Genomic DNA, 113,909 nt, shown 5'->3' on the forward strand with positions numbered 1-113,909 from the left:
GACCAAAATTCTTTCCAGCAACTCACCATGCGGTGGAAGCTCGTATCCGGTATTAGACGTCGTTTCCAACGCTTATCCCAGAGTCAAGGGCAGGTTACTCACGTGTTACTCACCCGTTCGCCACTAATCCACCCAGCAAGCTGGGCTTCATCGTTCGACTTGCATGTGTTAAGCACGCCGCCAGCGTTCGTCCTGAGCCAGGATCAAACTCTCCGTAAATGTTGAATTGCACGATCCGAAGACCGGCACATTTCGCGCACCATGCCACCGGAATAGGTGAACACGATGCAAGTTTGAAACTGACAGAACAAATCATTACTGACTTGCTTTGTTTTGTTTAAATGTTTTCCAAAGGAATCTCTTACAACATCAACCAACCGAAAAGGAAGGCATCAATTGCACGAGGTTTTTGGCATTTGACATTGTGCACGCTGTTGAGTTCTCAAGGATCGGATGCTCCTGCCTTTGGCCATCACGACCGCCCTGCAGGGCAACTTCTCTAACTTACCACTTCTTCGGTTCTTGTCAAGTCGAACCAGGAGCTGATCTACGTGGACCGGAGTCCGCTCAATCCTCACCGCTTCGATGACCCGAGAGCTGGGAAGTTCCAACCTAGTCTTGAAGTGAGACGATCTCAAGTGTGAGTTTGACTCACGTGGAGATGCTCGGCTTTTGGCTGGGTATCAGTCCCACTTGAGGCCGGGAAGCTCTTCCGCTTCCCGCACCTTTGGGGTGACGAGTGATTACTTTACGCAGACCGCCAGGGGCTGGCAAATCCTCGCTGCATCCCGGGCGTGTCGCCCGGATCCACGCGCTTCAGTCCCGATCAGCGTCACCGATGCCGAGCACGGCCGCTGAGCCGGAACCGGCCGCGACGACCGTCGCGACGGCGAGCGGGCTTCCGCCCCAGGCGGTGAACGAGTACTCGTCTCCGGCGGAGTCGACCGACCAACTGCGCTCGCCCGTGGTCGCGTCGATGCCGACGAGCGTGTCGTCGAGCGTCAGCAGGAGGGTCCGGTCGCTGTATCCGACGAGGCTGCCCTCGGCGTCCCGCTCCTCGTATCGGATCTCACCGTCTCGAGCGCCGACGCCGGTGTATCCGCCGTCGCCGTCACCGTCACCGAGCATGATCGTGTCGCCCACGGTGTAGGCGCCGTCCCAGGTGCTCGTCAGTCCGCTGCGCCACTCGACCTCGCCGGATCGCGGGTCGAGGCGGCGGACCCGCTCCCCCGACTGGTCGGCGACGACCAACAGTCCGCTCGCGTCGAGCACCACCGGCAGTGCCCCGGTCGCCTTCCAGCGCTCGGCGCCGGTGCGGTCGTCCACCCCGCGGATCGTGGTGTCGTTGCCGGAGTAGTCGATCGCGACGAGATCGCCGCCCACCTGCTGGTAGTACCAGGAGAGGTCGCCCTGCCAGTCGATGGTCGATCCGTCGTCGAGCGAGTAGACCGCACCGTCGTAGAAGAGCTTGTCGCCCGCGGTGGTCGCCCGCTCGCCGGCGTCACCACTGACCTCCCAGACCGGGTCGGTCAGGTCCGTCGACCGATAGCGGCCGACCGTCCCGGTGCCGTCGGCCGTGGTCGACGAGATGAGCAGGTCACCCTCGAGACCCGGGACGAACGCTGCCGGCGCGGCGAAGTCGGCGAAGCCGATCCCCTCGACACTCGAGTGCTCTTGCGAGGTGGAGACGACGTGCCCGTCGCGACGGCTCACGGAGACCATGAGGTCCCCCTGACTCAGCACGATCGCGGCCGCATCCGGTGGGGAGACGACCACCGGTGCGTCGAACCGGTCGAACTCCGGCGAGAGCTCGGTGACGCGACGGTCCCAGAGCGTGTGGCCGTTCGCCGTGTTCACCAGGGAGACCACCGTCTCGCCCGGAGCGTCGTCGAGCGTCGTCTGATCCAGTGGCCGGTCGGTCGACCACACGAGCAGCGCGGTGTTGGGGCTCGCGGTGTACCCGTTCAGGTAGAGCTCGTCGCCCGCGGGCACCTCGTCGTCCAGCGGATGCGCGAGTTCCCAGGTTCCGACGGTCGGCTTCGTCGGGAGGTCGCGGAGGAGCGCGAGCCCCTCGACGCGGTGGGGAACGGCCGCGACCACGATGAGCACGACCGCGACGATCGCAGCGACCACGGCGAGTGCGAGTCCGCCGAGGAGGAACCATCGTCGGCGCGAGGGGGTCCGCTTGACCGTGGTGGGCAACGAATCAGGGTGCCAGAGGGCTCGGGGCGCGGTCGCGCTCGGTTCCCCCAGCGCCTCCCCCGCCGCGGTTGCCGAGGCCGGTTCGGCCGCAGCGGGTGTCGCCGCAACCGGAGTCGACGCCGGGGCCGGGGCCGGGTTGGTGGACTCAGCATCTGGAACCGGTGTCGGCACGGCGATCGCCGGGATCGACGTCGCGGTACCGGGGGGCGTGGGCTCAGTGGTGTCGACGTCCGGCGACGGCAGCCGATCGGCTTCACCCGCGGGCGCATCGGTCTCGACGTGGGGTGCATCGGTCTCGACGTGGGGTGCATCGGTCTCGACGAGGTCGCCGTCGTCGGCCGTCATGGGCCGGTCGTCCGCGGACTCCGACTCGGGCTCGTCCATCGATTCGTCCGCCGGCTCCCGCTCGGCCGCCGCCTCGGCCTCGGCCGGTGTCTCCACCGTCGACAGCTCGCCCGTGCGCAGCGGCAGCATGGCCCCACAACTCGGGCACACACCGTCGCGACGGTCGACGATCTCGGTCCCGCACGCCTCGCAGAGCTGCACTCGGAGCATCCCCTTCAGGTTCGATGACGACGACGATGCCGTCGCCGGCGGATCAGGCGGGCACTCCGTCGAGGAACAGCCCGGCGAGGGTGCGCTTGCCGCGGCGCAGCACGGCCACCCCGCCCGTGAGGAACCGGTCGTCCAGGGTCGCGTCGACGTCGTCGATCTTGCGGTTGTTCACCGAGACGCCTCCCTGGGCGACCGCGCGTCGAGCCTCACCGAGGCTCGAGCACAGCTCCGTGTCGACGAGTGCCTGGATGACGAGGGTCTCCGCCGTCACCCGCGCGTTCGGCAACTCCGTGACCGCCGACCGCAGCGTGTCCGCGTCGAGAGCGTCCAGATCGCCCTGACCGAAGAGCGCGGCCGACGCGGCGATGGCCGCATCCGTCGCGGCGACTCCGTGGACGAGCGCGGTGACGGCGTAGGCGAGGGTCTTCTGCGCCTCCCGCTTGAACGGTTCCGACTCGGTCGCGGCCGCCAGTCGCTCGATCTCCACCCGATCGAGGAACGTGAACACCTTCAGCCGGGCGATGACGTCCGCATCGTCGGTGTTGACCCAGAACTGGTAGAACGCGTACGGGCTCGTCATGCTCGGGTCGAGCCAGACCGCGTTGCCTTCGCTCTTCCCGAACTTCGTGCCGTCCGAGTTCGTGATCAGCGGGGTCCCGATCGCGTGGACGGTGGCCCGCTCGACCCGGTGGATGAGGTCGGTGCCGCTCGTGAGGTTGCCCCACTGGTCGCTCCCGCCGGTCTGCAGGACGCAGCCGTACTCGCGGTACAGCTCGAGGTAGTCCATCCCCTGGAGGATCTGGTAACTGAATTCGGTGTAGCTGATCCCCGCCTCCGAGTTGAGGCGGGCACTGACCGCGTCCTTCTTCAGCATCGTGCCGACGCGGTAGTGCTTGCCGATCTCCCGCAGGAAGTCGATCGCCGAGAGCGGTGCGGTCCAATCGAGGTTGTTGACCATGCGCGCGGCGTTGTCGCCCTCGAAGCTGAGGAAGCGTTCGATCTGCGCGCGGAGGGACTGCACCCACTCGGCGACGGTGTCCGGCGTGTTCAGTGTGCGCTCGGCGGTCGGTCGTGGGTCGCCGATGAGGCCGGTCGAACCGCCGACGAGCCCGAGCGGGCGGTGTCCGGCCAGCTGCAGCCGACGCATGACGAGCAGCTGGACCAGATTGCCCAGGTGGAGGCTCGCAGCCGTCGGGTCGAACCCGCAGTAGTAGGTGATCGGCGCTCCACCGAGCAGACGCTTCAGCTCCTGCTGATCCGTCGACACATGGACGAGCCCGCGCCAGACGAGTTCGTCCCAGACGTCCTCGAAGGTCGGATCGTTGCGCTGGTCAGGAAGAGCGAGGTTCGACACGCTTGCAAGGCTATCAGCGCAGGATCGGCGGCTGGATCGGGTGCATCGGCACCGGCGCGATCGCGGCGATCGTGATGTGCAGGAATTCCTCTCATTCGTCGGAGTTGTGGAAATACCTACACGTTGCGACTAGGGTGATTCAGCCGAGCCACCGCCGGGAGGAGAGCCGTGTACGTGCTGACCGTCGATCAGATCGCGAGCCGGACCGGCCCTGATCGCGCCGCCGATGTGATCGACTCGATCAACGACCGGTTCGCGGACCGCCTGCTCCTCCAGGCCGAACGCACGGCGGGGGACGAGTTCCAGCTCGCCACCGAAGACGCCGAGATCGCGCTCGCCATCGCCTTCGACCTCCTCCGGGATCGCGGCTGGAGCGTGGGCATCGGACAAGGCGACGTCCGACGTCCGCTCCCCGATTCCACCCGAGCCGCGACCGGTCAGGCCTTCTACGCTGCGAGAGAGGCCGTCACTCGGGCCAAACGGGCGCCCTTCCGGTTCGCGCTCGAGGCGGCCGACCAGCAGGGCGGCGCCGATGTCGAAGCGCTCATCGTGCTCCTCCTCCACCTCCGCGATCGGAGAACCGACGGCGGATGGGAGGTCGCCGACCTGCTCGCGGCCGGCGCGACCCAGTCCGAGGCCGCAGCACGACTCGGCATCACCGAGAGTTCGGTCAGTCGCCGGGTCGCGGCCGCCGGAGTCCGAGCCGAAGCCGCGGCGACCACCGCGCTCATCCGCCTCCTGGCGAAGCTCGACCAGGACGCCTCCGTGCACCACCCCGACGACCGAAAGGACGAGCGATGAACCTCGTCACGCTCACGCCCATCACCTGGCCGACCGTCATCGGCCTCCTCGGAAGCGCGCTCGTCTTCCTCCTGCTGGCCCGGATGCTGAGCGCGCGTCTCGCGGATCGTCTCATGGTCGTGGCGGCGGCCATCATGGTGGTCGGGGCCATCCTGATCGCGCTCGTCCCCTCGGTCCCGCCGACCGGTCCTGCACTCGTGCTCCTCGGCGTCTTCGTCCTGGCCGTCGCGGTCGCCGGCGGTGGTCCGGTCGCCTCCTTCGTCCTCACCCTCGCGACGAAGGGCAGCGTCGCCCCCGGAATCCACGGCGGCATCCTCGTGGAGCGCCGGAACCCGAGCGCCTCGCAGGTCGTCGGACGTCCGATCGAAGTGCTGCGCGGCGGGACCGCCATCGGGATCCTCGAACGGCTCGCCCTCGTCGCCGCGTCGTTCTCCGGCTATCCGGAGGCGATCGCGGTCATCGTCGCGGTGAAGGGTGTCGGACGCCTCACCGAACTCGACTCGGCCGAGGCGCGCGAGCGGTTCATCATCGGCTCGCTCGCCAGCCTCCTCTGGGCTGCCGGGGTGGCGTCGATCCTGCTGCTCGCGCGAGGCTGAGTCGGCGGATCAGTCCACGGCCCTGGGCGAGCGGCGGTAGGGCGAGACGGTCGTCTCCCCCGGCAGCACGAACCGCCACGGGTAGGCGGCTCCCCCACCGACCCCGCTGACGCCCGTCCGCGGACCGGCCGCAGAGGCGAGCGGGCGCTCGGGCAAGCGCAGATCGAAGGGCGGCTCGGCGAGGTCGTCACCCGACTGGTCGAGCGCGATCCCGAGCGCCACGGTGAGCCGCGCCGGTCCTCTGGCCAGGTCGCGATCCGGCACCCGTTCACCGCGTCGCAGCCGCGCGAGCTCCAGGCCCGCGACGACCTCGCCGGCACGCAGGAGGACGGCCGACGCCGTGCCGACGGGTGAGCACACGACGTTGACGCAGACGTGCATGCCGTAGCTGAAGTACGCGTACAGATGCCCGGGCGGACCGAACATCGGACTCGTGCGCGGCGTCGGACCACGGTGCGCGTGGGATCCGGGATCCTCGCCGACCCCGAGATAGGCCTCGACCTCGGTGAGGCGGACCGACACGGTGCCCTCCGGTGTCGTGTGGGACAGCACCGCTCCGAGCAGCGCGGGCGCGACCTCGAGGGCCGGTCCCGAGGTCACCGCCCGCAGCGGACCGGCCGTCGTCATCGGACCCCGCCCCGTCTAGAGCGAGAGGGCCTGCGACAGCGCGCCCACCCGCCCGACGAGCGTCACGAGCTGGTCCTGGACCCGCTCCGGCGCAGTCCCACCGGCGCCGAGTCGGCTACCGATCGAGCCGTCGACGGTCAGGACGCTCCGCACGGCCGGCGTGAGATGTTCCGAGACACCCGCCAGTGCCGCGTCGTCGGGTTCGTCGAGTGCCAGCCCGCGCTCCTCGCAGTACCGCACGAGCTCGCCGCTGATCTCGTGCGCGTCGCGGAAGGCCACACCCTGCTTGACGAGCCACTCGGCGACGTCCGTCGCGAGGGAGAACCCCTCAGGTGCGAGCTCGCGCAGCCGTGCCGTGTCGAAGCGGAGCGTCGCCACCATCCCGGTGAACGCCGGCAGCAACACCTCGAGCTGGTTCACGGAGTCGAACACCGGCTCCTTGTCCTCCTGCAGGTCGCGGTTGTACGCGAGCGGCAGCGCCTTCAGCGTCGCCAACAACCCGGTCAGGTTCCCGATGAGTCGCCCGGACTTGCCGCGGGCGAGTTCGGCGATGTCGGGGTTCTTCTTCTGCGGCATGATGCTCGAGCCGGTCGAGTAGGCGTCGTCGAGGGTCACGAACCCGAACTCGCGGGTGTTCCAGACGATGATCTCCTCGGCGAACCGGGACAGGTTGATCCCGATGAGCGAGGTGATGAACGCGAACTCGGCGACCACGTCGCGGCTGGCGGTGGCGTCGATCGAGTTCTCCGTCGGCCGGTCGAGCCCGAGCTCGTGAGCGACGAGCACCGGGTCGAGCCCGAGGGAGCTCCCGGCGAGCGCTCCGGAACCGTAGGGCGACGCGCTCGCCCGGGCGAGCCAGTCGCGGAGCCGTTCCAGGTCGCGGGTGAGCGGCCAGGCGTGCGCGAGCAGCTGGTGGGCGAGCAGCACCGGTTGGGCGTGCTGCAGGTGCGTGCGGCCGGGCATGACCGCGTCCGGGTGTGCTTCGGCCTGGGAGACGATCGCGTCGATCAGGTGGATGACGTCGCGGGCGATCACCCGTCCGTGATCGATGAGGTAGAGACGCACGAGCGTGGCGATCTGGTCGTTCCGGCTCCGACCGGCACGCAGCTTCCCACCGAGTTCCTTGCCGGCCCGTTCGACGAGCCCGCGTTCCAGCGCTGAGTGGACGTCCTCATCGCTGTCGGCCGCGACGAACGTCCCGTCGGCCACATCGGCGTCCAGGACGTCGAGGGCTGCGAGCATCCCACCGAGCTCGTCCTCGTCGAGGTACCCCGCCGACGCGAGCGCTTTGGCGTGGGCACGGGAGCCCGCGATGTCGTATGCGGCGAGGACCCAGTCGAACTGCGTGGACTTGCTCAGACGGGCGAGTTCCGGTGACGGGCCGCTCGCGAAGCGTCCGCCCCAGAGGGCCCCGGATTCGCCTGCTCGATTCTGCTGATCTGCCACGATGGGCCTCCTCTACTGCTGGCGTCCGGAGCACTCCGGACTGGTCGGTCGGCCGCAGCCGGGGAAGGGTCAGGCCGCAGAGCCGGCGTGCTGCTGCTCGAGCAGCCACACGAGCAGGGCCTTCTGCGCGTGGAGGCGGTTCTCCGCCTCGTCCCAGATGATGCTCTGTGCCCCGTCGATGACCTCGGCCTCGACCTCGAAGCCGCGGTCGGCGGGCAGGCAGTGCATGAAGACGGCGTCGGACGCTGCGAGCCCCATGAGCCTGCGGTCGACCCGGTAGCCGCCGAAGATGGCCACGCGTTGCGCCTTCTCGTCCTCCTTGCCCATCGAGACCCAGGTGTCGGTGATCATCACGTCGGCATCCGCCGCCGCCGTGTCGGGGTCGGTGGTCACGAGCACGGAGCCGCCCGTCGTCGCGGCGATGCGCTCCGCGTCGGCGACGACGTCCGCTGCCGGGGCGAACTCGGCCGGGGCGGCGATACGGACGTGCATCCCCGCCGTCGCGCCGGCCAACAGGTAGGAGTGGGCCATGTTGCTCGCTCCGTCGCCGAAGAACGACATCGTCAGACCGGCGAGCTCGCCCTTGTGTTCGCGGATCGTGAGGAGGTCGGCGAGGAGCTGGCACGGGTGGAAGTCGTCGGACAGCGCGTTGACGACGGGCACGGTCGTCCCGGCCGAGATCTCCTCGAGACCGGACTGGGCGTAGGTCCGCCAGACGATCGCCGCGACCTGACGTTCGAGGACGCGAGCGGTGTCGGCGGCCGTCTCCTTGCCGCCGAGCTGGCTGTTGGCCGTCGAGATGATGAGCGGTGATCCGCCGAGGTCGGCGATCCCCACGGCGAAGGAGACGCGCGTCCGCGTCGAGGACTTGTCGAAGATGACCGCGACGGTCTGCGGGCCTTCGAGCGGCTTGCGAGACCAGCGGTCGCGCTTCAGTTCGGTGGCGAGGTCGAGGATCTCGGCCTGCTCGGCCGGGCTGAGGTCGTCGTCGCGGAGGAAGTGACGGGTCATGGCTGGTGGTCCTGTTCGTGTGGGTCGATGGCCGGTCAGGCCTGGACGGCGTCGAGCGCCGCGCGGAAGAGGGAGGTGAACTCGTCGATCTCTGCGTCGCCGATGATGAGCGGCGGCGCGATCCGGATGCTCGTGGCATTCGGGGCGTTGATGATGAGCCCACGGTCGAACGCAGCAGCAGACAGCTCGGCCGCCACCGGGGCGCTCAAGCCGATGCCGATGAGCAGCCCGTGTCCGCGGACCTCCTCGACGAGCGGGGAACCGATGGCGGTGATGACGGCCCGCAACTGGTCACCGCGCGCGGCGGCGTTCTGCACGAGACCGGCGCGCTCGATCTCCTCGAGCACCGCGTTCGCCGTCGCGGTGGCGAGCGGGTTGCCGCCGAAGGTGCTGCCGTGCTGGCCGGGTCCGAACAGCCCGGAGGCGGCGCCGAAGGTGACGAGGGCGCCGATCGGCATGCCACCGCCGATCCCCTTGGCGACGGTGATCGCGTCCGGGACGATGCCGTCCCGCTGGAACGCGAACCACTCCCCCGTCCGACCTGCCCCGGTCTGGATCTCGTCGATGATGAGCAGCACGCCGTGCGCCTCGGTGAGTGCCCTGGCACGGGCGAGGTAGCCCTCCGGCAGGTCGATGACGCCGGCTTCGCCCTTGATCGGTTCGAGGATCAGCGCGGCGACCCGGTCGTCGATCGCCGCCTCGAGTGCCTCGATCGTGGTCGGGATGTGCTCGACGCCGCCCGGGAGCGGGTGGAACCCCTCCTGCAGGGCGGGCTTGCCGGTCAGTGCCAGCGCGCCGAAGGTCCGCCCGTGGAAGGAGTTCTCCAGGGTGAGCACCCGGGTCCGCGATCCGTCGCCGTGGTTGAGTCGGGCGAGCTTGAACGCCGCCTCGTTCGCCTCGGCACCGGAGTTCGCGAAGTACACCCGACCGCCCTCGTCCGCTCCGGCGAGACGCTTGAGTCGGGCCGCGAGCTCGAGCTGCGGCGGACTCGAGAAGTAGTTGGAGACGTGCGCCAGCGTGCCCGCCTGGCGCGTGATCGCGCCGACGAACGCCGGATGCGCATGTCCCAGTGCGTTCACCGCGATGCCCGCGAGGAAGTCGAGGTAGCGGTTGCCCTCGGCGTCCCAGACGTGGCATCCCTCACCGCGCGTCAGCATGGCGATCGGCGTGTTGAACGTGCGCATCATGTCGCGGTCGACGCGGCTCTTCCAGTCGCTCATGAGTCCTCCGGGACGACCTCGGTGCCTGAGCCGTTCTGGGTGAACACCTCGAGCAGGATTGAGTGGGGTACGCGGCCGTCGATGATGGCAGCCTTGGCGACCCCGCCGTCGACGGCGTCGAGGCAGGCGGTCATCTTCGGGATCATGCCCGATTCGAGCGAGGGCAGCATGGCTCGGAGCTCACTCGTCGTGATCTGCGAGACGAGCGAGTCGCGGTTGGGCCAGTCGCTGTACAGCCCGGCGACATCGGTCAGGATGACGAGCTTGGCGGCACCGAGTGCGACGGCGAGCGCCGCGGCGGCCGCATCGGCGTTCACGTTGAGCGTCTGTCCGGGCTGGTCCAGGTCGGGGGCGATCGAGGAGACCACCGGGATGTTGCCGGCGTCGAGGTAGGCCTGCACCGAGGTCGGGTCGACGCTGACGACGTCGCCGACGAGCCCGATGTCCACGGTCTCGCCGTCCACGACGATCGAGCGACGACGCCCACCGAACAGGCCCGCGTCCTCGCCGGACAGTCCTGCGGCGAGCGGGCCGTGTTCGTTGATCCGCCCCACGAGCTCGGGGTTGACCTGACCCGTGAGGACCATCCGGACGACCTCCATGGCCTCGGGCGTCGTGACCCGGTACCCGCCGCGGAACTCGCTGTGGATGTCGAGCCGGTCGAGCATCGCGGAGATCTGCGGGCCACCACCGTGCACGACGACGGGCTTCAGCCCCGCGTAGCGCAGGTAGACCATGTCCTCGGCGAACGCCTGCGCGAGTTCGTCGCTCACCATCGCGTTGCCACCGAACTTCACGACGATCGTCTGGTCGCGGAAGGTCTTCAACCAGGGAAGGGACTCGATGAGGGTGGCGGCCTTGATCGCCGCCTCCTCGGGAGAGTTGTCTCGGTACTGGGTCATCATCAGCTCGCGTAGGCGCTGTTCTCGTGCACGTAGTCGTGCGTGAGGTCGTTCGTCCAGATGGTGGCACCCGTGTCGCCGGCATGGAGGTCGATGAGCACGTGCACGGCGCGCGGTGAGAGGTCGACGAGGTCGCGCGACTGATCCGGCTCGCCGGCCGTGCACACCTGGACGCCGTTCATGGCCACGTCGATCCCGTACGGGTCGAACTCTGCGCCCGTGGTCCCGACGGCCGCGAGCACCCGGCCCCAGTTCGGGTCGTTGCCGAAGATGGCCGCCTTGAAGAGGTTGCTGCGGGAGACCGCGCGGGCGACCTCGACCGCGTCGTCCTCGGACACCGCGCCGACGACCTCGATCGCGACGTCGTGGGCCGCGCCCTCGGCATCGGCCTGCAACTGCAGGGTGAGGTCGCGACAGACCTCCGTCAGCGCCTCGGTGAAGGCGGACAGCTCCGGGGTGACGCCGCTCGACCCGGAGGCGAGGAGCGACACCGTGTCGTTCGTGGACATGCAGCCGTCGGAGTCGAGGCGGTCGAAGGTGACGCGGGTCGCGCTGCGGAGCGCCTGATCGAGCTGGGCCGGCTCGAGCACGGCGTCGGTCGTGATGACGACGAGCATCGTCGCGAGCCCGGGGGCGAGCATGCCCGCGCCCTTCGCCATGCCACCGACGGTCCATCCGTCCGCGCTCCGCACGGCCTGTTTCGGCTTCGTGTCGGTCGTCATGATGGCGGTCGCCGCGGCGAGCCCGGCCGCTTCGCTCGCACCGTCCTGGCCGGCGACCGCGCGGGTGGCGTCCCACACGCCTGCGGTCAGCTTGTCGAGGTCGAGCTGTTCGCCGATGAGCCCCGTGGAGCAGACGAGGACGTCGCCGGCCGAGACCGCGAGTCGCTCGGCGACGGCCTCCGCGGTCGCGTGCGTCGTCTGGAAACCGCGCGTCCCCGTGTAGCAGTTCGCGCCGCCGGAGTTCAGGACGATCGCCGAGACGATGCCGTCCTGCATCACCTGCTCGCTCCAGAGGATCGGGTTGGCCTTGCACCGGTTGCTCGTGAACACCGTCGCCGCGTGCTGCAGCGGACCGACGTTGTGGACCACCGCGAGGTCGAGGCCCCCGGAGGTCTTGAGGCCGCAGGCGACGCCCGCCGCGAGGAATCCTGCTGCTGCTGTCACACTCACGGTGCCACTCCATTCACACTCAAGCCGGTCGTCTCGGGGAGCCCGAGCGCGATGTTCGCCGATTGGATCGCCGCGCCGGCGGTCCCCTTCACGAGGTTGTCGACGGCGGTCACGACGACGACCCGTCCCACCGTCTCGTCGACGGCGAGTCCGATCAACGCGGTGTTGGCGCCGAGGACGTCGGCCGTCCGTGGGAACGAGCCCTCCGGCAGCACCTGGACGAACGGTTCGTCGGCGTAGGCCGTCTCCCAGGCTTCGCGGACGGCTGCCGCAGTGGTGCCCGGGACGATGCGTGCCGTCGAGGTGGCCAGGATGCCGCGCGACATCGGGACGATGACCGGGGTGAACGAGATGGAGGCGCGATCGGCACCGGCCGCCCGGAGGCTCTGCGTGATCTCGGGGATGTGCCGGTGGGTACCGCCGACGGCGTAGGGGTTGGCCGTGCCGAGCACCTCGCTCGCGAGCAGGTTGACCTTCAGGCTCTTCCCCGCACCGGACGGCCCGACGGCGAGCACGGAGACGAGGTCGAGCGGCTCGATCACCCCCGCGGCGATGCCGGGCGCGAGGGACAGGGCGACCGTGCTGGCGTTGCATCCGGGAGCGGCGATCCGCTTGGCGCCGACGAGAGCGTCGCGCCCCCGACCGGTGGACGTCTGAAGCTCCGGCACGCCGTAGGCCCAGGCGCCGAAGTAGTCGCCGCCGTAGAACGCGTCCCAGTCGGCTTCGTCGACGAGCCGGTGGTCGGCTCCGCAGTCGACGACGAGGGTCTCCGGTGGAAGGGATGCCGTGACCTCACCCGACTTGCCGTGCGGCAGGGCGAGGAAGACGACGTCGTGTCCCGCGAGCACCTCCGGCGTCGTCGCCTCGAGGACGAGATGCCGGAGGGAGCGGAGGTGTGGCTGGTGATCGACGAGCGGTTGACCGGCGTTCGCGTGCGCGGTCACCGTCCTGACGTCGAAGTCGGGGTGGTCGGCGAGCAGCCGAAGCAGCTCGCCTCCTGCGTAGCCGGATGCTCCGGCCACCGCTACAGAGAAGGACATGGCTCTACCTTATTGAGTGGACGCTCGAGGGGCGGAGGCGGCGACGCCTGGACGACGGCACGATCACCTGGACCGTGCGAGCACCGGGGTCGCCTATCGTCGCTCTGCGGTAGCGCGTGCGGACACGGGACGGCGGAGGGCGCGGAGCGTGATCGCCCGCGAAGAACCCTGTGCCTGGAAACGTGCCATGTCGAGAGCGTACTACGACGACGAGGATGCCGACGAATCCGCGCCCGGCGCAGCCCGCTCCGCGATGAGCGCCGCCTGCACCCGCGACCGTGCGTCGAGCTTCACGAGGATCCGGGACACGTGCGTCCGGGCCGTCGCCTCGGACAGCCCCAGCACGGTCGCGATCCCCGCGTTGCTCAGGCCCTCGCGCAGTCGCTCGAGGACCTCACGCTCCCGCGGTGTCAGCGTGGCCAGACCGGGGTGCTCCGGAGCCGGTGCCGTCGCGACCGGAGTTCTGGCCGCGGCGAGACGTTCGAGGACTCGGCGGGTCACCTCCGGCGCGAGCACCGCCTCGCCCGCATGCACTCGTCGGATCGCATCGACGAGACCGGCAGCGGAGACCGTCTTCACCAGGAAGGCGTTCGCCCCCGCCGCCAGCGCCTCGTCGACGTACCGGTCGAGGGCGAAGGTGGTGAGCATGATGATGCTCGGCGGCGGGGTGACGGCGGCGAGGATGGCCGGTATCGCGTCGATCCCGGAGGCACGCGGCATCTGGACGTCGAGCAGCACGACGTCCGGTCGGTGTCGCACGGCTTGCGCGACGACGGCCTCACCGTCCGCCGCCTCGGCGATGACCTGGATGTCGTCCGGCTCGTCGAGCAGCGCCCCCAGACCCGCTCTGACGGCCGCGTGGTCGTCCGCGATGAGGACGGTGATGGTCATGACGCCCCTCCTGCAAGGGCGACCGAGGCGGTGGAGGGCGACGCTAGGGTCGGCACGGTGAGCGCCGTCCGCCAGTCGGGACCGTCCGGCCCCGCGACGAGGTCGCCTCCGACCAGACGTGCCCGCTCGGCCAGGCCGACGAGGCCGACCCCACCGGACCCGGCGAGCACCGAAGACGTGGCCGCCGTCGGCATCGGGTTGCTGAGCGTGACGGACAGGGCGCCGGGTGGAAGCGAGACCTCGACCCGCACGGCTGCTCCCGGTGCGTGCTTCGCAGTGTTCGTCAGGCCTTCGACGAGCGTGCGGAGCCCGACGATCGACGTCTGCGCGGGGACTTCGGCGAGCGCCGCGTCCTCCGGTGCCCGGACCTCCACCTCCAGCCCGTTGGCACGCGCGACCTCGACTGCGCGGCGGACCGACTCGGCCGTGAGTCGGTCCGGAGCCTGGGTCAGGTCGTCGGCCGACTGGTCACCGCGGAGCACGTCGATCATCGTGCGCATGTCGGCGAGCGCGTCGAGACTGCTGGTCCGGACGAGTGCGAGGCTGCGCCGGAGCGCCACCGGGTCGGTGCCGTCGCGTCGTTCCAGGGCCGCCGCCGACTGCATCGCGATCGCCGAGAGGTGACCGGCGATGACGTCGTGCAGCTCCCGGCTGAGCTCGAGCCGTTCACGGGTCACGGCGTCCTGCCGGAGCGCAGCCGCTGCCTGGGCGATCGTGTCCGCGCGCTCGCGCTGGCGTTCGGCCTCGAGGCGGGGGTACCGGACCATCCTGCCGTACCAGATCGAACTCGCCAGGATGACCGGGACGATGATGAGCGAGCCGAGGACCACTCCGCGACCGAGACGGGTGACGGCCTCGACGTCGTCGGTGAACCAGATCACCGCGAAGACACCGACCGACACGACGGCGAGCGCGGTGCAGGCGAACGCGGCGACGTCGATGACCCGGGACCGCGAGTAGAGCGCCGCCGCGTAGGCGAGGTCGGACACGACGATGAGCATCCCGAGGCCGCTGCCTCCGGTGGTGAGCGCCTCGGCGAGGGCGATCAGGATGCCGACGGCCAGCGTGGTCAACGGGCGTCGGCGGCGGAGCAGGTGCACCGCCAGGATGGCCGTGAGGAAGACGAGGGTCAGGAGGAGCGGCGGTTCCGACACGGTCGTCCCCCAGGGGACATGGATCCCGAGGAGGGCGAACAGGAGTCCCATGGCTGCGCACACCGAGGTGATGACCGGCTCCCGGTGTCGATCCACCCATGCGCGCGGTCCTTCGAGAGCAGCCATGCCTCCATCACATCAGCTCGAGCCGCGCGCCGCGAGCGTCGGAGGGACGAACCCGCGTACGCAGTTCCGCTGACCCCGTCGCCGGAGGATCAGCAGCACGGTCGATGTGGCACGGCATCATCCCGCGACACCATCGGAACATGGACAGCTTCACTGAACTCTTCGGCACGAGCCCGCTCATCTGGGCCATCCTCGGCGCGGAGGCCGCGTTCTGGATCCTCCTCTTCGGCGGGCTCGCGGCCCGCTACCTCCTCCGGCGGCGCCGGCTCAGCGCGATCATGTTGATCGGTGTACCGGTCGTGGACCTCGTCCTCCTCGTCCTGACCGCGATCGACCTCGCGTCCGGTGAGGAGCCGAACGTCACGCACCTCCTCGCGACCCTCTACCTGGGCTTCACGGTGGCGTTCGGGCACACGCTCATCACGAAGGCGGACGTCTGGTTCGCACACCGGTTCGCGGGCGGTCCAGCACCGCGGCCCAAGCCGAAGTCCGGTCCCGCGCACATCCGTGCCGCCTGGTCGGAGTGGCGTCGGGTGGTCCTCGCCGTCGTGATCGCGATCACCGGGCTCCTCGCGATGCAGGCCATGATCGGCTGGAGGGTCCCCGCGTCCTTCGCCCTCGCGAACGAGGACGTCATCTGGGGCATGATCATCAAGCTCGTCGCGATCACGGCCATCTGGTTCGTCGCAGGCCCGGTGTACGCCGCCGTCTTCCGGAGCTCCGCGCCCGCGCCTGACACCACGGAACGGGTTTCACATGCAGCCGAGTCATCTCAGGGGCGCCCCTAACGGCGTTCTATCTCATATCTGAGATAGAGTGACGACATGGAAGACACGGCAACGTTTGAACGAACGGACCCTGCGGCACCGCTCCGGCAGGTCGGAGCACTCATCCGCGGCGCCCGACAGGGACGCAAACTCACCCAGGCCCAGCTGGCGGAACGCGTCGGCACGAGCCAGAGCGCGATCAACCGGATCGAGCAGGGTAGTCAGAACATCAGCATCGACCTCCTGAGCCGGATCAGCACCGCGCTCGAGAGCGAGATCGTCAGTTTCGGCGAACAGAAGAAGAACTCGCACCTCCGTGTCCAGGGCGGCCGACAGCTGCACGGGACGATCGCGGTGCGTTCGAGCAAGAACGCCTCGGTCGCGCTCCTGTGCGCCGCACTCATGAACCGCGGCCGCACCACGCTGCACGGCATCGCCCGGATCGTCGAGGTCGACCGCATCATCGACGTCCTGCGCAGCCTGGGCGTCTCGGTGGTCTGGTCGCCCGACGGCCAGGACGTCGAGATCCACGTCCCGGACGACCTCTCGCTCGAGAGCATCGACGAGGACGCCGGTCGCCGGACCCGCAGTGTGCTGATGTTCCTCGGTCCGCTGCTCGGCCGCTACGACACCTTCGCCCTCCCCTACGCCGGTGGTTGCGACCTCGGGACCCGCACCGTCGAACCGCACCTCATCGCGCTCCGGCCGTTCGGCCTGTCCATCGAGGCGACCGCCGGCTGGTACCAGGCCACCGTCGCCCCCGACGTGCCCGAGGAGCTGAGCGTCGTGCTCACCGAGCGGGGCGACACCGTGACCGAGAACGCCATCATGGCCGCCGCGGTGCGCGACGGCGTGACGATCATCCGCAACGCCAGCCCGAACTACATGGTGCAGGACCTGTGCTTCTACCTGGAGCTCCTCGGCATCACCATCGAGGGCATCGGGAGCACGACGCTCCGGATCACCGGCCGCAGCGTCATCAACGAGGACGTGGACTACTGGCCGAGTGAGGACCCGGTGGAGGCGATGAGTCTGCTCACCGCGGGGATCGTCACCGACTCGGAGATCACCGTCACTCGCGTGCCGATCGAGTTCATGGAGATCGAGCTCGCGACGCTCGGCGAGATGGGACTGCGCTACACCCGCTCCCCCGAGTACGCGGCGGCGAACGGTCGGACCCGACTCGTCGACGTCACCGTGCACCCCTCGAAGCTGCACGCCCCGATCGACAAGATCCACCCCATGCCGTTCCCAGGGCTGAACATCGACAACCTCCCGTTCTTCGCGGTCATCGCGGCCTGCGCCGAGGGCGACACGCTCATCCACGACTGGGTGTACGAGGGCAGGGCGATCCACCTCACCGACCTGACGCGGCTCGGCGCCAACGTCCGTCTGCGCGACCCGCACCGCATCGACGTCTCCGGGCCGACGCACTGGTCCGGCGCCGAGGTGAGCTGCCCTCCCGCGCTGCGACCGGCCGTCGTCATCCTGCTCGCCATGCTCGCCGCGAAGGGTACGAGCGTGCTCCGCAACGTCGACATCATCGCTCGCGGGTATGAGCAGCTGCAGGAGCGGCTCATCACTCTGGGTGCGTCGATCGAGACCTTCCGCGACTGAGTTCGTCCCGCCAGACGGACGCGGCCCCGCAGATCGTCGATCCGCGGGGCCGCTGTCGTCCGGTACGACCGGCTCAGTCCCGGATGCTCGCGCCGAAACGCTCGGCCGCCACTGCCGCGCCGGCGAGCTTCGCGTCGCTCGCCTCCGCCGCGGTGAGCGTGCGGTCCGGAGCCCGGAACCGCAGGGCGAAGGTCAGGCTCTTGCCGCCCTCGGGGACACCCGAGCCGCGGTAGTCGTCGACGAGGCGGATGTGCTCGAGCAGCGAACCGGCGCCGACGCGGACGGCGTCGAGGACCTCACCCGCTGCGACCGTCGCGGGGACGAGCAGCGAGAGGTCCTGCGTCGCCGCAGGCAGGGTGCCGATGCCGACGGCCTCGGGCAGTGCGTCGCCGAGCGCGATGATGCGATCCAGGTCGAGTTCCGCGACCGCCACGACGCGCGGCAGGTTCGCCTCCTCGGCGACGGCCGGGTGCACCTCCCCCGCATACCCCACCAGGACGTCGCCGACGTGCAAGGCCGCGGTCCGTCCGGGGTGCAGTGCCTGGTGGCTGCCCTGCGAGACGGTGATGTCGACGCCGGTCGCCACCGCGACGGCCTGGACGGCCTCGAGCGCGTCGGCGATACCGGCCGCGACGGCGGGCTGGCCCGGCTGCTTCGGGACGGCGTTGCCGACCGCGAGGAAGCCGAGATGACGCGGCTGAGCCGGGACACCCGCCTCGAGCTCCTCGAGCTGGGCCTCGCTCGGACGGACCGCCGCCTGCGGGAGTTCGGCCTGGCCGAACGCACCGTGACGGGACGGACGGAACACCGCGCCGACCTCGAAGATCGAGAGGTCGGTCAGACCACGCGAGACGTTCCGGTGGGCCACCGCGAGGAGACCGGGCAGGATCGACGCGCGGAGGAAGGGGGCCTTCGCGTCGAGCGGGTTCGCGAGCTTCACGGCCGGGAACTCACCTGGTTGCGGTGCGCCGAACCGCGCGTTCTCCTCGGCGGAGACGAACGGGTAGGCCAACACCTCGGTGGCGCCGCCGTAGGCGAGCGCATCGGAGACCCCGCGGCGCAGCCGCTGCGAGCGAGAGAGCCCGCGTCCCGGAGGCGCGACGGGGAGCAGCGACGGGATGCGGTCGTAGCCGAGGATCCGCGCCACCTCCTCGGCGAGGTCCTCCTTGCCGGTGATGTCGTGGCGCCAGCTCGGTGGCGTCACGAGCAGGCCGCCGTCGGTCGTCTCGACGGCCGCGCCGATCTCAGCGAGCGCGGATCGCGTCTCGTCGGCTCCGAACGTGACGCCGATGAGGCCGTTGATGTAGTCGTCGGGGAGCAGGATCGGCTCGCGATCCGTCGCCGCGGTGACGGTGGAGCCGAGGTCGTCCGTCCGGCCACCCGCCAGGTCGACCAGCAGCTGCGCGACGCGACCGGCGGCCGCGACGGCGATCCGAGGATCGACACCACGCTCGAACCGCTTGGACGCCTCGCTCGGCAGCTTGTGACGACGCGCGCTCCGCGCGATGGACACCTGGTCGAAGTTCGCGGCCTCGATGAGGACGTTGCGCGTGTCATCGGTGATCTCGGTGTCGAGGCCACCCATCACGCCGGCGAGCCCGATCGGGCCCGAGTCGTCGGTGATCAGCAGATCCTCGTCGTGGAGCTTGCGCTCCTGGCCGTCGAGCGTGACGAAGGTCTCGCCGGACCGCGCGCGCCGGACGACGATGCCGCCCGTGAGCTTGTCGAGGTCGTACCCGTGGATCGGCTGCCCGAGCTCGAGCATGACGTAGTTCGTGATGTCCACGACGAGCGACAGCGAGCGGATGCCCGCGAGCTTCAACCGGGCCACCATCCACGGCGGGGTGGGCTTCGTCGGGTCGACGTCACGCACGACGCGCGTGACGAAGACGCTCGACCCGACGCGACCGCGGATCGGCGCTGCATCCTCGATCGTGACGGGGAAGCCGTCGAGTGGGCCGGTGAACGCCTCGGGGACGCTCCCGGCCGGGTCGCGGAAGGCCGCACCGGTCGCGTGGGAGTACTCGCGTGCGACCCCTCGGATCGAGAACGCGTAGCCGCGATCGGGCGTCACGTTGAGCTCGACTGCAGCGTCGTCCAGACCGAGCAGGCTGATCGCGTCGGTGCCGACAGGCGCCTCGACCCCGATCGTCGAGAGGCGCAGGATCCCGTCGTGGTCCTCACCGAGACCGAGCTCGCGAGCCGAGGCGATCATGCCGTCGGACACGTGGCCGTAGGTCTTGCGAGCGGCGATCGGGAACGGACCGGGCAGGACGGCGCCGGGCAGGGTGACGACCACCTGGTCGCCGACGAAGAAGTTGCCGGCGCCGCAGACGATGCCGCGCACGGCCCCCTCGGCGTCACCCTCGGCGACGCGGACCTGGCACCAGCGGATGGTCTTGCCGTTGGACTGCGGCTCCTCGACGAACTCGAGGACCTCGCCGACCACGATGGGACCCGTCAGCTCGAAGCGGTGGACGTCCTCCTCCTCGAGTCCGACGCGCACGAGCGCAGCGTGAACGTCTTCAGGGGTGGTCCCCGGGGCGAGTTCGACGAACTCCCCGAGCCAGCTCAATGGAACACGCACGACTACACCACCATCCCGAACTGCTGGGAGAAGCGGACGTCGCCCTCCACCATCTCTCGCATGTCCTGCACGCCGTCGCGCAGCATCAGACCGCGCTCGACACCCATCCCGAAGGCGAAGCCCGAGTAGACCTCGGGGTCGATACCGGCCGACCGGAGCACGTTCGGGTTGATCATGCCGCACCCACCCCACTCGATCCAACGCGGTCCGTCCTTGAAGGTCGGGTGCCAGAAGTCGAGCTCGGCGCTCGGCTCGGTGAAGGGGAAGTAGCTGGGACGCAGGCGGACCTTCGCGTCGTCGCCGAAGACGCTCTTCACGAAGTGGTCGAGCGTTCCGCGCAGGTGCGCCATCGTCAGGCCCTTGTCGACGGCGAGACCCTCGAACTGCATGAAGACGGGCGTGTGGGTCGCGTCGAGCTCGTCGGTGCGGTACACGCGCCCGGGGGCGAGCACGTACACGGGGAGCTCGCGCTCGAGCAGCGAGCGCACCTGGACCGGCGAGGTGTGCGTCCGCAGGACGAGGTGCGACTCCAGCGGCTCCACGAAGAAGGTGTCCTGCATCGCACGGGCCGGGTGGTCGGCGTCGAAGTTCAGGGCGTCGAAGTTGAACCACTCGCTCTCGACCTCGGGGCCCTCGGCGATCTCCCACCCCATGCCGACGAAGATGTCGGACACGCGGTCCTGGAGGAGCGTGAGCGGGTGCCGGGCACCGGGCACGCGACGCAGCGGAACGGCGGTGACGTCGATCGCCTCGGCGGCGAGGCGTGCCTCCGTCTCGGCGGCGACGATCTCGCCCTCGCGCTCGCTCAACGCCTTCGAGACGCGCCCGCGAGCCTGACCGACCAGCTTGCCGAGCGCGGCCTTCTGGTCGTTCGGCACGCTGCGGAGCGATCCGTTGAGGGCGGCGAGCGGTGACGCTTCGCCGGCGTGGGCTGATCGGACCGCTTTCAGGGCGGCCGAGTCGGTGGCTGCGGCGATCGCTTCGAGAGCGGCGTCGACCGCGGCGTTCACCGCTGGTTCGGAGATTGGGGATGCGTCGGACACGAGAGCCAAGTCTACCCAGGCGGTCGGCCCGCATGGGCGACCGTCCTCGTCCCGACGGCGACCGGTCGACCGGTCGCCGTCGGGACGACGTCAGATGCTCGCGCCGGACGACTGGTTCCCCGCCTGGATGCCGAGGATCTTCGTCGTCGTGTCCTCGGTCACGGCCTGTTCCTTCGGCGTCCGCGGCGACCGTCGGGTGCGCACCTCGACGATCTTCGCCACGCCCGACAGGATCAGGCAGAGCACGATGTAGATCGAACCCATCACGATGATCGAGGGGATGATCGGGCTGCCGTAGAGCGCCTGCGACCCGAACTGCTTCGCGAGGTAGAGGAGCTCCTGGTAGGTGATCAGGAAGCCGAGCGCGGTGTCCTTGAGCGCGACGACGAGCTGGGCGATGATCACCGGCAGCATCGCACGGATCGCCTGCGGGAACAGGATGAGGCGCAGGACCGCGGACTTGCGCAGGCCGATGGCGTAGGCGGCCTCGCCCTGTCCCTTCGGAAGGGACTCGATGCCCGCTCGGAAGATCTCGGAGAACACCGCGCCGTTGTACAGCGTCAGCGCGACGGCGACGGCGACGAACGGCGTCACGAAGGTGAAGCCGAGGGGCGGCAGCCCGTAGTACATGAGCATCATCAGGATGAGGACCGGGACCGCCCGGAAGAACTCGATGAAGATCGTGAAGGGGACGTTGATGACCTTGTGGTCGGACAGTCGGCCGATCGCCAGCACCAGCCCGAGGACGACGCTGCAGACGGCGGCGACCGCGAACGCGGACAGGGTCGCGCCCGTCGCCTGGAGGATCTGCTCCCAGACGCGCGGGAAGGTGAAGAGCTTCCACTTCGAGGCGGTGAACTGTCCGGTCTCGATGAAGCGGAAGACGACGAAGGCGAGGATGCCGGCGACGACGAGCACCGTCGCCGCACCGATCCAGCGATAGCGGACGATGGCCTTCGGGCCGGGGGTGTCGAACAGGACGGAGCTCATCGCGCGATCCTCCACTTCTTCTCGAAGGCCCGTTGGGCGAGGGACAGGAGCGACACGAGGGCCACGAAGATGAGGGCCACCCACAGCAGTCCGATGAGGAGCGGCTCGCCGCGCTCGGACAGGTTCGCGCGGATCGCGCCCGCTTCGGCGACGGAGAAGCCGGCGGCGACCGTCGTGTTCTTGAGCAGGGCGATCAGCACGCTGAACAGCGGTGGCAGGACGGCACGGAACGCCTGCGGCAGGATGACGAGCGTCATGGTCTGTCCGAACGGCAGCCCGATCGCGCGTGCGGCCTCGGCCTGCCCGATCGGCACCGTGTTGACGCCGGACCGCAGGACCTCCGCGACGTAGGTCGCGGTGTAGAGGCTCAGCCCGATGATCGCGAGCGTCGTGTAGCTCACTTCGGGGAGCCCGAGCTTCGGGTAGCCGAACGCGAAGAAGAAGAGGATGAGGGTCAGCGGGGTGTTGCGCACCGTGTTGACGTACACGGTGCCGAAGAGGCGCATCGCCGGGACCGGCGAGACCCGCATGGCACCGACGATGGTGCCGAGGACGAGCGCGAAGAACCCCGACACCACGAAGAGCAGCAGGGTGTTGCGGAAGCCCGTGACGAAGAGGTCGAGGTTGTCGAGCAGGACGTTCATGTCGCGCACGCCTTTCGGGAGGGGGACGCCCGTGGCGGGCGCCTGGGCGGAGTCGACGGGACAGCTCCCCCGGACGGCCGCTGGTCGGCGGCCGCCCGGGGCGCTGCTTAGTAGTCGTCGACCGCCGGCTGGGTCACCTTGGTGCCGGAGGCGCCGAGGGTGGCGTCGTAGATCTTGGTCCAGGTGTCGCCGCCATCGGTGAACATCGTGTTGATGAAGTGGCGGAGGGCGTCGTCACCCTTCGGCAGACCGATGCCGTACAGCTCGGTGCTGAACGGCTCGCCCACGACCTTGAGCTCGTCGGGGAACTGCGCCGCATACCCGATCAGGATCGCCTGGTCGGTCGTGACCGCGTCGACCTTGCCGTCGTTCAGGGCCTCGACACACTGCGAGTAGGTGTCGAACTCCTCCGTCTTGGTGTCGGGGAAGTTGTCCTTGATGTTCTGGATGGGCGTCGAGCCCGTCGCCGAACACACGGTCTTACCGGCGAGGTCGTCCTCCCCCTTGATGTCGTCGTTGTCCGCGGCGACGAGCAGGCCCTGGCCGGTCTCGAAGTACGGTCCGGCGAAGTCGATCTGCTCCTTGCGCTTGTCGGTGATCGAGTAGGTGCCGACGTAGTAGTCGATGTCACCGTTCACGATGGCCGACTCGCGGTTGGCGCTCGGGATCGCCTTGAACTCGATCTTGTCGGCGTCGAAGCCGAGCGACGCGGCGATCCAGGTGGCCATCTCGACGTCGAAGCCGGAACGCTCGCCGGTGGCGGCGTCGAGGTAACCGAGACCGGGCTGGTCCTCCTTGACGCCGATGCGGACCTTGTCGGCCTTCACCATCGCGTCGTACGTGGGGCTGCCCTCGAGCTGGACGTCGGTGGCGACCTCGAAGAGTGCGCCGCCGTCGGACGCGCCGTCGGTCGATCCGGTGCCGGCGTCGCCGCCGCTGCACCCGCTGAGCGCGAGCGCTGCTGCAGCGACTCCCGCGGTGATGAACATGAGCCTCTTGCGCATGTTTTCCTTCCTTCCTTGGTGCCCGGGACGGGCCGATCGGTTGGTCAGTTCCGGGTCGCCGCGCGGGTCGCGCGATCCGGAGTCGGATGGGTCAGTGGGTGAGGAGCTTCGACAGGAAGTCCTTCGCCCGCTCGGACTGCGGGTTCGTGAAGAACGACTCGGGGTCGGTGTCCTCGAGGATCTCTCCATCGGCCATGAAGACGACGCGATCGGCGGCCTTCCTGGCGAAGCCCATCTCGTGGGTGACGACGATCATGGTCATGCCCTCACCGGCGAGCTGCACCATGACGTCGAGGACCTCGTTGATCATCTCGGGGTCGAGGGCCGAGGTCGGTTCGTCGAACAGCATGACCTTCGGCTTCATCGCGAGGGCGCGGGCGATCGCCACGCGCTGCTGCTGCCCGCCGGACAACTGTGCCGGCAGCTTGTCGGCCTGTACGCCGATGCCGACGCGCTCGAGCAGCACCTTCGCCGCATCGTCGGCGTCGCGCTTCTTCTGCTTGCGCACCTTGATCGGGCCGAGGGTGACGTTCTCGCGAATCGTCTTGTGCGCGAACAGGTTGAACGACTGGAACACCATGCCGACGTCGGCGCGCAGCTCGGCGAGCTGCTTGCCCTCCTCCGGCAGCTTCTTGCCGTCGATCCGGATCTCCCCCGAGCTGATCGTCTCGAGCCGGTTGATCGTCCGGCAGAGGGTCGACTTGCCGGACCCGGACGGTCCGATCACGACGACGACCTCGCCCTTGTTGACGGTGAGGTTGATGTCCTTCAGGGCGTGGAACTCGCCGTAGTGCTTCTCGACGTTCTCCATGACGACGAGGGGCTCGCCGCGCCCTGCCTGGATCGGGTTGCTCGTGGTCTCGTATGCGCCGGCGGCACCATGCGAGGCTGCTGCATCGGGTTCCGTCGGGCCGGAGTTCGGGGACACTGTTGGCTCCATGTAACCCAAACTAGGTGACCGTGTGTTTCGTGCGCATGACGGAAGCGCTACGGTTACCGTTTCGTAACCTCGTCGGTCGACGCCTCAGGCGCTCAGGCGTGCTGAGCGAACGCGCTCTCGAAGACGCACACCGACGCCGCGGTGGCCAGGTTCATGCTCTCGGCACGGCCGTAGATCGGTACCGTAACCGCACGGTCGACGAGCTCGAGGTGCTCGTCGGTGAGTCCCCTGGCCTCGTTGCCGAACACCCATGCCGTCGGCTTCGCGAGCACGCCTTCCGACCGGGCCACGAGGAGGTCCTCGCCCTTGATGTCGGCCGCGAGCGTCTGCAGTCCCGCCGCACGGGCCCGTTCCAGCACGGCGGGCAGCTCGACACCGACCGCGACGGGCAGGTGGAAGAGCGAGCCGGTCGTGGAGCGCACGACCTTCGGGTTGTAGAGGTCCACGGTCCGTCCGCTCAGGACGACGGCGTCCGCTCCGGCGGCGTCGGCGGCTCGGATGATCGTCCCGAGGTTGCCCGGATCCCGGACCTCCTCCAGGATGACGACCAGCTGCGGCTCCCCGGCGAAGATGTCCTTGATGGAGGTCGGGAACTGCTGCGCGACCGCGATGAACCCCTGCGGGGTGACGGTGTCGGCCATCGACTCGAGCACCTGCTCGGTGACGAACTCGACCTCGAGTCCCGCATCGGTGGCCGCGGCCCCGATGTCGGTGTAGCGCTCGAGGGCCGTCGGCGTCGCGTACAGCTCGAGGATCAGGTCGGGCCGGAACTGCAGGGCCTCCGACACCGCCTGTGGTCCTTCGAGGAGGAACAGGCCGGTCTCCTGTCTCGCCGGACGCTTGGCGAGTTTGGCGACGGAACGGACGCGCGGTGACCGCGGATTGTCAAGCACGCACCCATCCTATGGGTCGCACTCCGGACAGACGAAACGGCCCGATCCCCGGTGGGATCGGGCCGTTCGAACACGTCGTCCGGTCGGACGCAGGGCTTCCGACTAGGCGGAGACCTTGGGCGCCGAGGTGTCGGCGGGCAGCGCGGCCTTGGCCGACGCGACGAGGGCCGCGAAGGTGGCGGGCTCGTGCACCGCGAGGTCCGCGAGGATACGGCGGTCGACCTCGATCCCGGCGAGGCCGAGACCCTGGATGAAGCGGTTGTACGTCATGCCGTTGGCACGCGAAGCCGCGTTGATGCGCTGGATCCAGAGGCGACGGAAGTCACCCTTGCGCGCACGACGGTCGCGGTACGAGTAGACGAGGGAGTGAGTGACCTGCTCCTTGGCCTTGCGGTACAGACGCGAACGCTGACCGCGGTAACCGGCGGCGCGCTCGAGGATGACGCGACGCTTCTTGTGAGCGTTGACCGCCCTTTTGACTCTTGCCATGTTCCTAGTTCCTTACGGGTAAACGGTCTAGCGACCGAGCAGCTTCTTCATGACCTTGGCGTCGGCGGGCGCCAGCACCTGGTCCTGGTTCAGGCGACGGGTGCGACGGCTGGACTTGCTCTCCAGGTTGTGTCGCATACCGGCCTGCTGCTTCATCAGCTTGCCGCTTCCGGTGACCTTGAATCGCTTCTTGGCCCCGGAGTGGGTCTTCTGCTTCGGCATGGGATTCCTCGTTTCTTATCGGTTCTCGTCGGTGGATGACTCCACCGGAGCAGCCTCGTCGGCTTCGTCGGCTTCAGCCGGACGTGCCTTGGATGCCGCACGTTGTGCGTTGGCTTCGGCTTTCGCCTCGGACTTGTTCTTGAGTGGACCGACGACCATCACCATGTTGCGACCGTCGACCATGGGGGTGGACTCGACGGTGCCCCACTCGGACACGTCCTCGGCGAACTTCTGGAGCAGGCGGACGCCCTGCTCTGGGCGGGACTGCTCGCGGCCGCGGAACTGGATCATGGCTTTCACCTTGTCACCGGCCTTGAGGAAGCCCTCGGCGCGCTTGCGCTTGGTCTCGTAGTCGTGCTGGTCGATCTTGAGGCGGAACCGGACCTCTTTGAGGATCGTGTTCGCCTGGTTGCGCCGGGCCTCTTTGGCCTTCTGCGCAGCCTCGTACTTGAACTTGCCGTAGTCCATGATCTTCGCGACGGGCGGCTTGGAGTTGGGTGCGACCTCGACGAGGTCGAGATCCGCTTCCTGCGCGAGGCGAAGGGCGACCTCGATTTTGACGACGCCGACCTGTTCTCCGCCGGGACCGACGAGTCGGACCTCCGGGACGCGGATACGGTCATTGGTACGGGGATCGCTGATGCGGAGCTCCTCTGACTGGGTGGGATGCCACGCGACCAGGTCCGATACCTGCGACGCGACGAAATCGGTTCACCACACACCCGTACCCTCCGTCGGTGTTCAGAACACCTGTCGGAAGGCACCACGCCCTGCTACCCGAAGCGGTGAAGCGACAGGCGGAGCGTGACAACCCGGTAACCTTGTGAAGCGGTCAAGCGCGGGTGGGAGAATCTCCTCTTTCGTACCGAGACATGTCTCGGAGCACCGCACGAGTCTAACAGAGGATCCACGTGAACAACACCACCAGCCCGTACGACCACGACGACGAGTCGGGAGGGGCCGATCAGGCCACCCGGGACATCGCCGACGTCCCCGCCGTCGAGGTCATCACCACCGCCGCCGTGCATCTCATGAGCGCTGCAGCGGTCAAGTGCGGCCTTGCGGACGCCCCCGACGCCCAGACGGACCTCGACGAGGCCCGCAAGCTCATCAACGCCCTCGCCGGGCTCATCACCGCGGGAGCCCCGGAGATCAGCGACATGCACGCCCGCTCGCTGCGCGACGGCCTGCGATCCCTGCAGCTCGCCTTCCGGGAGGCGTCCACCATCCAGGATCCCATCGGCAAGGGTCCCGGCGAGAAGTGGACCGGCCCGGTCACCTGATCGCAGCGCGGCGCTCCCCCTGGCCGATCAGTCGGCGGGGCGGAGCGACACCGCGAGCGAGTCGACGCGCGTCGCAATGACCTCGTCCGCGGCCCAGCGCTGAGCGAGCCGCGCCAGCACCGCGTCGAGCTCCTGCTGGGTCAGCCCCTGCAGCAGGCCGAGCTCGACCACGAGCTCGGACCCGGCGAGCTTCGCCTCCGGGTCTCCGGCTCGCAGGCGCACACTCACGACGGCGAGCTCCTGCTCGATCGACCGCTCGAACGCGTCGCGCACCAGCGCGTCCGCGAAGCTGGGCGTCCACGGCTGCGACTGCGCGATCGCCCACAGCGCGGGGCGGCGTACGGCGAACTCGGTGCTCGACGTCGGATCGAGGACCACGACGTCCGTCTGCTCGCTCGCGGCCGCCAGGGCGACCCGGACGCCGTCGGCAGGGATCGGCCTCGCCGTCCGGTTCCACGCGGACATCGCCTGCACCGAGCTGAAGACCGGGAGCACGGTGCGGCCGTCCGGACCCGTCACGGTCACGATGGAGAGCTCCTGCGACTTGTCGACCAGCTGACCCTGCTCGTTCTCGCCGGCCTCACCCAGGTGGGCCACGAGCGGGATGAGCAGGCGGGAGTCCCGGAACGCGTCGACGACCTCGGCCTCGCCGACCTCGCCGGCCCGGAAGCGTCGCAGGGACTCGATCAGCCGCTCGGGCGCACTGCCGTCGTCACCGGAACTCGCGTTCGGCTGGAAGCTCCGACCCGCCCAGGGCTGGCCGGCCGAGTCGGCACCACCTGCTGCCGGGTGGGCATGCCCGCCTGAGGGACCGTGCCGGTCGGGCGCCGAGTATCCGTCAGCGGCCCGAGACATCCAGCGCCTCGGCCAGGGTGAACGCGCCGTTGTAGAGCGCCTTCCCGATGATGGCGCCCTCGAGCCCCAGGGGGACCAACTCGCGCAGCGCGACCAGGTCGTCGAGGCTCGAGATGCCGCCGGAGGCCACCACCGGCCGCTCCGTGCGCTCGAGCACCTGTCGGAGCAGGTCGATGTTCGGCCCCTGCATCGTGCCGTCCTTCGTGACGTCCGTCACGACGTAGCGTGCACAGCCCGCCTCCTCGAGGCGGTCGAGGACCGTCCACAGGTCGCCGGCGTCCTGGGTCCAGCCGCGAGCGGCGAGCGTCGTGCCACGGACGTCGAGGCCGACCGCGATCGCCTCGCCGTACTGGGCGATGACGCTCGCGGCCCACTCGGGGTTCTCGAGCGCCGCGGTCCCGAGGTTGACGCGCGCAACGCCCGTCTCGAGCGCCTGCTCGAGGGAGGCGTCGTCGCGGATGCCGCCCGACAGCTCGATGTTGACGCCGCGCGCCTTCGAGATGACCTTGCGGATGATCGACCGGTTGTCGCCACGACCGAACGCGGCGTCGAGGTCGACGAGGTGGATCCACTCCGCTCCCTGACGGGCCCAGTCCAGGGCTGCGTCGACGGGCTCACCGTAGTTCGTCTCCGAACCGGCCTCGCCGCGCGTCAACCGGACGGCCTTGCCGTCCACGATGTCGATCGCGGGGAGCAGCGTCAGTCCGGCCGTCGTGTTGAACTCGTTCATGATCCACCGTCTCTTCGGGAGCTGCGAGCCCCTCGGTTCCCGGCGCACAGCATGCCTCGCGGCACAAGCACCTGATCCTAGTCGGCTACAGGGTGCCGAGCCAGTTGGACAGCAGGCGGATACCGGCGTCGCCGGACTTCTCCGGGTGGAACTGCGTCGCCGACAGCGGACCGTTCTCGACGGCTGCGAGGAACGGCACGCCGTGCGTCGCCCAGGTGAGGCGCGGCTCGGGGAACGGCGGCATGACCTCGAGGGTCCACTGCTGTGCGGCATAGGAGTGGACGAAGTAGAAGCGCTCGTCGGCGAGGCCGTCGAAGAGCATGGACCCCGCGTCCGGCGACACCGTGTTCCAGCCCATGTGCGGCAGGACGGGCGCTTCGAGTTCCGTGACCGCACCGGGCCACTCCCCCAGACCGTCGGCCTCGGACCCGCGCTCCACGCCACGCTCGAACATGACCTGCATCCCCACGCAGATGCCGAGGACCGGACGCCCTCCCGCGAGACGGCGGTCGATGACCTCGTCGCCGTGGGAGGAACGGAGTGCGCCGATCACCGCGTCGAAGGCACCGACCCCTGGCACGACGAGACCGTCGGCGGCCTGGGCCGCCTGACGGTCGCCCGTCAGCACGACGTCTGCGCCGGCGAGCTCGAGAGCCTTGACGGCGGAGTGCACGTTGCCGGAGCCGTAGTCGAGGACGACCACCGACGGGCGTGCACTCACAACGCGCCCTTCGTCGACGGGATGCCCTGGACCAGCGGGTCGAACGCCTTCGCCTGCCGGAAGGCCCGCGCGAACGCCTTGAACTCCGCTTCGGCGATGTGGTGCGGATCGCGTCCGCCGAGGACGTTCACGTGCACGGTGAGGCCCGCGTTGAAGGTGATCGCCTCGAAGACGTGACGCACCATCGAACCCGTGAAGTGCCCACCGATCAGGTGGAACTCGAATCCGGCCGGTTCCCCGCCGTGCACGAGGTACGGACGACCGGAGATGTCGACGACGGCCTGCACGAGGGCCTCGTCGAGCGGGACCAGTGCGTCGCCGTACCGGGAGATGCCGGCCTTGTCGCCGAGCGCCTGACGGATCGCCTGGCCCAGGACGATCCCGACGTCCTCGACCGTGTGGTGGACGTCGATGTCGACATCGCCCGTCGCCCGGACGGTCAGGTCGGTCAGCGAGTGCTTCGCGAAGGCCGTGAGCAGGTGGTCGTAGAACGGGACGGAGGTCTCGATGCTGCTCGTGCCGGTGCCGTCGAGGTCCAGTTCCAGCTCGATGCTGGATTCGCTCGTCGCGCGCTGGATCCGGGCCGTGCGCTGCTGGGTGGTCATGGGATCCAGTGTATCGAGCGCACCGAAGCTGCACGCCGTGTGTCGACAGGTGTGGATCGTCGCGTCATCCGGCTGCACCGGGCTCTGCCGACGCCTATCGTTGAGAGGTCATGACTTCCACACCCAGCATCGCCCCGGCCGTCCCACTCGACCAGGCGGAGATCGCCGCTCTCCGTGAACGGTTCCCGATCCTCGCCCGGGAGATGAACGGACACCCGCTCGTCTATCTGGACTCCGGCGCCACCTCGCAACGTCCGATCGAGGTCATCGACGCGGAGCACGACTACGCGACGCATCGGAACGCCGCCGTCCACCGTGGAGCCCACCTCCTGGCCGCCGAGGCGACGGAGCTCTTCGAGGACGCTCGCGCGACCGTCGCCGCGTTCATCGGTGCCGACGAGCGGGAACTCGTCTGGACCTCCGGCGCGACCGCGGCCCTCAACCTCATCGCCGGGGCCATCGGGAACGCGAGCGCCGGTCTCGGCGGTGCTGCCGCCGAGCGGTTCCGACTCGGTCCAGGCGACGAGATCGTCGTCACGGAACTCGAACACCACGCGAACCTCATCCCCTGGCAGCAACTCGCCGCGCGCACCGGTGCGACCCTCCGTCACCTCCCGGTCGACGACCACGGCGTGCTGCGCTTGGACGCCGTGGACGACATCATCGGCGAACGCACGCGAATCATCGCCTTCGCGCACGTGTCCAACGTCACCGGGGCGATCGCGCCGGTCTCCGAGCTCGTCGCCCTCGCCGAGCGCGTCGGCGCATTGACCGTGCTCGACGCCTGCCAGTCCGTGCCGCACCTGCCCGTCGACGTCGCGTCCCTCGGCGTCGACTTCCTCGTGTTCTCCGGTCACAAGATGCTCGGTCCGAACGGCATCGGGGCCCTGTGGGGTCGCCGCCGGTTGCTCGACCCCCTTCCCCCCTTCCTCACCGGCGGGTCGATGATCACGACCGTCACGCTCGAGGGCGCGGAGTTCCTGCCGGCCCCACAACGGTTCGAGGCCGGGACCCAGCCGGTGTCGCAGGCGATCGCCCTCGCGAGCGCCGTCCGTTTCCTGCAAACGGTCGGCATGGACCGTGTCCACGCCACCGAGACGGCCTACGGGCAGCGACTGGCGGCCGGACTCGCCGCCACCCCCGGCGTCACGCTCATCGGCCCGCCGCCCGGGACACCTCGCGCCGGGCTGGCGAGCTTCGACCTCGCCGGTGTGCACGCTCACGACGTCGGTCAGTTCTTCGACGATCGCGGCATCGCGGTCCGCGTCGGTCACCATTGCGCACAACCACTCCACCGCCGATTGGGGCTCACCGCGTCCACCCGCGCCAGCAGCTACCTCTACACGACGGAGGCCGAGATCGACGCCTTCCTCGAGGCGGCCACCCTCGTCGGTCCGTTCTTCGGGGTGTCCCGGTGAGCGGCTTGGAGAGCCTCTACCAGGAGCTCATCCTCGACCACGCCCGCCAGCGCCACGGCTTCGGGTTGCGGGAGGCGCCCGCCGCCGAGTCGCATCAGCTCAACCCCACCTGCGGCGACGAGGTCACCCTGCAGCTCCATCCCGGGCCCGACGGTCGTCTCGCACCGATCGCCTGGGAGGGGCACGGCTGCTCGATCTCGCAGGCGTCGAGTTCCTGCTTGAGCGACCTCGCGGCAGGCCTCACCCCGGCCGAGCTCGAGGCTCTGATCGACGAGTTCCGCACGGTGATCCGTTCGCGGGGCACGCTCGAGTTCGACGAGGAACGGTTCGGAGACGCCGCGGCGTTCAGTGGCGTCTCGCGCTACATCGCGCGTGTCAAGTGCGCCATGCTGCCGTGGGTCGCGGCCGAGGAGGCCATCTCCCGCCTGCCGTGAGCGGCGCGCCACCTCCGCCCGCCGATGGCGTGGTCAGGCGGGGCTGATCGCCGCCAGGGCTTCGAGGAACGCGGTCGTCTCCGCTTCGGTGCCCGCGGTGACCCGCAGGTGGTTCGGGATGCCGACGTCGCGGATGAGGATCCCCCGCGCGAAGAGCGCCTCGAACGCCGCGTGCGGATCGGCGACGCAGCCGAACAGGACGAAGTTGGATCCGCTCCGCTTCGGGTCGTAGCCGAGACGCGCGAGCTCGACGACGAGACGATCGCGCTGGGTCCGGATGTCGTCGACCATCGCCAGCATCTCGTCGGCGTGCCGCAGTGCGGCGGTCGCGGCCGCCTGCGTCAGGGCGCTCAGGTGATACGGGAGCCGGACGAGTCTCAGCGCGTCGACGACCGCGGGGTCGGCGGCGAGGTACCCGAGGCGGACCCCGGCGAAGGCGAAGGCCTTGCTCATCGTCCTGGAGACGATCAGGCGCGGACGCCCCTCCAGCAGGGTGAGCGCGCTCGCCTCGTCGTCGGGTGCGAACTCCGCGTACGCTTCGTCGACGATCACCATGCCCCGCGACGCCTCGTACACCGCGGTGACGGTCTCGAGCGATAACGGTGTCCCGGTGGGGTTGTTCGGCGAGCAGAGGAACACGAGGTCGGGATCCGCCTCGGCCACCTGACGCGCGGCGGTCTCGGGCGAGAGCTCGAACTCGGCGTCACGCGTCGCGGGGATCCACCTGGTGCCGACGCCGGCGGCCAGGAGCGGATACATCGAGTACGTCGGCGTGAACCCGAGGAGCGATCGCCCGGGACCGCCGAAGGCCTGCAGGATGTGCTGCAGCACTTCGTTCGAGCCGTTCCCCGCCCAGATCTGCTCCGGGGTCACCCCGTGGCCCAGGTATCCCGCCAGCGCCTCCCGGAGTTCCGTGAACTCGCGATCGGGGTACCGGTTCACTGTGAGGACCGCCGACGCGAGCGAGGCGACGATGTCGTGCGCGACCGCTTCAGGGATGGGGTGCGTGTTCTCGTTGACGTTGAGCGCCACCGGCACCAGGGCCTGGGGAGCGCCGTACGGGCGCTGTCCTCGGAGGTCGTCGCGGATGGGGAGGTCGTCGAGAGCGGTCACCCCACAATGCTAGCCACTCCGACCGGCGCGCTCACTCCGCCTGGCGCTCCCGACGAAGGACCTCGTGGCGGGGGCTCGCCGGGTTCAACAGCGAGTGGCGTCGCCCGTAGGCGAAGTAGACGATGAGACCGATCACGAGCCAGACCCCGAACCGTAGCCAGGTCTCCCAGTGCAGCTGCAGGATCAGGAAGCCGGACGCCAGGACGCCGAACGCCGGGACGAACGGCATCAACGGCAACCGGAAGGAGCGGGGCTCATCCGGCTTCGTGTACCGGAACACGATCACCGACACGCAGACCACGATGAAGGCGGCCAGGATGCCGATGTTCGTGAGGTCGGCGACCTGCTTGATCGGGAACACACCGGCGAAGACGGCTGCCGCGCCGCCGGCGATCCAGGTCACCCGCTGCGGCACGCCTCGCCGGTCCGTGCGCGAGAACCATCGCGGCAGGAGACCGTCGCGACTCATCGAGAACCACACGCGGGTGACGCCCAACAGGAACGTCAGCATCACGGTGAGGATCGACAGGACGGCGAAGACGGAGATGATCGTCGCGACCACGGGCAGACCGACGCTCTGGAACGCCGATGCGAACCCGGCCGTGGGGTCGATGTCGGTGTAGTTCTGCATGCCGGTCAGGACGAGGGTGGCCGCGACGTACAGGAGCATCGCGATGATGAGGGAGAGGATGATCGCCTTCGGCATGTGCTTCTTGCCGTCCTTCGCCTCCTCGGCGGCCGTGCTCATCGCGTCGTATCCGAAGACCGCGAAGAAGACCGTCGCGGCACCGGCGAACACCGGCCCGAAACCGCTCGGGAGGAACGGATCGTAGTTCTGTCCGTCGATGTAGAAGACACCGAGGCCGATGATGAACAGGATGAGCAGGACCTTGATCCCGACCGCGACGAGCTCGAATCGACCGAAGGCCTTCGTCCCGCGGCTCAGGATGAAGGTCACGAGGAGACAGACGAAGATGGCGGGGAGGTTGACGAGGCCGCCCTTCCCCTCGTCGGCGGTCGAGGTCATCCAGTCCGGCATGTGGATGCCGATGCCGGACAGGAAGGCGTCGAAGTAGCCGGAGATCCCGATCGCGACCACCGCGACGATCGCGATGTACTCGAGCAACAGGTCCCAGCCGATGAACCAGCCGATGATCTCGCCGAGCGCCACATACCCGTAGGTGTAGGCGGACCCCGCTCTCGGGATCATGCCGGCGAACTCCGCGTACGACAACGCCGCGGCCGCGGAGGCGAGACCGGCGATCAGGAAGGAGAAGAGGACCGCCGGCCCGACAGCGGGCGAGGTCTCGCTCCCATGAGCGACGAGTCCGGCGAGGGAGAAGATCCCCACCCCGATGATGCCACCGACCCCGATGGCCGTGAGTTGCCAGAGACCGAGACTCTTGAACAGCTTCGAGCCGGAGGTCTCATCCTCGATCTCCGCGATCGGCTTCTTCCGGAGCAGCGAGCGGCTCCGATCGTCTGTACTCATGCTTGCCTCCGACGATGCTGCGGGCGTCGTTGCACCGCGTCATCGACGATAGCTGAGAACCAGCGCGGAGTGACCCGCCGATTGTCGGCCTACTCGGCCGCGTACCGCTGCGGGATCGCCAGGCGCTGCCCCGGCTCGACACCGGCGGTGCTGAGCTGGTTGAGGTTCATGATCTCGGCGATGACGTCGCGCGGGTCGGCGTCGGGTGCGATGGACTCGGCCAGCTGCCAGAGCGACTCGCCCGGGTCGACCGTGATGTACGTGAACGTGGCTCCCGCCGCCGCCGTGTTGGCCGCGGCACCGCCTGCGGAGAGTCCGACGACCGCGACGCCGATGACCAGCGGGATGGCGGCGAGCGTGGTGAAGACGACACGACCGCGCTTCGTCAGGCGGAGTCGGCGTGTAGACGGTGCGTCTGACGTCGGTGTCTGCGCCGTCCGTGCGGGAAGCGCCCGGTGGGACCCGATCAGTGCTGCGCTCATGTCAACCCTCCAAGAGTGTGCTCATCGTGTGATGAGGACTCGTACCCGACACTCGGCCAGGAGTGTCGGATACGAACCTGTGTTCCGAATATATCTTCGATTGTTCGAATACTCAACCCTGTCTTCGTACCTGAGACGCGCGGGATCGGCGACACGCTCGAACAGATGTTTGTCTGGACGAGCCGGTGCGGATACAGTTTCGAGTGTTGGAAGCAGTACACCACCACCCACCGACATCGGTCACCGACAGCCGATCAGGGCAGGAGCGAAGATGGCAGCGAACACGACGGGCGACGGAGCCCGGGAGCGCCAGATCGGCGGCACCCGGCGACGGAAGAGCCTGAGCGACAAGCAGCTGGCGATCCTCGACGTCATCCAGCGCTCGGTCTCGCAGCGTGGCTATCCGCCGAGCATGCGCGAGATCGGCGACGCCGTCGGGCTCGCCTCCCTGTCGAGTGTCACGCACCAACTCGGACAGCTCGAACTCAGCGGATACCTCCGACGCGATCCCAACCGTCCCCGCGCCATCGAGGTGCTCATCGACCTGCCGAGCGCCGTCGAGGGCAGCGACCCCGACTCCGCTCCCCCGGTCGGCGACGCAGCCATGGTCCCGCTCGTCGGTCGCATCGCCGCCGGCATCCCGATCACGGCCGAGCAGCAGGTCGAGGAGATCTTCCCCCTGCCGCGTCAGCTGGTCGGCAAGGGCAGTCTGTTCATGCTGAAGGTCGTCGGCGACTCGATGGTCGACGCCGCGATCTGCGACGGCGACTGGGTCGTCATCCGCGAGCAGAAGACCGCCGAGAACGGCGAGATCGTCGCGGCCATGCTCGACGAGGAGGCGACCGTGAAGGTGTTCCGCCAGCGCGACGGCCACACCTGGCTGCTCCCCCGGAACTCGGCCTTCGAACCGATCCTCGGCGACCACGCCGAGGTCCTCGGCAAGGTCGTCGCCGTGCTCCGGACGGTCTGACCGACCGGACCACTCCGCGACACCGACGAGGGCCGGGACGATCCGTGGATCGTGCCGGCCCTCGTCCGTGCCGGACCGACGACGTCAGCCGGTCGCACCGACCTGTGCGCGGACCACATGCGTGGCCTCGACGATGTTGGCGAGGGAGGCGACCGTCTCCTCGTAGCCTCGCGTCTTGAGCCCGCAGTCCGGGTTCACCCAGACCTGGCGCTGTGGGATCCCCTCCAGCGCGATCTCGAGCAATGCGGTCACCTCCGCGACGCTCGGCACCCGAGGCGAGTGGATGTCGTAGACGCCCGGGCCGATGCCGTGGTCGAAACCACTCGCCCGGATGTCGGACACGACCTCCATCCGCGACCGAGCCGCCTCGATGCTCGTCACGTCGGCGTCCAGTCGTCGGATCGCGTCGATCACCACCCCGAACTCCGAGTAGCAGAGGTGGGTGTGGATCTGGGTCTCGACGCGCACGCCCGCGGTCGCCAGCCGGAAGGAGCCCACCGACCAGTCGAGGTACCGCCCCTGGTCGGCCCGCCGGAGCGGGAGCAGCTCGCGGAGTGCGGGTTCGTCGACCTGGATGATGCGGATGCCGGCCCGCTCCAGGTCGGCGATCTCGTCACGCAGGGCGAGGGCAACCTGGTTCGCCGTCTCGGCGAGCGGTTGGTCGTCGCGCACGAACGACCAGGCGAGGATCGTCACCGGGCCCGTGAGCATGCCCTTCACCGGCTTGGTGGTCAACGACTGCGTGTAGGCCGACCACTCGACCGTGATCGGCGCCGGCCGCGAAACGTCACCCCACAGGATCGACGGACGGGTGCATCGCGAACCGTAGGACTGCACCCACCCGTGCTCCGTCACGGCGAACCCGTCGAGGTGCTCGGCGAAGTACTGGACCATGTCGTTGCGCTCGGGCTCACCGTGGACGACGACGTCGATCCCCAGATCCTCCTGCAGCGCCACGACGCGCCCGATCTCCGCGCGCATCGTCGCGACGTAGGCCTCCTCGTCGAGCGTCCCGGCGACCCGCTGCGCGCGGGCGCGACGGATGTCGCCGGTCTGCGGGAAGGAGCCGATCGTCGTCGTCGGGAGGAACGGCAGGCCGAGCGCCTGCTCCTGCGCCGTGGCGCGCTCCTGGTAGTCGTCTCGGGTGAAGTCCGCTGGTGCGAGCGCTGCCGTCCGTGCGCGGATGGTGGCATCGATGACCCCGGGCGCGGCCAGCCGATCGTCGAGCGCGGCCGACGCTGCGGTGAGCTCGGTCGCGATCGCTGCGCGCCCTTGGGTGAGACCGCGTGCGAGGACCGCGATCTGATCCACCTTCTGGTCGGCGAAGGCGAGCCAGCTCCGGAGACGAGGGGCGAGCTTCGTCTCCACCGACACGTCGTGCGGGACGTGCAGGAGGGAGGTCGAGGTGGACACCGCGAGCTGCGGGAAGCGCTCCGCCGCGCGCTCCAGGAGATCGGCCGCGGCTGCCAGGTCGCCGCGCCACACGTTGTGGCCGTCGATCACTCCCGCGACGACGGTCTTCGTGGCGAGTCCGGGTGACGAGTCCGGCAGGCCTCCTCGGACGAGGTCGACACCGACGGCCTCGACCCCCGAGTCGGCGAGCACCGGGAGGGCGTCGCCCAAGGCACCGTAGGGAGCCGCGACGAAGATCGCCGGGCGGTCCGACACGGCGGACAGGACGCTCGTCGATCGTTCGAGCGCCGCGAGGACCGTCGACCTCGGCACGTCGAACGTCTCCGACACCAGTGCGGGTTCGTCGAGCTGCACCCAGGGCGCGCCGGCAGCGGCGAGGCGCTGGAGGAGTTCCGCGTAGACGGGCAGCAATGCCTCCAGTCGATCGATCGGGGCGAATCCCGCTGAGGCCCCCTCGGCCGCCTTGGACAGCAGCAGGAACGTCACGGGGCCCACGATGACCGGCCGCGTCACGTACCCCTCGGCGAGGCCCTCGCGGAACTGCTCGACCACCCGGTCGTCGGAGAGCGCGAACGGCGTCGACTCGCCGATCTCCGGGACGAGGTAGTGGTAGTTCGAGTCGAACCACTTCGTCATCTCGAGCGGCGCGAGGTCGCCGGCGCCACGAGCGATCGTGAACGCCCCGGCGAGGTCGACCCGACCGTCGGCCCCGACGAGCGACGAGAAGCGCTCCGGGACGGCACCGACGGTGAGCGCGGCGTCCAAGACCTGGTCGTAGAACGAGAAGCTCTCGGGGATCGCGGCGTTCGTCGGGTCGAGGCCGAGCCCCGCGAGGCTGGCACGCGTGGCGGCGCGCAGCTCGGCGGCCGTCCGCTCGAGCGCCTCGGCTTCGATCCGGCCGGCCCAGAAGGACTCGACGGCGCGCTTCAACTCCCGGTTCGGCCCGATGCGCGGGTAGCCGAGGATGGTGCCGGTGGGGAATGCGGAGGTGGGGTTCATCGTGCGTCCTTGCTGGTGAGTGGATCGGGGATGGGATGACGGACCGGTCGGTCGCCTGGCACGGGGATGCCGGCACGGTACAACACGTCGAGCACCGTCCGATGCTGGTTGAAGGCGTAGAGGTGGACGCCCGGCGCGCCGCCCGCGACGACGTCGCGGATGAGCCTCGCGGAGTAGTCGGTGCCGATGTCGATCCGTCCCGCTTCGTCCGGTTCGACCTCGAGCGCGATGGCCAGGTCGCTCGGGAGCGCCTCGCCGCTGAGCTCGAGCACCCGACGCAACCGCGCCGGACTCGTGATCGGCATCACGCCCGGCAGGATGGGCATGGTGACGCCGTGACGTCTCGCGCGTTCGACGAAGGCGAGGTAGTCGTCGGCGTGGAAGAAGAGCTGGGTGATGGCGAGCGTCGCCCCAGCCGCCTGCTTGGCCAACAGGGTGTCGAGGTCCTGCGTCGTCGACCGCGAGCGCGGGTGTCCGTTGGGGAACGCGGCGACCGCGATCCGCGGCCGATGGCGTCGCCCGAGCTGCACCGCGCCCGGGAGGCCGACCAGCGACCCCTCGGCGTAGGGCTCGTGCTCGGCACTGACCCGGCCGATGAGCTGCACGAGTTCCGCGGCACTCCCCAGATCACCGAGGAAGGCGTCGCCCTCGACGGCTCCGGCAGGCGGGTCGCCGCGGAGCGCGAGGAAACTGTGCACCCCGGCATCGAGGAAGTCCTTGATGAGTCGGCTGGCCTGGGCGTGCGTCGACCCGACGCAGGTGAGGTGGGCCATCGGGTCCACCGAGGTCGCCGTCCGGATGCTCCGCAGCACGTCCAGGCTCGCCGTTCGCGAGGAACCACCGGCGCCGAAGGTGACCGAGATGAACTCCGGGCCGGCGGCGACCAGGTGCTCGACCGTCCGTGCGAGCGCGACGCCGCCGTCGAGCGTCTTGGGCGGGTACAGCTCGAACGAGAAGGGGGTGCGCCCGGGACAGGCGGGCTCCGTCGTGATCATGAGGTCTCGTCTCGGTGGCAGCGGATCGAGAGCCGGCGACCACGCAGCACGCAGCGGTTCCGCTGGTGTGTCGTGGGCGGGTGCCGGGCTCGGCTGTCGCTCCGATTCCGCCGGTGAGGGCGGGTACGATGCGCACGACGATAGCAACGCCCGACCATCCTCGCGACGGACATCCGTCCGACAGCGTCATCCTGCGACACATTCCCCTGGCGGCGCTCCGGTCCTACGCTGATGCCATGACCGTGGGCACCAGGCACCGGGGCGGCGAGCGCCGAGCACTCGGCTCGCGCGTCATCGGGTCCTGCGTGGCGGTGGTGCTCGCCGTGTCCGGGTGCACGACCGCCGGTTCGCCCCTGCCGCGGGCGACACGCGCAGCCGCAGCGGAGGACCTCGTGATCGAGTTCCGCCAGAACCGCGACCAGTATGCGAGCGACGCCGCGATCGTCCGGGTCGGCAACGGCGGAGGCAACGACATCACGATCGTCGGACTCGAGCTGGCGGGGTCGGCGTTCACCGCGCCGACCGTCCGGGACCGATCCTCGACGATCCGCGCTGGACAGACCACGGATCTCGCCGTCGAGCTGCCACCGGTCGACTGCGACGCACGCGACGAGGACGTGCAGGTCGATCTCCAGCTCAGACTCGACGACGGCGCCGTCCTCACCGCATCCGGCCTGTCCGATCCGACGAACGCGCTGCAGCGGATCCGTGCCTCGACGTGCACGGTGTCGGCGGTGCAGCGCATCGCCGAGGTGGCCGCCACTCCCGGGATCCGCCTCGAAGGTGCCGGAGCCACGACGGTCGCCGTCCTGACGATCACGGCGGTGCCGACCGGCGCTCCGGGTCGCTTGGAGCTCGTCGCGCTGCGCTCGACGGTCCTGCTGCGACCGGCGCCGACGGACGACGGCGGTGACCCACCCCAGGACTGGCCACTCAGCCTGACCGTCGACGCCGCAAGCGGTCCGCAGTCCATCGAACTCCGGGTCGCGCCGACCCGGTGCGACCCGCACGCCCTGGCGGAGGACAAGGTGGGGACTCTCTTCCCACTCGTCGTGCGGATCGACGACGGCCCGGAGGCCGTCATGACCCTCCCGCTCGACGCCGACACGGCGGAGGCGCTCAAGGATGCCGTCCGCGCGCGCTGCGCGTGAGGAGTCGGGTCAGCCGGCCACGGCTGGTGCCGGGACGACCTCGGCGAACGGCGCGAGGGCGGCGGCGAGCTCGGCACCGACCAGGGCGTGCACGATCGTGCCACGCTCGTCGTAGTCCGTCGTCAGCACCTTGCCGCGTTCGTGCAGCAGCGTGACCAGGTCTCCGCGGTCGAAGGGCACGATGACGTGGACCTCGTTGCTCGGCGACGGGATCAGTGTCTCGATGCGCTCCATGAGCTCGTCGATCCCGAGACCGGTGCGGGCCGACACGAAGACGGCGTCCGGGACGAGACCGCGGAGCACGAGCAGCTGGCCGTCGTCCACGAGGTCGGCCTTGTTGAACACGACCAGCTCGGGGATGTGCCGAGCTCCGACCTCACCGATGACGTCGCGCACGGTGGCGATCTGGCCGGCAGGGTCGGGGTGCGCGGCGTCGACGACGTGCACGATGACGTCGCTGTCGGCGACCTCCTCGAGCGTCGAGCGGAAGGCTTCGACCAGCTGGTGCGGCAGGTTGCGCACGAAGCCGACCGTGTCGGCCAGGGTGTACTCGCGTCCGTCGGAGGTCACGTTGCGTCGGACCGTCGCGTCGAGCGTCGCGAAGAGCGAGTTCTCGACCAGGACGCCGGCCTTCGTGATGCGGTTCAGCAGGCTGGACTTGCCGGCGTTCGTGTAACCGGCGATCGCAACCGACGGCACCGTGTTGCGGCGGCGGTTCGCCCGCTTGGCCTCGCGCGCCGGCTTCATCGCCGTGATCGACTTGCGCAGTCTCGCCATCCGGGTGTGGATGCGGCGCCGGTCCAGTTCGATCTTCGTCTCACCGGGGCCCCTCGACCCCATACCGGCACCGGCACCACCGACCTGACCACCGGCCTGACGGCTCATCGACTCGCCCCAGCCGCGGAGGCGGGGCAGGAGGTACTCGAGTTGGGCGAGCTCGACCTGCGCCTTGCCCTCTCGGCTCTTCGCGTGCTGACTGAAGATGTCGAGGATGACCGCCGTGCGGTCGATGACCTTCACGCCGACCGCGTCCTCGAGTGCGCGGCGCTGGCTGGGTGCGAGTTCCGTGTCGGCGATGACCGTGTCGGCGCCGAGCGCCTGGACGATGGACTTCAGTTCCTGGGCCTTGCCGCGACCGAGATACGTGCTCGGGTCCGGGTGCGGTTTGCGCTGCAGGAGCCCGTCGAGGACGACGGCGCCGGCGGTCTCCGCGAGCGCTGCCAGTTCGCGCAGGGAGTTCTCCGCGTCGTGCAGCGCACCCTGCGGGTAGACGCCGATGATGACGACGTTCTCCAGCCGGAGCTGCCGGTACTCGACCTCGGTGACGTCCTCGAGCTCGGTCGAGAGCCCGGCGACGCGACGCAGGGCCTGTCGGTCCTCGCGGTCGTACTGTTCGCCGTCGTCGGAGCTGCCTCCTGAGGCATCGCCCGTCTGCAGGGCCGCTGCACCGCTGCCGAACAGGGTGTACGCGCTCGATCGGGACGCGGCGCTCGTGAGCACGCGTGCGACGACGTCGTCGGGATCGGTGACCGAGGCGTCGTCCACCACCGCCTCGACATCGACATCGGTGTCGTCTGCGTGGTCCTGGGGTGCGTCCATCGGTGGTCTAGGCATCGCGTTAACCCTACTTCCTCCTGGTCCGGTACCGTTCCTGTATGTCGAACGAGCACTACTTCACCGCCGAACCCGCGAGCGAGTTGCAGCTCAAACCGATCACCGCACGCCTCGGCGGCGTCGACCGTTCGCTGGTCTCAGCGGGCGGCGTCTTCAGTCCGGGTCACCTCGATCAGGGCACCCAGGTGCTGCTCGCGAACACCCCTCCTCCCCCGCCGACTGGCGACCTCCTCGACATCGGCTGCGGCTGGGGCCCGATCGCCCTGTCGCTCGGGCTCGCGTCGCCGGACGCGACCGTCTGGGCGGTCGACGTCAACGAACGCGCGCTCGACCTGACCCGGATCAACGCGGAGCGCCTCGGACTCGTCAACATCCGTGCCGTCCTCCCCGACGACGTCCCCGACACGGTCCGCTTCGCGACCATCTGGTCGAATCCGCCGATCCGCGTCGGCAAGGACGAACTGCACCGCATGCTGATGCACTGGTTGCCGCGGCTCGAGGACGAGGGTGACGCCTGGCTCGTCGTACAGAAGAACCTCGGCTCGGACTCGCTGCAGAAGTGGTTGCAGGAGCAGCTGCCGACGTCGTTCCACGTCGGACGTGCGGCCATGGCCAAGGGCTTCCGCGTCCTGCACGCCCGGCGCCGGGAGATCCGTTCGGCCTGACCGGCTCAGGCCAGGGTGATCGTCCCGGAGTAGACGAGCGTCGCCGGACCGGCCAGCACCACGTGCTCGCCGTCTGCGCCGGGAACCATGCGCACCCCGAGCACCCCGCCGGGCACCTCGACGCGCCAGTCGTTCGGAGCCGCCGCGCCCGCCCAGTGGCGGAACGCGAGCGCCGCGGCAGCCGTCCCTGTGCCACAGCTCAGGGTCTCGCCGCTCCCACGCTCGTGGACGCGCATGCGGATCCGGGCCACGCCGTCGGCGATGAGCGGCTCACCCGGGACGACCAGCTCGACGTTGGCACCGTGCGGCGGTACGGGGTCGAGCTGCGGGACGTAGTCCAGTTCCGCTCCGTCGAGTTCGGCGGCGTCGGCGACCGCGACGACGATGTGCGGGTTGCCGACGTCGATCCCGATCCCCGGGCGGGCCACGGGCAGCCCCTTCACCCGGACGAGCGTCTCCCGCTCGTCGAGGCTCCATCGGCCGAGGTCGACGACGTAGCCGAGCGGGTCGTAGCCGACCATCCGGACGCCGGCGCGGGTTCCGATGGCGAGCTGTTCACCGGGGGCCAGCTCCACGAGCCCGCTCTCGAGCAGGTAGTGGAGGAACACCCGGATGCCGTTGCCACACATCTCCGCGACCGAACCGTCGGCGTTGTGGTAGTCCATGAACCACTCCGCGGCAGGGTCTTCAGCGAGCACGGCCGCCCCGGCATCGAGGTGCGCGGAACGGACGGCGCGGATGACGCCGTCGGCCCCGATCCCGAAATGCCGGTCGCAGAGCGCCGCGATCTGGCCCGGATCGAGGGCCTCCTCGCCGTCAGGATCGGAGAAGAGCACGAAGTCGTTGCCCGTGCCGTGGCCCTTCGTGAAGGAGAGTGTCGACGCCATCCGACCAGTCTACGGGCGCACCCGGCGGGCCAGCTCACTCGCCTCGGCGCTGCCGCCCTCCGCCCAGGTGATCGCCGGATAGCGCTTGAACCAGCTGACCTGACGGCGCGCGTACCGCCTCGTCAGACGCTGGGTCTCGGCGATCGCCTCCGCTTCGGTGAGCTCCGACCGCAGTTGCGCCACCGCTTGGGCGTACCCGATCGCACGGCCGGCGGTGACACCCTGCTCGAGGCCATGCTCGAGCAGCTCGGCAGTCTCCGCGACGAGTCCTGCGTCCCACATCATCTCGACGCGCCGGTCGAGGCGCTCGACGAGGACCTCTCGCGGCGTCGAGACCCCGATGACCTCGACCGGCCGCCAGGGGACGGGGCGTTCCGGAAGCGCTGCACCGTGGCCGCGCTCGGCCAACCCGTGCACTTCGAGTGCGCGCACGACCCGGCGGGCGTTCGCCGTATCGATGCGGTCGGCGGTCGCAGGATCGGCCAGGCGGAGCCGCTCGACGAGCGCCGGGAGCCCGACGTCCTCGAGTTCCCGTTCCAGGCGCTCCCGCAGGGCGCGGTCTCTCGGCGGGAAACGGAAGTCATGGATGACGCTCGAGACGTACAGCCCGGAACCGCCGACGAGGATCGGCGTCACCCCACGCGCGGTGAGCTCGTCGATCACCGCACGGGCCGTCGGCTGGTACCAGGCGACGGACGCCTCCTCCGTGACGTCCAGGACGTCGAAGAGGTGGTGCGGGATGCCGCGCCGCTCCTCCATGGGCAGCTTCGCGGTCCCGATGTCCATGCCGCGATAGAACTGCATGGCGTCGGCGTTGACGATCTCGGCTGGACGGCCCGCCTCGCGGAGAGCGGTCGCCAGCTCGAGCGACAGTGCGGACTTCCCCGTCCCGGTCGCTCCGACGACCGCGAGGAAGCCGGTCACCGACGTTCGCCGTCGCTCGGGTCGTAGATGGGAGACGTGGTCACGCCGACGGTCGGTGCCCCGATGCGCAGGCCAGGCAAGCCGAGCGAGACGCGGCCTGGCTCCGCCGCAGCGGCCGTCGTCGGCACACCGCAGGAATCGGCCTGAGCTCGATCCCAGGCGTCTCCGGCACGCGTCCGACGGACCCGCAGGGGTTCAGCGCCGGGTGCGTCTGCGATGAGGTGGAACGACGCGGCCTCGGTGATCGTCACGGTCACGACGTCACCCGGTCGCGGCACCTCGGAGCCCGCCGGCACCTCGAAGTGGACAAGACGCGAGTCCTCGGCCCGCCCGCTCAGTCGATGCGTGGCGTCGTTCTTGCGCCCCTCCCCGACCGCGACGAGCAACTCGACCTGCCGGCCCACCTGACGCTGGTTCTCCTCGAGACTGATGCGGTCCTGCAACGCGATGAGGCGCTCGTACCGCTCCTGCACGACGGCCTTCGGGATCTGATCGGGCATCGTGGCCGCCGGCGTACCCGCTCGGATCGAGTACTGGAAGGTGAAGGCGCTGGCGAACCGTGCGGCCTCGACCACGCGGAGGGTCTCCTGGAAGTCCTCCTCCGTCTCGCCGGGGAACCCGACGATGATGTCGGTCGAGATGGCCGCGTGCGGAATCCGCGCACGGACCCGATCGAGGATCCCGAGGAAGCGCTCGGACCGGTAGGAGCGACGCATCGCCTTGAGGATGCGGTCGGAACCCGATTGCAGCGGCATGTGCAGTTGCGGCATCACATTCGGCGTCTCGGCCATCGCTTCGATGACGTCGTCGGTGAAGGCAGCAGGGTGCGGGCTGGTGAACCGGACGCGCTCCAAGCCCTCGATCGTGCCCGCCGCCCGCAGGAGCTTGCCGAACGCCTGACGATCCCCGAACTCGACGCCGTAGGAGTTCACGTTCTGCCCGAGCAGCGTCACCTCGATGGCGCCGTCCTCGACGAGCGCGCGCAGCTCACCGAGGATCTCGCCCGGGCGACGGTCCTTCTCCTTGCCACGGAGCGACGGCACGATGCAGAAGGTGCACGTGTTGTTGCACCCGACGGAGATCGAGACCCAACCGCTGTAGCTGGAATCGCGTTTGGTCGGGAGGGTGGAGGGGAAGGTGTCGAGCGACTCCAGGATCTCCAGCTGGGCCTCGTCGTTGTGCCGGGCCCGCTCCAGCAACGACGGCAGTGAGCCCATGTTGTGCGTCCCGAAGACGACGTCCACCCACGGGGCCTTCTGGAGGATGACCTCCTTGTCCTTCTGCGCCAGACAACCGCCGACGGCGATCTGCATCCCGCTGCGCTGCTTCTTGATCGATGCCAGGTGGCCGAGGTTGCCGTACAGCTTGTTGTCGGCGTTCTCGCGGACCGCGCAGGTGTTGATGACCACGATGTCGGCCTGCTCGCCGTCCGCCTTGACGTAACCGGCGGCCTCGAGCGACCCGCTGAGCCGCTCTGAGTCGTGCACGTTCATCTGGCACCCGTAGGTGCGGACCTCATAACTCCGCTGCCGACCTGACACGTCGATCGCGGCGGGTGAGGCGCTGATGACCGTGGGCGTCTCGACGATGCTGCTCATACCGGCAGTCTACGCGCGGCCCGAGACGCCTCCGGTCAGCGGAAACTCACGCCGGAACGCTTCGACCCCGACAGGGCACGCGAGCACGCCTCACGGATGATCGCCGAGCCGTATCCGCGTCTCGCGAGATAGGCCGACAGACGTCGCTCGGCCGTCGCCTGATCGAGGGAGCGCAGTTGACCGGCACGCTTCTCGGCGACCACCAGCGCTCGTCGGAGCTCGTCGTCGTCGTCGATGGCCTCGAGGGCCTCGGAGACGATCGAGGCGTCGATGCGTCGCGAGGAGAGTTCGCGGCCGATCACCGCACGGGACTGCCCCTTGCGGGTGTGCAGGCTCTCGACGAGTTGGCGTGCGAGTTCGGCATCGTCGAGATAGCCGCGTCGGCGGAGCTCGGCGAGGACGTGCTCGACCTCGTCGGGTGCGGCGTCGTGGCCGCGGAGGAGCTCCGCGATCTCCCACTCGGAACACCCGCGGCGGGCGAGTCGTCGCACCGCGAGCAGGTCGAGTTCGGCCAGCCGAACCTCCGGATCGACCGGAGCCTCGACCTCATCGGCTTTGGCGCGGTCGTCGGCGTCTTCCGGCGCCTCGACGACCGAGGTCCAGGCGAGCGTCCGCGGGTCGGGCTCGGGTGGTGTCGTCGGGCTGGTCGCCGCCGGGGCATCGCTCGACATGTCGCCCGGCGGGGTGGTCTCCCTCTCGACGCGCTCGGTGGACGTCCGTCGCAACGGAGCGACGGGACGCGCGACGGGCGCGGCCACGAGCGGAGCCTCGTCGGTCTGCCCGACGAACCAGCCGTCGGGTTCTGCCGTTGCATCGGGCGCCTGACGCCGACCGCCGAACAGCGAGGTCACGGGGGCCAAGCGCTCCGACGACTCGTCGGCCGGACCGGCGGGAGGGAAGGAGACGACCATGGTGACCTCGCTGTTCGGGGCGCGCGCTACGCGCTGCGCTTCGCGGCGGACTTCGATGCGCCGGCGGCTGCGAGCTGCGGGGCTCCACCGGTCGCCGCCTCGAGCGCGGCGGCCTCGACAGCAGCGACCTCGGCTGCGGCGGCATCCGCAGCCTTCTTGGTGGCGGCACCCTCGGCGCCGACACCGAGCTTGCCGAGGATCCGGCGCTCGATCTCAGCGGCGATGTCCGGGTTCTTCAGCAGGAAGTTCCGGGCGTTCTCCTTGCCCTGACCGAGCTGATCGCCCTCGTAGGTGTACCAGGCGCCGGCCTTCTTGACGATGGCGTGCTCGACACCGAAGTCGATCAACGAGCCCTCGCGCGAGATGCCCACGCCGTACAGGATGTCGAACTCGGCCTGCCGGAAGGGCGGAGCCATCTTGTTCTTGACGACCTTCACGCGCGTACGGTTACCCACGGCCTCCGTGCCGTCCTTCAGCGTCTCGATGCGACGGATGTCGAGGCGGACCGAGGCGTAGAACTTCAAGGCCTTACCTCCGGCGGTCGTCTCGGGGCTGCCGAACATCACACCGATCTTCTCGCGCAGCTGGTTGATGAAGATCATCGTCGTGTTCGTCTGGTTCAGGCCACCGGTCAGCTTGCGCAGTGCCTGCGACATGAGGCGGGCCTGCAGACCGACGTGCGAGTCACCCATGTCGCCCTCGATCTCGGCGCGGGGTACGAGCGCGGCGACGGAGTCGATCACGATGAGGTCGATGGAACCCGAGCGCACGAGCATGTCGGCGATCTCGAGCGCCTGCTCACCCGTGTCGGGCTGGGAGACGAGCAGCGAGTCGATGTCGACGCCGAGCTTCTTGGCGTACTCGGGGTCGAGCGCGTGCTCAGCGTCGATGAAGGCGGCGATGCCGCCGGCACGCTGGGCGTTCGCGATGGCGTGCAGCGTGAGCGTCGTCTTACCCGAGGACTCAGGCCCGTAGATCTCGACGATGCGGCCTCGCGGGAGCCCTCCGATGCCGAGCGCGACGTCGAGGGCGATCGAGCCGGTGGAGACGACCTCGACTGGTGCACGCTCGTCGCTGCCGAGGCGCATCACCGAGCCCTTGCCGAACTGACGGTCGATCTGGGCGAGTGCGGTTTCGAGGGACTTCTCGCGTTCAGCTGGACTTGGCATGGTGTGCTTCTCTCTGCTCGGTGTCGGGTGCCTATAGGCTGTCGCCGCGTGTTCCGGGGCCCGCTTCTGCTGAAGATCGGGGCCCGAGGGCGACAAGGCGTCGGTCGTTCCTGGTGTCTCCGACGGTACGCGCCACCACCGACATGCGCCGGTGGACGACCCGATCCGTGCAGAACGCACTCACGAATGATCCTGTGGAGGACACTAGCACCACTAGAACGGATGTTCGATACAGATCGGGCGGCGTGTCGAAGACCGCTTCGCCCGTGAGGCGGGACGCGTCACGCGCCCGGCTGCAGCCGTCCGACACCGTGGCGTCGCTCGTCCGGCACGTCGGTCGCGGTACACAGCGCGATCCAGACGTCGCGGGGCGGGACACCCGCGCGCAACGCCTCCTCGGCGGTCTTCGAGCCGAACTCGGTGAGTCCGAGGTCACCGGTGAGCACCGCTCCGTACGCCACACCGAACTCGTCGGCCACGGCCGTCCTGAACTCACTCAGCTTCATTCCTGCTCCTGTCCCTTCCTCCGTCGTCCGTCCGGACGCGGAAACGCCCCGGGAGAGGGATCCCGGGGCGTTCTGCTGCCGTGCTCGCTCGATCAGCGGGAGACGAGTTCGTCCAGCTCGTTGACCAGTTCGTCCGGAACGGTGTCCGGGATGTTCGGGGAGAGACCCTCGATGACCGCGAGGCGGTCGCCGACCTCTCGCATGATGACGGAGATGGGGGTGTCGAGGGCGTCGGCCACCGAGGCGAGGATCTCGCTCGATGCCTCCTTCTGGCCTCGTTCGACCTCGCTCAGGTATCCGAGTGCGACGCTCGCCTTACTCGCCACCTGGCGAAGCGTGCGACCCTTCTGCAACCGGAAGTCCCTCAGCACGTCGCCGATCTCTTGACGGACTAGAACCACGTGACCCTCCCTCTGTGCTCTACGACCTCGTGTCGTACAGCGCTCTGCTTCTGCAACGCGGATTCACGTCGTCCCAGCTGATCGCCGTCTCGTTCGTGGATGGCCAACATTACAACCACCGTATGCCGAACAGTAACCAGGATCACTGGGCTTTTCTTGTGAATACGTCATCTGTAACGTGATGGAAACGGACGGTATTCCGCCGATCCGAGTCGGCGTTCACTCGAGTGCGCCGAGTTCGCGAACGAGCGCCTCCAACGCGAGCTCGACGGTCCGGTGTCGGATCTCCTGACGGCCTCCGTCGAGGGTGAGCGGCACCACCCGTCCACCCGCTCGCGTCACGATGCCCACGAAGACCGTCCCGACGGCCTGGCCGTCCTGCGGGTCCGGTCCGGCGACGCCGGTCGTCGCGATACCGACGTCGGCTGGAAGCCCGTCGATCGCCAGGGCACGGCGCGCGCCGTCGGCCATCTGCAGGGCCACCTCCGGGTGCACGGCACCGTGGAGCGCGAGGAGGCCGGCGTCGACTCCGAGCAACGAGTGCTTCAGGCGGGTGTCGTACGCGACCACACCGCCTCGGACCGTCGCGGACGCGCCGGGGACGCTGATGAGCGCCGCGGCCAGCAGCCCGCCGGTCAGGGACTCCGCGACACCGATCGTCAACCGGGCGTCGATCAGGGCGTGGACCGCCGAGGCGGCACCGACGTCGGCCGACTCGACGGCATCGGACGTCATCGCTTGACCTGCCGGTCGGCGCGCGACCCGCGGACGGCGGTGACGACGTAGTCGATGCCGCTCGCGATGGTCAGGAGCACGGCGATGGTCATGAACACCGCGTTCACCCAGAGCACCCAGTCACCGAGGAGCACCCAGAACGGCGCGAGGGCGAGCGATATCGCGACGGCCTGCGCCAGGGTCTTGAGCTTCCCCATCCACGCGGCGGCGACGACATGGTCGGAGATCACGATGAAGCGGTGGACGGTGATGCCGATCTCGCGCACGAGCACGACGATCGTGACCCACCACGGCAGTTCACCGAGGATCGACAACGCGACGAGCGCTCCACCCGTCAGCACCTTGTCGGCGATCGGGTCGAGGATCTTGCCGAGGTCCGTCACGAGGTTGCGACTGCGGGCGATGTGTCCGTCGATGCCGTCGCTCGCGATCGCGACGACGAAGAGCAGTGCCGCCCACCACCGCAGTGCGCCGTCGGAACCGTCGTCCGCCAGCAGCATCCACATGAACACGGGCGCGAGCACGATCCTCGCCACGGTGATCGCGTTCGGGAGGTTCCAGTTCGAGATGCGCGGCTCAGCAGCCGACGCGTTCGATGCCGTCATGTCTACTCCCGACCGGTGAGACTCCAGGCGTCTTCGTCAGAACCGCCCTCGACCTCAGGATAGTCCTGGAACTGGGCCTCGACCGGGTCCGCGCCGTAGGGGTCGGGCTCGACGCCGCCGGCAGCACCGACGACCGGAGCGGCCGCAGCTGCTGTCGACGCCGCCGCCGCGGGGGCCGGAGCGGCCGAGCCGTCGTCCTCGCCGCGCAGACGGGCCAGGACCCCCGGCAGCTGCTCGGCGGTGACGAGGACGTCTCGGGCCTTCGAGCCCTCGGACGGGCCGACGATCTCGCGGGACTCCATGAGGTCCATGAGCCGGCCGGCCTTCGCGAAACCGACCCGGAGCTTCCGCTGCAGCATCGAGGTCGATCCGAACTGCGTCGACACCACGAGCTCCGCTGCGGCGAGCAGCAGTTCGAGGTCGTCGCCGATGTCCGCGTCGATCTCCTTGCGCTCTGCGACGGCCTGGACGTCCTTCCGGTACTCCGGCCGCGCCTGGTTGGTGACATGCTCGACGACCCGCTGGATCTCGTTCTCGCCGACCCAGGCACCCTGCACGCGGATGGACTTGTTCGCGCCCATCGGCAGGAACAGGGCGTCACCCTGGCCGATGAGCTTGTCGGCGCCCGGCTGGTCGAGGATGACCCGCGAGTCGGTGACGCTCGTGACGGCGAAGGCGAGGCGGGAGGGGACGTTCGCCTTGATGAGGCCGGTGACGACGTCGACCGACGGACGCTGCGTCGCGAGGACGAGGTGGATACCGGACGCACGGGCCAGCTGCGTGATGCGGACGATCGAGTCCTCGACGTCGCGGGGCGCGACCATCATCAGGTCGGCGAGCTCGTCGACGACGACCAGCAGGTACGGGTAGGGCTTCAGCACGCGTTCGCTTCCCGCGGGGAGGACGATCTCGCCTGCCACGACGGCCTTGTTGAAGTCGTCGATATGCCGGTAGCCGAAGCTCGCGAGGTCGTCGTACCGCATGTCCATCTCCTTCACGACCCACTGCAGCGCTTCCGCCGCCTTCTTCGGGTTCGTGATGATGGGCGTGATGAGGTGCGGGACGCCCGCGTACGGCGCGAGCTCGACGCGCTTGGGGTCGATGAGGACCATGCGCACCTCACTCGGCTTGGCGCGCATGAGCAACGAGGTGATCATCGAGTTGACGAAGACCGACTTGCCGGAGCCGGTCGACCCGGCGACCAGGAGGTGCGGCATCTTCGCGAGGTTCGCGACGACGTAGCCGCCGCCGACGTCCTTGCCGACGCCGATCGTCATCGGGTGGTTGCTGTTCGTGGCCGCCGTCGACCGCAGGATGTCGCCGAGGGTGACGATCTCGCGGTCGGTGTTCGGGATCTCGATACCAATGGCGCTCTTCCCCGGGATGGGCGAGAGGATGCGGACCTCGTTGGACGCCACGGCGTAGGAGAGGTTCTTGCTGAGCGCCGTCACGCGCTCGACCTTGACGCCCGGGCCGAGCTCGATCTCGTACTGCGTCACGGTCGGGCCGCGGGAGAAGCCGGTGACCTTCGCGTCGACGCCGAACTGGTCGAGGACGCTCGTGATCGCGGCGACCGCTTCGTCGTTGGCCGCGCTGTGGGTCTTCGCGGGCTCCCCCGCAGCCAGCGTCCCTGCGGACGGGAGACGGTAGGGCGTGTCGTCCTGGCCCTGCTGCGCCATCGGGCGCGCCGAGAAGTCGATCTGGTCGGGTGCACCGAGGAGCGCGGGGTCGAGGTCTTCGATGACCTCCGTCGCGCCGGGGATGCTGTCGTCGTGCAGACCCGTCTGCGGCTTGATCTCGCCCGTGTTGAACCGCTTGACGGCGCTCTCCGCCGCTTCGAGGTCGCCGAGGAGCTCGGAGCCGAAGGCGTCGTGCACCGGCGCGGCTTTCGGCGACGCGGCAGGCGCGGCCACCGGTTCGAGCGGCGAGTCGAATCCGCCGGACGGCTTCTCGAGACCGAGGAGCTCGGTCATGTTGTCGCCCATGAGCGGGTCCTCGAACGTCGGGTCGTCCTCGCGGCGGCTCGTGTTGCGACGCCACCACGGCAGGGCCGCCGGCTCGTCGGGTTCCTCGTCGAGGTCGTCGAGTCGCTTCGTCCGCGCACGCTTCGGCTCTGCGGGCTCTCCCTCAGGTGCCTCCGGCTGCTCGCCGAACATCCAGGTGGAGAACTGCCGCACGCGGGCACCGACGCGGTTCGGGGGCGTCTTCGTCACGATGAAGAGACTGAGGAGGATCAGGAGCGAGATGAGGACGGTCGCGCCGATCGGGGTGATGATCGCGGCGAGCGGAGCGCCGAGGATCCACCCGAGGAGACCGCCGGCCTGCGCCAACGCGGGCAGGCCTTGACTCGGGTTCGGCTGGCCACCGTGGATGTGGCAGAGCGCCGAGATGCTGATCAGGAGCAGACCGAGGCCGATGCTGATGCGGCCGTTGTCGTCGACCGAGGCCGGGTGCCGGAACAGCCAGACCGCGAAGACGATCATGATGACCGGGAGCACGAAGGCGAGTCGGCCGAAGAGGCCTCCGAACGACCAGGCGTCGAAGGTCTGGGCGACCGGGTCGGCCGCGCCGAACCACTCGACGACGGCACCGACGACGGCGAGCAGGAAGAGCAGGAAGGGGAAGCCGTCGCGACGGTCCTCCTTGGCGATGCGCTCGGGACCGAGGGCGCGGACCGCTCCACCGACGCCGTGCGCGAGACCGAGCCACATCGAGGTCAGCACACTGCGCTGCTCCTCGGCGGCCGGATAGGCGACGGTCTTCTGCTGCTTCGTCGTCGACGCGCCCGCCTTGGGGCCGGCTTTGGTGTTCGTCTTCGTGCTCGTGGTGCGCGACGAAGCGCCGCTCGGCGAGGAAGCGCTGCGCGAACGGCTGGTCGAGTTGGAACGTGCGGCCATGCGTTCACGGTACTCGTCGCCACCGACGCAGCCCGGCAAGCTGGCGGGGTGTCCACGATCCGCGATCCGCCGGGCGGTCAGCGCAGATTCAGGACCATCGTGTCGCGGCTCCCCCGCCGGTCCACGGTCGCGAACCCCTCGGTGCGGTACAGCGAGACGGCGTGGTTCGCCCGCTCCACGCTCAGGCTGATGCGCTGGTACCCGGCCGCTCTGGCGAGCTGCACGGTCGCGCGGAGCAACTGCCGTCCGACGCCCTGTGCGCGGTGGATCGGACTCACCCCCAGGATGAGTTCGGGGACGCCGCCCGCCACGTACCCGAACCCGGGTGCGTCGGACGGGAAGAGTCGATACCAGCACGCCCCGACCGGCGCACCGTCCTGCCCGACGGCGACGACCCCGGCGTCGCCGGGGCGACGCCACCCGTGCACGTACCGGGTGTGCTGCGCATCGGCGAGGACGGCGGACCGGGGACGGGGCGCGACGGCGTTCCAGTTGGCCGCCTCGACCATCATGTCGGTGAGGACGCGCACATCAGCCACCGCGGCTTCGCGGATCGAGTAGACCGCCATGGACGGATGGTACGCCAACGGTGTTTCGAGCAGATGACGCGTGAGGGGTCGCCGGCGCTCAGTACCGGATGGCGTCGATCACCTTCACGCGGACGGCGACGAGCGCCGGGAGGAGCCCGGCGATCGCGCCGACGGCCGTCGCGCTGACCAGCCCGAGGACCGCCGCCTCGATGGGGAACGGCGGGAAGTCCGTCACGAGCCCTTGACCGATGAACTGCTCGACGATCGGACTCTTCACGACGGCGACGGCGAGCATGACACCGATCACCCCGGCGACGAAGGTGGCGACGACACTCTCCATCATCACGGCGAAGAACACGCGCGGCGCGGTCGCCCCGAAACTGCGTCGGATCCCGATCTCGCGGATGCGCTGGCGGACGGTGACGAGCGAGAGGTTGATCAGCCCGAGGGCTCCGAGCAGGAGGATGAGTCCGGCGACGGCACCGACCACGAGCTTCAACGACAGGAGCGGGTCCTCTCCCGTCTGGCCGAAGTCGTTGCGGAACACCTCGACGCCGTACGCGTCGCCGAGTTCGGCACGCAGGTCGGACTGGATCCGCTGGATGAAGGCCTCGGCGTCCGCGTTCGGGACCCAGAACTCGAACTGCGGCAGCTGACCGGGCTGGCCCATGCCCTCCTCGGCGCCGGCCGCCGGACCGATGAGCGCCGTCCCCGCGGGCAGGATCGACAGCTGCGGTTCGGTGTCCCACTCGTTGCTCGCGTACACCCCGACGACCACGGCCGTGACCGGATGTTCACCGTGGACGGTGACCGTCGGGTGCGTCTCGATGGGCGGCGACCCGAGGCGCTGCCAGAACGCCGGGTTCACGACGATCGCGGGTGCGAGGCGGTCGCCGTCGTCCTCCTGGAACCAGGTGCCCTCGTCGAGTCTGATGCGGTGCATCTCGCCGTAGGGGAGGTCGACGACGGTCGCGGGTACCGGCACGGTCCCGTCGGCGAACTGCACGTTCAACTGTGTGCTACCGGATTGCGAGACGTACCCGATGCCGTACCGCTCGGCGAGGTCGTGCACCGCCGTGATGTACAGCTCCGGGTCGGGCTGCTCCGCTCCCGTGCCGTAGACCGACGCCATGAGCGTGGCGGGTCGGCCGCCGTAGCGTTCCTGCGACTCGGTCTGGGCCTGCGCCGCGAGCGACGACATGCCGACCATGCTCGTGAGGGCGCACACCGCGACACCGACGCCGATGAGCGAGAGGATGACCCGGCCACGATGGATCCGCAGCTCCTGGGCGGCCTCGACGACCGCTCCGACGATCGAGGTCAGGATCCTAGACATCCGTGGCCTCCAGTTCGTGATCGGGGGTGAGCACGCCGTGATCGAGACGGTGGTGGGTCGTCGCGAGACGGGCGATGGCCCGGTCGTGGGTGATCGTCACGAGGGCGGCCCCCGTGGAGGACGCCACCTCATCGAGCAGGGACATGACGGAGGTGCCGGTCTCGACGTCGAGTGCGCCGGTCGGCTCGTCCGCGAGGATGAGCCGTGGCCCACGGACCAATGACCGTGCGATGGCGACGCGCTGCTGTTCGCCGCCGGACAGTTTCGTGGGCATCGCGTCGAGGCGGTCGCCGAGTCCGACGCGTTCGAGCATCGCGGCGGCGATCTCCCGACGGCGCCAGAACGAGCGTCCGCCGGCATACAGGAGCGGCGTCGTCACGTTCTCGAGCGCGGTCCGGCCGGGCAGGAGGTTGAACTGTTGGAAGACGAATCCGATCTGGGCGCCGCGCAGTCGGTCGCGCGCACCGGAGCCGAGGCGTTCCGCAGGTCGACCGTCGAAGACGAGCGACCCGGAGGTCGGCTTGTCGAGCAGGCCGAGGAGGTTCAGGAGCGTCGACTTGCCCGAACCCGATCGGCCAACGATGGAGACGCGATCGCCCTCGTGCACCTCGAGGTCGACGCCGTCGAGGATCGTCAGCGGCGGCGCATCGGGGATCTGGACGACCCTGGTGACGCCGCGGAGTTCGAGGAGCGTCACCCGACCGACCCGTCGCAAGCCATGCTGCCGTCCGGAAGCGTCGTGCACCCCTCGGGCGCGGGCGCGACGGCTCCGGGGACGAACTGGAGCACCGAGTCACCTTCGGCGACGCCGTCGACGATCTGCACCTGCTGCCCGTCGTTCAGTCCCAGCGTGACTGACCGTTCCTCCTGGGCACCGTCGGCGCCGACGACCCAGACGGTCCCGGTTCCTGCCGAACCCTTGACCGCGGTCGTCGGGAGCACGAGGACGTTCTCGGCGACACCGCCCGCGAGTTCGATCGTCGCGGCGAGTCCGGCGAACACCCGGACATCACCGGGCACCGCGCAGGTGACGGAGGTTCCGCTGCCACCGGGTGTCTGCCCGGATCCACCGCCCGTCGTCGGCTCCTCCTCGTCGCCGCCGCTCGACGGCGTCGTGACGCGAACGGCCGGACAGACGAACGGGGCCGGGCCGCCGTTGATGGTGACCGTCGCCTCGCCGGGGATGGTGAGCAGACGGTACTGCTTGTCGGCGCTCAACGCCCCGGTGATGGAGAACGTGGCCGGCGACACCTGCGCAACCGCGTCGCCGATCTGGACCGACTGCCCGTGGATGAGCTTGACGTTGCCGAGGGTGCCCGCGACCGGCGCGGTCACCTGCACGTACCGCTCCTTGCCCTCCTCGTCGATGGTCTTGACGTCGAGGATGGGATCACCCTCCGCGAGGACGGCCCCCTTGGCGGCGAACACCTCGTCGACGGTGCCGGCGACGGTCGACTTCGCCGTGCTGGCCGGGTCGGCGACGACCTGGCCCTCCACCGAGACGGTGTTGACCACGGTGCCGAGCGCCGCCTGGACCTGTGGTTCCACGAGGCTCCCGGTCGGCTGCGTCGGCCCCTCCTCCTGCGGTGCGTCCGGGAAGAACGCGACCTTCACGAGGGCCACCGCGATCGCGGTGAAGACGAGCAGTTTCAGAATGGGGAACACCCAGGTGCGGACAACGCCCACGCCGACCTCCGGAATCCACCGCAGTCGGAGTGACGAGCGGCCATAGGAGCTTCCAAGGTAGCAACGCGGAAGGCGGTCGGACATCACCCTCGCGGATGATGTCCGACCGCCTCCTGGCGGGTGGGACCGAGCTGACCCGTCCGGTGATCAGGCCTCGATGACGAGCGGGACGATCATCGGGCGGCGACGGAAGGACGTGTTGACCCAGCGGCCCACGGTCCGACGGATCACCTGCGACAGCGCGTGCGTGTCGCGGACGCCGTTCTCCGCCGCCTCGGCGAGTGCCTTGGCGACCTTCGGCTTGATGTCGGCGAAGACCTTGTCGTCCTCGGCGAAGCCCTTCGCGTGCACCTCCGGGCCGGAGATGATGTGCCCGGTCTTCGAGTCGACGACGACGATGACCGAGATGAAGCCCTCCTCCGCCAGGATGCGACGGTCCTTGAGGTCGGCGTCGGTGATCTCGCCGACGGTCGAGCCGTCGACGTAGACGAGCCCGACGTCGAGCTGCCCGACGACCTTCGCGACGCCGTCCTTCAAGTCGATGACGATGCCATCCTCGCCGATGAAGGTGTTCTGCGCCGGGACTCCGCTGTCGATCGCGAGCTTCTGGTTCGCGACGAGGTGACGGTACTCACCGTGGACCGGGAGCACGTTCTTCGGCTGAAGGATGTTGTAGCAGTACAGCAGCTCACCGGCGGCCGCGTGACCGGAGACGTGGACCTTCGCGTTGCCCTTGTGGACGACGGTGGCACCGAGCTTCGTCAGGCCGTCGATGACCCGGTAGACCGCGTTCTCGTTGCCCGGGATGAGGCTCGAGGCGAGGATGACGGTGTCGCCCGGGCCCGGTTCGATCGCGTGGTCGAGGTTCGCCATCCGGCTGAGGACGGCCATCGGCTCGCCCTGTGACCCGGTCGACATGTAGACGATCTTGTCCTCGGGGAGGTCCTTCGCCTTCTTGTAGTCGATGAGCAGGCCCTCGGGGACGTTCAGGTACCCGAGGTCGGCTGCGATACCCATGTTGCGCACCATGGACCGACCGAGGAACGCGACCCGCCGGCCATGGGCGTGAGCCGCGTCGAGGACCTGCTGGACGCGGTGCACGTGACTCGAGAAGCTCGCGACGATGACGCGGCGCTCGGACTTCGCGATGACCTGGTCGAGGACCGGCCCGATGGACCGCTCGAGCGGCGTGAATCCCGGAACGTCGGCGTTCGTCGAGTCGACGAGGAAGAGGTCGACGCCTTCTTCACCGAGGCGGGCGAAGGCGCGGAGGTCCGTCAGGCGGCCGTCCAGCGGCAACTGGTCCATCTTGAAGTCACCGGTCACGAGGACCGTGCCGGCGTCGGTGTCGATGAACACCGCGAGCGCGTCCGGGATCGAGTGGTTGACCGCGACGAACTCGAGGTCGAACGGCCCCAGCGCCTCGATCTGACCCTCCTTCACCGGCAGGGTGTAAGGGACGATGCGGTGTTCCTTGAGCTTCGCCTCGATGAGCGCGAGCGTCAGGCCGGAACCGATCAGCGGGATGTCCTTGCGGAGCTTCAGGAGGTAGGGCACGGCGCCGATGTGGTCCTCGTGACCGTGCGTGAGCACGACCCCGACGATGTCGTCGAGCCGGTCCTTGATGGAGGTGAAATCGGGAAGGATCAGGTCGACGCCCGGCTGGTGTTCTTCGGGGAAGAGCACGCCGCAGTCGACGATCAGGATCTTGCCGTCGATCTCGAAGCAGGTCATGTTCCTGCCGATCTCGCCGAGTCCTCCGATGGGGATGACGCGGAGCGTCCCCGGTTCGAGGACTGGCGGATCGATGATGGTATTGGGCATGTAGCCCCCCTCTGGTTTGTCTAGCGAGTCGTACCGGCGACCTTGGGCAGCGCGCCACCGGCGGCGGCGTTGCGGTCTGGCCGGAAGTTGCGGAAGTCGACGCCTGGGATGTCCTTCACCAGGTCGATCTCATCCTCGATCTGCGCGGCCTCCCACTCCTCCGGACCGACCAGCGGAAGACGTACCCGCGGGCTCTGGATCCGGCCGAGGCCGTGCAAGATGTATTTGGCGGCGACGGTGCCGGGGACGTGGGTCATGACCGCGCGCACGAGCGGCTCGAGCTGCCGGTGCGCGGCGGTCGCCGCGACGAGGTCGCCGGAGTTCACCGCGTCGACCATGTGTCGGTAGGGCGTCGGCGCGATGTTGGCCGTGACGCCGATGAGGCCGGTGCCGCCGATGGCGAGCGTCGGCAGTGCGTTGGCGTCGTCGCCGGCGAAGTACATGAGGTCCGTCTGGTTCATGACCCGGCTCACCTCACTGAGGTCGCCCTTGGCGTCCTTCACCGCGAGGATGTTCGGGTGCTTGGCCGCACGCAGGATCGTCTCGTAGGTGATGGGGATGCCGGTCCGCCCCGGGATGTCGTAGAGAATGACGGGCAGATCCGTGGAGTCGGCGATCATGCGGAAGTGGGTGAGCACGCCGGCCTGGGTGGGCTTGTTGTAGTACGGGGTGACGATCATGTTGCCGTCGGCGCCCGCCTGCTCGCTCTTCTTCGCGAGCTCGATCGCGTGGGCCGTCTCGTTGGAGCCACCACCGGTGATGATCTTCGCGCGCCCGCCCGCGACGGCCTTGCCGACCTCGACGAGCTTCACCTTCTCCGGGTCCGTCAGCGTCGACGTCTCACCCGTGGTGCCGGTGACGACGATGCCGTCGGCCCCCGCGGTCACGACGTCGTCGATGTGTCGCTCGACGGCCTTCCAGTCGACCTCGCCGTCGGCGGTGAACGGCGTCACCAGGGCGACGAGGACTTGACCGAAGGGGTTCTCTGCACGCGACACGCTCTCAGGCTATCGGGTTTCCCTCGTGCGGGTCACCATCCGCACAGGCGTCACCTCGCGTCACAGAGGCTCAGGGACCGGTACCCGGACCCTATGCTGACGGACACCATGCACCCGACGGCCGCCCTCTCGCTGATCCTCGTCCTCGTCCTGTCCACGACGGCGGTGGGTCTGATCGTGCGTGCACGGAGCGGGCGTGCGACGCACCGCACCGACGGCGACCGCCTCTCGCCGGCGGCACTCGGGACGACCACTCCGCTCGGCCGATCGGCCACCCTGGTGCAGTTCAGCACCGAGTTCTGTGCCCTGTGCCCCGGCACCAGACGACTGCTGCACGAGCTGGCCGATGGGGAGGCCGGCGTGGGCGTCCTCGACGTCGACCTGACCCACCGTCCCGACCTCGCGGACCGCTTCGCCGTCCTGCAGACGCCCACCGTCCTCCTCCTCGACCGCGCCGGGATCGTGCGCGGTCGGTTCTCCGGGGCCGCACGCCGTGCGGTGCTCGCCGGCGAGCTGCGATCCGTCCTCGGGAGACCGGCATGACCTCGAACCCTCCAGCAGCACAGCCGACCGGCATCGACCCGCGCAGCCCGCGGTTCGGCGCGACCGTGACCGCCGTGCTCCTCCTCGTCGCCGTCTTCCTCGCGCTGACGGCGCCGCTCGCCGACACGCCGCCCGCGCGGGCCGGCCAACCGGCCTTCGTCCTCCTCGTCGTCATCGCAGCCCTGTTCGCGTGGGGCGCGTTCGCCGGGATCCGACGCCACCCGTACGGCGTCGTCTTCCGACGCCTCATCCGCCCGAGGCTCGGCCCGCCCACCGAACTCGAGGCACCTGAACCACCGACCTTCGCCCAGGGCGTCGGCCTGGTGGTGGTCGCGATCGGACTCGTGCTGCACCTCATCGGGGTGCCGGGATCGCTCGCCGTCTCCGCCGGTGCCGCGTTCGTCGCCGCCTTCCTCAACGCGGCGTTCGGGTTCTGCCTCGGTTGCCGCCTGTATGTGCTCCTCCTCCGCGCCCGTGTCATCGGGCGACAGGCGTGACGGCGGCCCGAAGCACCTGACGACACCGTTTGTCGACGGGGTGACCGTCCAGGTCGATCCGGTTAGGCTGACCCCACGAACACCAGCGCCGATGCGCTCCTGCACGGCCCGACGATGGAGGTTGCACCATGGCGGTAACAAGCGAAGCCACGACGGTCTGGAACGGCACGCTCTTCGAGGGATCGGGGCACACGAGCCTCGACACCTCCGAGGCGGCCGAGTTCGCGGTCGACTGGAAGGCACGCTCCGAGGGATCCAACACGACGACGACCCCGGAGGAACTGCTCGGGGCTGCGCACGCCTCCTGCTACTCGATGGCGTTCGCCAACGAACTCACGAGCGCCGGATTCCCGCCGGAGCGCATCCAGGCGACCGCAGCGGTCTCCTTCACCCCCGGCACCGGCATCACCGGCAGCCACCTGCTCGTCAGCGCGGTCGTGCCCGGCATCTCCGAGGCCGACTTCGAGCGCATCGCCACGGCGGCGAAGGACGGCTGCCCGGTCTCGCAGGCGCTCGCCGGCATCCCGATCACCCTCGAAGCCAGCCTCGCGTAACCACCACCGTCCAGCAGCACGACCAGGAAGGCGACGCGCATGCGCATCGTGATCGGCGGGGCCTCCGGGCTCATCGGAACGGCGCTCGGGCGCTCCCTCGAGACCGACGGCCATGAGGTCGTCCGGCTCGTACGACGTCCGGCGCGCGGTGCCGGAGAAGCGGAGTGGGATCCGCTGGCAGGAACGCTGGACCCGCGAGTCCTGAGCGGCGCCGACGCGGTCGTCAACCTCTCCGGCGCCTCCCTGGGCAAGCTGCCGTGGACGGCGGCCTACCGATCCACGATCCTCTGGTCACGACTCAGCGCCACCCGGACCCTCGTCGACGCCATGAACCGGGCCGAGCAGCCACCGGCCGCCTTCCTCAGTGGTTCGGCGGTCGGGTACTACGGCGACCGTCCGGGAGAGACCCTCACGGAGGACTCCTCCAGAGGGACCGGATTCCTCGCCGACGTCGTCGTCGCCTGGGAGGACTCGGCGCTCGCGGCGCCCGACGCCGTCCGCACCGTGCTACTCCGCAACGGCATCGTCGTCGACCTGGCAGGCGTGCTCAAGCCGCTGGCACCGCTCACCCGGTTCGGGGTCGCCGGTCCGCTCGGTTCGGGCCGCCAGTTCTGGCCCTGGATCGGGCTGCAGGACGAGGTCCGGGCGATCACCCACCTCCTGGCCTCGACGCTCTCCGGACCGGTGAACCTGTGCGGTCCGCAGGCCGCCCGCGCCGACGACCTCATGTTCGAGCTCGCCAGACGGATGAACCGGCCCTATCTGCTCCGCGTCCCGACGTTCGCCCTCAAGGCGCTCCTCGGTGACGCCGCCGACGGACTGCTGCTGAGCGATCAGCGCGTCGAACCTCGTCGGCTCCTGGACGACGGCTTCACGTTCAGCACGCCGACCGTCGAGCAGGCGTTGGCCGAAGCACTCGCCCGCGACTGAACGACGGGACGCCGCCGCTCCGGTCAGCTCCGCGAGAGCCGGATCGCCTGTCGGATGGCCTGCCGTGCGCGGCGGCGGTCTCCGGCACCGTCGTAGACGAGTCCGAGGCGGTACCAGGACCGCCAGTCGTCTGGAGCGGCCTCGGCCGCGTCGCGGTACTTCGGGAACAGCTCGTCTGCGGCATCACGCATCGGCCGGCCGCTCTCGCGGGTCTCGACCTGCTCGGGCGGAAGGCCGCCCTCGGCCTCGAGGCGGACTCCGAGTCGCTCGGCGCCCAGCCCGAAGGCGATCTCGCGCCAGAGCGCCCAGACGCCGAGGATCGGCAGGACGATGAGCGCCGCACCCATGGCGATGCCGACAGGCTCGCCCGTGCCGAGGAGGACGACGGCACGGTACCCGACGAGGACGATGTAGAGGACGAGCAGGGCCGCGATGATCGCGACCATGACGCGGGTCTTCACAGGGCGCTGGCCGCCGCGGCTTGACCGGAGACGTGCTCGGGCGCCCCCTGGGCGGGCCGCCGACCCGCCGACCCTGGGCGATCGAGTCCGAGGTCGAGCAGACTGTCGAGACCGACGGTGACCCCCCGGGCGTCGCGGGCGGCGACGAGGGCGAGCCGGATGCCCCGCTCGTAGGACGCGGGCGAGATCGTGTCGTGCGTGATCGTGACGAGTTCGTCGACGCCACCGAACACGACCTCCTGGCGGGCGACGACGCCCTGGAGCCGCAGGCTGTGGATCGGGATGCTCGAGACCTGCTGTCCCCTCGCCCGCTGGTCGGTGTGCGGAGCGGCGACGGGCCCACGGTCGCCACGAGCGGCCATCATCAGCTCGGCGGTGCGCACGGCGGTGCCGGAGGGCGAGTCCACCTTCGTGTCGCGGTGGGACTCGATGATCTCGATCGAGTCGAAGAAGCGCGCAGCTACGGTCGCGAGACTCGTCGACAGGACGGACCCCAGCGAGAAGTTGGGGATGATGACGACGCCCTGCTCGGGCAGCTCGGCGAGCCGGCGGTCGAGTCGCTGGATACGCTCGGCCGACCAACCGCTCGTCCCGACGAGCACGTTGATGCCCTGAGCGACGGCGTGGTCGACGATCCGCTGGCTGACACCCGGGACCGTGACGTCGACCACGAGGTCCGCCCCGTCCATCTCGCTCAGCTCGCTCGACGAACCGAGCGACGCGACCAGCTCGAAGTCGTCGAGTGAACCGATGATGCTGGTGAACAGTCGGCCCATCTTGCCGCTCGCGCCGGCCAGCGCCACTCGTGTCGTCATGCCCTCAGCTTACGTGCTGCCCGTCCGGGAGGAGGCGGGCCGCCCGGCTAGACGATGTGCGGCTCGGGAAGACCCGTGCGGAGCTCCATGGGGAGGTGCGCGAGGTCGTTGTGGGTGATGAGGCTCCACGGACGCCCGGCGCGCTGGTGCAGCACCGTCAGTCCGCCGTTGGCCTGGTTGATGCTCACCCAGCGCCATCCGGGCGCCTGGAGCGCCTCGCGGACGAGCCACCCGATGACGAAGTTGTGCGTGATGAGCAGCTCGTGATGGTCACCGCGCTTCGGCGAGAGGAACTCGGCGGCGGCGTCGGCCATCTGCGCTTCGCCCGCCTCGATCTCCGCCTCGGTGATCGAACCGAAGAAGGGGTCGAACGCCGACGGCGTCTCCGGTGTGCGTCCGCTCGGGACGCAGTCGAAGAGCAGTGACGACGGCTCCGGTGTGACGGCCGGCATCCGCTCCGCGATGATCTGGGCGGTCTCCGCGGCACGCTGCAACGGCGAGTGCCATGCCGCGGTCATGGGCACACCGCCGAGGCGCTCCGCGAGCAGCTGTGCCTGACGCCGACCGCGTGCCGACAGTGGTCCGTCGGGCAAGCCGTGCTCAGCGTGCTGCTGCTCGCCGTGTCTGACGAGATACAGGTAATGGGACATTCAACGCACCCCCGCGATGATCGGAGCGAAGGTGTCCTCGTCGACGGCTCCGACCGCCGACACCGTGATGGGCTGCGCGGCGAGGTGCTGCGCGAGCTGCTGGACGTCGTCCTGACCGACGGACTGCAGGCGACGGATGCTCTCGTCGAGGTCGATGAACTCGCCGAGGGTCAGCTCCGCTCGACCGAGTCGGCTCATCCGGGAGTCCGAATCCTCCAGGGCCAGCGCCGATGCGCCGCTCAGCTGGCCGAGCGCCCGCGACAACTCCTCGTCCGTCACGCCGTGCTCGGCGAGCCGGTGGAGTTCGGCGAGCATGAGCTCGGCCACGGTCGCCGCCTTCGCCGTGGAGCAGGCTGCAGCGAGGCCGAAGACGCCGGCGTCCGAGTAGCTGCCGGCGAACGAGTACACCGAGTAGGCGAGCCCGCGCCGTTCGCGGATCTCCTGGAACAGGCGGCTGGACATGCCGCCGCCGAGGATGGAGTTGAGCATGCTCATGGCGAATCGTCGCTCATCGCCCGCGATGAGACCCGCTCCGCCGATCTGCAGGTGGACCTGCTCGGTGGGCCGGTGTACGACCGAGAGCGGCGAGCCGCCGACGATGGCAGCAGGAGCGAGCGTCCGACGCGCGACCGGTGCGGCCACCGCGTCCGCCGGCCAGCCCGCATGCACGAGCGCCTCGGACACCTGGACGACGAGCGCGTCGTGGTCGACCGCGCCGGCCGCCGTCACGATGACGTCGTTCGCGCGGTAGTTGGCTCGGTAGTGCGCCACGACGGCGTCCCGGCCGACCTCGATGATCGACTGCGGGTGACCGCCGATGGGACGCCCGAGGGGGTGCTCGCCGAGCACGCGCTCGAAGAACCGTTCGTTGGCGACGTCCCCCGGATCGTCGTCCATCATCGCGAGCTCTTCGAGGATGACGCCGCGTTCGTTCTCGAACTCTTCCGGGTCGAGCAGCGAGGAGGTGAGCATGTCGGTGATGACGTCGACCGCCATCGGCAGGTCGCGATCGCGCACCTTGGCGTAGTAGCAGGTGTGCTCCTTGGCCGTGAGCGCGTTGTGCTCGCCGCCGACGGCGTCGAAGGCGACCGCGATGTCGAGGGCGGAACGCGACGGCGTGCCCTTGAACAGGAGGTGCTCCAGGAAGTGCGTCGAGCCGAAGGTCGCCGGTCGATCGGCGGTCTCCGGTTGTTCGTCGCGGGAACCGACGGCCACCCAGTAGCCGATCGTCGCGCTACGGCTGCCCGGCATGTGTTCGCTCAGGATGCGCAGCCCGTTGGGCAGGACCGTCCGGCGGACGAGCGCGTCCCCGGATGCGGTGAACGCGAGCTCGGGACGAGTGAGCGGAAAGTCGACGGCGGCGTTCATCACCCCAACCATACGTCAGGTTCCCGGGCGTCGCGCGCGAGCGACCGTGCGCAGGCGACCGCCGGTCGACTCAGCGCAAGCGACCGGAGACGCGGTCGAGCTCGAGGATCTGCCCGCGGCTCAGCCGCACGTCGGCGGCCGCGATGAGCGAGTCGACGTGAGCCGGCTGGGACGCGCTCGCGATGGGCGCGACGACGCCGGGACGGGACATGGCCCAGGCGAGCGCGGCCGAGGCCACCGTGCAGCGGTTCTCCTCCGCGATCTCGTCGAGGACGTGCAGGACCCGCAGTCCGCGGCGGTGGAGATGGGTCGCGGCGCGACTGCCGCGGGTGCTCGGGTCGAGGTCGGAACGAGTGCGGTAGCGGCCCGTCAGGAACCCGTTCGCGAGGGCGAAGTAGGGCAGGACACCGAGGTGCTGGGCCGTCGCGACGAGCGCGAGGGTACTCTCGTACGGCTCCCGGTGCATGAGGCTGTAGTGCGTCTCGAGCGCGACGAACTGGGTGAAGCCGCTCGCCGAGAGGATCCGCGCCTCCATCAGCCGTTCAGGGGTCGTGTTCGAGGTGCCGAGGTAGCGGACCTTGCCGGTCTCGATCAGCCAGTCGACCGTCCCGAGGCTGTCCGCCAACGGGATGCTCGGGTCGTCGTCGTGGAAGGACAGCAGGTCGATGTGGTCGGTCTGCAACCGTTCGAGCGCCGCCTCGACCGCGCGGATGATGCTCACCGAGCCGAGACCCGGGTAGTCGGGGTGCCGGCCGATCTTCGTCGCGACGACCATGTCGTCCCGGTTGCGGCGCTTCCGCATCCAGTTGCCGATGAGGATCTCGCTGCGTCCGCCCGCGTAGCTGTCGGCGGTGTCCACCATGTTGCCGCCGGAGTCGTGGAACCGGTCGAGGATGTCCGACGTCGTGTCGGGGTCGACCGTCCACCCGAACACGCTGCCGCCGAGCACGACCGGGAAGACCGACAACTCGGAGTCGCCGATCGTGCGCCTCGGTGCCTCAGAGGGCTCGGGGTCCTGGACGGGCGTCGGGAAGGACGGGTGCGGGACGAGCTGCTCGGGACGCCGACTCGCGTCGTCGTCGACGCCGTCCGCTGCTCCGCCGACGAGAGAACTGCCACGGGTGCTCGACGAGCGCCAGAGGTGTGGCATCCCCTGCCCCTCTCTCGGTCCGCCGACCGGTGACGCGCTGCACCGTCGGGATCCGTGCGTGGAGCGACGGGCCGGTGCTTGCTCACCAGGCTAGAGGAGACCGGCGACTTCGGCCGGACGACATCACGACCGGGTGGCAACTGATTCGTAACGATTGCGGGAGTCGGTCGATCACCTCGGACCGACGGACACCTCGGCACGGGCGAGCACGCGTCGCGCGTGTCGCAGGAGGGGCTCGTCGACCATGCGTCCCTCGTGCCGGAACACGCCGGCGGCTCCCGCTGCGGCGTCGAGCAGCGCACGAGCCGCTGACACCGATCGGGGGTCCGGGCGGTAGGCGGCGCGAACGGTCGGGACCTGTCCCGGGTGGATGCACGCGGAGGCGATGCAGCCGACGGCGGCCGCGTCCGCCGCCTCGTGCGCGAGCCCGTCGAGATCGTCGATGTCGAGGTGGACCGCGTCGATCGCGGCCACCCCGGCGGCTCCCGCGGCGAGCAGCACCGAGGAGCGAGCCTGTCGGACGACGTCCCGGTATCGCCCGTCGGCCAGTCTGCTACTCGTGCCACCCAGGGAGGCGATGAGGTCTTCAGAGCCCCACATGAGCGCGAGGACCGCAGGATGGGCGGCCAACGCGGGTGCCTGCACGACACCGGCAGCGGTCTCGCACAGCGCGATGATCCGGACGTCCGGGATCGCGTCCACGAGCCGGTCGAGCGCCGCGGTCGTCTCCGTCTTCGCCAGCATCACCGTGCGATAGGCGGTGTCCGCGAGTGCCGCGACATCGTCGTCGAAGTCGACGGTGCCAGCCGGGTCGACCCGGACGACCGTGCGTGAGGGATCGAGCGGATGGTCGACGATCGCCCGGCGGGCGGCCGGCTTGTCGGCCGGGGCCACGGCGTCCTCGAGGTCGAGGATGACGGCGTCCGCGCGCGCGGCCGCTTTCGCGAAGCGATCGGGGCGGTCCGCCGGGACGAAGAGGATCGCCGGCCCCAGGTCGAACGCCGCGGCGCCGGTCACGATGCACCCGAGCACTGGACGAGCGTGCTCCTGGTCGCGGTCGCGACGACGACGCCGTCCTGGTTCCGACCCGTGTGGAGCAGGGTGACGACACCCTCGCCCGGCCTCGACGACGACAGCCGTTTGGCCGTCACGAGCGTCTCGGCGTACAGCGTGTCGCCGTGGTGCATCGGATTCGGGAAAGCGATGTCGGCGAAGCCCAGGTTCGCGACGATCGTCTGCTCGGTGAGCTGCGCGACCGACAGCCCCACGAGCGTCGAGAGGGTCAGCATCGAGTTCACGAGCCGTTCCCCGAAGGGCCCGGTCGCAGACCATGCGGCATCCACGTGCAGTGACTGCCCGTTCATCGTGAGGGTCGAGAACAGGACGTTGTCGGCTTCCGTGAGGGTGCGCCCGGGGCGATGGCGGTAGGTCGCACCCACCACGAACTCCTCGAAGTACAGACCTCGCTGCTCGATCACGGGGCCGGACGACGTCTCGGACGAGTCGGTCATCATGACCTCACGACGCGAAGCCGAGTTCGCGGGCGATGATCATGAGCTGCACCTCGGTGGTGCCCTCCCCGATCTCGAGGATCTTCGAGTCCCGGTAGTGCCGCGCCACCGGGTTCTCGTTGAGGAACCCGTAGCCGCCGAAGATCTGGGTCGCGTCGCGGGCGTTGTCCATCGCGGCCTCCCCGGCGACCATCTTCGCGATGGAGGCCTCCATCTTGTAGGGCGCTCCCCGGAGCATGCGCGACGCGGCGTCGTAGTAGGCCTGCCTGGCGGTGTGGACCCGCGCCTGCATCTTCGCGATCCGGAAGGCGATCCACTGGTTGTCGCCGATCGCCCGACCGAACACGACCCGCTCCTTGGCGTAGCGGATCGCCTCCTCGAGGCAGCCCTGGGCGGCTCCGACGGCGAGCGCGGCCACGGCGATCCGTCCACCGTCGAGCGCGGTGAGGAAGTTGGCGTATCCGCGCCCGCGTTCGCCGAGCAGGTTGCCCTCCGGTACACGGACGTCCTCGAACCGCAGCGGGTGGGTGTCGGAGGTGTGCCAGCCGACCTTGTCGTAGGGCGGTAGCGCGGTGAAGCCCGGCGTCGGGACCGGCACGAGGATCGACGACAGCTCCTTCGTCACCCGGCCGTCGGATCGGACCCGCTCCCCCGTGACGGCCGTGACCGTCACGAGACGGGTGATCTCGCTCCCGGAGTTGGTGATGAACTGCTTCGTGCCGTTGATCACCCACTCACCGTCGACGAGCTCGGCGGTGGTCTCCGTCGCGCCTGCATCACTGCCGGCACGCGCCTCGGTGAGGCCGAAGGCGGCGAGCGCCTGCCCGCTCGCGAGCTGCGGGATCCATTCCTCGCGCTGGGCGTCGGTGCCGTACAGGTAGATCGGCATGGCTCCGAGGCCGACGCCGGCCTCGAGGGTGACGCCGATGCTCTGGTCGACGCGTCCGAGCTGCTCGACGGCGAGGCAGAGCGCGAAGTAGTCCATCCCCCCGCCGCCGAGTTCCTTCGGGAACGGCAGCCCGAAGAGTCCCAGCTCCCCCATCTGCGCGATGATGTCGTACGGCAGACGCCGTTCCGTGTCGTACTGGTAGGCGGCGGGCGCGACGACCTCGTCGGCGAACGCCTTGACCGTGTCGACGATCCGCTGGTGCTCGGGGCTGAGCTCGGTGTTCATGCTGATGCTCCGTTCGTGGGTGCTGCATCGGTTGGGGCTGCGTTCAGGTGGGCTGCGACGTGGTCTGCGGCGATCGTCGCGACCGACTGACGGGTGGCGACCGTGCCACCCGTGGAGACGTGGAGGGTGACCGTGCCGTCGGTCGTGGCGGTGAGGAGGTGCTCCATCTTCATCGCTTCGACGGTGACGAGCGGCTGACCGGCGGTGACGGCGTCGCCGCTCGTGACGTGCACGGCCGTGACGGTGCCGGGCATCGGCGTCCGCACCTCCGGATCGACCGCACCGGCCGCGGTCGGATCCCCGCCGGCTGGGAGCGCCTCACGCGGGACCACCTCGACCACACTGATGGCACCGTCGAGCGCGATCCATCGTTCGTCCCCCACGCGGACGGTCTCCAAGGGGATGCTGACACCGTCGTGCTCGAACCGCAGGGTGCCGTCCGACCGGCTGAGGACCGCGGCCCGCGTCGGTGCCGCGTCATCGACGGAGACGCTCGCGTCGTCGCTCGAGCCGCGCACCTCGATGCGGACGATGCGTCCGTCCTCAAGACGCAGGTGCTGTCGCGTCGGTGCTGCCACGCCGAGGCGCCACCCACCGGGGTCCGACCACGGCGTCCCGAGTCCGGCGGTCCGCGCTGCGGCCTTGAATCGCCGGTCCTCCGTTTCGGCGAGCGCCGCGGCGGTCAGGATCCGCTCGGACGTCGAGTCGGACGGACGGTCGTCGAGCAGGTCGGCGATGAGACCGGTGTGCAGCCGTCCCGCGACGACGTCCTCGTCGGCGAGGAGCCGCCGGAGGAAGCCGAGGTTCGTGCGGACACCGAAGACCACCGTCGCCGCGAGCGCGGCGTCGAGTCGCCGGAGCGCGGTCCCGCGATCCTCGGCCCAGCAGACGATCTTCGCGAGCATCGGGTCGTACCACGGGCCGACGAACTGCCCGGCGACGATGCCGCCGTCGACGCGGACCCCCGGCCCCTGCGGCAGACGCACGCGCTCGAGCACCCCGGTCTGGGGCAGGAAGCCGTTCGACGGGTCCTCCGCGTACAGCCGCGCCTCCACCGCGTGACCACGCAGGACGACGTCGTCCTGCGTCATCGTCAGCGGTTCACCGGCGGCGACGCGCACCTGCCACTCCACGAGGTCGAGCCCCGTGACGAGCTCGGTGACCGGATGCTCCACCTGCAACCGCGTGTTCATCTCGAGGAAGGCGAACTCGTCGGGTCGGTCGTCGGCGACGAGGAACTCGACGGTCCCCACCCCTCGGTAGCCGACGCTCCGGGCGACCGTGCAGGCCGCCTCGCCGAGTCGCGCCCGCTGCCGGTCGTCGATGAGCGGCGACGGGGACTCCTCCACCACTTTCTGGTGCCGACGCTGGAGCGAGCACTCGCGCTCCCCGAGGTGCACGACCGCACCGTGGGCGTCTGCGAGCACCTGCACCTCGATGTGCCGGGGTCTCGTGGCGAACCGCTCGAGGAGGAGCGTGGCGTCGCCGAAGGCCGCCTCGGCCACCCGGTGCGCGGAGGCGATGGCCGATGGGAGCTCCTCAGCGCGTTCCACCACCTGCATCCCCTTGCCGCCGCCTCCGCCCGCCGGCTTGACGATGAGCGGGAAGCCGATGGCGACGCCGGCACGGACGAGCGCGTCGTCGTCGAGCGAGGCGTCGGCGACGCCCTCGATGATCGGGACGCCTCGAGCCGCGACGTGGTCCTTCGCCCGGATCTTGTCGCCCATGAGGACCAGGGCGCGCTCGTCCGGTCCGATGAAGACGATCCCGGCAGCGGCGAGCGCCCTCGCGAGCGCGGGTTGTTCGGACAGGAAGCCGTACCCCGGGTGCACCGCCTCGGCCCCGGTCGTGACGGCGGCCCGGACGACGGCGTCGACGTCGAGATAGCTGTCCGAGGCCGGCGCGGGTCCCAGGCGGACGGCGCGGTCCGCGAGCCGGACATGCGGGGCGTCGCGGTCAGCGTCACTGAAGACCGCGATGCTCTCGATGTCCATCGCGGTGAGCGTGCGGATCACGCGACAGGCGATCTCGCCGCGGTTCGCGACGAGGACGGAGCGGAAGGGACGCGCGGATGCCTGGCCCGGTCGGTTCGGTGTCCGGATCGTCATGCCGTCACATCCTGAAGAGGCCGAAGCCGGGTTCCGGCAGGGGCGCGCGGGAGCACACCTCGAGCGCGAGTCCGAGGACCGTGCGGGTCCGGGCGGGATCGATGATGCCGTCGTCCCAGAGCCGCGCGGTCGAGTAGTACGGGTTGCCCTGCTCCTCGAAGTCGGCGAGGATCGGCGCCCGGAAGTCATCCTCCGCCTGGGCGGTCCACGCCTCACCGCGAGCCTCGAGCTGGTCGCGCTTGACGGTCGCGAGGACACTCGCCGCCTGCTGTCCCCCCATGACGGAGATGCGCGCGCCCGGCCACATCCAGAGGAAGCGGGGGTCGTAGGCCCGGCCGCACATGGAGTAGTTGCCGGCGCCGAACGAACCGCCGATCACGACCGTCAGCTTCGGCACCCGGGTGGTGGCGACCGCGGTGACCATCTTCGCGCCGTGCTTGGCGATGCCTCCGGCCTCGGCGTCACTGCCGACCATGAAGCCCGAGATGTTCTGGAGGAACAGCAACGGGATGCCGCGCTGGTCGGCGAGCTCGATGAAGTGGGCGCCCTTCAGGGCCGACTCGCTGAAGAGGACGCCGTTGTTCGCGATGATGCCGACCAAGTGCCCGTGCAGCCTGGCGAACCCGGTCACGAGGGTGTCGCCGTACTCGCGCTTGAACTCCGAGAAGTCACTGCCGTCAACGAGCCGCGCGATCACCTCACGGACGTCGTAGGCCGTCTGCAGCTCCGCCGGCACGACGCCGTACAGCTCCGCCTCCGGGACGACCGGCGGCACGCTCGGATGCACCTCCCACGCGCGCGGGTGGGGCGCCGGCAGCGTCGCGACCGCATCCCGGAGGATGTCGAGCGCGTGCGCGTCGTCGTCGGCGAGATGGTCGGTGACCCCCGACACCCGGGCGTGGAGCTCGCCGCCGCCGAGCTGCTCCGGCGTCACGACCTCGCCGATCGCGGCCTTCACGAGGGGTGGACCGCCCAGGAAGATCGTGCCCTGGCCACGCACGATGACGTTCTCGTCGCTCATGGCGGGGACGTACGCGCCGCCGGCGGTGCAGGACCCGAGCACGGCCGCGAGTTGCGGGATGCCGGCCGCCGACATCCTGGCCTGGTTGAAGAAGATCCGGCCGAAGTGGTCCCGATCCGGGAAGACCTCGTCCTGCGTCGGGAGGTTCGCTCCCCCGGAATCGACGAGGTACAGGCAGGGCAGCCGGTTCGCGGCCGCGATCTCCTGGGCCCGGAGGTGCTTCTTCACCGTCATCGGGAAGTACGAGCCACCCTTCGCGGTCGCGTCGTTCGACACGACGAGCACGTGTCGTCCGTGGACGAGGCCGATCCCGGCGATGACCCCGGCGCCGGGGGTCGCGTCGTCGTACATGCCGTGTGCGGCCAAGGGCGCGATCTCCAGGAAGGGGCTCCCCTCGTCGAGCAGGCGGTCGACCCGATCGCGTGGCAGCAGCTTCCCCCGGGCGACGTGCCGCACCCGCGACGCTTCCGGTCCGCCCAGGGCCGCGGTCGCCATCGTCTGCTCGAGCACCGTCACGAGCGCCCGCTGCGCAGCCTCCTGCTCGCGGAATCGGGCTGAGGTGGGATCGGCACCGCTCGTGAGGGTGGGCACTCGGGCTCCTGTCGTCGTCGACCGTGAGTGCATTCAGTTACTCACCACTCACTGAAAGAGAGGTTACAGTTCATTAACTGAAAAAGTCCACCCCGAGGAGATCCGATGACCGGTCGTGACACACCGTCCCCGAACCCACCGCACCTCGGGCGCTCGGAGGCGAAAGCGGCACGTCGCTCGGCCCTCCTGCGGTCAGCGGCCGGACTGTTCGCCGAGCGCGGCTTCGCCGGGGTGTCGATGGAGGACCTCGGAACGGCCGTCGGCATGAGCGGGCCCGCCGTCTACCGTCACTTCCCGAGCAAGCAGGCCGTCCTCGCAGCACTCCTCGTCGGCGTCAGTCAGGATCTGCTGGACGGCGGGACCCGCGAGGTCGAGCAGGCTCCGGACAGCGATCGGGCGCTGCGTTCGCTGGTCACCTTCCACGTGGCCTTCGCCCTCGACGACCCCGACGTGATCCGCATCCAGGACCACGACCTCGACAGCCTGGCACCGGACGACCGCCGCGCGGTCCGCACCCTCCAGCGGCGGTACGTCGAGCGGTGGGTGGACGTCCTCACGACGCTGCATCCCACGATCCCCACGGCGGAACTGCGGGTCCGCGCGCTCGCGGGTTTCGGACTGATCAACTCCACGTCCCACAGCACCTCCCGCGGCAGGAACGAGGCCGGGACACCCGACCGCGAGGCGGTGCGCTCGACGCTCGAGCGGATGGCACTGGCCGCCCTGCTCGCCGTGTGAGGATGCGGGACGGGTTCAGTCGACGAGCACGGACAGGACGTTCCCCGCTGGATCGGTGAACCAGGCGATGTCCGGGCCGTTCCCGCGCATGATCCCCTTCGCGTCCGTCGGCAGGACGTCGTCGGGGTAGAGCTTCGTCACCACACCGCGCGCCTGCAGCTCGTCGACCGCCGTGTCGATGTCGTCGACCACGAGGTTCAGCACCGTGAACGAGGCCGGCGTGTGGTCCGGCTTGCCGTAGACGAGCACCGACCCGCCGGCGGGCAGCGCCACGTCCAGGAATCCCATGGCGTTGTCGGTGACCGTGAGACCGAGGACGTCCCGGTAGAACGTCCTCGCCGCGTCGATGTCGTCGACCGAGAACCCGCTGAAGACATCCGTGTACGTGACCATGAGCCGCTCCCTCGCTGATTCCCGATGCGTACACGATGCACGATGCCACGTCGCGGTCGTCGCGTCCAGGCCCGAACGGCCGCCGGGGCGGGTGAGCGCGAGGGCCTGGACTCGACGATCACACCATCGTCAGGACCATCGCCGGATCGGACAGCATCGTCCCGAGGTCGACGAGGAACCGGGACCCCTGCTCCCCGTCGATGAGTCGATGGTCGAACGACAGCGACAGCGTCACGACGTGTCGCAGCGCGACCTGCCCCTCGAACTCCCACGGCCGGCGACGGACGGCACCGAGCGCGATGATCGCCGCCTCACCGGGATTGAGGATGGGCGTCCCCGCGTCGACGCCGAAGACGCCGACGTTGGAGATCGTGATCGTCCCCCCTCGCAGTTCCGCCGGAGCGGTGCGTCCCTCGCGGGCCGTGCGGACGAGGTCCGACACAGCGTCCGCGAGTTCGAACAGGCTGAGCTCCTCCGCCCGAGCGATGTTCGGGACGAGGAGTCCCCGCGGCGTCGCTGCGGCGATCCCGAGTCCGACATGGCCGTACTCGACGATCTCCCCGGCAGCCTCGTCCCAGCTCGCGTTGACCGCCGGGGTGCGTCTCACGGCGATGCACACCGCCTTGGCGAGGACGGTCAGGATGTTGACCCGGTGGTCCCCGGTCCGAGGCGAGCGGGCGAGTGCATCGAGCAGCGACATCGTCGGCGTCACGTCGACCGTCAAGAACTCCGTCACGTGGGGAGCCGTGAACGCGCTGCTCACCATCGCCTCGGCGGTGCGGCGCCTGACCCCCGTGATCGGCCGCCGCACCGACCCGTCGGCCGCCGTGGCCGGCGTCGCTGGGGTCCCGGCCGGTGCCGCTCCCGCTCCGCGAGCACGCTCCGGCAGCTGCCCACTCGGGCCGGTCGCAGCGCGCTCGACCTCCTCACGCGCGATCCGACCACCGACGCCGGTGCCGACGAGCGTTCCGAGGTCGACACCCAGATCGCGGGCGAGTCGCCGGACCGGTGGTGTCGCGCGAGGCCGGGAACGCTCCGGCACCGGTACGGTGTGCACCGGGGCAGGTGTGTCATCGTCGACGGACCGCGCACGGCGCCGTGGCCGTTCACCGCTCGCCGTGCGAGGGCCGTAGCCGACGAGGACCGGCTCGCGGTCCGCCGCCCCACTCGGGAGGTCGACCTCCGCCCTGTCGGCCTCGGGGACCGACGGGGGCGGAGCGGTCTCACCATCGGGCGCGAAATCGACGAGCGCCTCGCCGACGAGGACCGTCGTCCCCGGTTCGACGTGGAGCCTCGTGACCACGCCGGCGGTCGGCGCGGGCAGTTCGACGAGCGCCTTCGCGGTCTCGACCTCGGCGATCACCTGGTTGAGCTCGACGTGGTCGCCGACGGCGACGCGCCAGGACACGAGTTCGCTCTCGGTCAGACCTTCACCGAGATCGGGTAGGGAGAACCGCTTCATCGCCGTCCCTCCCCACCGGTCACAGGCCGGGCCTCGGCCCTGCCCGCGGCCGAGGCGGAGGACCGACGCCCCAGTGCGCTATCCACCCCGTCCAGGATCCGGTCGAGGTCCGGCAGGAAATGGTCCTCGAGCGCCGACGCGGGATAGGGCGTGTCGAACCCCGTCACCCGCACCGGAGCCTCTTCGAGGAGGTCGAAGCAGCGTTCGGTGATCGAGGCCGCCAACTCGGCGCCGATGCCGCCGGAACGCTGCGCCTCGTGCGTGATGACGAGTCGCCCGGTCTTCTCGACCGAGGCGGCGACCGCGTCGACGTCGAGAGGTGCGAGGGATCGGAGATCGATCACCTCCAGGTCGACCCCCTCGTCGGCCGCAGCCTCCGCAGCCTCGAGCGCCGTCTGGACGAGCGGACCGTAGGCGACCAACGTCGCGTCCGTGCCGGCGCGAACGGTCCGCGCGCGGGTGAACGCGAGCGGATCGGCGGGCAGGTCGTCGAGGACCTCGCCCTTCGTCCAGTACCGCCGCTTCGGTTCGAAGAACAGCACCGGGTCGTCGCACGCGATCGCCTGACGGATCATCGTGTGCGCGTCCTGGGGGTCGGAGCACGTCACCACGCGCAGTCCCGCCGTGTGCGCGAAGTACGCCTCCGGAGACTCGGAGTGGTGCTCGACGGCGCCGATGCCCCCGCCGTACGGCACGCGGATGGTGACCGGCATCCGCACGGCACCCTTCGTCCGGTAGTGCAGCTTTGCCAACTGCGCGACGATCTGGTCGAAGCCCGGATAGATGAACCCGTCGAACTGGATCTCACACACCGGGCGGAAGCCTCGGAACGCCAGACCGATCGCCGCTCCGATGATCGCGGACTCCGCCAGCGGCATGTCGACGACGCGATCGGCACCGAACTCCGCCTGCAGACCGTCGGTCACCCTGAACACCCCGCCGAGTCGGCCGATGTCCTCGCCGAGCAACAGGACCCGGTCGTCATCGGCGAGGGCGTGGTGCAGTCCGGCGTTGATCGCCTTGCTGAGGGTGAGCGTGGTCATCGGGCACCACCGTCGAACATCGCGAGGTACGAGCGGTACTCCTCGCGTTGCCGTTCGAGCCCGGGGTGGGCGGTGGCGTAGACCTCGTCGAAGAGCGAGAGCGGGTCAGGGGCAGGCAAGGCGAGGCACCCCGCACGGACCCGGGCGGCCGCGGCGTCGGCGACGGACGCGACGTGGGCTCGGGCCGTCTCGTCGAGGGCCCCCTCGGACTCCAGCAGACGCTCGAGCCGGGCGATCGGATCCTTCGCACGCCACGACGCGACCTCGCTCTCGTCCCGGTACCGCGTCGGATCGTCCGAGGTGGTGTGCGGCCCCATGCGGTAGGTGACGGCCTCGATGAAGGTCGGCCCACCACCGGACCGTGCGCGGTCGACGGCGATCCGCATCGCCGCCGTCACGGCGAGCACGTCGTTGCCGTCGACCCGCATGCTCGGCACCCCGAAGCCCGGTGCCCGGTCCGCGATCGGGCGCTGAGCCTGCAGCCCGACGGGCTCGGAGATCGCGTACTGGTTGTTCTGGCAGAAGAAGACCACGGGCGCCTGGAAGCTCGCGGCCAGCACCAGCGCCTCGTTCACGTCGCCCTGACTCGTCGCGCCGTCGCCGAAGTAGGCCACGGCCACCGCGTCGGACTCGTCGCGCTGACAGCCCATCGCGTAGCCCGTCGCATGGAGCGTCTGGGCACCGATGATGACCGCCGGCGTCGCCATGCCGACCGCGAACGGGTCCCAGCCCGACAGCGCGGTCCCCCGCCACATCGCCATCAGCTGGTCGAGTTCGACGCCACGGCAGTACGCGACGGCCTGTTCGCGGTAGCTCGTGAAGACGAAGTCCCCGCGCCGCAGGACCCGCGCCGACCCCACCTGGGCGGCCTCCTGCCCGAGCGACGGCGGCCACAGACCGATCTCGCCCTGCCGTTGCAAGGCGGTCGCCTCCGTGTCGATGCGTCGCGTGACGACCATGTCCTCGTAGAGCGCGAGCAACTCGGCGTGACCGAGGTCGGCGACGAAGAGGTCGTACAGGGCGTCCTCCTGGCGGACGCCGTCCGGATCGAGGAGCTGGACGCACCCGTGGTCGACCGGGACCGGTTCGCGTGCATCACCGCCCCGCTCGTCGGAATCCTGCGGGAATTGGGTGTGAGTCTCCATCGACACGATGCACGCCGCCTTGAGTTCGGTGACCTCACGGCGGTGCCTCGTGAGCGATGCCGTGCCCTCGCGTCGTCGCGAGGTGGTCCGAGGCTACGCCGGATCACCCTGGCGCTCAACCGTCGACACTCCGCGCAACGGCGAACGCCCGCCCCGCGGAAGCGGGACGGGCGTTCGGGTGCAGCCTGCGGCTTAGCCTTCGGCCGGGGCCTGCTCTGGAGTCCCCTCCCGAGCAAACGACCGTTCGACCGAGATCTAGCCTTCGGCCGGGGCCTCAGGGCCCTCGCTGGCAGCGTCGCTGCCGTGCGTGTCGGCCTCATCGGCGACGACCGGAGCGAGCGAGAGCTTGCCGCGGTCGTCGATCTTCGTGATCTCGACGAGGATCTTCTGGCCGACGCCGAGCACGTCTTCGACGTTCTCCACACGCTTGCCACCGGCGAGCTTGCGGACCTCGGAGATGTGCAGCAGGCCGTCCTTGCCCGGGAGCAACGAGACGAACGCGCCGAACGCGGCGATCTTGACGACGGTTCCGAGGAACTGCTCGCCGACCTCCGGGTTGGTGGGGTTCGCGATCGCGTTGACCTGGGCACGAGCGGCCTCGGCCGACGGGCCGTCGACGGCGCCGATGTAGACGGTGCCGTCCTCCTCGATGGAGATGTCGGCGCCGGTCTCGTCCTGGATCGAGTTGATCGTCTTGCCCTTCGGGCCGATCAGCTCGCCGATCTTGTCGACGGGGATCTGGACGCTGATGACGCGAGGCGCGGTCGGCGCCATCTCGTCGGGAGCGTCGATCGCCGCGTTCAGCACGGAGAGGATCGTCGTGCGGGCGTCCTTGGCCTGCTGGAGCGCACCGGTCAGGACCGAGGTCGGGATGCCGTCGAGCTTCGTGTCGAGCTGGATTGCCGTGACGAACTCGGAGGTACCGGCGACCTTGAAGTCCATGTCGCCCAGGGCGTCTTCGGCGCCGAGGATGTCGGTGAGCGCCGCGTAGCGGGTCTCACCGTCGACGACGTCGGAGATGAGGCCCATGGCGATACCGGCTACGGGTGCGCGGAGCGGCACACCGGCGTTCAGCAGCGACAGGGTCGAGGCGCAGACGGAACCCATCGAGGTCGAACCGTTGGACCCGAGGGCCTCGGAGACCTGACGGATCGCGTAGGGGAACTCCTCGCGGCTCGGCAGCACCGGCACGAGGGCGCGCTCGGCGAGGAAGCCGTGCCCGATCTCGCGACGCTTCGGCGAACCGACCCGGCCGGTCTCACCGGTCGAGTAGGGCGGGAAGTTGTAGTGGTGCAGGTAGCGCTTCTTCGTGACGGGCGACAGCGAGTCGATCTGCTGCTCCATCTTGAGCATGTTCAGCGTGGTGACACCCAGGATCTGGGTCTCGCCGCGCTGGAAGATCGCGGAACCGTGGACGCGCGGGATGACCTGCACCTCGGCGTCGAGCGGACGGATGTCGGTCAGGCCACGGCCGTCGATGCGGATGCCCTCGCGGAGGACACGGCCGCGCATGACGACCTTCGAGACGGACTTGTACGCTGCCGAGAACTGCGTGAGCACCTCGGCGTCGAGCGAACCGGCCTCGACGCGCTCGGTGACCTCCGCCTTGACGCGGTCCTTGAGGGCGTCGTCGGCGTTCTGGCGCTCGATCTTGTCGGCGATCTGGTAGACGTTCACCAGTTCGTCGTGCGCGAGACCGGCGACGGTGTCGTAGCTCTCCTGCGTGTACGGGAGGAACACGGGGTAGGCCGCGATCTCCTTGGCCGCCTGAGCGGCGAGTTCGCTCTGCGCCTTGACGAGCTGCTTGAGGAACGGCTTGGAGGCCTCGAGACCGGCCGCGACGACCGCCTCGTCGGGCTTCGTTGCGCCGCCCTTGATGAGGTTCCAGCTGTTCTCGGTGGCCTCGGCCTCGACCATCATGATCGCGACGTCTTCGTTGCCGTTGGCGTCGGTCACGATGCGACCGGCGACGATGATGTCGAAGACGGCCTCCTCGAGCTGGTCGACCTTCGGGAAGGCGACCCACTGGTCGGCCTCGCCGGCCTGGCCGGGGATCAGCGCGAGACGGACGGCGCCGATCGGACCGGAGAACGGCAGACCCGAGATCTGGGTGGACATCGACGCCGCGTTGATCGCGAGGGCGTCGTAGAACTCACCCGGAGCGATCGAGAGGACGGTGATGACGATCTGGACCTCGTTGCGGAGGCCGGTGACGAACGACGGGCGCAGCGGCCGGTCGATGAGGCGGCAGACGAGGATCGCCTCGGTCGAGGGGCGACCCTCACGACGGAAGAACGAACCGGGGATCTTGCCGGCGGCGTAGGAGCGCTCCTCGACGTCCACCGTGAGGGGGAAGAAGTCGAAGTTGTCCTTCGGGTGCTTTCCCGCCGAGGTGGCCGAGAGGAGCATGGTCTCCTCGTCGAGGTACGCGGCGATCGCGCCCTGTGCCTGCTGCGCGAGGCGGCCTGCTTCGAACCGGACCGTGCGCTTGCCGAACTTGCCGTTGTCGAGAACGGCCTCGGCGAACTTGATTTCTGGACCTTCCACAGGTCTCTCCTTCGTACGTGTGCGCTCCCGTCGAGTGACGGGCCGCGCGTCCCGAATGGACGCGCCGTCGAGCGCGGTCGTGCATGATGCAGCGCGCAACACAGCCGCAGTACTTGCTCAAGCCGCCCGGTCTTCCGGGACTTGGCTGGCCACCAGTAGAACACCACCCGCGGATCGCGAGGGATACACCACCGAGGACCAGCTTCCTGTCGGCTGGCTGTGCGCGGAGCGGACCATCACGGTCCGCCGTCGGCCAGCCTAGCAGAGGGGGGTTCGGCGATCCCCGGAACGACACGGATCCTCAGGTGATGGGCGGGGTGCCGGGAGCGGCCGGAGACGCCGCGCGGCGGCGATCGCGCCCCCAGGACACGAGCAAGAGGAGCATCGCGACAGCCGCTCCGAGGAGGGTGTCGAGCACCCGCTCCCCCACGATCGCGAGCACCGGCTGCTTCGACGAGGGCGTGCTGATGATGAGCACGAGCGGCGTGATGAAGACGAGCGCCAACGCGTAGTGCCGGATGACGACGAGCTCGATCGTGAACTGCAGGGCGGCCAGCACGAGGGCGAGGACGTAGCCGTGCGGCTGGAGCGAGGCCACGGCGAGGAAGATCCCGGCGCCGACGACCGTCCCGAGTACGCGGTGCACGCCGCGTGTCGCGCTCAGGGTGCGCGAGTGCCCGACGCTGAGGATCGCGACGGCGGACCCGGCGATCCAGTACCCGTGACCGAGGCCGAGGACCGCTCCGAGGACCGTGCTGATCGCGAGCGCGACGGTGAGGCGTGTCGCGATCCGGCGGTCGGTCGCGCTCAGCCGGTACTCGGGGAACAGCACGCGCATCGGCGTCGGCTTCCCCGCGCCGCGGCGGACCGCCGGCACGAGCAACGGCGCGACGACCACCAGGAAGGCGACGGCGGAACCGGCCGCCACGAGCAGGATGACCAGTCCGCCGTCGAGCCCGGCGCCGCCGATCGGGACGGGCGCGGTCAGATGGCCGGCGATGCCGAACACGAGGATGAAGAACAGCGCGCCCGGAGGGCCGAGGACGATGCCCTGCACCAGCCAGATCACCACCGACCCGACGACGATGAGACCGGCCGCGGTCAGCGGCCGAGAACCCGACATCGCGACACCCAGCGCCGCGGCCGTGACGAGCCCTGCTCCGATGAGCGGCAGCACCCGCAGACGGTCCCGGCGGCTGAGCGGCGCGCAGTAGAGCGCGGTGAACGCCCCGAGGCCGGTGAGCAGGCCGAGCGGCGTGAGTCCGAAGAACGTCGCGACCGCGACCGGCACGGCCATCGCTATCGCGGCAGTGAGGGCGGCCGGCCAGCGCTTGGGCGATGGCGCGAAGCTGATCAGCGAGGTCTTCAGACCGCGTTCAGCCATCCGGTCCTCCGCTCTCGTGCAACCATCCAACGCTACGCCATCCTGAGCCCGGTGCCCGGGCCCCGTCGTCGCGTGGGCCACCCCGGGCTACGCTGGTGCGGACCCCAGGAGGTGACGTTGACGCATCCCGCGCCGGCAGCCGCTCGCCCGAAGCAGCGCGTCCCGTTCTGGGACAACGCCCGTTTCGCGTGCATCACGCTCGTGGTCATGGGCCACGCGATCCAGCGCCTGACCTCCGAGTCCGACCCCGCGCTCGTCGTGTACCTGTTCCTCTACGCCTTCCACATGCCGGCGTTCGCGATCATCAGCGGGTACTTCTCGAAGTCGGCCCCTCCCGGACGACGACAGATGCGTCGGGTGATCACGGACATCCTCCTGCCCTACCTGATCATGGAGGGGATCTGGTCCCTCGTGCAGTTCCTCGTCGAGGGCAAACGCGCGTTCAACCCGACCCAACCGTCGTGGACCCTCTGGTTCCTCCTCGCGCTCGGCATCTTCCGCCTCGTCCTGCCCTATCTCGCGCTCCTGCGCTGGCCACTGCTCTGGAGCGTGGTGATCTCGATCGGCGTCGGCTACCTCGACAACGTCGACAGCACGTTCTCGCTCTCGCGCGCACTCGGGATCCTCCCGTTCTTCGTGCTCGGATGGCAGATCAACCGGTGGCGGCTCGTGGACCGCTGGCGTCTCGTCCGCACGAGGGCCTGGTGGATCCGGATCGCCGCCGCCGCCGTCCTCATCGCGTGGGCGGTCGTCCTCGTCGTCGGGATCGACCTGTGGCGACGCATCGACCTGCGCTACTGGTTCTTCTACGACCGGGGGTACACGGCGCTCGGCAACGAGGACGGGACGGGCGGCCTGGTGCGACTCGCGGCGATCCTGCTGGCCGTCGTCCTCACCGCGGCGTTCTTCGTGCTCGTCCCCCGCGGCCAGTCCTGGATCACCCGGTACGGCCAGTCGACGATGTACGTCTACCTGCTGCACTCCTTCGTGCTCTACCCCCTGCGAGAATCGGGCGTCCTCACCGACACGGGCAACCCGGACCTCGTGCTCGTCGGCCTGCTGGTGCTGTCGGTCCTGATCGTCATCGTGCTCTCCAGCGGACCCGTGCGCCGCATCACGAGACCGCTCATCGAACCCCACGCGGCGTTCATCTTCAGTCGCAAGCGGGCCTTCGACCCGGAGCCCCCGCGAAGCGACCCGACCGGATCCCGCCGCGACGTCACGAGGTGACGAGGACGACCTTACCGCGGACGTGACCGTCGATGAGGTGGCGGTAGGCGTCGACGACCCGCTCGATGGGCCACACGCTGTCGATCGGGAGGACGATCTCACCCCGCGCGATCGACTCGCCGAGCGCGGCCAGCTCGTCGAGCGTCGCGTCCTGTCCGCCGACGCCGCGGAACCCGTGCTCGGCGGCGAACGGTCGGTCCGCGATCGTGTTGACCCGCTCCGGCGCGACGCCGAGATCGCGCGCCAGCTCGAGGGTCGGCCGGCCGTGCGTGTCGATGACGGCGGTGATCCCGCCGGGGGCCGCCTCGAGGACACGCTCGCGCAGGCCGTCGCCGTACTGGACGGGGATGATGCCGAGACCGCGGAGGAACTCCTGGTTGGCCGCACCGGCGGTGCCGAGCACGACCGCGCCCGTCCGCCTGGCGAGCTGCGCCGCGAGCACGCCGACCCCGCCGGCCGCAGCACTCACGAGCACCGTGTCCGACTGCTGGACGCCGACGGCGGCCACCGATGCGATCGCCGCGCGTCCCGCGATGTCGAGGGCGCCGGCCTGCTCGATGGTGAGCCCGTCCGGCACGTGGTGGAGGATGCCGGCCGGAGCGATGAGGAAGTCCGCCTGCGCGTGGAACCGGTGTCCGCCGTACACGTGGTCGCCCGTCGTGAATCCCTGGACACCGCTCCCCACGCCGTCCACCACCCCGGCGAAGTCGTTGCCGTTCCCGCTCGGCACGTCCCGTCCGAAGGAGGCGAGCGCTTCGGGTGATGACGCGAGCTTGTGGTCGACGGGGTTGAGCCCTGCGACGAGGACACGGACTCGGACCTCGTCGTGGCCGGGCACCGGGATGTCGCCCTCGACGAGGTGGAACACCTCGGGGCCACCGAACCGGTCGAACCGCACGAACCTCGCCATGATGCCTCCTCCGCCGGCTTCCGCCGACCTCCATGCTCACACGCTTCCCGGGCGAGGACCACCCTGGCCGCAGCGGACGTCACGCGCCGTTCACCCGGCCGAGCGAGAATCACGGGCATGGCATGGGTCGATGAGCTGCAGACGGCGATCACGGCGTGGTTGCTCGAGATCGCCGCGTCGGGCTGGGTGTTCCCTGCGCTGTACCTGCTGACGGTCGCCGACGCCTTCCTGGTCGTCCTGCCGAGCGAGACCGCGGTGACGGCGCTCGGAGCGATCTCGGCGTCGAGCGGCTCGCCGGACCTCGCCCTCCTCATCGGCGTGGCCTGGGCGGGCGCCGTGACCGGCGACGTGTCCTGCTACCTCCTCGGTCGGCGGATCGGGACCACACGGTTCGCCTGGATGCGGCGCCCGCGGGTCACGGCCGCGATCGGACGTGCGGGCGTCGCGCTCGAGCACCGCGCCGCTGCAGCCATCCTCACCGCGCGCTACATCCCGTTCGCACGCATCGCGGTCAACCTCGTCGCCGGTGCGAGTGGCCTCCGACCACGTCGGTACCTCCCGATCACCGTCCTCGCAGGGCTCGCCTGGGCACTGTGGAACGTGGGCGTCGGAGCCGTCGTCGGCCGGTTCCTCCCGGATCAGCCGGTACTCGCGACCGCCGTGTCGATCGTCGTCGCGGTCGGCCTGGGCGTGGCCGTCGACCGGATCAGCGCCGCCCTGTCCGCACGACGGCGACGGACACGGGCCTCACTCGACGAGCTCGCCCCGCGCCTTCTTGCCGACGATGGAGTGCCGGCGGCTGTACGCGAAGTAGATGATGAAGCCGAGCGCCAGCCAGACGAGGAACCGCACCCAGGTGAGCGTCGTCAGGTTGAGCATGAGCCAGACGCAGAGCACCGCTGAGAGGATCGGGAGGAACGGCGACCACGGGACGCGGAACGCGCGCGGCAGCTTGGGGTACTTCTTCCGCAGCACGATCACGGCGATGCTGACGAGCACGAACGCGGAGAGCGTGCCGATGTTGATCATCTCCTCGAGGATGCCCACGTCGGTCAGGCCGGCGATCAGTGCGACGAGCGCGCCGACGATGAGCTGCACCCGCACAGGTGTCTTGCGCTTCTCGGAGGTGACACTGAGTGAGCGCGGGAGCAGGCCGTCGCGGCTCATGGCGAAGACCACGCGGGCGAGGCCGAGCAGGAGCACCATGATGACGGTCGTCAGGCCGGCGAGGATGCCGATCGAGATCACCTGCGCGGCCCAGTCCGCGCCGACCGCGATGAACGCCGTCGCGAGCGAGGGGTCCTCAGCCTCGGCGAGGGTCGTGTACGGCACCATGCCGGTGAGGACGAGGCTCACGCCGACGTAGAGGACGGTCACGATGGCGAGGCCACCGAAGATGCCGCGCGGCAGGTTGCGCTGCGGGTTCTCGACCTCCTCCGCGCTCGTGGCGACGACGTCGAACCCGATGAAGGCGAAGAAGACGAGTGAGGCACCGGCGAGCAGACCGAAGACGCCGTACTGCGCGGGCGCGGCCCCCGTCATGAAGGAGAACAGCGACTGCGACCAGGCGTCGGACGCCCCACCCTTCGTCGGGACCTCGTCGGGGATGAACGGCGTGTAGTTCGCCGCCTTGACGAAGAAGGCGCCGACGACGATGACGAAGATGACGATCGCGACCTTGATGATCGTGAAGACACTCGCGACACGCGAGGACAGCTTCGTCCCGAGGACGAGCAGGGTGGTGAAGATCGCGACGATGACGAACGCGCCCCAGCTGACCTTGAGCCCGAAGACGTCGAGCTCGCTCGGCACGTCCCAGCCCCAGAGCAGGAAGACGTTGCTGAGGTAGATGCCCCAGTACTTGGCGATGACGGCGGCCGCCGTGAGCATCTCCAGGATGAGGTCCCATCCGATGATCCACGCGAGGAGCTCACCGAGGGTGGCGTAGGTGAAGGTGTAGGCGGAGCCGGCGACGGGCACCGTGGAGGCGAACTCCGCGTAGCACATGATGGCGAGGGCACAGGTGACGGCCGCGAGGATGAAGGCGAGCGACACGGACGGGCCCGCGTAGTTGCCCGCGGCCTTGGCTCCGACGGAGAAGATGCCCGCGCCGACCGCGACCGCGACACCCATGATCATGAGGTCCCAGGTGCCGAGCGTGCGCTTCAGGCTGCGCCCTTCGACGCTGGAATCCGCGAGGGAGTCCTCGATGCTCTTCGTCCGCCAGATGCTCATGGTGCTCCTTGCCGTGGTGCGGTACTTCGTGGCCTCGCGCGAAGCCGACTCTCGACCTTGCCAGATGCGGGCCCCCTGGTCGAGTCACGGACGAGTTTTTCTGCAGCTGTGGGGTTCCCGGTGGAACACGAACGGGCCGTCATCCGAATGGATGACGGCCCGTCACGAAGAAGCTCGCGGTGTCAGCGCCCTTCGACAGGCTCAGGGACCGTGGGTCCGGTGAGTCGCCGGAGGGTTCAGAGCTGCTTGCCTAGCGGCGGAGTCCGAGGCGCTCGATCAGCGAGCGGTAGCGCTCGATGTCGACGGCCTGGAGGTAGCCGAGGAGGCGGCGACGCTGTCCGACCAGGAGCAGCAGACCACGACGCGAGTGGTGGTCGTGCTTGTGCTCCTTGAGGTGCTCGGTGAGGTCCTTGATGCGGCGGGTCATGACCGCCACCTGGACCTCGGGGGATCCGGTGTCACCTGGGTGGGTTGCGTACTCTTCGATGATCGCCTTCTTACGGTCTCCTTCAAGCGCCATAGTGGTGATCCCCTCTCTGTTCGTTGCGCGGTGCCCGTCGCCTGATGCGTGGGCTCTCTTGATCCGCGGCCGTTCGACGGCAACCTTGTGATTCTAGCAGGTTCAGAGCGAAGGAGGTTCGCGGTGCGTCGAGCGCCGCTTCGCGTTCGCCCGCTCCTCCGCCTCGGTGGCTGCGACCCGGCGCCGACGACGCAGCACGAGGATGAGGGCGAGCGCGATGAGGTCCAGAACCAGGAAGGCGAGGAGTAGCCAGACCCAGAGCGGAGGTCCGGCACCGGCGCTCGGCGCAGGCTCGGCCGCGGCCTCCGCCGCCTCGGCCGTCGTCGTGGAATCGTAGACGAGCCGGACCGGGTCGCCGAGCGTGGCCCCGCCGTCGGCGTTCGTCGACACGAGGGCGAGGGTGATGTCGTACTCCCCCGCGTCCGCTCCGCGAAGCCACTGGGTCATGTTGATCCTGGTGGACCATCCGCCGTCGCTGCCGATCTCGATCGGCTGCCCGTCGAAGCGGAACTCGGTCGCCCCCGTCCCGCCGGTGGACTGCAGGTCGCACGAGGCGTCGTCTGCCGTCGAGCTGCTGAAGCAGGCCTTCGCCGAGTCGTAGAGGTCGATCGAGCGCCAGTAGGACAGCACGACGTCGGCACCCGCGTCGGCGGTGCCGGTGACGTCGAATCCGCTCACCTGCTCGCCGTCCAGGGTGTAGTCGACGCGGTAGACGGTGTCGCCGTCGGTCGGGCTCTCGATCGTGCCGGTGCCGGCGGCCGACGCGGGAGCGGATGCGGCGAGCGGCAGGACGACGGATCCGGCGCCGAGCGACACCGCCACCACGGCGAGCGCCGCGGCACGAGCGGCACGCTGCAGCAGCGGACCGAGTCGACGCGCTCCGGGGATCACCTGGCCACCACTCCCTCCGGCGACGCCGGACGGCGACGCACGCCACCAGTATCCCAAAGTCCGGGGCGCCGAGCCTGGGAACGACGGAGGCGGGGACCGCACCCGGCGGTCCCCGCCCACATCGGGGCGGTCGGGCGGAGTCGTCCGATCAGGCCCCGAGACCACCGAGCAGCTCGGAGAACGGGCGGTCGAGCTCGAACGGGTCCTCCAGGCGCCCGGAACGGTCCGAGGCCGCCACAAGGGCACTCAACTCACCGGCCGCACGGTCGATCCGCGCCGGCAGTGCGCCGACCTGCGCGTCGCCCGTCCCCCAGTCCTCGGAGGCCGCGAACACGGCGGTCGGCACGGTCACCGTCCGCAGGTAGGCGAACAGGGGACGCACGGCGTATTCGAGGGCGAGCGAGTGTCTGGCCGACCCACCCGTCGCACCGAGGAAGATGGGCACGCCGGTCAGAGCGGTCGGCTCCACCACGTCGAAGAACGACTTGAACAAGCCGGAGTAGCTGGAGGAGAAGATCGGCGTCACGGCGATGACGCCGTCTGCGCCGGTCATGGCTTCGATCGCCTCGGACAACCGTGGACTGGGGAACCCGGTCAGCAGGTTGTTCGTGATGTCCTGAGCCAGGTCGCGCAGCTCGATCGACGTCGTCTCGACGTCATAGCCGTCCTGCTCGAGGTGAGCCACGGTGGCGTCGCGGAGGCGGTCGGCGAGGAGGCGCGTCGACGACGGCTGGCTGAGGCCGGCCGACACGACGGCGAGCGTGCGCTTCGCGGTCATCGGGTCGCCCCGACCGCCGCCGCGCCGAACGCCGAACCGGATGCGACCCGGCTCGTCTCGACCGCACCGGAGCGCGAAGCGAGTTCCGCCTCAGCGGCTGCGACCATCGACGCGTGCGTCGGCGCCTCCGGGACGTCGGCCGGACGGTCCTTCGCGAACTCCTTGCGCAGCACCGGCACGACCTCGCCGCCGAGGATCTCGAGCTGGTCGAGCACCGTCGCGAGCGGGAGCCCGGCGTGATCCATGAGGAACAGCTGACGCTGGTAGTCGCCGAAGTGTTCGCGCATCCCGGCGTACCGGTCGATGACCTGCTGCGGGCTGCCGACGGTGAGCGGCGTCTGCTCGGTGAAGTCCTCGAGCGTCGGCCCGTGACCGTAGACCGGGGCGTTGTCGAAGTACGGCCGGAACTGGGCGACGGCGTCCTGCGAGTTCTTCGCCATGAACGCCTGACCGCCGAGTCCGACGATCGCCTGCGCGGCCGTGCCGTGTCCGTAGTGCTCGAACCGCTGACGGTACAGCTGGATGAGGCGCATGTAGTGCTCCTTCGGCCAGAAGATGTTGTTCGCGAAGAAGCCGTCGCCGTAGTAGGCCGCCTGCTCGGCGATCTCGGGGCTCCGGATGGAGCCGTGCCACACGAAGGGCGGCACGCCGTCGAGCGGTCGCGGTGTGGACTGGAAGCCCTGCAGCGGGGTGCGGAACTGGCCCTGCCAGTCGACGTAGTCCTCTCGCCACAGGCGGTGGAGCAACGCGTAGTTCTCGATGGCGAGGTTAATGCCCTCGCGGATGTCCTTGCCGAACCAGGGGTAGACGGGCCCCGTGTTGCCACGGCCCATGATGAGGTCGACCCGGCCGCCGGCCAGGTGCTGCAGCATGGCGTAGTCCTCGGCGATCTTCACCGGGTCGTTCGTGGTGATGAGCGTCGTGCTCGTCGAGAGGATGAGGTCCGTGGTCTTCGCAGCGATGTAGCCGAGCATGGTCGTGGGACTCGACGGGACGAAGGGCGGGTTGTGGTGCTCGCCGGTCGCGAAGACGTCGAGACCGACCTCCTCCGCCTTCACGGCGATCGCGACCATCGCCTCGATGCGCTCGTGCTCGGTGGGCGTGATCCCGGTGGTCGGGTCGGTGGTGACATCCCCCACCGTGAAGATTCCGAATTGCATCGTGCGCTCCCACTCGTTCTTTCATGCATTTGCATGGATATCAAGGACAACGGCGTTCATACCCGCGCTATTCCCGGCCCGTTCGGCATCCTGTCCACAGCGCGCCGCGCGAGCCGGACGCCGTGTCGGCGGGCTATGGCAGGATCACCGCATGAACGGCTCACCGAACCCTTCGTCCAGCACGCCGACACCCGCCTCTCGACACGTGTGCGGCATCGTCCCGCCCTGGTTGCTCGAGCGCATCGCCGGACTCGACGCTCCGCAGCTCGCTCGCGCCGCCAGTGCCGCGCGGTACTCGCTGCTCGCCACGCGACCATACCGCTTCCCCGAGCCCGGGTCGGAGCGGGCCGCCGATCCCGTACGCGGCGCGACGGCCGGCAAGCGTCCGGTCGGCACCCCGGAGCGCAGCATCCACGACGCCGAGGGGACCGAGACCCTCCCGGGCACGCTCGTCCGCTCGGAAGGCGAGCCCGCCACCGCCGACACTGCGGTCTCCGCCGCCTACGACGGCCTCGGCGACACCCACGCCCTCTTCGCCGAAGCCTTCGCACGCGACTCCATCGACGGCCGCGGGCTGCCCCTGCTCGCCACGGTGCACTACGGCGACGACTACGACAACGCGTTCTGGAACGGCGAGCAGATGGTCTTCGGCGATGGCGACGGGGAGGTCTTCCGCAGCTTCACAAGCTCCCTCAGCGTCATCGGCCACGAGCTGGCCCACGGGGTGACGCAGTACACGGCGAACCTCGTCTACGAGGGGCAGCCCGGAGCGCTCAACGAACACGTGTCCGATGTCTTCGGCGCCCTCGTCGAACAACACGCGCGCGGCGAGGACGCGGCATCGGCGTCCTGGCTCATCGGCGAAGGCCTCTTCACGGACGAGGTCGAGGGCAACGCTCTGCGTTCCATGCTCGCCCCGGGCACGGCCTACGACGACGACGTCCTCGGCAAGGACCCGCAGCCGGCGCACTTCGACGACTACATCGAGACGACCGACGACAACGGAGGCGTCCACCTCAACTCCGGCATCCCCAACCGGGCGTTCGCGACGCTCGCCGTCGCCCTCGGCGGCAATGCCTGGGAGCGCGCGGGGCTCATCTGGTACGACGCCCTCGTCGGCGGTCTGTCGGAGCGCGCCGACTTCGCGACCTTCGCCGCGGCGACGATCGCGGCGGCCTCCGCCAGGTTCGGTGTGGACTCGGAGGAGCACATCGCGGTCGGGCAGGCGTGGGCACTCGTCGGTATCGAGCCGTCCGCCTGAGCGTCGTGGCAGCGCCCGGGCTCGCGGAGTAGCATCGCGGCATGAAGGTCACGGTGACGAGGAGCGGCGGTGTAGCCGGTCTCACCCGACGGTGGGAGGTCGTCGTCGACGAGCAGCCCGACGTCGACCGATGGATTGTCCTGCTCGACCGCCTCCCGTGGGACGACACCCCACAAGGACCACCGGTCCCGGATCGGTACGTCTACCGCATCCGATGCGCCCCCAAGGAGGCCACCCTCGGCGAGCAGCAGCTCACCGGTCCCTGGCAGGAACTCGTCGAACGGGTGCGCGCCGTCCAGCCACCACGGGACTGACGATTCCTCGCCGGTCGCATGATCCCGACGGCGTCAGTGCTGCGGGAAGCGCTCCGCCAGCAGTTCGATCGTCCGCTCACGCGCGGGCGCCGAGTTCGACGGCGTGCCCTCCCGTGCCGACCCGACGGGTGACACCATGACCTCGTCGACACCGAAGCGGTCGGCGAGACCCTGCAGCTCCGCCGCAGCCTGGTCGGCGTCGCCGATGATCCAGGCAGCGCGCATCTGCTCGACGAAGCCGAGCTCGAGATCGCTCTGCTCGGTGGCGGCAGCCTCTTCGACGGTCGCGATGGGTCCGAGCGGCTTGCCGGAGCGCAGTCTCGCCATCTGCTGCAGGTTGGGGAGCGCCAACGCTTCAGCCTCGGCGGCCGTGTCGGCGACCACGGCGTTCGCGGTCAGGAAGGTGCGCGGCGCGTCGAGATGTGCGGACGGCTGGAAACTGGACCGGTAGAGCTCGAGGGCCCGCGCCGTCCCCTGGCCGGAGAAGTGGTGCGCGAAGACGTAGGGCAGTCCGAGTGCCGCGGCGAGCGCCGCCGAGTAGTCGCTCGATCCGAGCAACCACACGTCCGGCACGCTGCCGGCCTTCGGCGTTCCCCGCAGGGCGTACTCCTCGCCGGAGGTCATCCGCACGCTCGCGCCGTCGACCCCGAGGAGGGCGACGATGTCCTGCACGTTGTTCGGGAACCGGTCGACGTCGCTCGTGTTGCCGGACTGGCGGAGCACGGCGGAGATGACCGGGTCGCTGCCCGGTGCCCGGCCGAGGCCGAGATCGATGCGGCCGGGCGCGGAGGCCTCGAGGAGCGCGAACTGCTCGGCGACGACGAGCGGAGCGTGGTTCGGGAGCATCACGCCGCCGGAGCCGACCCGGATCCGCTGCGTGGCGGCGGCCAGGATGCCGATGACGACCGCGGGGTTCGTCGATGCGACGGACGGCATGTTGTGGTGCTCGGCCACCCAATACCGGTGGTACCCCAGCTCGTCGGCGCGCTTCGCCAGGGCGATCGTCGCTGCAAGGGCAGCCGCGGTGTCCTGGTCGGTGCGGACGGGGATGAGATCCAGTATCGAGAGTCGCATGGTCACCTTTCGTCGCGCTGCCGAACGGCGACAGACGCATCAGGGTGCAGCGCTCGGACGGCGCGACATATTCCGCCTCGGCCACCGCAGTGGATTCCCAGGGCGATCCAAGCCGGATGCCACACCTGACGCGTACGCTGGACGCCCGCGACCGTAAAGGAGCACAGCATGGGATTCCTCGATCGACTGCTCGGACGCCCTGAGTCCGATGGACCTGTCCAGGCGACGGGTGGTGGGAGCCCCGCCCCGACCAGTGCGCGGACGGAGGACGAGATCGCCGTCGAACGGTACCGCTACCTCCTGCGGACCGCGCCGCCGGAGACCATCGAACAGGTCCACGAAGAGGCCTTCACGAAGCTCACCCCCGAGCAGCGAGGCATCTTGTACCGACAGCTGTCGGAGGGCGCTCCGACCGGTGAGGCACCGGCCGACGACTCCCCCAAGGCCCTCGCGCGTTCGGCCACCCGGGCCGAAGTGCGGCAGCCCGGGACCCTCGAGCGGAACCTCGGTCCGCAGGGCGGCGGGATGGGCTTCGGGGGGATGCTGGCCAGCTCGATGCTCGGCACCATCGCCGGGGTCGTGGTCGGTTCGGCCATCGCGCAGGCGTTCATTCCGGACACCGTCGGAACCGATGCAGCAGCCGATGCCGGCGCCGATCAGGGTGGTGCCGAGGCCGGGGCAGGAGACGGCGGGACGACCGACGCCTCCGCAGCCGACACGTCCGCCGACGGCGGTGGCTGGGGTGACGGTGGATTCGGGGACTTCGGAGGCGGCGGCGACTTCGGTGGCGGCGGCGACTTCGGGTTCTGAGCCCTGCCGACGCCCGGTCGCGGCACCATGCGTCCGTCAGCGCCGCTGACCACCCGCGGTTCGCGCCGGAGCGGCCGTCCGGAGCTCCACGGCCCGCTGGGCGAGCAACTCGATGACCGCTTCGATCCGTGCATCCCGGTGCGCGTCGTCGGCTCGCTCCACCCACGTCGCGAGTTCCCGCTGTGCGCTGTTCGGCAGGCCGCGGAAGAACGACAATCGACCGGCGTCGTCGATCGCCTCCTCGAGGTCCGGCCGCAGCCGCACCACCGTGCCGGTCGCCGAGAGCGGCGCGGCTCCCACATCAGCGTGTCTGCCCATGCGGCAACGGTAGTGGGTCGGGCGGCAGCCGTCGAGCAGCTCGGTCCTGACCGATCTCGGCCGGCCCCTGAGCCTTCAGGCGATCAGGCGAGTTCCCACGAGGCGACGCCACCGCCGACGACGACGAACACCGGGTGCGGCTGCGGTCGCCAGACCTTCGCCCACCGGGACGCGACGTCCGGGCTGCGTCCGAGCAGGTGCCGCCGCAGGTTGCCCCATTCGTAGTCGAGCTGACCGTCGGTCACGACGAGGGGGTCCCGGAGGACGCCGGAGGCGACGACCCGCGCGCGGTCGAAGACGATGTCGCGCTCCTGCGCCTCGTCGGCGACACCGTTGAGATAGGCCGCGATCGCCTCCAACGGTTCGTCGGCCTCAAGGAAGCGCTGGAGCTGCGGGTGTGCACGGAGGCTCGATCCTGGCTCCTGCAGGACCCGCTGGGCGATCAGCCCTTCACGCCAGGACGACGTCAGCGCCTGGGCGTCGAAGTACCGGGGATGGATCGACCAGAGACGCATGTCTCCATCCTGCCCGAGGGCGCTGACAACCGACTCCGGGCAGCCCCTGCCCCTCGCCGGAGCGCATGACCCTCGCCGTGGAGCCCTGCCGCGACGCGCGTAGGCTGAGGTGCATGTCTGAGCGCGCCACATCCCGTCGCCCGATGCCCCGGTGAGCGCTGCACCCGGATCCGGCCGTCGCGGGCTCCTCGTCGATCTGAGTCCGCTCCGGGAGAGTCCCGCCTTCGCCCGCCTGTGGATCGGCGGGGCGATCACCGGGATCGGCGGCCAGATGACCATCGTCGCCGTCGGCCTCCAGGTCTACGACCTCACCGCGTCGACGTTCGCCGTCTCGCTCGTGGGCGTCATCGCCCTCATCCCGATGATCTGCTTCGGGCTCTACGGCGGCATGCTCGCAGACGCGTTCGACCGACGCACGGTCGCCCTGACGGCCGCCGTGGTCACGTGGGTGTCCACGGCGATCATCGCGGTGCTCGCCTGGAGCGGCTCTGAGGTGGTCTGGCCGCTGTACCTCCTCACGACGATCAACGCCGTGTCGACGACCATCGTCGGGACGACGCGGCAGGCGATCCTCCCCCGGCTGCTGCCGGCCCGCCTCCTACCGTCCGCCGCGGCGTTGTCCGGCATCGCCGCGGGGGTCATGGTGACGGTCGGACCAGCACTCGCAGGCGTCCTCGTGGCCGGCGTCGGATTCCGCTGGACCTACACGATCGACGTCGTGCTGTTCGTCGCCGCCTTCCTCGGAATCGCGTCGCTGCCGAAGATCCTGCCCGAAGGCGGCGTCAGTCGACTTCCGGGCCTCGCGAGCCTGGTCGACGGCTGGACCTTCCTCCGGACGGCCCCCAACGTCCGGATGACCTTCATCGTCGACATCGTCGCGATGACGTTCGGCAACCCGCGGGTGCTCTACCCTGCCGTCGGCACCCTGTTGCTCGGCGGCGGGGCGATCACCGTCGGGGTCCTGACCGCGGCCGGCGCGGTCGGCACCCTGCTGTCGAGCCTCGTCTCCGGACGACTCGGCCGGATCGACCGTCAGGGCCGCGCCATCGAGCGGGCCATCATCGTCTACGGGCTCGCCATCGCCTCCTTCGGCGCGGTCCTCGCGTGGGTCACGTGCTCCGGAACGGCGACGCACGATGCCGCCGACGCGAACCTGCCCGCCATCGTGATCGCGGCGATCGCACTCGCCGTCGCCGGAGCAGCCGACAACATCAGCTCGATCTTCCGGATGACGATCCTCCAGGCGGCCGTGCCCGATGCCGTCCGAGGCCGGTTGCAGGGCGTCTTCACCGTCGTCGTGACCGGCGGACCCCGCGTCGGCGACCTCTACATCGGTCTCGCGGCTTCGGCCTTCGCGCTCTGGGTACCGGCGCTCGCCGGCGGACTCCTGGTCGTCGTGCTCGTCTGGACCCTCGTCCGCGTCCAGGGGGCCTTCCGCCGCTACGACGCGCGGACGCCGACCCCGTAGTGCCTAGGCGGGGGCCGTGGCGATCGAGAAGACGTCGCGACCGCTGAGCGAGGCTCGGCCGGGCAGTCCCTCGAGCTCGAGCACCAGTCCGAGCCCTGCCACCTCGTACCCGGCGCGCTCGATGAGGTTGATCGCCGCACCGCAGCTGCCGCCCGTCGCGAGCACGTCGTCGAGGATGAGCACGCGCGTCCCGGCCGGCAGCTGCTCGGTGCGCAGCTCCAGGGCGGCGGCGCCGTACTCCAGGCCGTAGTCCTCGCGGAGCACCTCACCCGGCAGCTTGCCCGCCTTACGGATGGGGACGAGTCGCGTGTGGGTCGCGTACGCGACCGCCGCGGCCAGCAGGAACCCACGGGCTTCGACACCGGCGACGGCGTCGAAGCGCCCCTCGAAGCGCGACGCCAGCTCGTCGATGATCGCGCGGAAGGCGTCGGCGTCGGCGAAGACCGGCGTGAGGTCGCGGAACAGGATGCCGGGCGTCGGGAAATCTGGAATGGTCGCCGTCAAGCGGTCGACGTACTGGGTTGCGGTGGTCATGCGGTCCTCGTTCGGTCTGGGAGACATGCGACACCCCTCGCCTCCGCGACGCGTCGGTCGAGGGAGACGAGGGGTGACCTGCGGATGATTACTTGACGCCCAGGAGGTCGATCACGAAGACGAGCGTCTGGCCCGAGAGCTGGTGGCCACTGCCGGCCGGGCCGTAGGCGAGCTCCGGTGGGACCGTGAGCTTGCGACGGCCGCCGACCTTCATGCCGGGGATGCCGTGCTGCCAGCCCTGGATGAGGTTGCGCAGCGGGAAGTTGATGGACTGCCCGCGGCTCCAGGAGGAGTCGAACTCCTCGCCGGAGTCGTAGCCGACGCCGAGGTAGTGGACGTCGACGGTCGAGGAGGCCTGGGCCTCGTCGCCCTCGCCGAGGAAGATGTCCTCGATGACGAGTTCGGTGGGGGCCGGGCCCGTGGGGGCGTCGACCTCGGGCTTGGTGCGTGCTGAATCGGTCATGAGTCCATCCAAGCAGTTCCGCCCGATCGGTTCACGCGGATTTCGCTGAGCGCGTGACGCTCTCGCCCCGACGTCGGGTGGGGTGGTCGTGGCGCTGCACCCGGTACTTTGGGGTTGCGGGCCGTGGCACCCGGGTGCATGCTGGATGGACAGACCAACTCATCGCCCGGGCGACTCGCAGGCAGTGCCGCAGCACCGGGCGATGAGTCTGTCCGGGGCGGTCGCCCGAGGAGCCGTCTCGCATCCCGTTCCGTCGTGTCCGGGCCCCCGCAGCTCGGACCGGTATGTCCACAACGCCCGCGCCCGATGCGCCTGCGATACCGTAGACGGGTGAAGTTCGCCCATTTCGTCGCCACAGACCACCAGCCGAGTACCCCCGCAGAGCCGCGGGTCCGACTCGCCGTCATCAGCGACACCGGGGCGGTGTTCCTCGACGAGATCCTCGAGGACGCCCCGCGCGACCTCCAGGAGCTCATCGAACGCGGCCCGGCCGAGCTGGACCGCGTGCGGAGCTTCGTCGAGACCTCGCTCGCCCACGGTGTCAGCGGAGAACCCCTCGACGGGCTCGTGCACGCGTCCGCGGTCCTCCGTCCGCCGACGATCCTCGCGGTCGGGCTCAACTACTCGGCGCACTCGCAGGAGCTCAACCTCAAGACCGACAACGCCCCCACCATCTTCGGCTTATGGGCCAACTCGCTCACCGGTCACGAGGGCACCACGAGCTGGCCCGCGGCGATCAGCGAGCAGGTGGACTACGAGGCGGAGCTCGGTGTCGTCATCGGCCGGGCCGCTCGCGACGTCGATGCGGCCGATGCGCTCGGCTACGTGTTCGGGTACACCGTCGTCAACGACATCACGGCCCGCAACATCCAGTACTCCGAGGCGCAGTGGTCGCGCTGCAAGTCCTTCGACGGGTTCACCCCGACCGGCCCGGTGGTCGTGACCGCGGACGAGATCCCCGACCCGCAGGACCTCCACATCTCGACCGTCCTCGACGGCGTGACGCTCCAGGACTCCTCGACCAGCCACATGGTCCGCAGCGTCGCGACGCTCATCGAACACTTGACGGGCTCCGCGACCCTCCTGCCCGGAACACTCATCTCGACGGGCAGCCCGGGCGGCGCGGGATACTCGCGCGACCCGCAGGTCTTCCTGACCGACGGCGCGACGGTGACCGTGTCCGTCGAAGGCGTCGGTTCGCTCACGACGCACTGCACGGTTACCGCCGGGTAGCCCGTCCCTCACAGCACACGACGAAGCCGTCCGGACCCTGGTCCGGACGGCTTCGCTGTCTGCCACCGCGTCGGTCAGCGACTCGGGTCGGAGTCCGCGCCCGGGATCGGCAGATCGATGATCGGGATGGCCGAGGTGACGGCCTCGATCCCCGAGAGCCGCGCGGGCGAGAGCTGCTTCGTCACCTCGTCGCGCGTCATGAGGTTGGCCTCGACCACGAGGTCCGCGACGTTGCGGCCCGTGAGCAGCGCGGTCTTCGCGAGCGCCGCAGCCGACTGGTACCCGATGAACGGGGTCAGGGCGGTGATGACACCGACGGACGCGCCGACCATCACCTCGAGTCGTTCCTCGTTCGCCGTGATGCCGTCGATGCAGTTCACCCGCAGCGTCTTGCACGCCTGCGCCATCCAGACGATGCTCTGCAGCAGCGAGTGGGCGATGACCGGTTCGAAGGCGTTGAGCTGCAACTGCCCGGCCTCGGCCGCCATCGTGACCGTCATGTCGGCGCCGACGACGCTGAACGCCACCTGGTTCACGACCTCCGGGATGACCGGGTTGACCTTGCCCGGCATGATGCTCGATCCGGCCTGCCGTGGCGGCAGGTTGATCTCGCCGAGGCCGGCCTGCGGACCGCTCGACAGCAGACGGAGGTCGTTGCAGATCTTGGAGAGCTTGATGGCGCTCCGCTTCAGGGTGCCGCTGAACGACATGAACCCGCCGGCGTCGCTCGTCGACTCGATGAGGTCGGGTGCCGTGGTGAGCGCGAGGCCCGTGATCTGGTTGAGGTGACGGACGACGGCCTCCGCGTAGCGCGGGTCGGCGGTGATCCCCGTCCCGATCGCGGTGGCACCGAGGTTCACCTCGGCGAGCAGCCAGAGGGTCTCGTGGAGGCGGTCGTAGTCCTCGGTGAGCGTCGTCGCGAAGCCGTGGAACTCCTGCCCGAGGGTCATCGGCACGGCGTCCTGCAGCTGCGTGCGTCCGACCTTGAGGACGTGGGAGAACTCCACGGACTTGGCACTGCACGAGTCGCGCAGCAGGCCGAGCTCCGTCAGGAGGAACTGCAGCGAGAACGCGAGCGCGATCTTGATCGAGGTCGGGTAGACGTCGTTGGTGGACTGCGACCGGTTGGTGTCGTCGAGCGGGTGCAGGAACTGGTATTCGCCCTTGGCGTGGCCGGCGAGCTCGAGCGCGATGTTCGTGATCACCTCGTTCGCGTTCATGTTCGTCGACGTGCCCGCACCGCCCTGGATCACGCCGACGAGGAACTCCTCGTGGAAGTCACCGTCGATGATGATCTGGCACGCGCGGTCGATGAGGTTCGCCTTCGCCGGGTCGAGGACTCCGATCTCGGCGTTCGCGCGGGCGGCGGCCTGCTTGACGCTCGCGATGGCGACGACGAGGTCGGGGTAGACGGAGATCGGACGCTTCGTGATGGGGAAGTTCTCGAGCGCGCGTGCCGTGTGGATGCCCCAGTACGCGTCGGCCGGGATCTCCATCGAACCGAGGGAATCCGACTCCGTCCGGGTCTCGTCGCTGTTCGTCCTGTCCGCCATGTCGTCGTCTGCTCCAAGGGTGGTGGGGATGCTGCTGCTGGTGGTGCTGATCGTCACTCGTGGCTCCGTTGCCTGGTGGGTGGATGTCCCCTCCAGCGTAGCCGGGCGCGATCCCCGATGCCGCTGCGGTGTCTCGGACACGAGACGGTTCCGTGCCTGCGGTTCAGCTCCCGTGGGTCACCGCTTGCGCGAGAACGCCTCGAGCCGCTCGGCCGGGCTCAGGGCGGCCATGCGGTCGACGAACGCCGCGCTGAAGGTGCCCGCGGTGGTGTAGTCACCGAGCGGCACCGTGGAGTGGGTGATGCGGTCGTCGTACACGTGGACGAGGTTGAACGACTGACCGCCGAACATCCCGTTCACCTCCACGGACGGCAGCGAGAGGTTCATCGAGTAGCAGCTCGCGCTCGCGACCTGGACGGGGATGCCCGCGAAGGTGCTCGAGGTGGAGTAGTGCAGATGGCCGCCCAGGATGGCCCGGACGTCGCTCCCTCGCAGCACGGCTTCGAGCCGGTGTTGGTCGCGGAGTTCGAGGATGTCGAAGAACGGGATGCTCGAGGGCACCGGCGGGTGGTGCATGGCCAGGATGCTGCCGAGGGGCGCCGGGGCGGCCAGGACCGTCTGCAGCCACTCCAGCTGGCTGTCCTCCAGCTCGCCGTGATGCCAGCCCGGGACGGTCGAGTCGAGACCGATGACGCGCAGTCCGCCGAAGTCCCAGACGGCGTCGAGCGGCTGCTCCCCCGCCGGGAGGTCGAGCAGCTCCGTCCGCATGACCGAGCGCTCGTCGTGATTGCCCATGAGCCAGACGATCGTGGTACCGAGGCGCTCGGCGACGGGCTCGACGCGCTCGCGCAGGCGACGGTACGCGTCGGCCTCGCCGAGGTCGGCCAGGTCGCCCGTGAACACCATCGCGTCGGGCCGGAGCTCCATGCGCTCGATCTGGCGGAGGGCCTGCTCCAGGTTGGCCTGCACGTCGACCGCGTCGTAGAGGCGTCGGCCGTCGGCCAGGAGGTGCGGATCGCTGAGGTGGACGATGACCCGGCCGGGTGCCGGGTACTGACCGAATCGGACGTCGGAAGTCATGGCACGAGTCTAGGACGCACCCCCGACGGAGCCGTCGGCCGTCCGCGGACGGCCGACGGTCCGGTCAGGACGCGACGCCGAGGAGTTGCTCGATGGGTCCGCGGGCGAAGAAGACGAGGAACCCGGCCGCGACGACCCACAGCAGCGGGCTGATCTCGCGTGCCTTCCCGGACAGGGAGCGGAGCACGACCCAGGCGATGAAGCCGGCGCCGATGCCGTTGGCGATCGAGTACGTCAGTGGCATGACGACGACCGTCAGGAACACCGGGAGCGCGACCGAGAACTCGGTCCAGACGATGTCCTTGATCTGCGACATCATGAGCGTCCCGACGATGACGAGCGCGGCGGCCGCGACCTCGGAGGGAACGATCTGCGTGAGCGGCGTGAAGAACATGGCGAGCAGGAACAAGGCGCCGGTCACGAGGTTCGCGAGGCCGGTCCGTGCACCCTCGCCGATGCCCGCGCCGGATTCGATGAAGACGGTCGACGAGGAGGACGAGGTCGCGCCACCTGCCACCGCGCCGACACCCTCGACGATGAGCGCCGAGCGGAGACGCGGGAAGTCACCCTTGGCGTCCGCCACACCGGCCTCCTTCGAGAGCCCGGTCATCGTGCCCATGGCATCGAAGAAGTTCGTGAACACGAGGGTGAAGACGAGCATGAGCGCGGCGAGGACACCGATGCGCTCGAAGCCGCCGAAGCTCACCTGGCCGAGCAGGCTGAGGTCGGGGACCCCGACGACCTGGGTGGGCAGGGTCGGGACGCTCAGGTTCCAGCCACCGGCGTTCTCGCCGCCGTTCGAGGCACCGACCTTGAAGATCGCCTCCGCGATGATGGCGATGATCGTCGAGGCGACGATCCCGATGAGCAGCGCCCCCTTGATCTTGCGGGCGACGAGCACGCCCGTGAGCAGCAGGGAGATCACGAAGACGGCGGTCGGCACCGTGGCGACCGAGCCCTCGATCCCGAGGCCGACCGGCGGCGAACCGGCGCCCGTCGACCGGACGAAACCGGCGTCGACGAACCCGATGAACGCGATGAAGAGACCGATGCCCACGGTGATCGCGATCTTCAGCTGGATGGGCACCGCGTTGAAGATCATGGCGCGGAGGCCGGTCGCCGCGAGGAGGACGATGATCAGACCGTTGATGACGACGAGCCCCATCGCCTCGGCCCAGGTGACCTGACCGACGACGCTCACGGCGAGGAACGAGTTGATGCCGAGACCCGCGGCGAAGGCGAACGGCAGGCGTGCGACGAGTCCGAAGAGGATCGTCATGACACCGGCGGTCAGCGCGGTCACGGCCGCGACCTGGGCGAAGCCGAGTTCGCCACCGGTGACGTCGGCCGAGCCGCTCAGGATGATCGGGTTGAGGATGACGATGTAGGCCATCGCGACGAAGGTCACGAGGCCGCCGCGCACCTCACCTCCGACGGTCGAGCCGCGCTTGCTGATCTCGAAGAAACCGTCGAGACGCTCTCGGAACGAGCGCGGAGCGGTGGGCGTCGTGGTCACTGGACCTCCTGGGTCTGCATCGAAGCAACCAGCGTACCGGCACGGCGGACCGCCCCGCGACGACCGGGATGCGAGGGTGCCGCTACGATCGGCTGGACCCCTTAACCAGCACCCTCCTCACGGAATCGAGCTCACATGGCGCTGCCCTGGACTCTGCACGGCGACGGCAAGCACGTCCCGACCCACGCGATCGTCGGCCCCGGTGAACGGCTCACCTGGCCGCGGACCATCGGCCTCGGCATGCAGCACGTCGTCGCGATGTTCGGTGCCACGTTCCTCGTCCCGGTGCTGACCGGGTTCCCGCCCACCACGACGCTGTTCTTCTCGGGCGTCGGCACCCTCCTGTTCCTCGTCATCACCAAGAACCGCGTGCCGAGCTACCTGGGCTCGTCGTTCGCCTTCATCGCCCCCATCTCCGCCGCGGTCGCAAGCCAGGGCATGGGCAGCGCCCTCTTCGGCATCCTCGCGGTGGGCCTCCTCCTGGCGCTCGTCGGCGTCGTCGTGCAGGTCACGGGAACCGGGTGGATCGATGCGCTCATGCCGCCGGTCGTCGCCGGTGCCATCGTCGCGCTCATCGGGTTCAACCTCGCCCCCGCCGCGAAGAACAACTTCGTGGCGGCTCCGATCACCGCCCTCGTGACGCTCGCGGCCGTCATCCTGTCGACCGTGGTGTTCCGAGGGATCCTCGGCCGTCTGTCGATCGTCATCGGTGTCGTGGTCGGGTACATCGTCGCGGCGATCCGCCAGGAGATCGACTTCTCGAAGATCGCGGACGCCGCATGGGTCGGCCTCCCCGAGTTCCACCTCGCGGACAACCCGATCTCGAACCCGGCGGTCTGGGCGGTCCTCCCGGCGTTCCTCCCCGTCGTGCTCGTCCTCATCGCCGAGAACGTCGGCCACATCCGGGGTGTCGCACAGATGACCGACGCCTCCGTGAACAAGCAGACCGGTCGCGCACTCCTGTCCGACGGCCTGGCGACGATGCTGGCCGGCTTCGGCGGCGGTTCGGGCACGACGACCTACGGCGAGAACATCGGCGTCATGGCGGCGACACGGGTCTACTCCACGGCGGCCTACTGGGTCGCCGGTCTGTTCGCGGTCCTCCTCGGCCTCTCCCCCAAGGTCGGTGCGGTCATCAACACCATCCCGGCGGGCGTCCTCGGCGGCGTCACGACGGCCCTGTACGGACTCATCGGCATCATCGGCGTGAAGATCTGGCTCGACAACAAGGTCGACTTCTCGAAGCCCGTCAACCAGTTCACCGCGGCGACGGCCCTCATCATCGGCATCGCCGACTTCACCTGGGTGGCGGGTGGTGACGTCAGCTTCAACGGGATCGCGCTCGGCACGATCGCCGCGATCGTCATCTACCACGTGATGACGACCATCGGTCGCTGGCGGAAGACCGCCTGACCCGTCCGGTGCGGGGCGTCAGCGCGGTGCGCTGGCGCCAGCGCGGGTCGTACGCGTGAGCGCGGGTCTCTGGAGCCCCGCGCTCACGTGTGTGACCAGCGGTCACGCCGGGTAGATGCGTTTCACGCCAGCGCACCGCGCCGGCGCACCCACACGCATCGGGCCCGGACCGGTGGCCCGCGCTCGCGTCAGCGCGGTGCGCTGGCGAATCCGCGGGGTCAGCCCTGGTGGAAGAAGGGCACGATCAGGTAGATGCCGAAGAGGACCGCCCCCGCACACAGGGCGAAGCAGGCGTAGGCACCGGCGCGGGCCAGGTTCTGCTGGGCTGGGGTCAACGGGTTCTTCCGAGCGGCCTTCGCAGCGCGCTTCGCCGCCTTCGCGGCCTCCTCCGGCGTGATGACCGTGATCGCGTCGGTGAACTCGGCCGGCGCCACCACGGGCACGCGCCCGGCGGTGGTCAGGAGCCGGAGCCCGAGGGAGTACAGGCTGACGATCGCGGTCGCGCCGACGAGCGACGTCGCGAAGACGATCAGGAATGCTGCCCAGTCGATCACTTCTTCACCTTCTTGGGCTTGGGGTTGCGCTTGATCTTGACCGCGCGACCGGAGTCGGCGACCTCACTGACGACGTTGCTGTGGTCGACCTGGTTCCGGCGCGAGATGAGGAAGATGGTGAGGATGACGCCGACCCCCACCACGGCGTCGATGATGATGCCGACGAGACCGAGGTGGGCGACGGCGGCGGCGAGTGCTCCGACGATGCCGGCCGCGGGAAGGGTCATCAACCAACCGAGGGCGATCCGCCCGGCGGTCCCCCAGCGGACTTTCGATCCGCGTCGCCCGAGGCCGGAGCCGATGACGGACCCGGAGGCGACCTGCGTGGTGGAGAGGGCGAAGCCGAGGTGGCTCGACGCGAGGATAGTGGCGGCGGTGCTCGTCTCGGCCGCGAAGCCCTGTGCCGGCTTGACGTCGGTGAGCCCGGTGCCGATGGTCTTGATGATCCGCCAGCCGCCCATGTAGGTGCCGAGCGCGATGGCGAGGGCGCAGACGACGATGACCCAGAGTTCGGGGCCGGTGCCGACCGCCTGCACGCCGACAGCGATGAAGGTGAGGGTGATGACGCCCATGGTCTTCTGTGCGTCGTTCGTGCCGTGCGCGAGGGCGACGAGGGACGAGGAGAAGATCTGCGCGTACCGGAACCCGTCGCGGCCGTCGGGTTTACCGTCGTAGCGCCGCGTGATCCGGTAGGCGAGCTTCGTCGCCGAATAGGCGACCACGCCGGCCGTGACGGGGGCGATCAGCGCCGGGAGGATGACCTTGGAGAGGACCACACCGAAGTCGATCGAGCCGAAGCCGGCGCCGACGATCGCCGCGCCGATGAGTCCACCGAACAGGGCGTGACTGGAGGACGACGGCAGACCGAGGAGCCAGGTCAGCATGTTCCATACGATCGCGCCGATGAGTCCGGCGAAGATCAGCTCCGGTCCGATCCGGATGCCGCCCTCGCCCTCCCGGATGAGCCCGCCCGAGATGGTCTTCGCGACCTCCGTGGACAGGAACGCACCGACGAGGTTGAGGATCGCGGCGAGCAGGACGGCGGTCTTCGGCTTGAGGGCGCCCGTGGCGATCGGGGTCGCCATGGCGTTCGCCGTGTCGTGGAACCCGTTCGTGAAGTCGAAGAACAGTGCCAGTGCGATGACCAGCACGACAGTCAGGGTAACGAGTTCCACTGGTGTCTTTCTCGAGGCGGAGCGAATACGGACACAGTGCTCCCCGACGAGGTGTTTGGGGGGAATTCACGTGCTGGATACGGGCGGTTCACCCGCCGTACACGATCCTTACACCCTGCCCGGTCGAGGTCAACTCGACGCCGATCAGCGCCCGCCGCCGCCTCCGCCGCCTCCGCCGCCGCCCGCGAAGCCGCCGCCCGTCGAGCCGCCGGACGAGCTCGCTCCCCCACTGGTGGACCAGGACGCCGACGTACTCGAGGCCGATCCGGAGAAGCCGGAGAACGCGTTCGCGAACATCGCCGCCTGGAACGGGGTGTTCGAGGCGTACCACGACGGCGCGCTCCCGGCCTGCTCGTAGCGGATGCCCAGCTCCTTCGCCCACTCGCGCTCCACGCCCCAGAGCACGGCGAAGGGCAGGAGTCGTTCGGTGACCCGGACGAGCTGGCCGGGGTCGCCGAGGTCCACCCGTTCGGCACCGTCGGGGCTCTGCAACATGCGGAAGCGGTCCTGCTCCGCCAGCGCGAGGTAGTCGCGGAGGCCGAGCAACTCGTCCCGCGCATCGGCACCGGTGGCGGTGAGTGGTTTCGGCGCGATGGCCAACACGATCCCGGCGAGCAGCGCGATCCCGGTCACGAAGAGCGCAGCGACCGACCAGCCGTTGTCCGCTCGCTGGGAGTAGGCGACCCCGAAGAAGACGATCCCGGCGACTCCCAGGACGGCGAGCGCCCCCACGATGATCCACGCCCGCCCGGAGGAGACCGAGCGTCGGAGGCCGAGGTCGAGGGCGTTCCGCTTGGCGGCCGCGAGTTCCGCGGTGACCGCCTTGCCGAGCGCCGGGTCGACCTGCTTCATCTCCCGCGGTCGGTTCCGGTCGGGGAAGAGCGCGGCGAGCACGCGCCGCTCCTGCTCATCCGTCGCGCTGTCGTCGAGGTACTGCAGGGAGTAGTCCTTCTTGCCCGGTCCGTCCACGATCCGGAGCTTGCCGCGGACGGCGAGGCTGACGATCTCGGCTGCCATCGACGAGGAGGCGCGTCCGGCGAGGTCGCCCGCCAGCAGGAGGTTCATCTGCTTCGGGACGGAGTACTGCGGCACGATGACGCCACGACCGGGGTGGTCACGCCAGAAGCGCAGTCGGATCCACAGGAGTGCTCCGAGCCCCGCGGCCGACAGCGCGCCGAGGACGATCGGGACGATGGAGAAGACCGGTGCCTCGCCGGGGCGGGGCGGTTGGACGAAGGTGCCCGGTTCGAACCCGATCGCGACCGTCAGCGTCTGGCGGGCCTGCAGCGGGACGGAGGAGGTCGTGAAGACGTCGCCATCGGCGTCCTCCGCCTGGGAGAGGTCGCACGGCGAGCTGTCGTCCGGATCCCCGCGGTAGCAGGCGCCGTCACCGGTGAGGGCATCGGCGATGTCGGGGGCGACCCGCACCGTCATGCTGGCGTCGGCGAACGGCTGGTCCCAACCGGTCCCGGGCGCGTCCCAGTAGAACTCGTCGGAACGTGTGTCGCGATAGGCGCCGACGACGCCGCGCTGCGTGTAGGTGATGACGTAGCTCTGCGTGCCGCGCACGTAGTCGTCCGTTCCGAGCGACAGCTCGAGGAAGTCGCCGTCGCGGTCGGTCTCCCACTCCACGGGCGCACCGTCGGCGTCGGTCACCGAGACGATCTCCGTGTGCAGTGGTGCCCGGTCGAACTCGTCGGGGATCGCTCGGATGATGCCCTTGTTCTGGTCGGAGTCGGGGAACTCCGCGACGAAGGTCTCGACCGCGCGCAGCTCGGCCTGACCGTCGCCGCCACGGCTCAGGGTGTAGTCGCCGTCGAAGGACGAGAAGGTGAAGTCGGAGACGTCGGTCCGAGCGTCGGCCGCGGCGGGCTGCGTGCTCGCGAGGGTCGCGATGAGCGGTGCACCGACCGCCAGGGCGAGGGCGACGAGGAGCACCCGCGACGAGCGGGCACGGACCGGGGACAGGCGATGACGTCTGGGCTTCACCCGGCCAAGTCTAGGAGGGGTGCCGGCGGGCGCGCGGACGCGCCCGCCGGGACTCACATCTCCTCGTGGGTGTTGGGGTCTCCGTCGAAGAGCCTTCCGTCCGTCCGCCCGAGTGCGGTGATCGCCTGCACCTCGGTGTCGCTGAGTGCGAAGTCGAAGACGTCGATGTTCGTGCGCTGGCGTTCCGGGGACGCGGACTTCGGGATGGGGAGCACGCCGCGCTGGTGGTGCCAGCGGAGGACGACCTGCGCCGGCGAGACGTCGTGCGCCGCGGCGGCCGCTGCGACGGGCTCCTCGGCGAACGGTGCCTGCGCCTTGCCGAGCGGGCTCCAGGCCTCGGTGAGGACACCGTGTTCGCGGTGGAACGCGAGGAGTTCCTCCTGGGGGAAGTACGGGTGCAACTCGACCTGGTTGACGGCCGGCAGCACACCCGTCTCGTCGGCGAGGCGGGTCAGGAACTCCTCGGTGAAGTTCGAGACGCCGATGCTGCGGACGAGGCCCTCGCGCTGCAGCTGGATCATGGCCTTCCACGACTCGACGAAGCGGCCGACGGAGGGGTTCGGCCAGTGGATGAGGTACAGGTCGATGTGGTCGAGGCCGAGCGAGGCCAGGGATCCGCGGCACGAGGTGATGGTCTCCTCGAAACCGTGGTCGCGGCCGGGCAGCTTCGTCGCGACGACGAGTTCGTCGCGGGACACGTCGGTCTCGCGGACCGCTGCGCCGACGGCGTCCTCGTTGCGGTAGTTGACGGCGGTGTCGATCAGTCGATAGCCCGCGTCGATGGCGGACAGCGTGGCGTCGGTGCCCTCGCGGCCCCGCAGGGGGTACGTGCCGAAACCGATCGCGGGGACGCTCGAACCGTCGTTGAGCGCGAATGTTGGGATGGTCGTCATCACCCCACGCTAGACCCGGCGGCCCTCGGATGGCTCCGAGCGGGCTGGGAGGGCGCGCCTCGACTAGCGTTGGACCATGGCGAAGCTCTCTGCCCCCCGTGCCCAGACCCGACCGACCGAACGCACCCACCACGGCGACACCGTGGTCGACCCGTACGAGTGGCTCCGCGAGAAGGAGTCGCCTGAGGTGATCGCGCACCTGGAGGCGGAGAACGCCTACACCGAACAGGAGACGGCGCATCTGGCCGGACTGCGCGAGCGCATCTTCCAGGAGATCAAGCGTCGCACGCTCGAGACCGACCTCTCGGTCCCGACCCGTTCCGGTGCATGGTGGTACTACGGCCGCAGTGTCGAAGGCCGCCAGTACGGCATCCAGTGCCGCATCCCGGTCGCCGACCCGGAGGACTGGACGCCGCCGACCCTGCCCGAGGGCGGCGCGGCCCCCGGCGAGGAGATCATCCTCGACGCCAACGTCGAGGCGGAGGGCCACGAGTTCTTCTCCCTCGGCAGCTTCGACGTGTCGGACGACGGCACGCGACTGCTCTACGGCGTCGACGTCGAAGGCGACGAGCGGTACACCGTCCGTGTCCGGGACCTCGCGAGTGGCGTCGACCTCGACGACGAACTCCTCGGGACCGCGGGCGGGGCGGAGTTCTCCCCCGACGGCACCGCCATCGTCTACACGACGGTCGACGAGAGCTGGCGCCCCGACACCGTGCACCTGCACCGGGTGGGGACATCCCAGGACGACGACACGGTCCTCTTCCACGAGCCCGACGAGCGGTTCTGGGTCGGCGCCGGATTCACCCGCAGCCGCGCACTGCTCCTGATCGAGGCAGGCTCCTCGGTCACGAGCGAGACCCGACTCGTCCCCGCCGACGCACTGTCCGAGGAGGCGCGGATCGTCTGGCCGCGGACCGACGGCGTCGAGTACAGCGTCGAACACCGGGTGGCCGACGGCGCAGACCGGTTGCTCATCCTGCACAACCGGGACGCGCCGGACTTCGAGCTCGTGGAGGTGCCGCTGTCGGATCCGCTCGGCACGGCGCGGGTCGTCGTCGCGCACAGCAGCGAGCGCCGGCTCGAGGACGTCGAGGCGTTCGAGGCCGTGACCACCGTCTCCTACCGGCGCGACGGCCTGACCCGCATCGGCCTGCTCGACCCGACGAGTGGCGACATCGACGAGATCGCCTTCGACGAACCGCTGTCCACCGTCGGCTGGCACGGCAACGGTGAATGGGCTCAACCGATGCTCCGGTTCGGATACGGGTCCCTCGTGACGCCGTCCACCGTGCTCGAACTCGACCTCCGGTCCGGCGAACGCTTCGTGCGCAAGCAGCAGCCGGTCCTCGGCGACTACGACCCGGCGGATTACGAGCAGTTCCGGGAGTGGGCGACGGCCGTGGACGGGACCCGGGTGCCGATCTCCATCGTGCGCCGGGTCGGTGTCGAGGGGCCCGGGCCGCTCCACCTCTACGGGTACGGCTCGTACGAGGCCAGCATGGACCCGTCCTTCTCGATCGCGAGACTGTCGATGCTCGACCGCGGCGTGACCTTCGCGATCGCCCATGTGCGCGGCGGCGGTGAACTCGGGCGCCACTGGTACGAGGACGGCAAGAAGCTCCACAAGCAGAACAGCTTCAGCGACTTCGTCGACGTGGCCGACCATCTCATCCGCGAGGGCTGGACGACGCCTGACCGGCTCGTCGCCGAGGGCGGCAGCGCAGGCGGCCTCCTCATGGGCGCCGTGGCGAACCGTGCTCCCGACCGCTTCGCGGGCATCCTCGCCGGCGTTCCGTTCGTCGACGCGCTGACGAGCATCCTCGACCCGTCGCTCCCCCTGACGGTCATCGAATGGGACGAATGGGGCGATCCGCTCCACGACCCCGAGGTCTACGCGTACATGAAGGCCTACAGTCCCTACGAGAACGTCGACCCGGAGAAGCGCTACCCGCGCATCCTCGCGACGACGAGTCTCAACGACACCCGCGTCCTGTACGTGGAACCCGCGAAGTGGGTGGCCCGCCTGCGGGACGCCGGAGCGCCGGCACTGATGAAGATCGAGATGAGCGCCGGGCACGGTGGGGTGAGCGGTCGGTACAACGCGTGGCGTGAGCGCGCCGAGGAGCTCGCCTGGCTGCTCGACGTGCTCGGACTCACGGACACCGATCCGGCCTGATCCGAAGCGACGACGCCCCTGCTCCGTCGGGAGCAGGGGCGTCGTCGGTGCGGCGGGTGTCTAGCCGAAGAGGATCGCCGCTTCGTCGTAGCGCTCCTGCGGCACGGTCTTCAGCTTGCCGAGCGCCTCTTCGAAGCGGCAGTTGACGAGTTCGGTGCCTCGGAGGGCGATCATCGTGCCCCAATCGCCGGCCATGACGGAGTCGATGGCGGCCATGCCGAGGCGGGTGGCGAGCACGCGGTCGTAGGCGCTCGGGACGCCACCGCGCTGCAGGTGGCCGAGCACGGTCGCGCGCGACTCGATGCCCGTCCGGCGCTCGATCTCGGGTGCCAGCACGTCGGCGATGCCGCCGAGACGGGGACGGTTGAACGCGTCGAGTCCCTTCTCGGAGTGCGCGGTCTCCATGGTGTCGAGCGTGAAGCCCTCGGACACCACGATGATCGGGGCGCGACCGCGCTGGTAGACGCTGTCCGCCCACTCGCAGATCTGCTCGATCGACTGCGGCTGTTCCGGGATGAGAATGGCGTGGGCACCCGCCGCCATACCGGCGTGCAGAGCGATCCAGCCGACGTGCCGGCCCATGACCTCGATGACCATGCACCGCTTGTGCGATTCACCGGTCGTCCGGAGGCGGTCGATGGCCTCGGTCGCGATCTCGACGGCGGTGTCGAAGCCGAAGGAGTAGTCGGTGGCGTCGAGGTCGTTGTCGATCGTCTTGGGGACGCCGACGATCTTGAGGCCGGCGTCGGTCAGACGCTTCGCCGCGGCGAGCGTGCCCTCGCCGCCGATGGCGATGAGCGCGTCGATGCCGAGCCGGTCCATGGTGTGCTGGACGTTCTCCGGGCCGCCGTGGGGTCCTTCGAACGGGTTGGTCCGGCTCGTGCCGAGGATGGTGCCACCCTGCTTGGCGAGACCGCGCACACTGTGGCGGTCGAGCGGCATCGTCAGGCCCTCGACGACACCTCGCCACCCGTCGCGGATGCCGATGAACTCCTGGTTGTGGATCTTCGTCCCCTTGAGGACCGCTCCTCGGATGACCGCGTTCAGGCCGGGGCAGTCGCCGCCGCTCGTGAGCACACCAATTCTCATATCAACAGTCCTCATGGGGATCGGGGCACCTCAGGTGCCGGGAGTCATCCCCGACAATACCGTCTCGCCGACGGTGCTTCATCCGGCGCCGGTGGTCCTCCGGCCCAGAGGGTCGGTGCCTCGTCCACCGGGGTTAGGCTGCTGGGATGAGTGCCGACGACTACCTGCCCGCCGATGGCGGCATCACGATGTTCTCCACGACCTGGTGCGGGTACTGCGCCCGACTGAAGCACCAGCTGTCCGCAGCCGGCATCCCGTTCACCGAGGTCGACATCGAGCAGGTCCCGGGGACCGCCGACCTCGTCGCCTCGCTGAACGGCGGCAACCAGACGGTCCCGACGGTGATCTTCCCCGACCGCTCGACCGCGACGAACCCGTCGCTCGCGCAGGTGAAGGCGGCTCTCGGCGTCTGACCCGCCGACGACGTCCGGCCAGGCGACCCGTGGTCATCCGGCCGGACGTATCGGGCGTCAGGCCCCCAGCGCCTCGCGGAGCAGGTGGACGAGGGCGTTCAGCTGCACCGAGTCGACCGATGCGACGTCCTGGTCGCTGCCGTCGAGCGCGCGAGCGGCCAGGCCCTGCTTGCTGTCGATGAGTTCCGCGACCTTCGCGTCGATCGTGTGCGCGGCGATGATCCGCCAGGCGGTGACCGGCTCCTCCTGACCGATGCGGTGCACGCGGTCGATCGCCTGGGTCTGCTCGGCGGCCGTCCAGGACAACTCGGCGAGCACGACGTTCGACGCGGCCTGCAGGTTGACGCCGACGCCGGCGGCGGTGAGCGAACAGACCGCGACCGCGACCTCCGGATCGGTGTTGAAGGCGTCGATCGCGGCCTGACGCGCCTGCGCGGTCTGGTCGCCGCGGAGCGACACCGTCTTCAAGCCGCGACCCGCGAACAACTGTTCGGCCGCGTTCATGACGTCGATGTGCTTCGCGAAGAACACGACCTTGCCCACGGACCTCGCGAGCTGCGCCGTGTAGTCGGCGGCGAGGACGGCCTTGGCCTGACCGATCTTGCGGATCATGGTGAACACGTTCTCCGTGCCACCGGCGGCCTTGGACTCGTCGAGCTCGGCCTGGGCGACCATGCGCATGAGGTCGGTGTTCGGCTCGTGCAGCGCGTCGACGCGCTCACCACGCGACTCCAGCACCCGCACGTAGCGGGACTTGAGCCGTTGCCCGAGCTCGGCCTCGGCGTCGCGGATGGACCGGATCGCCTCGTCGTCGAGCTCGACCGGGAGGTCGGCGACGCGCTTGGCGGGCAGGTCCTTGGCGACGTCGAGCTTCTTGCGGCGCACGATGCCCATGTCGATGACGGCGGACCGCGCGGCGGCGTAGAAGGCGTGCTCGGCGGGGGTCAGGCCGGTGTCCTCGAGCCGCTCCATGAGTTCGGCGGTCGGTTTGCCGTCCTTGATCCAGCCGAGGAACTGCCAGATGGCGTTGAAGTCCTCGACGTCGTTGATCAGCGGCGTACCCGTCAGCGCGAGCAGCAGCGGATCCTGGCCGGGCGTCGCCTTCCGGATCCGGTTCGCGAGTGACAGCACGTGCTGCGAACGCTGGGAGTGGAGGTTCTTGATGAAGTGCGCCTCGTCGACCACCATGCCGCGGAAGCCGAGCGTCCCGAGCCAGGCGAGGTGGCGGTCGAGGACCTCGTAGTTCACGATGATGACGTCGGCGAAGGCGTCGAGCGCCTGGCCGTCGCCGTGGATGACCGTGGCGCGTCGGTGCGGCGTCCAGCGCTCGACCTCGCGCGCCCAGTTCATCTTGACGACGTTCGGGACGATCACGAGGAGCGGGTACGCCTCGGCGACCGAGGCGGCGAGGACCGACTGTGCGGTCTTGCCGAGGCCAGGCTCGTCGGCGAGCAGGAACGAACGGTGTCCTTCACGGACGCTCTCGACGAAGCGCGCCTGGTGCTTCATGACCTCGAGGCCGCGCGGCGAGAGCCGGTCGAGCTTGGGGGCCTCTGGCAGGTCCATCGAGGCCGCTCCCCCGCCGGAACCGAGCTCGAACGCCTTGTACAGGGGGCCCATGAGCTCCCAGCTGTCGAGTCGTCGACGGACGGTCGGCTGCGGTGCCGCCTGGCTGAAGTCCGGGGCGAGGAACGGATTGGCCAACTGACGTGCCTTGACCGACTGCGGGATGACCTGCTTCTCGGCGAGCTCGGCCGGGACGACGGATTCCACGACGGGCTTCTCGACGGTGATGATGAGTTCGTCGGCGCTGAGTTCGGCGCCCGACTCGAGGAGCCAGTCGCGCCGGAGCCGCTGCGCGACGGGGCTCGTCGCCGCATCGGCCTCGAGGAGCTGGATGAGCGAGGTGTCGCGCGCCGCCGTCTTGGCGAGGATGGTCGCCACACCGTCGAGGCGCTTCAGGAGCTCGGCCCGCGTGGCGTCGCTGTACGTCGTGTCGGCTTTGACCCTGGCTCG

The 113,909-nt window shown here is 69.6% G+C and carries 107 protein-coding genes, 1 rRNA gene and 1 pseudogene (1 of these 109 running past the window's edge); 25 read left to right on the forward strand and 84 right to left on the reverse strand.

Features of this window, described 5'->3' with window-relative positions:
• The 3 genes from A4X17_RS04085 to tyrS form a co-directional block, all read right to left on the reverse strand.
• Window positions 1-219 (reverse strand): 16S ribosomal RNA (locus A4X17_RS04085); the annotation flags it as partial.
• A gap of 597 nt (window positions 220-816) precedes the next feature.
• Window positions 817-2,757, reverse strand: coding sequence for a PQQ-binding-like beta-propeller repeat protein (locus A4X17_RS04090; protein WP_064294406.1), 1,941 nt, complete (start codon window positions 2,755-2,757; stop codon window positions 817-819).
• A 43-nt stretch (window positions 2,758-2,800) separates the two neighbouring features.
• Window positions 2,801-4,111, reverse strand: a complete 1,311-nt coding sequence (tyrS, locus tag A4X17_RS04095; protein WP_064294407.1) for a tyrosine--tRNA ligase — start codon at window positions 4,109-4,111, stop codon at window positions 2,801-2,803.
• A 168-nt stretch (window positions 4,112-4,279) separates the two neighbouring features.
• Between tyrS and A4X17_RS04100 the strand changes: the two genes are divergently transcribed.
• Together A4X17_RS04100 and A4X17_RS04105 are read left to right on the forward strand one after the other, a co-directional pair.
• The gene (locus tag A4X17_RS04100; RefSeq protein WP_064294408.1) at window positions 4,280-4,912 is read left to right on the forward strand and encodes a hypothetical protein; all 633 of its coding nucleotides are present in this window, start codon (window positions 4,280-4,282) and stop codon (window positions 4,910-4,912) included.
• Window positions 4,909-5,508 (forward strand): hypothetical protein, encoded by a 600-nt coding sequence (locus tag A4X17_RS04105; protein WP_064294409.1) that lies wholly within the window; start codon window positions 4,909-4,911, stop codon window positions 5,506-5,508. The genes A4X17_RS04100 and A4X17_RS04105 overlap by 4 nt, the downstream gene beginning before the upstream one ends.
• A 9-nt stretch (window positions 5,509-5,517) precedes the next feature.
• Here the strand turns inward: A4X17_RS04105 and A4X17_RS04110 are convergent, their stop codons facing one another.
• The 9 genes from A4X17_RS04110 to A4X17_RS04150 all read right to left on the reverse strand — a co-directional run bounded on the left by A4X17_RS04110 (window position 5,518) and on the right by A4X17_RS04150 (window position 15,097).
• Window positions 5,518-6,135 (reverse strand): DNA-3-methyladenine glycosylase, encoded by a 618-nt coding sequence (locus A4X17_RS04110; RefSeq protein WP_064294410.1) that lies wholly within the window; start codon window positions 6,133-6,135, stop codon window positions 5,518-5,520.
• A gap of 15 nt (window positions 6,136-6,150) precedes the next feature.
• Complete coding sequence (argH, locus tag A4X17_RS04115; protein ID WP_064294411.1) at window positions 6,151-7,581, reverse strand: argininosuccinate lyase; 1,431 nt, start codon at window positions 7,579-7,581, stop codon at window positions 6,151-6,153.
• 69 nt (window positions 7,582-7,650) lie between these two features.
• Window positions 7,651-8,592 carry an ornithine carbamoyltransferase gene (gene argF, locus A4X17_RS04120; protein WP_064294412.1) on the reverse strand — a complete coding sequence of 314 codons (942 nt, stop codon included), beginning with the start codon at window positions 8,590-8,592 and terminating at the stop codon, window positions 7,651-7,653.
• A gap of 35 nt (window positions 8,593-8,627) precedes the next feature.
• Window positions 8,628-9,812, reverse strand: coding sequence for an acetylornithine transaminase (locus tag A4X17_RS04125; protein ID WP_064294413.1), 1,185 nt, complete (start codon window positions 9,810-9,812; stop codon window positions 8,628-8,630).
• Window positions 9,809-10,714 (reverse strand): acetylglutamate kinase, encoded by a 906-nt coding sequence (gene argB / locus A4X17_RS04130; protein WP_064294509.1) that lies wholly within the window; start codon window positions 10,712-10,714, stop codon window positions 9,809-9,811. Before argB ends, A4X17_RS04125 begins: the two co-directional genes overlap by 4 nt.
• Window positions 10,715-10,716: 2 nt before the next feature.
• Window positions 10,717-11,886, reverse strand: a complete 1,170-nt coding sequence (gene argJ / locus A4X17_RS04135) for a bifunctional glutamate N-acetyltransferase/amino-acid acetyltransferase ArgJ (protein WP_064294414.1) — start codon at window positions 11,884-11,886, stop codon at window positions 10,717-10,719.
• Window positions 11,883-12,926: an N-acetyl-gamma-glutamyl-phosphate reductase gene (argC, locus tag A4X17_RS04140; RefSeq protein WP_064294415.1), complete on the reverse strand. Its 1,044-nt coding sequence runs from the start codon at window positions 12,924-12,926 to the stop codon at window positions 11,883-11,885. The genes argJ and argC overlap by 4 nt, the downstream gene beginning before the upstream one ends.
• 201 nt (window positions 12,927-13,127) lie before the next feature.
• A complete protein-coding gene (locus A4X17_RS04145; RefSeq protein ID WP_064294416.1) occupies window positions 13,128-13,817 on the reverse strand; it encodes a response regulator transcription factor in 690 nt (229 codons plus the stop codon).
• Window positions 13,814-15,097, reverse strand: coding sequence for a sensor histidine kinase (locus A4X17_RS04150; RefSeq protein WP_139205491.1), 1,284 nt, complete (start codon window positions 15,095-15,097; stop codon window positions 13,814-13,816). Before A4X17_RS04150 ends, A4X17_RS04145 begins: the two co-directional genes overlap by 4 nt.
• A gap of 140 nt (window positions 15,098-15,237) precedes the next feature.
• Here A4X17_RS04150 and A4X17_RS04155 point away from each other — a divergent pair, with 140 nt between their 5' ends.
• Both A4X17_RS04155 and A4X17_RS04160 read left to right on the forward strand, forming a co-directional pair.
• On the forward strand, window positions 15,238-15,885 hold the full coding sequence (locus A4X17_RS04155) for a hypothetical protein (protein ID WP_064294510.1): 648 nt from the start codon (window positions 15,238-15,240) through the stop codon (window positions 15,883-15,885).
• Between the two features lie 36 nt (window positions 15,886-15,921).
• The gene (locus A4X17_RS04160) at window positions 15,922-17,481 is read left to right on the forward strand and encodes a UDP-N-acetylglucosamine 1-carboxyvinyltransferase (protein WP_064294418.1); all 1,560 of its coding nucleotides are present in this window, start codon (window positions 15,922-15,924) and stop codon (window positions 17,479-17,481) included.
• Between the two features lie 73 nt (window positions 17,482-17,554).
• Here A4X17_RS04160 and pheT read toward each other — a convergent pair whose 3' ends face one another.
• From pheT to infC, 10 genes are all read right to left on the reverse strand, one after another.
• Window positions 17,555-20,068, reverse strand: coding sequence for a phenylalanine--tRNA ligase subunit beta (gene pheT, locus A4X17_RS04165; protein ID WP_064294419.1), 2,514 nt, complete (start codon window positions 20,066-20,068; stop codon window positions 17,555-17,557).
• Between the two features lie 2 nt (window positions 20,069-20,070).
• Window positions 20,071-21,111 (reverse strand): phenylalanine--tRNA ligase subunit alpha, encoded by a 1,041-nt coding sequence (pheS, locus tag A4X17_RS04170; protein WP_064294511.1) that lies wholly within the window; start codon window positions 21,109-21,111, stop codon window positions 20,071-20,073.
• A gap of 90 nt (window positions 21,112-21,201) precedes the next feature.
• Window positions 21,202-22,101, reverse strand: coding sequence for an amino acid ABC transporter permease (locus A4X17_RS04175; RefSeq protein ID WP_064294512.1), 900 nt, complete (start codon window positions 22,099-22,101; stop codon window positions 21,202-21,204).
• Window positions 22,098-22,745: an amino acid ABC transporter permease gene (locus tag A4X17_RS04180; RefSeq protein ID WP_056013357.1), complete on the reverse strand. Its 648-nt coding sequence runs from the start codon at window positions 22,743-22,745 to the stop codon at window positions 22,098-22,100. Before A4X17_RS04180 ends, A4X17_RS04175 begins: the two co-directional genes overlap by 4 nt.
• Before the next feature lie 107 nt (window positions 22,746-22,852).
• Window positions 22,853-23,749, reverse strand: coding sequence for a glutamate ABC transporter substrate-binding protein (locus tag A4X17_RS04185; RefSeq protein ID WP_064294420.1), 897 nt, complete (start codon window positions 23,747-23,749; stop codon window positions 22,853-22,855).
• 91 nt (window positions 23,750-23,840) lie between these two features.
• A complete protein-coding gene (locus A4X17_RS04190; RefSeq protein ID WP_064294513.1) occupies window positions 23,841-24,560 on the reverse strand; it encodes an amino acid ABC transporter ATP-binding protein in 720 nt (239 codons plus the stop codon).
• Between the two features lie 221 nt (window positions 24,561-24,781).
• A complete protein-coding gene (locus A4X17_RS04195) occupies window positions 24,782-25,582 on the reverse strand; it encodes an RNA methyltransferase (protein WP_064294421.1) in 801 nt (266 codons plus the stop codon).
• 102 nt (window positions 25,583-25,684) lie between these two features.
• On the reverse strand, window positions 25,685-26,071 hold the full coding sequence (gene rplT, locus A4X17_RS04200) for a 50S ribosomal protein L20 (protein ID WP_064294422.1): 387 nt from the start codon (window positions 26,069-26,071) through the stop codon (window positions 25,685-25,687).
• A gap of 27 nt (window positions 26,072-26,098) precedes the next feature.
• The gene (gene rpmI / locus A4X17_RS04205; RefSeq protein ID WP_056012069.1) at window positions 26,099-26,293 is read right to left on the reverse strand and encodes a 50S ribosomal protein L35; all 195 of its coding nucleotides are present in this window, start codon (window positions 26,291-26,293) and stop codon (window positions 26,099-26,101) included.
• A gap of 15 nt (window positions 26,294-26,308) precedes the next feature.
• Entirely contained in the window at window positions 26,309-26,974 is a 666-nt protein-coding gene (infC, locus tag A4X17_RS04210) for a translation initiation factor IF-3 (RefSeq protein ID WP_194719021.1), read from the reverse strand.
• Window positions 26,975-27,204: 230 nt separating this feature from the next.
• Here infC and A4X17_RS04215 point away from each other — a divergent pair, with 230 nt between their 5' ends.
• On the forward strand, window positions 27,205-27,576 hold the full coding sequence (locus A4X17_RS04215) for a DUF1844 domain-containing protein (RefSeq protein ID WP_056012072.1): 372 nt from the start codon (window positions 27,205-27,207) through the stop codon (window positions 27,574-27,576).
• Window positions 27,577-27,603: 27 nt separating this feature from the next.
• Here the strand turns inward: A4X17_RS04215 and A4X17_RS04220 are convergent, their stop codons facing one another.
• The 4 genes from A4X17_RS04220 to hisB form a co-directional block, all read right to left on the reverse strand.
• Entirely contained in the window at window positions 27,604-28,431 is an 828-nt protein-coding gene (locus A4X17_RS04220) for an SseB family protein (protein ID WP_064294424.1), read from the reverse strand.
• On the reverse strand, window positions 28,415-29,161 hold the full coding sequence (gene priA, locus A4X17_RS04225; RefSeq protein WP_064294425.1) for a bifunctional 1-(5-phosphoribosyl)-5-((5-phosphoribosylamino)methylideneamino)imidazole-4-carboxamide isomerase/phosphoribosylanthranilate isomerase PriA: 747 nt from the start codon (window positions 29,159-29,161) through the stop codon (window positions 28,415-28,417). Before priA ends, A4X17_RS04220 begins: the two co-directional genes overlap by 17 nt.
• A gap of 85 nt (window positions 29,162-29,246) precedes the next feature.
• A complete protein-coding gene (hisH, locus tag A4X17_RS04230) occupies window positions 29,247-29,882 on the reverse strand; it encodes an imidazole glycerol phosphate synthase subunit HisH (RefSeq protein WP_064294426.1) in 636 nt (211 codons plus the stop codon).
• On the reverse strand, window positions 29,879-30,487 hold the full coding sequence (gene hisB / locus A4X17_RS04235; RefSeq protein ID WP_064294427.1) for an imidazoleglycerol-phosphate dehydratase HisB: 609 nt from the start codon (window positions 30,485-30,487) through the stop codon (window positions 29,879-29,881). The genes hisH and hisB overlap by 4 nt, the downstream gene beginning before the upstream one ends.
• Window positions 30,488-30,597: 110 nt before the next feature.
• Here hisB and A4X17_RS04240 point away from each other — a divergent pair, with 110 nt between their 5' ends.
• Together A4X17_RS04240 and sufU are read left to right on the forward strand one after the other, a co-directional pair.
• Window positions 30,598-31,905 carry a SufS family cysteine desulfurase gene (locus tag A4X17_RS04240; protein WP_064294428.1) on the forward strand — a complete coding sequence of 436 codons (1,308 nt, stop codon included), beginning with the start codon at window positions 30,598-30,600 and terminating at the stop codon, window positions 31,903-31,905.
• Window positions 31,902-32,339 (forward strand): Fe-S cluster assembly sulfur transfer protein SufU, encoded by a 438-nt coding sequence (gene sufU, locus A4X17_RS04245; protein ID WP_064294429.1) that lies wholly within the window; start codon window positions 31,902-31,904, stop codon window positions 32,337-32,339. The genes A4X17_RS04240 and sufU overlap by 4 nt, the downstream gene beginning before the upstream one ends.
• Before the next feature lie 33 nt (window positions 32,340-32,372).
• On the opposite strand, the gene A4X17_RS04250 is transcribed toward sufU, so the two are convergent.
• The 3 genes from A4X17_RS04250 to A4X17_RS04260 all read right to left on the reverse strand — a co-directional run bounded on the left by A4X17_RS04250 (window position 32,373) and on the right by A4X17_RS04260 (window position 35,426).
• Complete coding sequence (locus A4X17_RS04250) at window positions 32,373-33,452, reverse strand: histidinol-phosphate transaminase (RefSeq protein ID WP_064294430.1); 1,080 nt, start codon at window positions 33,450-33,452, stop codon at window positions 32,373-32,375.
• 31 nt (window positions 33,453-33,483) lie between these two features.
• The gene (locus tag A4X17_RS04255) at window positions 33,484-34,944 is read right to left on the reverse strand and encodes an amino acid permease (RefSeq protein ID WP_064294431.1); all 1,461 of its coding nucleotides are present in this window, start codon (window positions 34,942-34,944) and stop codon (window positions 33,484-33,486) included.
• Window positions 34,945-35,033: 89 nt separating this feature from the next.
• Window positions 35,034-35,426 (reverse strand): LysM peptidoglycan-binding domain-containing protein, encoded by a 393-nt coding sequence (locus tag A4X17_RS04260; protein ID WP_082915905.1) that lies wholly within the window; start codon window positions 35,424-35,426, stop codon window positions 35,034-35,036.
• 271 nt (window positions 35,427-35,697) lie between these two features.
• On the opposite strand from A4X17_RS04260, the gene lexA reads away from it, so the two are divergent.
• Window positions 35,698-36,396, forward strand: a complete 699-nt coding sequence (lexA, locus tag A4X17_RS04265) for a transcriptional repressor LexA (RefSeq protein WP_064294432.1) — start codon at window positions 35,698-35,700, stop codon at window positions 36,394-36,396.
• An 84-nt stretch (window positions 36,397-36,480) separates the two neighbouring features.
• On the opposite strand, the gene metE is transcribed toward lexA, so the two are convergent.
• The gene (metE, locus tag A4X17_RS04270) at window positions 36,481-38,808 is read right to left on the reverse strand and encodes a 5-methyltetrahydropteroyltriglutamate--homocysteine S-methyltransferase (RefSeq protein WP_064294433.1); all 2,328 of its coding nucleotides are present in this window, start codon (window positions 38,806-38,808) and stop codon (window positions 36,481-36,483) included.
• Window positions 38,805-39,803: a methylenetetrahydrofolate reductase gene (locus A4X17_RS04275; protein WP_064294434.1), complete on the reverse strand. Its 999-nt coding sequence runs from the start codon at window positions 39,801-39,803 to the stop codon at window positions 38,805-38,807. Before A4X17_RS04275 ends, metE begins: the two co-directional genes overlap by 4 nt.
• A 236-nt stretch (window positions 39,804-40,039) precedes the next feature.
• On the opposite strand from A4X17_RS04275, the gene A4X17_RS04280 reads away from it, so the two are divergent.
• Window positions 40,040-40,954 (forward strand): hypothetical protein, encoded by a 915-nt coding sequence (locus tag A4X17_RS04280; RefSeq protein WP_064294435.1) that lies wholly within the window; start codon window positions 40,040-40,042, stop codon window positions 40,952-40,954.
• A gap of 9 nt (window positions 40,955-40,963) precedes the next feature.
• On the opposite strand, the gene hflX is transcribed toward A4X17_RS04280, so the two are convergent.
• The gene (hflX, locus tag A4X17_RS04285; protein ID WP_231884285.1) at window positions 40,964-42,568 is read right to left on the reverse strand and encodes a GTPase HflX; all 1,605 of its coding nucleotides are present in this window, start codon (window positions 42,566-42,568) and stop codon (window positions 40,964-40,966) included.
• Between the two features lie 41 nt (window positions 42,569-42,609).
• Between hflX and A4X17_RS04290 the strand changes: the two genes are divergently transcribed.
• Window positions 42,610-43,233, forward strand: a complete 624-nt coding sequence (locus A4X17_RS04290) for a class I SAM-dependent methyltransferase (protein ID WP_064294436.1) — start codon at window positions 42,610-42,612, stop codon at window positions 43,231-43,233.
• 5 nt (window positions 43,234-43,238) lie between these two features.
• On the opposite strand, the gene dapF is transcribed toward A4X17_RS04290, so the two are convergent.
• The 16 genes from dapF to dapA form a co-directional block, all read right to left on the reverse strand.
• A complete protein-coding gene (gene dapF / locus A4X17_RS04295) occupies window positions 43,239-44,120 on the reverse strand; it encodes a diaminopimelate epimerase (protein ID WP_064294437.1) in 882 nt (293 codons plus the stop codon).
• 9 nt (window positions 44,121-44,129) lie between these two features.
• Window positions 44,130-45,044: a tRNA (adenosine(37)-N6)-dimethylallyltransferase MiaA gene (gene miaA / locus A4X17_RS04300; protein ID WP_064294438.1), complete on the reverse strand. Its 915-nt coding sequence runs from the start codon at window positions 45,042-45,044 to the stop codon at window positions 44,130-44,132.
• Entirely contained in the window at window positions 45,041-46,642 is a 1,602-nt protein-coding gene (miaB, locus tag A4X17_RS04305) for a tRNA (N6-isopentenyl adenosine(37)-C2)-methylthiotransferase MiaB (RefSeq protein ID WP_064294439.1), read from the reverse strand. Before miaB ends, miaA begins: the two co-directional genes overlap by 4 nt.
• A 35-nt stretch (window positions 46,643-46,677) precedes the next feature.
• Window positions 46,678-47,553: a regulatory protein RecX gene (locus A4X17_RS04310; protein ID WP_064294440.1), complete on the reverse strand. Its 876-nt coding sequence runs from the start codon at window positions 47,551-47,553 to the stop codon at window positions 46,678-46,680.
• A gap of 26 nt (window positions 47,554-47,579) precedes the next feature.
• Window positions 47,580-48,722, reverse strand: coding sequence for a recombinase RecA (gene recA, locus A4X17_RS04315; protein ID WP_064294441.1), 1,143 nt, complete (start codon window positions 48,720-48,722; stop codon window positions 47,580-47,582).
• Between the two features lie 281 nt (window positions 48,723-49,003).
• Entirely contained in the window at window positions 49,004-49,228 is a 225-nt protein-coding gene (locus tag A4X17_RS04320) for a DUF3046 domain-containing protein (RefSeq protein ID WP_064294442.1), read from the reverse strand.
• Between the two features lie 92 nt (window positions 49,229-49,320).
• A complete protein-coding gene (locus A4X17_RS04325) occupies window positions 49,321-49,629 on the reverse strand; it encodes a helix-turn-helix domain-containing protein (RefSeq protein ID WP_056012120.1) in 309 nt (102 codons plus the stop codon).
• Between the two features lie 219 nt (window positions 49,630-49,848).
• Window positions 49,849-50,364: a CinA family protein gene (locus tag A4X17_RS04330; protein WP_064294443.1), complete on the reverse strand. Its 516-nt coding sequence runs from the start codon at window positions 50,362-50,364 to the stop codon at window positions 49,849-49,851.
• Entirely contained in the window at window positions 50,361-50,969 is a 609-nt protein-coding gene (gene pgsA, locus A4X17_RS04335; RefSeq protein ID WP_064294444.1) for a CDP-diacylglycerol--glycerol-3-phosphate 3-phosphatidyltransferase, read from the reverse strand. The genes A4X17_RS04330 and pgsA overlap by 4 nt, the downstream gene beginning before the upstream one ends.
• Before the next feature lie 2 nt (window positions 50,970-50,971).
• Window positions 50,972-53,866, reverse strand: a complete 2,895-nt coding sequence (locus A4X17_RS04340) for a DNA translocase FtsK (RefSeq protein WP_064294445.1) — start codon at window positions 53,864-53,866, stop codon at window positions 50,972-50,974.
• 77 nt (window positions 53,867-53,943) lie between these two features.
• Entirely contained in the window at window positions 53,944-54,435 is a 492-nt protein-coding gene (locus A4X17_RS04345) for a GNAT family N-acetyltransferase (RefSeq protein WP_064294446.1), read from the reverse strand.
• 58 nt (window positions 54,436-54,493) lie between these two features.
• Window positions 54,494-55,732 carry an ABC transporter permease gene (locus A4X17_RS04350; RefSeq protein WP_157583334.1) on the reverse strand — a complete coding sequence of 413 codons (1,239 nt, stop codon included), beginning with the start codon at window positions 55,730-55,732 and terminating at the stop codon, window positions 54,494-54,496.
• Entirely contained in the window at window positions 55,725-56,429 is a 705-nt protein-coding gene (locus A4X17_RS04355; protein ID WP_064294447.1) for an ABC transporter ATP-binding protein, read from the reverse strand. The genes A4X17_RS04350 and A4X17_RS04355 overlap by 8 nt, the downstream gene beginning before the upstream one ends.
• Complete coding sequence (locus A4X17_RS04360) at window positions 56,426-57,418, reverse strand: hypothetical protein (protein ID WP_064294448.1); 993 nt, start codon at window positions 57,416-57,418, stop codon at window positions 56,426-56,428. Before A4X17_RS04360 ends, A4X17_RS04355 begins: the two co-directional genes overlap by 4 nt.
• 147 nt (window positions 57,419-57,565) lie before the next feature.
• A complete protein-coding gene (locus A4X17_RS04365; protein ID WP_064294449.1) occupies window positions 57,566-59,242 on the reverse strand; it encodes a ribonuclease J in 1,677 nt (558 codons plus the stop codon).
• Window positions 59,243-59,262: 20 nt separating this feature from the next.
• On the reverse strand, window positions 59,263-60,240 hold the full coding sequence (gene dapA / locus A4X17_RS04370; protein ID WP_064294450.1) for a 4-hydroxy-tetrahydrodipicolinate synthase: 978 nt from the start codon (window positions 60,238-60,240) through the stop codon (window positions 59,263-59,265).
• 93 nt (window positions 60,241-60,333) lie between these two features.
• Here dapA and A4X17_RS04375 point away from each other — a divergent pair, with 93 nt between their 5' ends.
• The 4 genes from A4X17_RS04375 to A4X17_RS04390 all read left to right on the forward strand — a co-directional run bounded on the left by A4X17_RS04375 (window position 60,334) and on the right by A4X17_RS04390 (window position 62,764).
• Window positions 60,334-60,783 (forward strand): thioredoxin family protein, encoded by a 450-nt coding sequence (locus tag A4X17_RS04375; protein WP_231884286.1) that lies wholly within the window; start codon window positions 60,334-60,336, stop codon window positions 60,781-60,783.
• Complete coding sequence (locus A4X17_RS04380; protein WP_064294451.1) at window positions 60,780-61,280, forward strand: DUF4395 domain-containing protein; 501 nt, start codon at window positions 60,780-60,782, stop codon at window positions 61,278-61,280. Before A4X17_RS04375 ends, A4X17_RS04380 begins: the two co-directional genes overlap by 4 nt.
• Window positions 61,281-61,408: 128 nt before the next feature.
• Entirely contained in the window at window positions 61,409-61,834 is a 426-nt protein-coding gene (locus A4X17_RS04385) for an OsmC family peroxiredoxin (RefSeq protein WP_064294452.1), read from the forward strand.
• Window positions 61,835-61,873: 39 nt separating this feature from the next.
• Complete coding sequence (locus A4X17_RS04390) at window positions 61,874-62,764, forward strand: TIGR01777 family oxidoreductase (protein WP_064294453.1); 891 nt, start codon at window positions 61,874-61,876, stop codon at window positions 62,762-62,764.
• Between the two features lie 23 nt (window positions 62,765-62,787).
• Here the strand turns inward: A4X17_RS04390 and A4X17_RS04395 are convergent, their stop codons facing one another.
• The 10 genes from A4X17_RS04395 to A4X17_RS04440 all read right to left on the reverse strand — a co-directional run bounded on the left by A4X17_RS04395 (window position 62,788) and on the right by A4X17_RS04440 (window position 73,613).
• Entirely contained in the window at window positions 62,788-63,210 is a 423-nt protein-coding gene (locus tag A4X17_RS04395; protein ID WP_194718991.1) for a hypothetical protein, read from the reverse strand.
• Window positions 63,211-63,221: 11 nt separating this feature from the next.
• Entirely contained in the window at window positions 63,222-64,040 is an 819-nt protein-coding gene (gene dapB, locus A4X17_RS04400; RefSeq protein ID WP_064294455.1) for a 4-hydroxy-tetrahydrodipicolinate reductase, read from the reverse strand.
• Window positions 64,041-64,087: 47 nt separating this feature from the next.
• The gene (locus A4X17_RS04405; protein WP_064294456.1) at window positions 64,088-64,690 is read right to left on the reverse strand and encodes a histidine phosphatase family protein; all 603 of its coding nucleotides are present in this window, start codon (window positions 64,688-64,690) and stop codon (window positions 64,088-64,090) included.
• On the reverse strand, window positions 64,691-66,058 hold the full coding sequence (locus A4X17_RS04410; RefSeq protein ID WP_064294457.1) for a pitrilysin family protein: 1,368 nt from the start codon (window positions 66,056-66,058) through the stop codon (window positions 64,691-64,693).
• 70 nt (window positions 66,059-66,128) lie between these two features.
• Window positions 66,129-67,208, reverse strand: coding sequence for an aldo/keto reductase (locus A4X17_RS04415; RefSeq protein WP_079002693.1), 1,080 nt, complete (start codon window positions 67,206-67,208; stop codon window positions 66,129-66,131).
• A 171-nt stretch (window positions 67,209-67,379) separates the two neighbouring features.
• Complete coding sequence (locus A4X17_RS04420) at window positions 67,380-68,225, reverse strand: CoA ester lyase (RefSeq protein WP_064294519.1); 846 nt, start codon at window positions 68,223-68,225, stop codon at window positions 67,380-67,382.
• Window positions 68,222-68,719, reverse strand: a complete 498-nt coding sequence (locus tag A4X17_RS04425) for a MaoC family dehydratase (RefSeq protein ID WP_064294520.1) — start codon at window positions 68,717-68,719, stop codon at window positions 68,222-68,224. The genes A4X17_RS04420 and A4X17_RS04425 overlap by 4 nt, the downstream gene beginning before the upstream one ends.
• A 7-nt stretch (window positions 68,720-68,726) precedes the next feature.
• The gene (locus A4X17_RS04430) at window positions 68,727-69,893 is read right to left on the reverse strand and encodes an acyl-CoA dehydrogenase family protein (RefSeq protein WP_064294458.1); all 1,167 of its coding nucleotides are present in this window, start codon (window positions 69,891-69,893) and stop codon (window positions 68,727-68,729) included.
• A complete protein-coding gene (locus A4X17_RS04435; RefSeq protein ID WP_064294459.1) occupies window positions 69,890-72,001 on the reverse strand; it encodes a biotin carboxylase N-terminal domain-containing protein in 2,112 nt (703 codons plus the stop codon). The genes A4X17_RS04430 and A4X17_RS04435 overlap by 4 nt, the downstream gene beginning before the upstream one ends.
• A 4-nt stretch (window positions 72,002-72,005) precedes the next feature.
• Complete coding sequence (locus A4X17_RS04440; protein WP_231884287.1) at window positions 72,006-73,613, reverse strand: carboxyl transferase domain-containing protein; 1,608 nt, start codon at window positions 73,611-73,613, stop codon at window positions 72,006-72,008.
• 105 nt (window positions 73,614-73,718) lie between these two features.
• Between A4X17_RS04440 and A4X17_RS04445 the strand changes: the two genes are divergently transcribed.
• Window positions 73,719-74,351, forward strand: coding sequence for a TetR/AcrR family transcriptional regulator (locus A4X17_RS04445; protein WP_064294461.1), 633 nt, complete (start codon window positions 73,719-73,721; stop codon window positions 74,349-74,351).
• Window positions 74,352-74,366: 15 nt separating this feature from the next.
• On the opposite strand, the gene A4X17_RS04450 is transcribed toward A4X17_RS04445, so the two are convergent.
• The 6 genes from A4X17_RS04450 to A4X17_RS04475 all read right to left on the reverse strand — a co-directional run bounded on the left by A4X17_RS04450 (window position 74,367) and on the right by A4X17_RS04475 (window position 82,325).
• Window positions 74,367-74,744: a VOC family protein gene (locus A4X17_RS04450; RefSeq protein WP_064294462.1), complete on the reverse strand. Its 378-nt coding sequence runs from the start codon at window positions 74,742-74,744 to the stop codon at window positions 74,367-74,369.
• 118 nt (window positions 74,745-74,862) lie between these two features.
• Window positions 74,863-76,206, reverse strand: coding sequence for a dihydrolipoamide acetyltransferase family protein (locus tag A4X17_RS04455; protein ID WP_064294463.1), 1,344 nt, complete (start codon window positions 76,204-76,206; stop codon window positions 74,863-74,865).
• The gene (locus A4X17_RS04460) at window positions 76,203-77,249 is read right to left on the reverse strand and encodes an alpha-ketoacid dehydrogenase subunit beta (RefSeq protein ID WP_064294464.1); all 1,047 of its coding nucleotides are present in this window, start codon (window positions 77,247-77,249) and stop codon (window positions 76,203-76,205) included. The genes A4X17_RS04455 and A4X17_RS04460 overlap by 4 nt, the downstream gene beginning before the upstream one ends.
• Window positions 77,246-78,394: a pyruvate dehydrogenase (acetyl-transferring) E1 component subunit alpha gene (pdhA, locus tag A4X17_RS04465; protein WP_064294465.1), complete on the reverse strand. Its 1,149-nt coding sequence runs from the start codon at window positions 78,392-78,394 to the stop codon at window positions 77,246-77,248. The genes A4X17_RS04460 and pdhA overlap by 4 nt, the downstream gene beginning before the upstream one ends.
• A gap of 255 nt (window positions 78,395-78,649) precedes the next feature.
• Window positions 78,650-80,941 (reverse strand): polyribonucleotide nucleotidyltransferase, encoded by a 2,292-nt coding sequence (locus A4X17_RS04470; RefSeq protein ID WP_064294466.1) that lies wholly within the window; start codon window positions 80,939-80,941, stop codon window positions 78,650-78,652.
• A 301-nt stretch (window positions 80,942-81,242) separates the two neighbouring features.
• Window positions 81,243-82,325: an FUSC family protein gene (locus A4X17_RS04475; RefSeq protein ID WP_064294467.1), complete on the reverse strand. Its 1,083-nt coding sequence runs from the start codon at window positions 82,323-82,325 to the stop codon at window positions 81,243-81,245.
• Window positions 82,326-82,442: 117 nt separating this feature from the next.
• Between A4X17_RS04475 and A4X17_RS04480 the strand changes: the two genes are divergently transcribed.
• Window positions 82,443-83,555 carry an acyltransferase family protein gene (locus A4X17_RS04480; protein ID WP_064294521.1) on the forward strand — a complete coding sequence of 371 codons (1,113 nt, stop codon included), beginning with the start codon at window positions 82,443-82,445 and terminating at the stop codon, window positions 83,553-83,555.
• On the opposite strand, the gene A4X17_RS04485 is transcribed toward A4X17_RS04480, so the two are convergent.
• Window positions 83,545-84,465, reverse strand: a complete 921-nt coding sequence (locus A4X17_RS04485) for an NADP-dependent oxidoreductase (protein ID WP_064294468.1) — start codon at window positions 84,463-84,465, stop codon at window positions 83,545-83,547. The two genes, A4X17_RS04480 and A4X17_RS04485, sit on opposite strands and share 11 nt — an antisense overlap.
• 117 nt (window positions 84,466-84,582) lie before the next feature.
• On the opposite strand from A4X17_RS04485, the pseudogene A4X17_RS18845 reads away from it, so the two are divergent.
• Window positions 84,583-85,068 (forward strand): annotated as a pseudogene (locus A4X17_RS18845) (DedA family protein); the annotation flags it as partial.
• Window positions 85,069-85,212: 144 nt separating this feature from the next.
• Here A4X17_RS18845 and A4X17_RS04490 read toward each other — a convergent pair.
• From A4X17_RS04490 to A4X17_RS04510, 5 genes are all read right to left on the reverse strand, one after another.
• Window positions 85,213-86,700, reverse strand: a complete 1,488-nt coding sequence (locus tag A4X17_RS04490; protein WP_064294469.1) for an amino acid permease — start codon at window positions 86,698-86,700, stop codon at window positions 85,213-85,215.
• Window positions 86,701-86,950: 250 nt separating this feature from the next.
• Complete coding sequence (gene rpsO / locus A4X17_RS04495; RefSeq protein WP_056012204.1) at window positions 86,951-87,220, reverse strand: 30S ribosomal protein S15; 270 nt, start codon at window positions 87,218-87,220, stop codon at window positions 86,951-86,953.
• Between the two features lie 102 nt (window positions 87,221-87,322).
• Complete coding sequence (locus A4X17_RS04500; protein ID WP_157583336.1) at window positions 87,323-88,168, reverse strand: hypothetical protein; 846 nt, start codon at window positions 88,166-88,168, stop codon at window positions 87,323-87,325.
• 91 nt (window positions 88,169-88,259) lie between these two features.
• Window positions 88,260-88,889: an FMN reductase gene (locus tag A4X17_RS04505; protein ID WP_064294471.1), complete on the reverse strand. Its 630-nt coding sequence runs from the start codon at window positions 88,887-88,889 to the stop codon at window positions 88,260-88,262.
• Window positions 88,886-90,049 carry an LLM class flavin-dependent oxidoreductase gene (locus A4X17_RS04510; protein ID WP_064294472.1) on the reverse strand — a complete coding sequence of 388 codons (1,164 nt, stop codon included), beginning with the start codon at window positions 90,047-90,049 and terminating at the stop codon, window positions 88,886-88,888. Before A4X17_RS04510 ends, A4X17_RS04505 begins: the two co-directional genes overlap by 4 nt.
• Window positions 90,050-90,200: 151 nt before the next feature.
• On the opposite strand from A4X17_RS04510, the gene A4X17_RS04515 reads away from it, so the two are divergent.
• Together A4X17_RS04515 and A4X17_RS04520 are read left to right on the forward strand one after the other, a co-directional pair.
• Window positions 90,201-91,310 carry a M4 family metallopeptidase gene (locus A4X17_RS04515; RefSeq protein WP_064294473.1) on the forward strand — a complete coding sequence of 370 codons (1,110 nt, stop codon included), beginning with the start codon at window positions 90,201-90,203 and terminating at the stop codon, window positions 91,308-91,310.
• Between the two features lie 41 nt (window positions 91,311-91,351).
• Entirely contained in the window at window positions 91,352-91,624 is a 273-nt protein-coding gene (locus tag A4X17_RS04520; protein ID WP_064294474.1) for a protealysin inhibitor emfourin, read from the forward strand.
• A gap of 33 nt (window positions 91,625-91,657) precedes the next feature.
• Here the strand turns inward: A4X17_RS04520 and A4X17_RS04525 are convergent, their stop codons facing one another.
• Window positions 91,658-92,698, reverse strand: a complete 1,041-nt coding sequence (locus A4X17_RS04525; RefSeq protein WP_064294475.1) for an LLM class flavin-dependent oxidoreductase — start codon at window positions 92,696-92,698, stop codon at window positions 91,658-91,660.
• Window positions 92,699-92,866: 168 nt separating this feature from the next.
• Here A4X17_RS04525 and A4X17_RS04530 point away from each other — a divergent pair, with 168 nt between their 5' ends.
• On the forward strand, window positions 92,867-93,508 hold the full coding sequence (locus A4X17_RS04530) for a hypothetical protein (protein WP_064294476.1): 642 nt from the start codon (window positions 92,867-92,869) through the stop codon (window positions 93,506-93,508).
• 36 nt (window positions 93,509-93,544) lie between these two features.
• Here the strand turns inward: A4X17_RS04530 and A4X17_RS04535 are convergent, their stop codons facing one another.
• Both A4X17_RS04535 and A4X17_RS04540 read right to left on the reverse strand, forming a co-directional pair.
• Window positions 93,545-93,826 carry a YdeI/OmpD-associated family protein gene (locus A4X17_RS04535; protein ID WP_082915908.1) on the reverse strand — a complete coding sequence of 94 codons (282 nt, stop codon included), beginning with the start codon at window positions 93,824-93,826 and terminating at the stop codon, window positions 93,545-93,547.
• Between the two features lie 83 nt (window positions 93,827-93,909).
• Window positions 93,910-94,341 (reverse strand): pyrimidine dimer DNA glycosylase/endonuclease V, encoded by a 432-nt coding sequence (locus tag A4X17_RS04540; RefSeq protein ID WP_064294478.1) that lies wholly within the window; start codon window positions 94,339-94,341, stop codon window positions 93,910-93,912.
• Between the two features lie 151 nt (window positions 94,342-94,492).
• Here A4X17_RS04540 and A4X17_RS04545 point away from each other — a divergent pair, with 151 nt between their 5' ends.
• Window positions 94,493-95,809: an MFS transporter gene (locus A4X17_RS04545; RefSeq protein WP_197479017.1), complete on the forward strand. Its 1,317-nt coding sequence runs from the start codon at window positions 94,493-94,495 to the stop codon at window positions 95,807-95,809.
• 3 nt (window positions 95,810-95,812) lie between these two features.
• Here A4X17_RS04545 and A4X17_RS04550 read toward each other — a convergent pair whose 3' ends face one another.
• Both A4X17_RS04550 and A4X17_RS04555 read right to left on the reverse strand, forming a co-directional pair.
• Window positions 95,813-96,343: an adenine phosphoribosyltransferase gene (locus A4X17_RS04550; protein ID WP_064294479.1), complete on the reverse strand. Its 531-nt coding sequence runs from the start codon at window positions 96,341-96,343 to the stop codon at window positions 95,813-95,815.
• 88 nt (window positions 96,344-96,431) lie between these two features.
• The gene (locus tag A4X17_RS04555) at window positions 96,432-96,806 is read right to left on the reverse strand and encodes an FKBP-type peptidyl-prolyl cis-trans isomerase (RefSeq protein WP_064294480.1); all 375 of its coding nucleotides are present in this window, start codon (window positions 96,804-96,806) and stop codon (window positions 96,432-96,434) included.
• Window positions 96,807-97,136: 330 nt separating this feature from the next.
• Between A4X17_RS04555 and A4X17_RS04560 the strand changes: the two genes are divergently transcribed.
• Window positions 97,137-98,039, forward strand: a complete 903-nt coding sequence (locus A4X17_RS04560) for a fumarylacetoacetate hydrolase family protein (RefSeq protein ID WP_064294481.1) — start codon at window positions 97,137-97,139, stop codon at window positions 98,037-98,039.
• Between the two features lie 74 nt (window positions 98,040-98,113).
• Here the strand turns inward: A4X17_RS04560 and A4X17_RS04565 are convergent, their stop codons facing one another.
• The 3 genes from A4X17_RS04565 to A4X17_RS04575 form a co-directional block, all read right to left on the reverse strand.
• Entirely contained in the window at window positions 98,114-99,592 is a 1,479-nt protein-coding gene (locus A4X17_RS04565; protein ID WP_064294523.1) for an aspartate ammonia-lyase, read from the reverse strand.
• Between the two features lie 177 nt (window positions 99,593-99,769).
• The gene (locus A4X17_RS04570; RefSeq protein ID WP_064294482.1) at window positions 99,770-100,672 is read right to left on the reverse strand and encodes a phosphodiesterase; all 903 of its coding nucleotides are present in this window, start codon (window positions 100,670-100,672) and stop codon (window positions 99,770-99,772) included.
• 64 nt (window positions 100,673-100,736) lie between these two features.
• Entirely contained in the window at window positions 100,737-102,188 is a 1,452-nt protein-coding gene (locus A4X17_RS04575; protein WP_064294483.1) for an NCS2 family permease, read from the reverse strand.
• A 135-nt stretch (window positions 102,189-102,323) separates the two neighbouring features.
• Here A4X17_RS04575 and A4X17_RS04580 point away from each other — a divergent pair, with 135 nt between their 5' ends.
• On the forward strand, window positions 102,324-103,601 hold the full coding sequence (locus tag A4X17_RS04580; RefSeq protein WP_064294484.1) for a uracil-xanthine permease family protein: 1,278 nt from the start codon (window positions 102,324-102,326) through the stop codon (window positions 103,599-103,601).
• A 218-nt stretch (window positions 103,602-103,819) separates the two neighbouring features.
• Here the strand turns inward: A4X17_RS04580 and A4X17_RS04585 are convergent, their stop codons facing one another.
• The 4 genes from A4X17_RS04585 to A4X17_RS04600 form a co-directional block, all read right to left on the reverse strand.
• Window positions 103,820-104,155 carry a hypothetical protein gene (locus tag A4X17_RS04585; protein ID WP_064294485.1) on the reverse strand — a complete coding sequence of 112 codons (336 nt, stop codon included), beginning with the start codon at window positions 104,153-104,155 and terminating at the stop codon, window positions 103,820-103,822.
• Window positions 104,152-105,330: an inorganic phosphate transporter gene (locus tag A4X17_RS04590; protein WP_064294486.1), complete on the reverse strand. Its 1,179-nt coding sequence runs from the start codon at window positions 105,328-105,330 to the stop codon at window positions 104,152-104,154. The genes A4X17_RS04585 and A4X17_RS04590 overlap by 4 nt, the downstream gene beginning before the upstream one ends.
• A 144-nt stretch (window positions 105,331-105,474) precedes the next feature.
• Window positions 105,475-107,319 carry a DUF2207 domain-containing protein gene (locus tag A4X17_RS04595; RefSeq protein WP_197479018.1) on the reverse strand — a complete coding sequence of 615 codons (1,845 nt, stop codon included), beginning with the start codon at window positions 107,317-107,319 and terminating at the stop codon, window positions 105,475-105,477.
• Between the two features lie 53 nt (window positions 107,320-107,372).
• A complete protein-coding gene (locus A4X17_RS04600) occupies window positions 107,373-108,212 on the reverse strand; it encodes an aldo/keto reductase (RefSeq protein WP_064294487.1) in 840 nt (279 codons plus the stop codon).
• Between the two features lie 76 nt (window positions 108,213-108,288).
• Here A4X17_RS04600 and A4X17_RS04605 point away from each other — a divergent pair, with 76 nt between their 5' ends.
• On the forward strand, window positions 108,289-110,391 hold the full coding sequence (locus tag A4X17_RS04605) for a S9 family peptidase (protein ID WP_064294488.1): 2,103 nt from the start codon (window positions 108,289-108,291) through the stop codon (window positions 110,389-110,391).
• A gap of 60 nt (window positions 110,392-110,451) precedes the next feature.
• Here the strand turns inward: A4X17_RS04605 and A4X17_RS04610 are convergent, their stop codons facing one another.
• On the reverse strand, window positions 110,452-111,480 hold the full coding sequence (locus A4X17_RS04610; protein ID WP_064294489.1) for a 6-phosphofructokinase: 1,029 nt from the start codon (window positions 111,478-111,480) through the stop codon (window positions 110,452-110,454).
• A gap of 146 nt (window positions 111,481-111,626) precedes the next feature.
• On the opposite strand from A4X17_RS04610, the gene A4X17_RS04615 reads away from it, so the two are divergent.
• Window positions 111,627-111,893, forward strand: a complete 267-nt coding sequence (locus tag A4X17_RS04615; RefSeq protein WP_064294490.1) for a mycoredoxin — start codon at window positions 111,627-111,629, stop codon at window positions 111,891-111,893.
• 57 nt (window positions 111,894-111,950) lie between these two features.
• Here A4X17_RS04615 and A4X17_RS04620 read toward each other — a convergent pair whose 3' ends face one another.
• Window positions 111,951-113,909, reverse strand: partial view of a DEAD/DEAH box helicase gene (locus A4X17_RS04620; protein ID WP_064294491.1) — the 3' portion only. Its footprint extends 225 nt past the window's final position; 1,959 of the gene's 2,184 nt are visible here — the last part of the coding sequence; its start codon lies beyond the right edge, outside the window — the gene reads right to left on this strand; its stop codon occupies window positions 111,951-111,953.

Origin of the sequence: Plantibacter sp. H53 (assembly GCF_001650455.1) — a bacterium.
Taxonomy (GTDB): domain Bacteria; phylum Actinomycetota; class Actinomycetes; order Actinomycetales; family Microbacteriaceae; genus Plantibacter; species Plantibacter flavus_A.

Coding starts and splice junctions, on each gene's coding strand:
- A4X17_RS04615 (WP_064294490.1), top strand. CDS start 111,627: ATGAGTGCCGACGACTACCTGCCCGCCGATGGCGGCATCACGATGTTC.
- A4X17_RS04565 (WP_064294523.1), bottom strand. CDS start 99,592: ATGGCGGACAGGACGAACAGCGACGAGACCCGGACGGAGTCGGATTCC.
- A4X17_RS04390 (WP_064294453.1), top strand. CDS start 61,874: ATGCGCATCGTGATCGGCGGGGCCTCCGGGCTCATCGGAACGGCGCTC.
- A4X17_RS04365 (WP_064294449.1), bottom strand. CDS start 59,242: ATGCCCAATACCATCATCGATCCGCCAGTCCTCGAACCGGGGACGCTC.
- A4X17_RS04125 (WP_064294413.1), bottom strand. CDS start 9,812: ATGAGCGACTGGAAGAGCCGCGTCGACCGCGACATGATGCGCACGTTC.
- A4X17_RS04280 (WP_064294435.1), top strand. CDS start 40,040: ATGACCGTGGGCACCAGGCACCGGGGCGGCGAGCGCCGAGCACTCGGC.
- A4X17_RS04220 (WP_064294424.1), bottom strand. CDS start 28,431: ATGTCTCGGGCCGCTGACGGATACTCGGCGCCCGACCGGCACGGTCCC.
- A4X17_RS04330 (WP_064294443.1), bottom strand. CDS start 50,364: ATGACGTCCGATGCCGTCGAGTCGGCCGACGTCGGTGCCGCCTCGGCG.
- A4X17_RS04610 (WP_064294489.1), bottom strand. CDS start 111,480: ATGAGAATTGGTGTGCTCACGAGCGGCGGCGACTGCCCCGGCCTGAAC.
- A4X17_RS04505 (WP_064294471.1), bottom strand. CDS start 88,889: ATGACCGCGAAGCGCACGCTCGCCGTCGTGTCGGCCGGCCTCAGCCAG.
- A4X17_RS04350 (WP_157583334.1), bottom strand. CDS start 55,732: ATGTCTAGGATCCTGACCTCGATCGTCGGAGCGGTCGTCGAGGCCGCC.
- A4X17_RS04255 (WP_064294431.1), bottom strand. CDS start 34,944: ATGAGTACAGACGATCGGAGCCGCTCGCTGCTCCGGAAGAAGCCGATC.
- A4X17_RS04430 (WP_064294458.1), bottom strand. CDS start 69,893: ATGAACACCGAGCTCAGCCCCGAGCACCAGCGGATCGTCGACACGGTC.
- A4X17_RS04190 (WP_064294513.1), bottom strand. CDS start 24,560: ATGGAGAACGTCGAGAAGCACTACGGCGAGTTCCACGCCCTGAAGGAC.
- rplT (WP_064294422.1), bottom strand. CDS start 26,071: ATGGCAAGAGTCAAAAGGGCGGTCAACGCTCACAAGAAGCGTCGCGTC.
- A4X17_RS04490 (WP_064294469.1), bottom strand. CDS start 86,700: ATGAGCATCTGGCGGACGAAGAGCATCGAGGACTCCCTCGCGGATTCC.
- A4X17_RS04450 (WP_064294462.1), bottom strand. CDS start 74,744: ATGGTCACGTACACGGATGTCTTCAGCGGGTTCTCGGTCGACGACATC.
- argB (WP_064294509.1), bottom strand. CDS start 10,714: ATGACCCAGTACCGAGACAACTCTCCCGAGGAGGCGGCGATCAAGGCC.
- priA (WP_064294425.1), bottom strand. CDS start 29,161: ATGAACGAGTTCAACACGACGGCCGGACTGACGCTGCTCCCCGCGATC.
- A4X17_RS04435 (WP_064294459.1), bottom strand. CDS start 72,001: ATGACGATCCGGACACCGAACCGACCGGGCCAGGCATCCGCGCGTCCC.
- A4X17_RS04345 (WP_064294446.1), bottom strand. CDS start 54,435: ATGGCGGTCTACTCGATCCGCGAAGCCGCGGTGGCTGATGTGCGCGTC.
- A4X17_RS04415 (WP_079002693.1), bottom strand. CDS start 67,208: ATGCCACACCTCTGGCGCTCGTCGAGCACCCGTGGCAGTTCTCTCGTC.
- pgsA (WP_064294444.1), bottom strand. CDS start 50,969: ATGACGGCATCGAACGCGTCGGCTGCTGAGCCGCGCATCTCGAACTGG.
- hflX (WP_231884285.1), bottom strand. CDS start 42,568: ATGCCTAGACCACCGATGGACGCACCCCAGGACCACGCAGACGACACC.
- A4X17_RS04385 (WP_064294452.1), top strand. CDS start 61,409: ATGGCGGTAACAAGCGAAGCCACGACGGTCTGGAACGGCACGCTCTTC.
- A4X17_RS04540 (WP_064294478.1), bottom strand. CDS start 94,341: ATGCGTCTCTGGTCGATCCATCCCCGGTACTTCGACGCCCAGGCGCTG.
- A4X17_RS04530 (WP_064294476.1), top strand. CDS start 92,867: ATGGGATTCCTCGATCGACTGCTCGGACGCCCTGAGTCCGATGGACCT.
- A4X17_RS04145 (WP_064294416.1), bottom strand. CDS start 13,817: ATGACCATCACCGTCCTCATCGCGGACGACCACGCGGCCGTCAGAGCG.
- A4X17_RS04445 (WP_064294461.1), top strand. CDS start 73,719: ATGACCGGTCGTGACACACCGTCCCCGAACCCACCGCACCTCGGGCGC.
- A4X17_RS04405 (WP_064294456.1), bottom strand. CDS start 64,690: ATGTCCCATTACCTGTATCTCGTCAGACACGGCGAGCAGCAGCACGCT.
- A4X17_RS04185 (WP_064294420.1), bottom strand. CDS start 23,749: ATGCGCAAGAGGCTCATGTTCATCACCGCGGGAGTCGCTGCAGCAGCG.
- A4X17_RS04175 (WP_064294512.1), bottom strand. CDS start 22,101: ATGAGCTCCGTCCTGTTCGACACCCCCGGCCCGAAGGCCATCGTCCGC.
- A4X17_RS04580 (WP_064294484.1), top strand. CDS start 102,324: ATGGCGCTGCCCTGGACTCTGCACGGCGACGGCAAGCACGTCCCGACC.
- pdhA (WP_064294465.1), bottom strand. CDS start 78,394: ATGGAGACTCACACCCAATTCCCGCAGGATTCCGACGAGCGGGGCGGT.
- A4X17_RS04410 (WP_064294457.1), bottom strand. CDS start 66,058: ATGAACGCCGCCGTCGACTTTCCGCTCACTCGTCCCGAGCTCGCGTTC.
- A4X17_RS04570 (WP_064294482.1), bottom strand. CDS start 100,672: ATGACTTCCGACGTCCGATTCGGTCAGTACCCGGCACCCGGCCGGGTC.
- A4X17_RS04425 (WP_064294520.1), bottom strand. CDS start 68,719: ATGACCGACTCGTCCGAGACGTCGTCCGGCCCCGTGATCGAGCAGCGA.
- A4X17_RS04260 (WP_082915905.1), bottom strand. CDS start 35,426: ATGAGCGCAGCACTGATCGGGTCCCACCGGGCGCTTCCCGCACGGACG.
- A4X17_RS04090 (WP_064294406.1), bottom strand. CDS start 2,757: ATGCTCCGAGTGCAGCTCTGCGAGGCGTGCGGGACCGAGATCGTCGAC.
- A4X17_RS04535 (WP_082915908.1), bottom strand. CDS start 93,826: ATGGGCAGACACGCTGATGTGGGAGCCGCGCCGCTCTCGGCGACCGGC.
- rpmI (WP_056012069.1), bottom strand. CDS start 26,293: ATGCCGAAGCAGAAGACCCACTCCGGGGCCAAGAAGCGATTCAAGGTC.
- dapF (WP_064294437.1), bottom strand. CDS start 44,120: ATGGCGTCGACACTCTCCTTCACGAAGGGCCACGGCACGGGCAACGAC.
- recA (WP_064294441.1), bottom strand. CDS start 48,722: ATGCCAAGTCCAGCTGAACGCGAGAAGTCCCTCGAAACCGCACTCGCC.
- A4X17_RS04460 (WP_064294464.1), bottom strand. CDS start 77,249: ATGACCACGCTCACCCTCAGCAAGGCGATCAACGCCGGACTGCACCAC.
- A4X17_RS04600 (WP_064294487.1), bottom strand. CDS start 108,212: ATGACGACCATCCCAACATTCGCGCTCAACGACGGTTCGAGCGTCCCC.
- A4X17_RS04485 (WP_064294468.1), bottom strand. CDS start 84,465: ATGGCGAGGTTCGTGCGGTTCGACCGGTTCGGTGGCCCCGAGGTGTTC.
- A4X17_RS04310 (WP_064294440.1), bottom strand. CDS start 47,553: ATGGTCGTCTCCTTCCCTCCCGCCGGTCCGGCCGACGAGTCGTCGGAG.
- A4X17_RS04475 (WP_064294467.1), bottom strand. CDS start 82,325: ATGGCTGAACGCGGTCTGAAGACCTCGCTGATCAGCTTCGCGCCATCG.
- A4X17_RS04110 (WP_064294410.1), bottom strand. CDS start 6,135: ATGACGACGGCCGGTCCGCTGCGGGCGGTGACCTCGGGACCGGCCCTC.
- A4X17_RS04605 (WP_064294488.1), top strand. CDS start 108,289: ATGGCGAAGCTCTCTGCCCCCCGTGCCCAGACCCGACCGACCGAACGC.
- metE (WP_064294433.1), bottom strand. CDS start 38,808: ATGAACCCCACCTCCGCATTCCCCACCGGCACCATCCTCGGCTACCCG.
- A4X17_RS04555 (WP_064294480.1), bottom strand. CDS start 96,806: ATGACCGATTCAGCACGCACCAAGCCCGAGGTCGACGCCCCCACGGGC.
- A4X17_RS04520 (WP_064294474.1), top strand. CDS start 91,352: ATGAAGGTCACGGTGACGAGGAGCGGCGGTGTAGCCGGTCTCACCCGA.
- A4X17_RS04320 (WP_064294442.1), bottom strand. CDS start 49,228: ATGAAGCTGAGTGAGTTCAGGACGGCCGTGGCCGACGAGTTCGGTGTG.
- miaB (WP_064294439.1), bottom strand. CDS start 46,642: ATGAGCAGCATCGTCGAGACGCCCACGGTCATCAGCGCCTCACCCGCC.
- A4X17_RS04455 (WP_064294463.1), bottom strand. CDS start 76,206: ATGAAGCGGTTCTCCCTACCCGATCTCGGTGAAGGTCTGACCGAGAGC.
- A4X17_RS04525 (WP_064294475.1), bottom strand. CDS start 92,698: ATGCGACTCTCGATACTGGATCTCATCCCCGTCCGCACCGACCAGGAC.
- argF (WP_064294412.1), bottom strand. CDS start 8,592: ATGACCCGTCACTTCCTCCGCGACGACGACCTCAGCCCGGCCGAGCAG.
- A4X17_RS04340 (WP_064294445.1), bottom strand. CDS start 53,866: ATGGCCGCACGTTCCAACTCGACCAGCCGTTCGCGCAGCGCTTCCTCG.
- A4X17_RS04395 (WP_194718991.1), bottom strand. CDS start 63,210: ATGGTCGCGATCATCGCGGCCCTGCTCGTCCTCTACATCGTCCTCGTC.
- A4X17_RS04240 (WP_064294428.1), top strand. CDS start 30,598: ATGACTTCCACACCCAGCATCGCCCCGGCCGTCCCACTCGACCAGGCG.
- A4X17_RS04105 (WP_064294409.1), top strand. CDS start 4,909: ATGAACCTCGTCACGCTCACGCCCATCACCTGGCCGACCGTCATCGGC.
- lexA (WP_064294432.1), top strand. CDS start 35,698: ATGGCAGCGAACACGACGGGCGACGGAGCCCGGGAGCGCCAGATCGGC.
- A4X17_RS04180 (WP_056013357.1), bottom strand. CDS start 22,745: ATGAACGTCCTGCTCGACAACCTCGACCTCTTCGTCACGGGCTTCCGC.
- A4X17_RS04375 (WP_231884286.1), top strand. CDS start 60,334: ATGCTGACGGACACCATGCACCCGACGGCCGCCCTCTCGCTGATCCTC.
- dapB (WP_064294455.1), bottom strand. CDS start 64,040: ATGACGACACGAGTGGCGCTGGCCGGCGCGAGCGGCAAGATGGGCCGA.
- A4X17_RS04550 (WP_064294479.1), bottom strand. CDS start 96,343: ATGACCACCGCAACCCAGTACGTCGACCGCTTGACGGCGACCATTCCA.
- rpsO (WP_056012204.1), bottom strand. CDS start 87,220: ATGGCGCTTGAAGGAGACCGTAAGAAGGCGATCATCGAAGAGTACGCA.
- hisB (WP_064294427.1), bottom strand. CDS start 30,487: ATGACCACCCAGCAGCGCACGGCCCGGATCCAGCGCGCGACGAGCGAA.
- argC (WP_064294415.1), bottom strand. CDS start 12,926: ATGTCCTTCTCTGTAGCGGTGGCCGGAGCATCCGGCTACGCAGGAGGC.
- A4X17_RS04290 (WP_064294436.1), top strand. CDS start 42,610: ATGTCGAACGAGCACTACTTCACCGCCGAACCCGCGAGCGAGTTGCAG.
- A4X17_RS04150 (WP_139205491.1), bottom strand. CDS start 15,097: ATGGCTGCTCTCGAAGGACCGCGCGCATGGGTGGATCGACACCGGGAG.
- A4X17_RS04380 (WP_064294451.1), top strand. CDS start 60,780: ATGACCTCGAACCCTCCAGCAGCACAGCCGACCGGCATCGACCCGCGC.
- A4X17_RS04275 (WP_064294434.1), bottom strand. CDS start 39,803: ATGATCACGACGGAGCCCGCCTGTCCCGGGCGCACCCCCTTCTCGTTC.
- A4X17_RS04510 (WP_064294472.1), bottom strand. CDS start 90,049: ATGCAATTCGGAATCTTCACGGTGGGGGATGTCACCACCGACCCGACC.
- A4X17_RS04515 (WP_064294473.1), top strand. CDS start 90,201: ATGAACGGCTCACCGAACCCTTCGTCCAGCACGCCGACACCCGCCTCT.
- A4X17_RS04155 (WP_064294510.1), top strand. CDS start 15,238: ATGGACAGCTTCACTGAACTCTTCGGCACGAGCCCGCTCATCTGGGCC.
- A4X17_RS04160 (WP_064294418.1), top strand. CDS start 15,922: ATGGAAGACACGGCAACGTTTGAACGAACGGACCCTGCGGCACCGCTC.